This is a genomic window from Serratia marcescens subsp. marcescens ATCC 13880 (genome assembly GCF_017299535.1).
In the GTDB taxonomy this organism is placed as follows: domain Bacteria; phylum Pseudomonadota; class Gammaproteobacteria; order Enterobacterales; family Enterobacteriaceae; genus Serratia; species Serratia marcescens.
Map to the genome: position 1 here is coordinate 228,542 of NZ_CP071238.1, position 115,343 is coordinate 343,884.

The window sequence follows — 115,343 nt, forward strand, 5'->3', positions numbered from 1 at the left end:
GACATCAAGCACTACGCCAAATTCAACTACGGCGTCGGCATGATGCCTTACGACGCCGACGCGAAAAACGCGCCGCAAAACGCCATCATCGGCGGGGCCAGTCTGTGGGTGATGAACGGCAAAGACGCCGCCACCTACAAGGGCGTGGCCGAGTTCCTGCAGTACCTGGCGCAGCCGGAAATCGCCGCCGAATGGCACCAGAAGACCGGTTATCTGCCGATCACCACCGCGGCTTACGATCTGACCAAGCAGCAGGGCTTCTACGATAAGAACCCGGGGGCCGACGTCGCCACTCGCCAGATGCTGAACAAGCCGCCGTTGCCGTTCACCAAGGGCCTGCGCCTGGGCAACATGCCGCAGATCCGCAGCGTGGTGGATGAAGAGCTGGAAGGCGTGTGGACCGGCAAGAAAACGCCTCAGCAGGCGTTGGACGCCGCCGTGCAGCGCGGTGACGTGCTGCTGCGCCGCTTCGAAGCATCGACCAAGTAACCCTGCGTCGCGGGCCCGGCAGACCGGGCTCGCGTCTTCACGCCGATCCTTCCGTACCCGATTAATGGTTTAACTGCTATGTCATCTTCCCGTCCCGGTTTCGGCTGCAGCTGGTTGCCCTATGCGTTGGTGCTGCCGCAGCTGCTGATTACCGCCGTCTTCTTTTTATGGCCCGCCGGCGAAGCGCTGTGGTATTCGGTGCAGAGCCTCGATCCGTTCGGCCTGTCCAGCCAGTTTGTCGGGCTGGATAACTTTAAACAGCTGTTCCAGGATCCTTACTACCTCGACTCGTTCTACACCACGCTGATCTTCAGCTTCCTGGTGGCGGGCATCGGGCTGGCGGTTTCGCTGTTCTTCGCCGCGCTGGTGGACTACGTGCTGCGCGGCAGCCGCCTCTATCGCACGCTGATGATCCTGCCCTACGCGGTGGCGCCGGCGGTGGCGGCGGTGCTGTGGATCTTTCTGTTCAACCCCGGTCTGGGGCTGATTACCCATTTCCTCAACGGGCTGGGCTATAACTGGAACCATGCGCAAAACAGCGGCCAGGCGATGTTCCTGGTGGTGCTGGCCTCGGTATGGCAGCAGATAAGCTATAACTTCCTGTTTTTCCTCGCGGCGCTGCAGTCTATCCCGCGTTCGCTGGTGGAAGCGGCGGCCATCGACGGCGCCGGCCCGGTGCGGCGTTTCTTCCATCTGGTGCTGCCGCTGATCGCGCCGGTGAGCTTCTTCCTGCTGGTGGTCAATCTGGTGTACGCCTTCTTCGATACTTTCCCGGTGATCGACGCCGCCACCGGCGGCGGGCCGGTGCAGTCCACCACCACGTTGATCTACAAGATCTACCGTGAAGGCTTCGCCGGGTTGGATCTCTCCAGTTCCGCCGCGCAGTCGGTGATCCTGATGCTGCTGGTGATCGGCCTGACGGTGATCCAGTTCCGCTTCGTTGAACGTAAGGTGCGCTACCAATGATTGAGAATCGACGCGGGCTGGATGTCTTCAGCCATGTGATGCTGATTATCGGCGTGCTGGTGGTGCTGTTCCCGCTGTACGTGGCCTTTGTCGCCGCCACGCTGGACGACAAACAGGTGTTTCAGGTGCCGATGACGCTGGTGCCCGGCGGGCACCTGTGGGAGAACATCCGCAATATCTGGCAGGGCGGCGTGGGCAACCTCAAGGTGCCGTTCTCGCTGCTGTTGCTCAACAGCGTGATCATGGCGCTGGCGATCACCTGCGGCAAGATCGCGGTGTCGGTGCTGTCGGCTTACGCCATCGTGTATTTCCGTTTCCCGCTGCGCAGCCTGTTTTTCTGGCTGATTTTCCTCACCCTGATGCTGCCGGTGGAGGTGCGCATTTTCCCGACGGTGGAGGTGATCTCCAACCTCAACCTGCTGGACAGCTATACCGGCCTGACGCTGCCGCTGATGGCCTCGGCCACCGCCACCTTCCTGCTGCGCCAGTTCTTCATGACGCTGCCGGATGAGCTGCTGGAGGCGGCGCGCATCGACGGCGCCGGGCCGATGCGTTTCTTCTGGGACATCGTGCTGCCGCTGTCGAAAACCAATCTGGCGGCGCTGTTCGTCATCACCTTTATCTACGGCTGGAACCAATACCTGTGGCCGATCCTGATCACCAGCGATGCCTCGATGGGCACCGCGGTGGCGGGCATCAAGAGCATGATCTCCACTTCCGGCGCGCCGACCCAGTGGAACCAGGTGATGGCGGCGATGATTCTGACTTTATTGCCACCGCTGGCGGTGGTGCTTCTGATGCAGCGCTGGTTTGTGCGCGGTCTGGTTGATAGCGAGAAATAACGACGATGGCAGGATTAAAACTACAGGCGGTCACCAAGTCTTACGACGGTAAAACGCCGGTGATCAAACAGATCGACCTCGACGTGGCGGACGGTGAATTCATCGTGATGGTCGGCCCGTCCGGCTGCGGCAAATCCACGCTGCTGCGCATGGTGGCCGGGCTGGAGCGCACCACCAGCGGCGATATTTATATCGATACCCGGCGCGTGACCGATCTGGAGCCCAAGGATCGCGGCATCGCGATGGTGTTCCAGAACTACGCGCTCTATCCGCACATGAGCGTGTACGACAACATGGCCTACGGCCTCAAGATCCGCGGTTTCGGCAAGGATCATATCCGCCAGCGGGTGGAGGAGGCGGCGCGCATTCTGGAGCTGGAGCCGCTGCTCAAGCGCAAGCCGCGCGAACTTTCCGGCGGCCAGCGCCAGCGGGTGGCGATGGGGCGCGCCATCGTGCGCGAACCGGCGGTATTCCTGTTCGATGAGCCGCTGTCCAACCTGGACGCCAAGCTGCGGGTGCAGATGCGCCTGGAGCTGCAACAGCTGCACCGCCGTCTGAAAACCACCAGCCTGTACGTGACTCACGACCAGGTGGAGGCGATGACGCTGGCGCAGCGGGTGATCGTGATGAATAAGGGCGTGGCGGAGCAGATCGGCACCCCGAGTGAAGTGTACCAACGGCCGGCTTCGCTGTTCGTCGCCGGCTTTATCGGCTCGCCGGCGATGAACCTGCTGCCCGGCACCCTGAGCGCCGACGGCGGCCAGCTGCTGCTGACGGACGGCATGGCGCTGCCGTTGCCGGCGGCCAAGCCGCAGTGGGCGGGGCGGCCGTTGACGCTGGGCATTCGGCCGGAGCATATTCAGCTGGTGGCGCAAGGCCAGGGCGTGCCGCTGCAGCTGCAGACGTTGGAACTGCTGGGGGCCGACAATCTGGCGCACGGCCAGTGGGGCGGACACGGGGTGATCGCGCGGCTGTCGCATGAAACCTTGCCGGCGGCGGGCAGTACGCTATATTTGCAGCTGCCTGCTCAGGCGCTGCACTTCTTTGACACCCACAGCGGATTACGGATGGATTGATGACGAGACCCTGGCCTTACCCTCATATTGTCGCCCACCGCGGCGGCGGTTCTCTGGCACCGGAAAACACCCTGGCGGCGATCGACGTCGGCGCGCGCCACGGCCACAAGATGATCGAGTTCGACGCCAAACTGGCGCAGGACGGACAAATTTTCCTGCTGCATGACGATACGCTGGATCGCACCAGCAACGGCTGGGGCGTGGCGGGCGAACTGCCGTGGGATAAACTGGTGCAGCTGGACGCCGGCAACTGGTACAGCTCGGCCTTCAAGGGCGAGCGGCTGCCGCTGCTGTCGGAGGTGGCGGAACGCTGCCGGGAACACGGCCTGATGGCCAATATCGAGATCAAACCGACCACCGGCAGCGACGATGAAACCGGCCGGGTGGTGGCGCTGGCGGCGCGGCTGCTGTGGCAAGGGCAGACCGACCCGTTGCTCTCCTCCTTCTCGGTGGAAGCATTGGCGGCGGCGCAACGCACCGTGCCGGATTTGCCGCGCGGCTTGCTGCTGGAGGACTGGGACGACAACTGGCGCGAGCTGACCGAACGTCTGGATTGCGTCTCGCTGCATATCGATCACAAAGCGCTGACCGCCGAACGGGTGAACGCGTTGAAAGACGCCGGGCTGCGCATTCTGGTGTATACCGTCAACCAACCGGATCGCGCGCGCCTGCTGCTCGACTGGGGCGTTGACTGCATTTGCACCGACCGGATAGATTTGATTGGCCCGGATTTTTAATCCGGCGCCGATAAATCCCGCGACGACAAGCCTTGCCGCCGCGCCAACGGAAGGAATGCGATGCCAGGCTTTATGATGTCACTGTGGCACCAGATCGTGCTGTCTTTACCGCTGTTCGCCCTGATCGCGTTGGGTTATGGGCTGATTCGCTGGGGGAAATGGCCCTCCAGCATCACCGATGGCCTGACGCGTTTCGTGTTTTCCCTCGCCTTGCCCGCCATGCTGTTTCGCATGATGTGCGACTTCTCGCAGCGCCCGGCGGTCGACGCCCGGCTGTTGATCGCGTTCTTCGGCAGTTGCCTGATCGTATTCGTGCTTGGCCGCCTGGTCGCCCGGCACCTCTTCCGGCTGGATGGCGTCGCCGGATCGGTGTTTGCGCTGGGCGGTATTTTCTCCAATAACGTGATGCTCGGTTTACCGATCGCCGGCGTAATGCTGGGGCAGGCGGCGATCCCGTCGGTGGCGCTGGTGCTGGTGTTCAACGGCCTGATCCTGTGGACGCTGGTGACGGTGTCGATCGAATGGGCGCGCAACGGCTCGCCGACGCTGGGCGGCTTCGCTAAAACCGCGCGCAGCGTGCTGACCAACCCGCTGATCGTCGGCATTTTGTCCGGCACGTTGTTTAGCCTGACCGGCTTGCCGCTGCCGGACTTCGTCGATCGACCGGTCAGCATGCTCGGCCAGGTGGCGGCGCCGCTGTCGCTGGTGGTGCTTGGCATGGGGCTCGCCGAGTACCGCATCAGCGAAGGCTGGCAGCTGAGCAGCGCCATCTGCGTGCTGAAGTTGCTGGTACAGCCGTTGGTGATTTGGCTGCTGGCCTGGATGATGGATCTGCCGCCGATGGAGACCCGGGTTGTGGTGCTGCTTGGGTCGATGGCGGTGGGGGTGAACGTCTACCTGATGTCGCGCCAGTTCAATACGCTCACCGGCCCGGCCGCCACCAGCCTGGTGATGTCCACCGTGCTGGCGGCGATCACCACGCCGCTGATCCTCACCGTTATGGGCGTGCGGGCGTAGCCGGCAGCGGCGCCTGCGGCACCGCCGGCGCGGTGCGATTGAACGGATCGCGCGGCTGGTTGCCGTTAGGCAGCAGTTGCCCGCCGTTCGGCGTGGTTTGCAACAGCTGTTGCCGTTGATTGTCGAACTGTCGCTGTTGCTGCAGGCGGCGTTGATCCATCTGCCGGTTGTTCAACAAGCGCTGTTGCTGCGCCTGCTGGCTGTTTTGGTTGAGTAACTGCTGCTGTGAGCGCAGGTCGGTTACGCCGTTGGCCGCCGCCGCCAACCCTGGCAGCAACAGCAGAGCGAACAGAATGTGAGATGTTTTCATGATGGTTACCTCGCCTTTTTACTAAGCCTAACCCAGCGGTGAAATTTTGCCGGTAGTTTGTCTTTTGTTCAGATGTAAACCGCCTTTCATCCCCTTATGCGTCCATCTTCCGTTACAATCGCCCTTTCGGTCTTTTTAGGGTGAACCCATCGTGCTGCTTTTGGTTATAACCACCATCCTGTGGGCGTTTTCTTTCAGCCTGATCGGCGAGTACCTGGCGGGCCATGTCGACAGCGGGTTCTCGGCGCTGGTGCGCATCGGGCTGGCGGCGCTGGTGTTCCTGCCGTTCCTGCGCTGGCGCAATATCAAGCCCAGGGTGATCCTGCTGTATATGCTGGTGGGCGCCTTCCAGCTGGGCATCATGTACCTGTTCAGCTTCCGCGCCTATCTCTACCTGACGGTGCCGGAATTCCTGCTGTTCACCGTGTTGACGCCGCTGTACATCACGCTGATCTACGACTTACTGAGCGGCCGCCGTCTGCGCTGGGGCTATGTGTTCAGCGCGCTGTTGGCGGTGCTGGGCGCGGCGATCATTCGCTATCACCAACTGAGCGAACACTTCTGGTGGGGGCTGCTGTTGGTGCAGGCGGCGAACATCAGCTTCGCCATCGGCATGGTCGGCTATAAGCGCCTGATGGAAGTGCACCCCTTGCCGCAGCACACCGCCTTTTCCTGGTTCTACCTGGGGGCGGCGGCGGTGGCGGTAGTGGCCTGGTTCCTGTGGGGCAATCCGCAGCAGTTGCCAACCACCAACCTGCAGTGGGGCGTGCTGATCTGGCTGGGCGTGGTGGCGTCGGGGCTGGGCTATTTCATGTGGAACTACGGCGCGACGCAGGTGGATGCCGGCACGCTCGGCATCATGAACAACATGCATGTGCCGGCCGGCTTGTTGGTCAACCTGGCTATCTGGCAGCAGCAGCCGCACTGGCCGAGCTTTATCATCGGCGGGGCGGTGATCGTCGCTTCGCTGTGGGTACACCGCCGCTGGGTGGCGCCGAAACAGCTCGGCTAAACGGGGGCCGGCAGTTTATACGCCGGCCGCCAACGCTTTGGCGCCGGTCGCGCCGGGGCGTGCCGCATCGCGCACGAACGGCAGATGATCGCAGGCGTGCTGGCGGGCCGAGCGGATAAAGGCTTCGGTCACCGCCTGGCGCTGTTCGCCGTCGCGCACGGCGGCGTACAGGCGGCTCCACAGGCCGTCACCCAGGGTTTTGGTCACCACCAGCCCCTGCCGTTCGAAACTCTCCACCACCCAGTGCGGCAGCGCCGCAATCCCCATCCGCGCCGATACCATCTGGATCAGCAGCAGTGTGTTATCGACGTTCTTCAATGCCGGGTTAACGCCCGCCGGCTGCAGGAAATGCCGCCAGATATCCAGCCGCTGGCGCTGCACCGGGTAAATCAACAGCGTTTCATCGCTCAAGTCTTCCGGCTCGATGTGCGGCTTGCCGGCCAGCGGATGATCCGGCGCCAGCACCAGACGCACCTCGAAATCGAACATCGGCGAATAGTGCAGGCCGCTGCGCGGCAGAATATCCGACGTCATCACCAGATCCAGCTCGCCCTGTTGCAGGGCTGGCTGCGGATCGAAAGTCACGCCGGAAGTGAAGTCCATCACCACCTGCGGGAAACGCTGGCGGAAGTTGTCCAGCGCCGGCGTCAGCCACTGAATGCAGCTGTGGCATTCGATGGCGATGCGCAGCGTGGTCTGGTGCGGCTCGTGGCAGGCCTGCAGCGCCTGTTGGATCTGCGGCAGCACCTGTTCCGCCAGCTGCAGCAGGATCTCGCCCTGGGCGGTGAAGCGCAGCGGTTGGCTCTTGCGCACGAACAGCTTGAAGCCCAGACGTTGCTCAAGATCGCTGAACTGGTGCGACAGGGCAGACTGCGTCTGATGAAGTTGGGCCGCCGCCCCCGCCAGCGAACCGCTGTTGCGCAGAGCCTGCAGCGTCCGTAAATGTTTCAGTTCGATCATGAGAGTCCTTCACATTGACAGTGAATAAATTGCGCTTGTGGTTAATACAGTACCTGCTGATTATGGATGTGTAAACATCTGGACGGCTAAATGGGGAATATGACGATGGCAATTTTGAATCACACACTGGGTTTTCCTCGCGTTGGGCTACGACGTGAGCTGAAAAAAGCTCAGGAAAGCTACTGGGCCGGCAACTCAACGCAGGAAGAGCTGTTGGCGGTTGGCCGCGAGCTGCGTGCTCGTCATTGGCAACAGCAACAGCAGGCCGGGGTGGATTTGGTGCCGGTCGGCGATTTCGCCTGGTACGATCATGTGTTGACCACCAGCCTGCTGCTGGGCAACGTGCCGGCGCGCCATCAGAATGCGGATGGCTCGATCGATCTGGACACGCTGTTCCGCATCGGCCGTGGCCGCGCACCGACCGGCGAGCCGGCGGCCGCGGCGGAAATGACCAAATGGTTTAACACCAACTATCACTACATGGTGCCCGAATTCCAGCAAGGCCAGCAGTTCAAGCTGGGCTGGACTCAGCTGTTGGACGAAGTGGATGAAGCGCTGGCGCTCGGCCATCGCATCAAGCCGGTGCTGCTGGGTCCGCTGACCTATCTGTGGCTGGGGAAAGTGAAGGGTGAACCGTTCGACCGCCTGTCGCTGCTGAAAGAGATTCTGCCTGTTTACCAGCAGGTGCTGGTCGAGCTGGCGAAGCGCGGCGTTGAGTGGGTGCAAATTGACGAGCCTGCGCTGGTGCTGGAGCTGCCGCAAGCCTGGCTGGACGCGTTCAAACCGGCTTACGATGCGCTGCAGGGGCAGGTGAAGCTGCTGTTGACCACGTATTTCGACAGCGTCGGCCATAACCTCGACACCATTCGCACCCTGCAAGTGCAGGGGCTGCACGTCGATCTGGTCGCCGGTCATGACGATATCGCCGCGCTGAGCGCCGCATTGCCGCAAGACTGGCTGCTGTCACTGGGGGTGATCAACGGCCGCAACGTTTGGCGCGCCGATCTGAGCCGCTGGTTTGAGCGTCTGCAGCCGCTGGTGGGGACTCGCCCGCTGTGGATTGGCTCTTCTTGTTCACTGTTGCACAGCCCGATCGACCTGAGCGTGGAAAGCCGTCTGGACGAAGAAGTGAAAAGCTGGTTCGCCTTCGCGCTGCAAAAATGCGCCGAACTGGCGCTGTTGAGCTCGGCGCTGAACGCGCCTGACGCGGCGAAACAGGCTGAACTGGACGCCTACAGCGCGCCGATCCGCGCCCGCCGTCAGTCGAGCCGTGTGCATAACCCACAGGTTGAGCGCCGGCTGGCCGCGATCACCGCGCAGGACAGCGAACGCCACAGCGCTTACGCCGAGCGCGCCAGGGCGCAGCGCGAGCGTTTCAACCTGCCGGCCTGGCCGACCACCACCATCGGTTCGTTCCCGCAGACCACCGAGATCCGCGGCCTGCGTCTCGACTTCAAACAGGGCCGTTTGGACGGCAATAACTACCGCACCAGCATCGGTGAGCACATCAAACAGGCGATTGTCGAGCAGGAACGTCTCGGGCTGGACGTGCTGGTGCACGGTGAAGCCGAGCGCAACGACATGGTGGAGTATTTCGGCGAGAACCTCGACGGCTTCGTGTTTACCCAGAACGGCTGGGTGCAGAGCTACGGCTCCCGCTGCGTGAAGCCGCCGGTCATCATCGGTGACGTCAGCCGCCCGGAAGCCATCACCGTCGAATGGGCCAAATTCGCCCAGTCGCTGACCGACAAACCGGTGAAAGGCATGCTGACCGGGCCGGTGACCATCCTGTGCTGGTCGTTCCCGCGTGAAGACGTGACCCGCGAAGTGATCGCCAAGCAGATTGCGCTGGCGCTGCGCGACGAGGTGGAAGATCTGGAAAAAGCCGGCATCGGCATCATCCAGATCGACGAACCTGCGCTGCGCGAGGGGCTGCCGCTGCGCCAATCCGACTGGGCCGCCTACCTGAATTGGGCGGTGGACGCCTTCAAACTGAATGCCGCCGTGGCGCGGGATGACACCCAGATCCACACCCACATGTGTTACTGCGAGTTCAACGACATCATGGACTCTATCGCCGCGCTGGACGCCGACGTGATCACCATCGAGACCTCGCGTTCCGATATGGATCTGTTGGAAGCCTTCAAAGAGTTCGAATACCCGAACGAAATCGGGCCGGGCGTCTACGACATCCACTCGCCGAACGTGCCGAGCGTGGAATGGATCGAAGCGCTGCTGCGTAAAGCGGCGCAGAACATCCCGGCGGAACGCCTGTGGGTCAATCCGGATTGCGGCCTGAAAACTCGCGGCTGGCCGGAAACCCGGCAGTCGCTGGCCAACATGGTATTGGCGGCGCAGCGCCTGCGCGAGCACGCGTGATGCCGTGCGGCGGATGAACCGCCGCTTATAGATTTACTGGTGTGATGATTGGGCGCTTCGGCGCCCTTTTTTATGCGAGGGACATTATTTGACGCCGTGCTGGGCGAACCACGCCAGCATGCGCTGCCAGCCGTCCTCCGCCGCTTCGGCGTTGTAGCTGGGGCGATAGTCGGCGTTGAATGCGTGCCCGACGCCAGGATATACCACGATTTCGGCCTCGGCGTTGGCGGCGCGGATCGCCTGACGCATGGTTTCCACCGTCTCCAGCGGAATGCCGCTGTCCTGCCCGCCATACAGCCCCAGCACCGGCGTTGACAGGTGGGTGGCGACATCGACCGGATGCTTCGGTGAATTCAGCGTTTTCTCGCCGACCAGTTTGCCGTACCAGGCGACCGCCGCCTTCAACTGCGGGTTGTGCGCCGCGTACAGCCAGGTAATGCGGCCGCCCCAGCAGAAACCGGTGATCGCCAGTTTGCCGGCGTCGCCGCCGTGGCGAATAGCCCAGTGCGCGGCGTGATCCAGATCGGACAACACCTGACGATCCGGCACCTTGGTCACCAACTGCTGGAACAGCTCGCCGATATCGCTGTAGTCGTTGGCATCGCCCTGGCGGAAATAGAGCTCGGGCGCGATCGCCAGATAGCCCTGCTTGGCCAGGCGACGGCACAGATCCTGAATGTGCTCATGGACGCCGAAGATTTCCTGCACCACCAGCACGATGGGAAAGGGGCCGTTATGGTCGGCGGGTTTGGCGACGTAGGCCGGCAGCGCGTCGCCCTGAGAAGGGATGGTCGTTTGCCCGGCGTGAATGCCCTGTTCGTCGGTGATAATCGCGGAGGTGGCCAACGGCGCGGCGGCCGGGGCGAATCCCCCCTGAGCCTGTTCTAATGTCATCACATGTTCGGTTTTCATTGCGGTCTCCGTGCAATAGAAAAAAGCGCTGAGATTAACTATAGGAAAGATTACCCATTATTGGCGCTGCGTGGCGCACTTTCGGACAAGTCGATAAAAAACGGCTAATTATCTGGCTTTGCGGCATTTTTAAGCGCTTTTTATCATGTTATTACGCGTTTTGGCCCGCGTAAGTGCCATAAGGTGCGTTAGAGGGCTTTTTTGTCCCTAAGCAACCGATAAGATGGGGGTATTTCGAATTGATGCGCTAAATAGTTTCAGTCGGCAACCAACGGGCAGGGAGCGGCAAGGTTTATCGGCTAGACTGAGGTTTAGCGGTTTGAGGGCGGCTCATTAATGGGTTTTTTGTGACTTAATTCACAAAAAATATGTAGCATGTAATTTGTTTCTCTTTTCATAGTGACTATCGTCACGAAATTAAACGGCGATTTTCAGTAGAGTGCTTTTTTGTTCCTCCCAATAAACATGATCCATGAGGAGTCTCATATGTCTCAGTCTGACGTTTTTCATCTCGGCCTCACCAAGAACGATTTACAAGGGGCCCAGCTTGCCATCGTGCCGGGCGATCCGCAGCGCGTAGAGAAGATTGCCAAGCTGATGGAAAATCCGGTGCATCTGGCCTCCCATCGTGAATTCACCACCTGGCGCGCAGAGCTGGACGGCAAGGCGGTGATCGTCTGCTCCACCGGTATCGGCGGCCCGTCTACCTCTATCGCGGTGGAAGAGCTGGCGCAGCTGGGCATTCGCACCTTCCTGCGCATCGGCACCACCGGCGCCATTCAGGCCAATATCAACGTCGGTGACGTGCTGGTGACTACGGCGGCGGTACGCCTCGACGGCGCCAGCCTGCACTTTGCGCCGATGGAGTTTCCGGCGGTCGCGGACTTCGCCTGCACCACCGCGCTGGTGGAAGCGGCCAAAGCCAGCGGCGCGACCACCCACATTGGCGTAACCGCTTCTTCCGATACTTTCTACCCAGGTCAGGAACGTTACGACACCTACTCCGGCCGCGTGGTCAGCCGTTTTAAAGGCTCGATGGAAGAGTGGCAGGCGATGGGCGTGATGAACTATGAAATGGAATCCGCCACGCTGCTGACCATGTGCGCCAGCCAGGGCCTGCGCGCCGGCATGGTGGCTGGGGTGATCGTTAACCGCACCCAGCAAGAGATCCCGAACGCAGAAACCATGAAAAACACCGAAAGCAAAGCGGTGCAGATCGTGGTGGACGCCGCCCGCCGTCTGCTGTAATCGCCTCCCCTCAACGGGCCGCCGACGCGCCTGTTGAGGTTTGTCATCAACCTCATGCCATTGCCGGGTTTGCAAAGAGCTGCGGATAACAAACAGGGAAAATCAATTCATTGATTTTCGGCTGATGACCACAAAGGAGGAAAAACCGCGTTTTTTCCTCCTTTGTCAACGAACTGAACGGGCCGCCGACGCGGCCCGTTTTTCCATTTGCGGCTAATCTGTTACGGTGATACTCCTCAGCGCTGCGCCGATGGCTGCCGCGCGTTGTCATAACAAAAACAACGAGGACGTTTATGACCGCCCAGATCCTGCTTCATCCTTCGCTTGCGCCGCTCGACGGCGGCATTAACTTCCGTGACTTCGGCGGCAACGGCGTGGCCGACGGGCGCCGCATCAAACGCGGCCTGCTGTTCCGCTCCGGTTCTCTCGAGCGGCTGACGGAAAACGACTGCACTTTCCTCGCTGGAGTGCCAGTGCGTTCGGTGCTGGACTACCGCGATGCCGACGAGGTGCAGGCCAAACCGGATATTCTGTGGAATGGCGCCGACTATCACCATGTGCCGGCCAACCCGCTGAGCAGCGAAGTTAACGCCAACCTGGAAAAGCTCACCAACGAAACGCTGGCCGCTTTCGACGCTCGGGCGTTCATGCTGGAGCTGTATCGCCGTCTGCCGTTCGGCAATGCGGCCTATCAGCGGCTGGCGCAGCTGTTGAGCAACCCTGGCGGCGGCGCGATCGTGCAACACTGCGCGGTCGGCAAGGATCGCACCGGGGTCGGTTCGGCGTTGGTGCTGTTCGCGCTGGGGGCCGACGAAGCGACGGTGCTGGAAGACTATCTGCTGACCGAAACCACGCTGGCCACTTTCCGCGAACAGATGCTGGATCAGCTCTCTATCAAGCTGAATGCGGCGGCGCTGGAGCAATTCGCCTACGTGCTCAGCGCGCGCGAGGAGTTCCTGATGACGGCGCTGGGCTGCATCCGCCGGCAATACGGCTCCACCGACCGTTGGCTGGAAGCGGAATACGGCCTGGGCGCGGCCCAGCGTGAAGCACTGCAGGCATTCTACCTCGAGTAAATTGCCGCGTGTTTAGCCGGGGTTTAACTCGCCCCGGCTTATCCTAGGCGGCGAACCATCGCGTATCAGGAGCCCCGTATTGAGCCTCAATGACGTTATCAACTGGGTCAGCGATGTCGTGCGTCAGCACGAAGGCTGGGCCATTCCCATCATTTTCTTCCTGGCGTTCGGCGAGTCGCTGGCGTTTTTGTCGCTGCTGCTGCCGGCCACGGTGATCCTGCTGGCGCTGGGCGCGCTGATCGGCGAAAGCGGCATCGCCTTTTGGCCGATTTGGGCCGCCGCCGCCGCCGGGGCGTTTTTCGGCGACTGGCTCTCTTACTGGATCGGCTATCACTATCAGGATCGCGTGGCCCATATGTGGCCGCTGTCGCGCAATCCGCAGCTGCTGGCGCGCGGCCACGCCTTCTTCGAGCGCTGGGGCGTGCTGGGCATTTTCATCGGCCGCTTCTTCGGCCCGCTGCGCGCCGTGGTGCCGCTGGTGGGCGGCATTTGCGGCATGCCGCAGCGCTATTTCCAGCTGGCCAACGTCACGTCGGCGATGATCTGGGCGTTTGGCATTCTGGCGCCGGGGGCATTCGGCATCCAGTGGCTCAGCCAGTGGCTGGGCTGATTTCTCGCTAAATTGCGCAGCGCCGCGCAATATTGTGCGCGGCCGGCAAAATCAGGCTGGACATCCATACAGCCTCCCCTTAACGTGACGGGCAATGGGCGAGCAAAACGCCGCAACGGCTAGGTGCAACAGGAGGCAGGGTGGATACCAGTCTGATTTATGGGATTGGCGGCGTCGCGATCGGCATGCTGTTGGGGTGGCTGATCGCCAGTCTGCGGGTGCAGCAGACGCATGCGCAACATGAAACCGAACTGCGGTTGCTGGAGCAAGCGTTGCAGCAGGCGCAGCAGGAAACGGCCGTGCGGCAGGAAACGCTACAGCGCCACGAGCAGCAGTTGCGCCAGAGCGAGCTGGAGCTGCGCAATCTGCACAGCCAACTGGCGGCCGGGCATGAGAAGCTGCAACAGCTCACCCATTGGCGCAACGAATGCGAGCTGCTCAACCAAGAGCTGCGCGCCCAGCGCGAGGTTAACAGCGCGCAGGAGGCTGAGCTGCGCGAAGTCACCATCCGTCTGGAAGAGACGCGCATGGCGGCGGAGGAGAAACAGCGTCTGCTGATCAACAGCGAACAGCGCCTCACCACCCAGTTTGAAAACCTCGCCAACCGCATTTTTGAACACAGCGGCCGCAAGGTTGACGAGCAAAATAAGCAAAGCCTGGATCGTTTACTGCTGCCGTTGCGCGAACAGCTGGACGGTTTTCGCCGTCAGGTGCAGGACAGCTTCGGCCAGGAAGCGCGGGAGCGCCACACGCTGACGCATGAGATACGCAATCTGCAGCAGTTGAACGCACAGATGGCGCGTGAGGCGATCAACCTCACCAAGGCGCTGAAAGGCGACAACAAAACGCAGGGCAACTGGGGCGAGGTGGTGCTGAGCCGGGTGCTGGAGGCCTCCGGTCTGCGCGAAGGGCATGAGTATGAAACGCAGGTCAACGTGCGGGTGGATCATCAGAGCCGCATGCAGCCTGATGTGATCGTGCGCCTGCCGCAGGGCAAGGATGTGGTGATCGATGCCAAGATGTCGCTGATCGCCTACGAGCGCTATTTCAACGGCGAGGATGAGGCGGCGCGCGAAGCGGCGCTGAGCGAACATATTGCCTCGCTGCGCGGCCACATCCGCATGCTGGGCCGCAAGGACTACCAGCAGCTGCCGGGGCTGCGTTCTCTGGACTATGTGCTGATGTTCATTCCGGTCGAGCCCGCCTTCCTGCTGGCTATCGATCGCGAGCCGGAGCTGATCAGCGAAGCGCTTAAGCACAACATCATGCTGGTCAGCCCGACCACGTTGCTGGTGGCGCTGCGTACCATCACCAACCTGTGGCGCTATGAGCATCAGAGCCAGAACGCCCAGCGTATCGCCGATCGCGCGGCGAAACTGTATGACAAGATGCGGCTGTTCGTGGACGATATGTCCGCACTGGGGCAGAGCCTGGACAAGGCGCAGGGCAGTTATCGTCAGGCGATGAACAAACTGAGCGAAGGCCGTGGTAATCTTATCGGCCAAATTGAAGGTTTCCGCGCGCTGGGGGTTGAAGTCAAACGGCCGATAAACCCGCTGCTGGCGCAGCAAGCCGGCGCGCAACACGATGAAGCGGAAGAGGCGAACGACGATGATGTCGCCGCGCTGCCGCAGACGAACGACGATGACGATACCGCCGGGGAATCGGGCTTCGTTTCGCACGGCTGAGGCCGTGGCGAGGTGGGGTATTTCCCGGGCTTCTGGTACACTCATCCACACAAAATTGACTGAATAGCAGGCAGGACAATGGCAGATCAATCGCAGGAAACCACCGATTTCGGTTTTCGCACCGTCGCTAGAGACGAAAAACAGGCCATGGTGGCGGACGTTTTTCATTCGGTAGCGGCAAAGTATGACGTGATGAACGACCTGATGTCGTTCGGTATTCACCGTATCTGGAAGCGTTTCACCATTGACTGCAGCGGCGTGCGCCGCGGGCAGCGCGTGCTGGATCTGGCCGGCGGTACCGGCGACCTGGCCGCCAAGTTCTCCCGCATGGTCGGCGAGCAGGGGCAGGTGGTGCTGGCGGACATCAACGATTCGATGCTCAAGATGGGGCGTGAGAAGCTGCGCGATCGCGGCATCGTCGGCAACATCAATTACGTGCAGGCCAACGCCGAAGCGCTGCCGTTCCCGGACAATTACTTCGATTGCATCACCATCTCCTTTGGCCTGCGTAACGTCACCGACAAAGACAAAGCGTTGCGCTCGATGTTCCGCGTGCTGAAACCGGGCGGCCGTCTGCTGGTGCTGGAGTTCTCCAAGCCGCTGCTGGCGCCGCTGAGCAAAGCCTATGACGCCTACTCTTTCCACGTGCTGCCGAAGATCGGCGAATTGGTGGTGAAAGATCCTGACAGCTACCGCTACCTGGCGGAATCGATCCGCATGCACCCCGATCAGGAAACCCTGAAGGGCATGATGGGCAACGCCGGTTTTGAAAACGTCACCTATTTCAACCTGACCGGTGGGATTGTCGCCCTGCATCGCGGCTTCAAGTTCTGAGAGGGAGATGCTGATGCTGTTTACCCCTCTGCTGACCGGCGCGTTGGAAACCTCGCTGAATAACCTGCTGTTTCGCGATCGCAGCATGAAAGCCGCCCGCCAACGCCTGGCGGGCAAGGTGCTGCGCATCGAACTGGAAGAGCTGGCTTCACCGCTGGTGCTGGTGTTCAGCGAACTGCGCGTGGATGTGCTGGGGCAGTCTGAAGACAGCGCCGATTGCACCGTGCGTAGCCGCATTCCTGCCTTACTTAAGCTGCGCGATCGCCAGCAACTGCCGGTGCTGATGCGCAGCGGCGAATTGACGGTGGAAGGCGATATTCAGGTGGTGCAACAGTTGGTTGGCCTGCTCGATCTGGCGGAGTGGGATCCGGCGGAATGGCTGGCGCCCTACATCGGCGATATTGCCGCCCAAGGCATTACACAGGCGCTGGGTAAAGGCGCCTCGCTGCTGAAAGCCGGTTTTATGCGCCGGCAGCAGGGGATGGCGGAGGCGTTGACCGAAGAGTGGCGCCTGGCGCCGGGGCCGCTGGAAGTGGTGTGGTTCAACGAAGAAGTTGACGCACTCGCCCGCAGCGCGGAGGCGCTGTCTGCCCGCATGGACAAGTTGGAGGGCAAGCGATGACCCCAGGCGAACTGCGCCGTTTGTATTTTATCGTCCGCGTTTTTCTCAGCTACGGGCTGGACGAGCTGATCCCTAAAATGCGTTTGACGCTGCCGCTGCGCTTTGGCCGCCGGCTGCTGTTCTGGATGCCGAATCGGCATAAGGACAAACCGTTGGGTGAACGTCTGCGGCTGGCGCTGCAGGAATTGGGGCCGGTCTGGATCAAGTTCGGCCAAATGATGTCGACCCGCCGCGATCTGTTTCCGCCTCACATTGCCGATCAGCTGACGCTGCTGCAGGATCGGGTGGCGCCTTTCGATGGCGCGTTGGCGCGTAAGCATATCGAGCTGGCGATGGGCGGCCCGCTGGAGACCTGGTTCGATGACTTCGATCAGCAGCCGCTGGCCTCTGCCTCGATCGCGCAGGTGCATACCGCGCGGCTGAAAACCACCGGCCAGGAAGTGGTGCTGAAGGTGATCCGGCCGGATATCGGGCCGATTATCAAGGCCGACGTGCGTCTGATGTACCGGCTGGCAGGCTGGGTGCCGAAGCTGTTGCCGGACGGTCGCCGTTTGCGCCCGCGCGAAGTGGTACGCGAGTACGAGAAAACCCTGCTGGACGAGTTGAACCTGCTGCGCGAAGCGGCTAACGCCATTCAGCTGCGCCGCAATTTCGACGGCAGCCCAATGCTGTACGTACCGGAAGTTTATTCCGACTACTGCCGCGAAAGCGTATTGGTGATGGAGCGCATTTACGGCATTCCGGTCTCGGACATCGCCACGCTGGAACAGCAGGGCACCAACATGAAACTGTTGGCGGAACGCGGCGTCCAGGTGTTCTTTACCCAGGTCTTCCGCGACAGCTTCTTCCATGCGGACATGCATCCCGGTAATATTTTCGTCAGCTACGAACATCCGGAAGATCCTTGCTACATCGGTATCGACTGCGGCATCGTCGGTTCGCTGAACAAGGATGATAAACGCTACCTGGCGGAAAACTTCATCGCCTTCTTCAATCGCGATTACCGCAAGGTGGCGGAACTGCACGTCGACTCCGGGTGGGTGCCGCGCGACACCAACGTGGAAGACTTCGAATTCGCCATCCGCACCGTGTGCGAGCCGATTTTCGAGAAGCCGCTGGCGGAGATTTCCTTCGGCAACGTGCTGCTGAACCTGTTCAACACTGCACGACGCTTCAATATGGAAGTGCAGCCGCAGCTGGTGTTATTGCAGAAGACCTTGCTGTATGTTGAAGGTCTGGGGCGTCAGCTCTACCCGCAGCTGGATCTGTGGACTACCGCCAAGCCGTTCCTCGAGAGCTGGCTGCGCGATCAGGTCGGCATTCCCGCCGTGGTGCGTGCGCTGAAAGAGAAAGCGCCGTTCTGGGCGGAGAAGCTGCCGGAACTGCCCGAGCTGTTTTACGACAGCCTGCAGCAGCATAAACTGTTGCAACAAAGCGTTGATAAGCTGACCAACCAGATGCAGGCTCAGCGGGTTCGTCAGGGGCAGTCACGTTATTTGTTCGGCGTTGGCGCTACACTGTTGGTAAGCGGCACGCTGTTGCTGCTGGGGCAAATCGAGGTGTTTCCCGCCTGGATGATGGCCGCCGGCATCGTATGCTGGGTGATTGGCTGGAAGCGAACCACCTGATTTAATTCGTTACTCTGGTAAAGTCGGCCCTATAATGCGGGCTGGCTTTGAAAGACCCTTTAAAATTAGAGGTAATTAAAATGGGCGGTATTAGTATTACGCAATTGTTGATCATCGCAGTGATCGTGGTGCTGTTGTTCGGTACCAAAAAACTGCGCACGCTGGGCTCCGATCTCGGCGCCTCGATCAAGGGCTTCAAGAAGGCGATCGGCGACGATACGCCGTCGACCCCCAACACGGCTGAGAAAAGCAGCCTGGATGACGCTGACTTCTCGGCCAAGCCTATTACCGAAAAGCAGCCGGAAGTGAAACCGGAAGAGTCGAAGAACAAAGAGCAGGTATAAACCGTGTTTGACATTGGGTTTAGTGAGCTGCTGCTGGTGCTGGTGATCGGCCTGGTTGTTCTCGGGCCGGAACGCTTGCCGGTCGCGGTCAGAACGGTATCGGGCTGGATCCGCGCGCTACGCTCGCTGGCGGCCTCGGTGCAGCACGAACTGTCTCAGGAGCTGAAGCTGCAGGAGCTGCAGGACAGCCTGAAAAAAGCGGAACAGGCTGGCTTGCAGAACCTGACGCCGGAACTGAAGGCGTCGATGGATGAGCTGAAAGACGCGGCGGAATCATTGAAACGCACCTACCAGGGCGAGAAAGAAGAGCTGGCGAACACCATTCATAACCCGCAGATCACCGATCCGGAAGCCTTGCACGACGGCGTGACGCCGGCGGAAGCGGCAACCCGCGCCAGCGCGCCCGCCGCCGTGCCAAAACCGGCCACGGAACCTGAAGCCGTCGCGCCGGTGGCGGCGCAGCCGGCTAAAGCGCCGGTGGAAACCGCGCCGGCACCTGTCGAACCTGTTGCGGATAAAACCCCAGCGTCTCACCAACCTAGTGGCGATCGTTAATACATGGCTGTTGAAGATACCCAACCCCTTATCAGTCATCTGATAGAGCTGCGCAAGCGGCTGTTGAACTCGATTATTTGCGTGCTGGCGGTGTTCGTGGTGCTGGTGTTTTTCGCCAACGACATCTACCAACTGGTGTCTGCGCCGCTGCTCAAGCAGTTGCCGGCCGGGGCGAGCATGATCGCCACTGACGTGGCGTCACCGTTCTTTACCCCGATCAAATTGACCATGATCGTCTCGGTGTTCGTCTCCGCGCCGATGATTTTGTATCAGGTGTGGGCATTCATCGCGCCGGCGCTGTACAAGCATGAACGACGCCTGATGATGCCGCTGCTGGTGTCCAGCAGCCTGCTGTTCTACCTCGGCATGGCTTTCGCTTACTTCATCGTGTTCCCGCTGGCCTTCGGCTTCTTCGCCAAGACCGCGCCGATGGGGGTGACCATTGCGACCGACATTAAAAACTACCTCGATTTCGTCATGGCGCTGTTTATGGCGTTCGGCGTTGCCTTCGAAGTGCCGGTCGCCATCATTCTGCTGTGCTGGAGTGGCGTCACCTCGCCGGAAGATCTGAAGAAGAAACGGCCGTATGTGTTGGTTGGCGCGTTTGTGGTCGGCATGCTGTTGACGCCGCCAGACGTGTTCTCGCAAACCTTGTTGGCAATACCGATGTATCTGCTGTTTGAAGTGGGGGTGTTCTTCGCTCGCTTCTATACCGGCAAACGTCGTCCGCAAGCGGAAGAAGAAGACGAGGGTGACGAACCCCCAGCCCCCTGATCCACATTGATTGCGAAGCCGCCCATTGGGCGGCTTTTGCTTTGGAAAAAATCATGTTTGATATCGGCGTTAATCTGACCAGCAGCCAATTCGCCAAAGATCGCCAGGCGGTGGTGGAGCGCGCCCGCGCGGCGGGCGTTACCGGGATGTTGATTACCGGCACCGATCTGGCAGAGAGCCGCGAAGCGGCAGAACTGGCGCAGCAACATGCGGGTTACTGTTGGTCTACCGCCGGTGTGCATCCGCACTACGCCAGCGGTTGGGATGAACACGCCGCCGAGCAGATTTATGCGTTAGCCGCACGCCCTGAAGTGGCGGCGATCGGCGAATGCGGCCTGGATTTCAATCGCAACTTCTCGACGCCCGCGCAGCAGGAAGCGGCGTTCACCGCGCAGCTGGCGCTGGCGGCGGAGTTGGCGCTGCCGGTGTTTCTGCATTGCCGCGACGCACACGCACGTTTTGCCGAGCTACTGACGCCGTGGTTGGATAAACTGCCCGCGGCCGTGGTGCACTGCTTCACCGGCACCGCCGAAGAATTAACAAGCTGCCTGTCGCTGGGTTTGTCGATCGGGATTACCGGTTGGGTCTGCGACGAGCGGCGCGGCCTGGAACTGCGCGCACTGTTGCCGCAGATCCCAGCCGAGCGTCTGCTGCTGGAAACTGACGCCCCTTATCTGTTGCCCCGGGATTTACAGCCTAAACCCGCATCTCGCCGCAACGAACCCTGTTTCCTGCCCCACATCGTGCAGCAGGTCGCCGTCTGGCGGCGGGAAGAGCCGCAATGGCTGGGGCAAAAAACCGATGAGAACGCCCGCCGGCTATTCCGGCTGGTTTGAGCTAGGAGAAAACTATGAGCTATGCATTTCCGGGCACCTTCCCTGGTCGCCGTATGCGCCGCGTGCGCCGTCACGACTTCAGCCGCCGCCTGGTGGCCGAGAATCAACTGACGGTCAACGATCTGATTTATCCGGTGTTTGTCATGGAAGGCAGCAACCGCCAGGAAGAAGTGGCCTCGATGCCGGGCGTATCGCGCATGACGATCGATCTGCTGGTCAAGGAAGCGGAAACCATCGCCAAACTTGGCGTGCCGGTGATTTCCCTGTTCCCGGTGATCGAACCGAGCCTGAAATCGCTGCATGCGGAAGAAGCCTATAACCCTGAAGGGTTGGTACAGCGCACGGTGCGCGCGCTGAAAGACGCGGTGCCTGAGCTGGGCATTCTGACCGACGTGGCGCTCGATCCCTACACCACGCATGGGCAGGATGGGGTGATCGATGAGCAGGGTTATGTGATTAACGACGTGACCAAAGACATTCTGGTGCGTCAGGCGCTGTCCCATGCCGAAGCGGGCGCGGAAATCGTGGCGCCGAGCGACATGATGGACGGCCGCATCGGGGCGATCCGCGATCGTCTGGAATTGCAGGGCCTGGTGAATACCCAGATCATGGCCTACTCCGCCAAGTATGCTTCCTGCTACTACGGCCCGTTCCGCGATGCGTTGGGCTCCAGCGGCAACCTGAAGGGCGGCAACAAGAAGACCTATCAGATGGATCCGGCCAACAGCGACGAAGCGCTGCAGGAGATTGCGCAGGATCTGCAGGAAGGTGCGGACATGGTGATGGTGAAACCGGGCATGCCGTACCTCGACGTTGTGCGCCGCGTGAAGGATACCTTCGGTGTGCCAACCTTCGCTTATCAGGTGTCCGGCGAGTACGCCATGCATATGGCGGCGATTCAGAACGGCTGGCTGCAGGAGCAACCTGCGGTGATGGAATCGTTGATGTGCTTTAAACGCGCCGGCGCCGACGGCGTGCTGACCTACTTCGCCAAGCGTGTCGCCCAGTGGCTGCACGACGACGCGATGCGCCGCTAAGCGTAAAATGAGCCAACAAAAAGGCGCCTGAAGGCGCCTTTTGCATTACATCTTCTGGAACTGTCGGTTGTCGATGCTTTGGCTGACCTGCTTGTTGATCAGGTTCAGCAACAACATGGAACGCGCTTCGCCGTCCGGCTCGGTGTAGATCGCCTGCAGCCCTTCGAACACGCCGTCGACGATCAGAACGGTGTCCCCCGGCTGTGGGGTTTCCGGATCGACATAGGTTTCGCAGGCGTGCGTGCGCAGTTCATCGATCACCTTGCTCGGGATGACGCTCGGCAACGCGCCGAAACGCACGAAGTGGCTGACGCCACGGGTGGCGCTGATGGTGGTGGTGTGAATGCGCTCCGGGTCGAACTCCACAAACAGATAGTTGGGAAACAGGGGTTCGCTGACCGCGATGCGCTTACCACGCACGATCTTTTCCAGCGTGATGATCGGGCTGAGGCAGTTTACCTGCTGCCGTTCCAGATGTTCCTGCGCCCGCAACAACTGACCGCGTTTGCAATAAAGTAGATACCAGGATTCCATAGTTTCACATGCCTTTCTGCCAGCCGGTAAGCATATCAAAAGCTATTCCGGATACATAGTGATGCAAGTTTCAGCGTGTAACATCACCTATCTCTATGAATCTGCGGCTATTAGCGAGGGGTCACACACTTATCGATACGGCGCTGGTATAACAGAGGGCTAAAAATTTGTTACCGTCACAGTATGACAGGCGTAGCGCCGCCGGCTGTGACGCTATTCATCGTTTTCGACCGAGGGGGAAAGAAATGGAGCTGTTTCTGTTGAGCAACGGCAAGCTGTCTGGCGAAGCCGAGCTGCTGGGGTACGCTAAAAGCCAGTTGCTGGCGATGATTGCGCGTCGCGGCATCAAATCCGCCGTCTTTATCCCTTACGCCCTGATTCGTTACGACTACGACCAGCGTGCGCAGGAACTGGCGCAAACGCTGGGCATTGAAGTCACCAGCATCCACCATGCCGCTTCACCGGCGGCGGCGATCGCGCAGGCGGAGTGCATTTTGGTCAGCGGCGGCAATACCTGGTTGCTGAACCAAATGCTGCACGAGCAAGGCCTGATCGTGCCCATCCAGCGCGCGGTGCGCGAGCGTGAAGTGCCTTACGTCGGCTGGAGCGCCGGTTGCAACGTGGCCACGCCGAGCATTCGCACCACCAATGACATGCCGGTGCGCTGCAGCGTGGTGCTGCCGGCGCTGGGGCTGTTCCCGGTGCAGATCAACCCGCACTACATCGACGCGCATATCAGCGGCCACATGGGCGAAACCCGTGACGAGCGCCTGGCGGAGTTCTGCGCGATCAACCCAAGCGAATCGGTGGTGGCGCTGCGTGAAGGTAGCCTGCTGCACGTTGAAGGCAATGCGCTGCGTTACTTCAGCGCTAACGGGCAGGGCTTCAAGGTGTTCCGCCACGGTGAGGAGACGCGTGAATATCAGGATACGCGCGCGCTGGCTGCGCTGGTGTCGTTCAACTGCGGCTGAGGGCCACCCGGCGGCGGGCGGCGTTAACAAAATTGCAGCAACAACCGTGAAGAGGGCTTATAATGCCCTCCCCACTGGCCGTTATAATGATCAGCATGAAATACCGTGACTTACGCGATTTCCTCTCGTTGCTGGAGAAGAGAGGGGAACTAAAACGCATCAGCCAGCCGATCGATCCTTACCTGGAAATGACGGAGATTGCCGATCGCACCCTGCGAGCGGGCGGTCCGGCACTGCTGTTTGAAAACCCGAAAGGGTATGACATGCCGGTGCTGTGCAACCTGTTCGGCACCGCCAATCGCGTGGCGATGGGCATGGGGCAGGAAGACATCAGCGCGCTGCGCGAAGTCGGCAAACTGCTGGCGTTCCTCAAAGAACCGGAGCCGCCGAAAGGCTTCCGCGATCTGTTCGACAAAATGCCGAAGTTCAAGCAGGTGCTGAACATGCCGACCAAGGTGCTGGGATCCGCGCCTTGTCAGGAGCAGGTATGGCAGGGTGACGATGTCGATCTCAGCCGTATTCCGGTGATGCACTGCTGGCCGGAAGACGCCGCGCCGCTGATCACCTGGGGGCTGACCGTGACCCGCGGCCCGCATAAGGAACGGCAAAACCTCGGCATCTATCGCCAGCAGGTGCTGGGCAAGAATAAAGTGATCATGCGCTGGCTGTCGCATCGCGGCGGCGCGCTGGATTATCAGGAGTGGTGCCAGGCGCACCCGGGCGAGCGTTTCCCGGTTGCGGTGGCGCTGGGCGCCGATCCTGCTACCATCCTCGGTGCGGTCACGCCGGTGCCTGATACCTTGTCCGAATACGCCTTTGCCGGGTTGCTGCGCGGCAACAAAACCGAAGTGGTCAAGTGCCTTTCCAACGATCTGGAAGTGCCCGCCAGCGCCGAAATCGTGCTTGAAGGCTATATCGAGCCGGGTGAAATGGCGCCGGAAGGCCCCTACGGCGACCACACCGGTTACTACAATGAAATCGACCAGTTCCCGGTGTTCACCGTTACTCACATCACCCAGCGCCGCAACGCGATCTACCACTCGACCTACACCGGCCGCCCGCCGGATGAGCCGGCGATCCTGGGCGTGGCGCTGAATGAAGTGTTCGTACCGATCCTGCAAAAGCAGTTCCCGGAAATCGTCGATTTCTATCTGCCGCCGGAAGGGTGCTCTTACCGCCTGGCGGTAGTGACCATGAAAAAACAGTACGCCGGCCATGCGAAACGCGTGATGATGGGCGTCTGGTCGTTCCTGCGGCAGTTTATGTACACCAAATTTGTTATCGTCTGTGACGATGACGTCAATGCGCGCGACTGGAACGACGTGATTTGGGCGATCACCACACGAATGGATCCGGCAAGGGATACCGTTCTGGTGGAGAATACGCCGATCGACTATCTGGACTTCGCCTCGCCGGTTTCCGGCCTGGGTTCGAAGATGGGGCTGGACGCCACCAATAAATGGCCGGGTGAAACCGATCGCGAATGGGGCCGTCCGATTCAGATGGATGAAAAGGTACGTGCGCGCGTCGACGAAATCTGGGATGAGCTCGCAATCTTCAGTGACAGGGAACCGACGTTATAGCGTCAGGCCCTGTTCTCAGCTTTGCATTGATGACCCGACAGAGGGAACGCATGACAATATTGAGCTGTAAAGTGACCTCGGTAGAGGCCATTACCGATACGGTTTATCGGGTACGTCTGGTGCCCGAGCAGCCGTTTTCTTTCAAGGCAGGGCAATATCTGATGGTGGTGATGGATGAGCGCGACAAGCGTCCGTTCTCACTGGCATCAACCCCGACGCAGCAAGATTATATCGAGCTGCACATTGGCGCTTCGGAACTGAATCTGTATGCCATGGCGGTGATGGATCGCATCCTGAAAGAGCAGGCGATCACCGTTGACGTGCCGCACGGCGACGCATGGCTGCGGGAAGAGGGCAGCCGTCCGCTGGTGCTGATCGCCGGCGGCACCGGTTTCTCTTACGCGCGTTCAATCTTGTTGACCGCGCTGGAGCAGCAGCCGGATCGCGACATTTCCATCTACTGGGGCGGGCGTGAGCTGAAGCACCTGTACGATCTGAGCGAGCTGGAAGCGCTGTCGGTGCAGCATCCGAACCTGAAGGTGATCCCGGTGGTCGAGCAGCCGGAGGCGGAATGGCGTGGCCGCAGTGGCACCGTGCTCAGCGCGGTGTTGCAGGATTTCGGCACGTTGGCGGAGCATGACATCTACATAGCCGGGCGTTTCGAGATGGCGAAAATCGCCCGCGAGCGTTTCTGCGCCGAGCGCGGCGCGCAGGAAGCGCATATGTTTGGCGACGCGTTTTCGTTTATCTGACAGAGGCGATGCGCAGTGAACGGGGTGGCCGAGGGTCGCCCCGTTTTTATTTGGGCGTCGGCAAATTTCAGGCATAAAAAACCCGCCCCTGACAGGCGGGAAGAACGGCAACTAAACTTGGCGGGATGCCGCGATTTGAAGTGGTGACGCGGTCATCCCAAGATAGACACAGCTAAACGCGTTCAAACACTGTGGCGATACCCTGGCCCAGGCCGATGCACATGGTCGCCAGGCCGAACTGCGCGTCGCGACGTTCCATGTTGTTCAACAAGGTGGTCGAGATGCGGGAGCCAGAACAGCCCAGCGGGTGGCCGAGCGCGATGGCGCCGCCGTTCAGGTTAATCTTGTCATCGATGCTGTCCATCAGCCCCAGATCCTTGATGCACGGCAGCGACTGGGCGGCGAACGCTTCGTTCAGCTCGAACAGATCGATGTCCTGCACGCCCAGACCGGCGCGTTTCAGCGCCAGCTTGCTGGCCGGCACCGGGCCGTAGCCCATGATGGAAGGATCGCAGCCGACCACCGCCATCGAGCGGATGCGGGCGCGGGCCTTCAAACCGAGCGCTTTGGCGCGCGATTCGCTCATCAGCAGCATGGCGGAAGCGCCGTCCGACAGGGCGGAGGAGCTGCCGGCTGTGACGGTGCCGTTGACCGGATCGAACGCCGGACGCAGGGCCGACAGACTTTCGACGGTGGTTTCCGGGCGAATGACTTCATCGAAATCGTAACGGGTCAGCACGCCGTCGGCGTCGTGACCGTTGGTCGGTATGATCTCGTTTTTGAAGTAACCCGCCAGCGTCGCCGCATGTGCGCGCTGGTGGGAGCGGGCGGCAAACTCATCCTGCATCTGGCGACTGATGTTGTGCATCTTGGCCAGCATTTCGGCGGTCAGCCCCATCATCCCGGCGGCTTTGGCCACGCTGCGGCTCAGGCCCGGATGGAAATCCACGCCGTGATTCATCGGCACATGGCCCATGTGTTCCACGCCGCCGATCAGGCTAATGTGCGCGTCGCCAACCATGATGGCGCGCGCCGCGTCGTGCAGCGCCTGCATCGAAGAGCCGCACAGGCGGTTGACGGTCACCGCCGGCACGCGGTGCGGGATCTCGGCCAGCAGCGCGGCGTTGCGGGCGATGTTGAAGCCTTGTTCCAGCGTTTGCTGCACGCAGCCCCAGTAAATGTCATCAATCTCGGCGGCGTCCAGCGCCGGGTTGCGGCTCAGCACCTCACGCATCAGGTGAGCGGAGAGATCTTCGGCGCGCACCTGGCGGAAGGCGCCGCCCTTGGAGCGGCCCATCGGCGTGCGTACGGCATCAACAATAACTACGTTTTCCATCTTTATGACCTCATGCCGGTTGGCGGGTTGCGACGTCGGACAGCGGTGTCGCCACCGGGTAGTAGCTTTCATTGCGTTCGGCCTTGGCGCGCAGACCGGCCGGCACCTGGTACAGGGCGCCGAGGTGTGCGTAACGCTGGGCCAGCTCAACGTAGTTGGCGGTGCCGAGCGTATCCAGGTAGCGGAACACGCCGCCGTGGAACGGAGGGAAACCGATGCCGTAGACCAGCGCCATATCGGCTTCGGCCGGGCTGGCGACGATCTTTTCTTCCAGGCAACGCACCACTTCGTTGATCATCGGGATCATCATGCGCGCGATGATTTCTTCGTCGCTGATGGTCTGGCGCGGTTGGCTCACTTCGGCCAGCAGCGCATCGGTCTGCTCGTCGTTGTCCTTGCGCGGTTTGCCTTTGCTATCCTGGCTGTAGCGGTAGAAGCCCAGCTGATTTTTCTGACCGAAGCGCTGGTTGTCGAACATCACGTCAATGGCGTCGCGATAGTCTTTGCTCATGCGATCCGGGAAGCCGGCGGCCATCACCGCCTGCGCGTGGTGCGCGGTGTCGATGCCCACGACGTCGAGCAGGTAGGCCGGGCCCATCGGCCAGCCGAACTGTTTCTCCATCACTTTATCGATTTGACGGAAGTCGGCGCCGTCGCGCAGCAGCAGGCTGAAGCCGGCGAAGTACGGGAACAGCACGCGGTTGACGAAGAAGCCTGGGCAGTCATTCACCACGATCGGCGTTTTGCCCATGCGGCTGGCGTAGGCCACCACTTTGGCAATGGTCTCGTCGCTGGTCTGTTCGCCGCGGATGATTTCCACCAGCGGCATGCGGTGTACCGGGTTAAAGAAGTGCATGCCGCAGAAGTTTTGCGGGTGCTTCAGCGATTTTGCCAGGTGATTAATCGGAATGGTCGAGGTGTTCGACGCCAGAACGGTGTCCTCACCGATCAGGTTTTCCACTTCCGACAGCACGGCGGCTTTGACTTTCGGATTCTCGACGACCGCCTCAACGATCACCTGCGCGCGCTCGATGCCGGCATAGTCCAGCGTCGGCTGAATGGTCGACAGCACCTGCGCCATTTTCAGGCCATCCAGCTTGCCGCGCTCCAGTTGCTTATTGAGCAGCTTGGCCGCTTCGCTCATGCCCAGCGTCAGCGACTTGTCGCTGATGTCTTTCATGATCACCGGCACGCCTTTCAGCGCCGATTGGTAAGCGATACCGCCGCCCATAATGCCGGCGCCCAGCACCGCCGCCTGTTTCGGCGCATCCACATTCTTGGCCAGCTTTTTCGCCTGGCCCTTCACGAACTGATCGTTAAGGAAGATGCCGACCAGCGCGCGCGCTTCGTTGGAGCGGGCCAACGGCACGAAGCTGGCGGTTTCCAGTTTCAGCGCTTCATCGCGGCCCAGTTTGGCGGCGGCTTCAATGGTCTTCACCGCGGTCATCGGCGCCGGGTAATGTTTACCGGCGGTCTGCAGCACCATGCCTTTGGCGGTGGTGAAGCTCATCGCCGCTTCAATCGGGCTGAGTTTCAGCGGCTCCAGCTTAGGTTGACGCGCGGCGCGCCAGTCCAGCTTGCCGTCGATCGCCTGTTGCAGCATGTTGAGCGCCGCTTCGGCCAGTTTTTCCGGTGTCACCACCGCATCCACCAGGCCGACTTTCAACGCGTCTTTGGCGCTGACGTCTTTGCCGGCGGCGATGATTTCCAGCGCGCTGTCGTTACCCAGCAGGCGCGGCAGACGGACGGAACCGCCGAAGCCCGGCATGATGCCCAATTTGGTTTCCGGCAGGCCGATGCGCGCGTCCGGCGAGGCGACGCGGAAATCGGTCGCCAGAATGCATTCGCAACCGCCGCCGAGCGCATAGCCGTTAATGGCCGAAATGGTCGGTACCGGCAAATCCTCCAGCCGGTTAAAGACGTTGTTGGCGAATACCAGCCACTCGTGCAGTTTTTCAGCCGGTGCGGCGAACAGAGAAAGGAATTCGGTGATATCGGCGCCGACGATAAACGCGGCTTTGGAGGAGCGCAGCAGCAACCCCTTGAGCTCAGGCTGGTTTTCCAGCACGGTGAGCGCTTCGCCCAGGCTGGCGACGGTGCGGGTGTCCAGCTTGTTGACCGAGCCCGGTGCGTTGAACACCAGCTCGGCGATGCCGTTATCGAGCCAGTGCAGTTGTAATGTTTCGCCTTGGTAGAGCATGTCTATCTCCTGAATCAGCGTATGATCTGGTATGACCAGATGAAGAGGAGTGTGGTTTTTATGTTAAAAATATGCAAATGAGAGATTGCATATTTGCTGGTCGGATCACATGTCGCCAAGTTAGTTTTTTGATTTGAAACGAAGTTATATTTTATGTGCTATCGGCATTTGCTGGAGTGTGTCGGCACTCATACACTTGCTCGCAGCGAATGAACATTCAGACGAGGTTACGCATGACTAAGGCGGCTTGTGTCAAACGCAGCGGCTTATGGAGCATTCCGGCCAGAACCATGACGCTGGCATGTCTGTTGGTGTTTATGGCGCAAATGGCGACGACCGTGTATTTGCCTTCGCTGCCGACGGTGATGCGGGAGCTGGCGATGAGCCGACGTGCCACCGAGCTGTCCATTTCGATCTTCGTCATCGGCGCCGCTTTGCCGGTGCTGTTCTGGGGCGCGGCCGCCGATCGCTTTGGCCGCCGTGCGCCCCTGACGCTGTCTTTGTTTCTTTTCATTGGCTGCAGCGGGCTGTTGGCGCTGTGCAGCAACGGCACTCAGCTGCTGGCGCTGCGTGCGCTGCAGGGTGTGGGCGCCGGCGGTGCGGCGATCATTGCGCGTATCATCGCGGGATAACTGGAGCGGTGATGAGCTGGCGCGCCGTCTGTCGGTGCTCTCCATCGCTTTCATCACTGCGCTGGGCGGGGGGCAGTTTATCGGCGGCCTGCTCAGCCAATATTCGCACTGGCAGATGGGCTTCGTCCTGATGGGCGCCACCGGTATGGCCATTCTGGCGCTGATGGCGACGCTGCCGCTTGAGGCGGGGCGCGCACGCGGGCCACGCCCGGCGATGGCGGCCACCTACTTCGCCATCCTGCGGCGGCCGGGGTTCTTCTGGCCGGCCTGCGTCGGCGGATTGGGCTTCGCCACCACGGTGACATTGCAGGAGGTGAGCCCGTTCGTCATGCAGCAGGGGTTTGGCCTCAACGTCACGGCGTTCGGCGCGCTGGGGCTGGTGATAGGTATCGCCTACTTTAGCGGCGCGTTGACGGTGAACCGCACGGTGGCGCGTGTCGGCGGGAAAAAACTGATGCAAACCGGCAGCGGCATCGTCGCTCTGGCGACGGTAGCGATCCTGCTGTTGTGGTGGGGCGGCATTCTGGCCGGCCTTTCCGGTATGGCGCTGTTCATCGCGCTGTATTGCCTGACCATTTTTGGCCAGGCGGTGTTGTTTCCCAACAGCATGGCGATGGCGGTCAGCGACGCCAAAGAGCACGGTGCCTATGCGATGGCGCTGTGTGGCTTTCTGCAGCAGTGTCTGGCGGGCATTGCCGCGGCCGGCGCGGTGTTATTGGAGCACCACGGCCTATGGGCGCTGGCGATAGCGTTGCTCGGCCTGGCCGGCTGGCTAATGGTTAAACTGCGGATGTAACGGCATTTGCAGGGAATTGCGAGCTGCTCCGCATGCCCAACGCGATAAGGTTGGTGCGCCGGAGCGCTGTGTTAAGATGACTTCTTTCGTGCTAAGGCATAAGGGTACTGTGATGGAAACGCTGGCTTCTTTGTATAACGACCACTTGGCAGAGCTGCAAAAACGCGCGCGCGAAGTGCTGGAGCGCAACAAGTTGGATGCGCTGCTGATTCACTCCGGGGAACTGCAAAAGGTATTTTTGGACGACCATAGCTATCCGTTCAAAGTGAACGCGCATTTCAAAGCCTGGGTGCCGGTGACATCGGTGCCGAACTGCTGGTTGTGGATCGACGGTGTCAACAAGCCGAAGCTGTGGTTCTACTCCCCGGTTGACTACTGGCACAGCGTAGAGCCGCTGCCGGACAGTTTCTGGACCAAATCCCTTGAATTGATGCCGCTGGCCAACGCCGACGCCATCGCCCAGCAGCTTCCGCCGCAGCGCGAGCGCGTCGGCTATATCGGTTATGCCCAACAGCGCGCCCGCGATCTCGGCATCCCTTCTGAGAACATCAACCCGAAAGCGGTGCTGAACTACCTGGATTTCCACCGTTCGATCAAAACCGGCTACGAGCTGGCCTGCATGCGCGAAGCGCAGAAGACGGCGGTAACCGGCCATCGTGCGGCGCATGAGGCGTTCCTCTCCGGCATGAGCGAGTTCGACATCAACCTGGCCTACCTGACGGCGACAGGCCACCGTGATACCGACGTGCCTTACGACAACATCGTAGCGCTGAACGAGCACGCTTCGGTGTTGCACTACACCAAGCTGGACCATCAGCCGCCGGCCGAGTCCCTGAGTTTCCTTATCGACGCCGGCGCGGAATATAACGGCTATGCCGCCGATCTGACCCGCACCTACGCGGCGCAAAGCGGCAGCGAGTTCGCCCACCTGGTGAAAGATCTCAATGGTGAACAGCTGGCGCTGATCGACACCATCAAGCCCGGCGTGCGCTATACCGACTACCATGTGCAAATGCATCAGCGCATCGCCAAGCTGCTCAAGAATCACAAGTTGGTGAACGGCCTCAGCGAAGAGGCGATGGTTGAAACGGGCATCACCACGCCGTTCCTGCCGCACGGGCTGGGGCACCCGCTGGGCCTGCAGGTGCACGACGCCGCAGGCTTTATGCAGGACGAGCAAGGCACCCATCTGGCGGCGCCGTCCAAGTATCCGTTCCTGCGTTGTACCCGCGTGTTGCAGCCGGGCATGGTGTTGACCATCGAGCCGGGTCTGTACTTCATCGAATCTCTGTTGGCGCCGTGGCGCAGCGGTGAGTTCAAGCAGCACTTCGCCTGGGATCGCATCGATGCGTTGAAGCCGTATGGCGGCATCCGTATCGAAGACAACATCGTGATCCATGAAAAGCGTATCGAGAACATGACGCGCGATCTGAACCTGGCCTGATGCGGCCGTACCCGATACCGGTGGAAGCAACCCGCTTTACCGAAGAAATAAAGAAGAGCCGTTTTATCACCCTGCTGGCGCCAACCAGCGGGGTAGAAGCGGCAAAGGCGTTTATTCAGCAGGTGCGGGATGAGCACCCGGCGGCGCGGCACCATTGTTGGGCCTTCGTCGCCGGCAGCCCCGATGACTCACAGCAGCTGGGGTTCTCCGACGATGGAGAACCGTCGGGCACCGCTGGCAAACCGATCCTCGCGCAGCTGATGGGCAGCGGTATCGGCGAAGTGACCGCCGTGGTCGTTCGTTACTATGGCGGCGTCAAGTTGGGCACCGGCGGGCTGGTGAAAGCCTATGGCAACGGTGTTCAACAGGCGTTGAAGCAGCTGGTGTTGGTAGAAAAGGTGCCGGAAGCCGAATATATCTTGCAGTGCGACTATGCGCAGTTGGCGCTGGTGGAGAACTTGCTGCAGCAAACCGCAGGTCGGATCCTGCAGGGCGAATACGGCGCCGCCGTCGTGCTGCATTTGGCGTTGCCGGCCACCGAGGTCGAGCTGTTTGGGAATAAATTGCGTGATCTCAGTCGCGGTAATTTGCAATTAACCCCCATTTCGCAATAATTCCTCCCAATTGAATTGCTAAGGATCGTGCTGAAATGCATTTTCGCGCCATAACCCGTATCGTTGGTCTGCTGGTCATCCTGTTCTCCGGGACGATGTTTATTCCCGGCCTGGTGGCATTGATTTATCGCGATGGGGCGGGGCGCGCGTTCAGCCAAACGTTCTTCGTGGCGCTGACCATCGGGCTGATGCTGTGGTGGCCGAACCGCAAGCAAAAACACGAGCTGAAGCCGCGTGAAGGCTTCCTGATCGTCGTGCTGTTCTGGACCGTGCTGGGCAGCGTGGGGGCATTGCCGTTCCTGTTTTCGGAACGGCCCAATTTGTCGCTGACCGACGCCTTCTTTGAATCCTTCTCGGGATTGACGACCACCGGTGCGACGACGCTGGTGGGGTTGGACTCGCTGCCGAAGGCTATTCTTTTCTATCGCCAAATGCTGCAATGGATGGGCGGCATGGGGATCATCGTGTTGGCGGTGGCGATACTGCCGATACTCGGCGTCGGTGGCATGCAGCTGTATCGGGCGGAAATGCCCGGGCCGCTGAAAGATAACAAGATGCGTCCACGCATAGCCGAAACCGCCAAAACCCTGTGGCTAATCTATGTGTTGCTGACCGTCGCCTGTGCGCTGGCGCTCTGGGGGGCTGGGATGTCGGTGTTCGATGCCATCGGCCACAGTTTCTCGACCATCGCCATCGGCGGTTTTTCTACCCACGACGCCAGTATCGGTTATTACGCCAGCCCGACCATCAACACCATCATCGCCGTGTTCCTGCTGATTTCCGGCTGTAACTACGGCCTGCACTTCGCTTTGCTGAGCGGCCGCAGCCTGAAGGTGTATGGGCGCGATCCTGAATTCCGCATGTTTATCTTCGTTCAGTTGACGCTGGTGGTGGTGTGTACGTTGGTGCTCTGGGGACATGGCGTCTATAAGAGCGGTATGGAAACGCTCAATCAGGCGTTCTTCCAGGTGGTATCGATGGCGACCACGGCTGGTTTTACGACCGACAGTATCGCCAAGTGGCCGCTGTTCCTGCCGATGTTGTTGCTGTGCTCAGCGTTCATCGGCGGTTGTGCCGGCTCGACCGGCGGCGGCCTGAAGGTGATCCGTATCCTGCTTCTGTACCTGCAGGGCTCGCGAGAGTTGAAAAGGCTGGTGCACCCCAACGCGGTCTATACCATCAAATTGGGCAATCGCGCACTGCCGGAACGTATTCTGGAAGCGGTGTGGGGATTCTTCTCCGCCTATGCGCTGGTGTTTATCGTCAGCATGCTGGCGATCATTGCCACCGGCGTTGACGATTTTTCCGCGTTCGCCGCAGTGACGGCAACACTCAATAACCTTGGCCCCGGCCTGGGCGTGGTGGCGGATAACTTCACCACGATGCCGGCGGCGGCCAAGTGGATCCTGGTGGTGACGATGCTGTTCGGACGCCTGGAAGTGTTTACATTGCTGGTGCTGTTCACGCCAACTTTTTGGCGTGAGTAAGCCTGATATAAGGAGTTCGCCATGAAGGCATTGATACTTTATTCGAGCCGTGACGGGCAAACACGTGCTATCGCTTCTTATATAGCAAGCAAGCTGCAGGACACACAGCGATGTGAGGTGATCGATCTGCTGCAGGCGGAACAGGTCGACCTTAGTCAGTACCAGCAGGTGATGATCGGCGCTTCTATCCGTTACGGGCACTTTAACCCGGCGCTGGATAAATTCGTCAAACGTCATGCCGAACAACTGAATCGAATGCCGAGCGCGTTCTTTGCCGTGAACCTGACCGCGCGTAAACCGGAAAAGCGCTCGCCGCAAACCAACGCTTATACCCGCAAGTTCCTGCTGGCCTCGCCGTGGCAGCCAAAACAGTGTGCGGTGTTTGCCGGCGCATTGCGTTATCCGCGCTATCGCTGGTTCGACCGCATCATGATTCAATTTATTATGCGTATGACGGGCGGTGAAACGGATACCAGTAAGGAAGTGGAGTACACCGATTGGCAGCAGGTCGATCGTTTCGCCCAGGAATTTAGCCAGATCCAGTACGAAAAGTGACAAAAATGCGGGTTTGGTCAGCGTTTTGCCGAAAAAATCCGCGCTTGAAAAGTTTTTTGCAATTAGGGGTTGCGGCCCGCCGAGAACTCCCTATAATGCGCCTCCACTGACCGGGAACAACGACTGACAAGCCGCCGGGTCAGCGAGAAGAAAGCGAAATAAACGCTTGACTCTCCGGGCGAAAAGCGTAGTATACGCAGCCCGCGCCGATGAGTTTCTCGGCACTGCTCTTTAACAATTTATCAGACAATCTGTGTGGGCACTCCACAAGACGATATCCAGCATCTTCGGATGCAAAAAAATATCAAGTCTTGAAGAGTGACTAACTGAAGTAAAATTCATGCAGTAAATCTTTGAGCATCGCTTCTCGAGTGGAAGCAAATCAAGCTTTTAATTGAAGAGTTTGATCATGGCTCAGATTGAACGCTGGCGGCAGGCTTAACACATGCAAGTCGAGCGGTAGCACAGGGGAGCTTGCTCCCTGGGTGACGAGCGGCGGACGGGTGAGTAATGTCTGGGAAACTGCCTGATGGAGGGGGATAACTACTGGAAACGGTAGCTAATACCGCATAACGTCGCAAGACCAAAGAGGGGGACCTTCGGGCCTCTTGCCATCAGATGTGCCCAGATGGGATTAGCTAGTAGGTGGGGTAATGGCTCACCTAGGCGACGATCCCTAGCTGGTCTGAGAGGATGACCAGCCACACTGGAACTGAGACACGGTCCAGACTCCTACGGGAGGCAGCAGTGGGGAATATTGCACAATGGGCGCAAGCCTGATGCAGCCATGCCGCGTGTGTGAAGAAGGCCTTCGGGTTGTAAAGCACTTTCAGCGAGGAGGAAGGTGGTGAACTTAATACGTTCATCAATTGACGTTACTCGCAGAAGAAGCACCGGCTAACTCCGTGCCAGCAGCCGCGGTAATACGGAGGGTGCAAGCGTTAATCGGAATTACTGGGCGTAAAGCGCACGCAGGCGGTTTGTTAAGTCAGATGTGAAATCCCCGGGCTCAACCTGGGAACTGCATTTGAAACTGGCAAGCTAGAGTCTCGTAGAGGGGGGTAGAATTCCAGGTGTAGCGGTGAAATGCGTAGAGATCTGGAGGAATACCGGTGGCGAAGGCGGCCCCCTGGACGAAGACTGACGCTCAGGTGCGAAAGCGTGGGGAGCAAACAGGATTAGATACCCTGGTAGTCCACGCTGTAAACGATGTCGATTTGGAGGTTGTGCCCTTGAGGCGTGGCTTCCGGAGCTAACGCGTTAAATCGACCGCCTGGGGAGTACGGCCGCAAGGTTAAAACTCAAATGAATTGACGGGGGCCCGCACAAGCGGTGGAGCATGTGGTTTAATTCGATGCAACGCGAAGAACCTTACCTACTCTTGACATCCAGAGAACTTTCCAGAGATGGATTGGTGCCTTCGGGAACTCTGAGACAGGTGCTGCATGGCTGTCGTCAGCTCGTGTTGTGAAATGTTGGGTTAAGTCCCGCAACGAGCGCAACCCTTATCCTTTGTTGCCAGCGGTTCGGCCGGGAACTCAAAGGAGACTGCCAGTGATAAACTGGAGGAAGGTGGGGATGACGTCAAGTCATCATGGCCCTTACGAGTAGGGCTACACACGTGCTACAATGGCATATACAAAGAGAAGCGACCTCGCGAGAGCAAGCGGACCTCATAAAGTATGTCGTAGTCCGGATTGGAGTCTGCAACTCGACTCCATGAAGTCGGAATCGCTAGTAATCGTAGATCAGAATGCTACGGTGAATACGTTCCCGGGCCTTGTACACACCGCCCGTCACACCATGGGAGTGGGTTGCAAAAGAAGTAGGTAGCTTAACCTTCGGGAGGGCGCTTACCACTTTGTGATTCATGACTGGGGTGAAGTCGTAACAAGGTAACCGTAGGGGAACCTGCGGTTGGATCACCTCCTTACCTAAAGATATTAGTTCGAGTGGCGTGCTCACACAGATTGTCTGATGAAAAAGTAACGAGCAAAAGCGTCATAAAAGTACGGTGTCGTGTCCCCTTCGTCTAGAGGCCTAGGACACCGCCCTTTCACGGCGGTAACAGGGGTTCGAATCCCCTAGGGGACGCCAAGCTTCCGACCCACCCGGTGAAAGCGGCGGTCTCAAGTATCTGACGATACACCATATCTTAAAGATGACTTCCGAGTCATGTTTAAGATATTGCTCTTTAACAATCTGGAACAAGCTGAAAATTGAAACATGACGGCTGAAATTTATCCCTCCGTAGACGTATTGGGATGAAGAGTAACCTGTCATAGAGTCTCTCAAATGTTTGCAGCGCGAACGATGGAAACATCTTCGGGTTGTGAGGTTAAGTGACTAAGCGTACACGGTGGATGCCTAGGCAGTCAGAGGCGATGAAGGGCGTGCTAATCTGCGAAAAGCGTCGGTAAGGTGATATGAACCGTTATAACCGGCGATACCCGAATGGGGAAACCCAGTGTGTTTCGACACACTATCATGTCATGAATACATAGTGGCATGAGGCGAACCGGGGGAACTGAAACATCTAAGTACCCCGAGGAAAAGAAATCAACCGAGATTCCCCCAGTAGCGGCGAGCGAACGGGGAGGAGCCCAGAACCTGAATCGGCTTGTGTGTTAGTGGAAGCGTCTGGAAAGTCGCGCAGCAAAGGGTGATAGCCCCGTACACTAAAATGCACAGGTCGTGAGTTCGATGAGTAGGGCGGGACACGTGACATCCTGTCTGAATATGGGGGGACCATCCTCCAAGGCTAAATACTCCTGACTGACCGATAGTGAACCAGTACCGTGAGGGAAAGGCGAAAAGAACCCCGGCGAGGGGAGTGAAATAGAACCTGAAACCGTGTACGTACAAGCAGTGGGAGCACCTTCGTGGTGTGACTGCGTACCTTTTGTATAATGGGTCAGCGACTTATATTTTGTAGCAAGGTTAACCGTATAGGGGAGCCGTAGGGAAACCGAGTCTTAACTGGGCGATTAGTTGCAAGGTATAGACCCGAAACCCGGTGATCTAGCCATGGGCAGGTTGAAGGTTGGGTAACACTAACTGGAGGACCGAACCGACTAATGTTGAAAAATTAGCGGATGACTTGTGGCTGGGGGTGAAAGGCCAATCAAACCGGGAGATAGCTGGTTCTCCCCGAAAGCTATTTAGGTAGCGCCTCGTGAACTCATCTTCGGGGGTAGAGCACTGTTTCGGCTAGGGGGCCATCCCGGCTTACCAAACCGATGCAAACTCCGAATACCGAAGAATGTTATCACGGGAGACACACGGCGGGTGCTAACGTCCGTCGTGAAGAGGGAAACAACCCAGACCGCCAGCTAAGGTCCCAAAGTCATGGTTAAGTGGGAAACGATGTGGGAAGGCATAGACAGCCAGGATGTTGGCTTAGAAGCAGCCATCATTTAAAGAAAGCGTAATAGCTCACTGGTCGAGTCGGCCTGCGCGGAAGATGTAACGGGGCTAAACCATGCACCGAAGCTGCGGCAGCGACGCTTAGCGTTGTTGGGTAGGGGAGCGTTCTGTAAGCCGTTGAAGGTGGCCTGTGAGGGTTGCTGGAGGTATCAGAAGTGCGAATGCTGACATAAGTAACGATAAAGCGGGTGAAAAGCCCGCTCGCCGGAAGACCAAGGGTTCCTGTCCAACGTTAATCGGGGCAGGGTGAGTCGACCCCTAAGGCGAGGCTGAAAAGCGTAGTCGATGGGAAACAGGTTAATATTCCTGTACTTGGTGTTACTGCGAAGGGGGGACGGAGAAGGCTAGGCTAGCCGGGCGACGGTTGTCCCGGTTTAAGCGTGTAGGGGGTGTGACCTGGTAAATCCGGTTGCATGCTAACCCTGAGGCGTGATGACGATGCACTACGGTGCAGAAGTAGTTGATGCCCTGCTTCCAGGAAAATCCTCTAAGCTCCAGGTAACATTAAATCGTACCCCAAACCGACACAGGTGGTCAGGTAGAGAATACCAAGGCGCTTGAGAGAACTCGGGTGAAGGAACTAGGCAAAATGGTGCCGTAACTTCGGGAGAAGGCACGCTGGCATGTAGGTGAAGTCCCTCGCGGATGGAGCTGAAGCCAGTCGAAGATACCAGCTGGCTGCAACTGTTTAATAAAAACACAGCACTGTGCAAACACGAAAGTGGACGTATACGGTGTGACGCCTGCCCGGTGCTGGAAGGTTAATTGATGGGGTCAGCCGCAAGGCGAAGCTCTTGATCGAAGCCCCAGTAAACGGCGGCCGTAACTATAACGGTCCTAAGGTAGCGAAATTCCTTGTCGGGTAAGTTCCGACCTGCACGAATGGCGTAATGATGGCCAGGCTGTCTCCACCCGAGACTCAGTGAAATTGAACTCGCTGTGAAGATGCAGTGTACCCGCGGCAAGACGGAAAGACCCCGTGAACCTTTACTATAGCTTGACACTGAACATTGAGCCTTGATGTGTAGGATAGGTGGGAGGCTTTGAAGCGTGGACGCCAGTCTGCGTGGAGCCATCCTTGAAATACCACCCTTTAATGTTTGATGTTCTAACTCGGCCCCATAATCTGGGGTGAGGACAGTGTCTGGTGGGTAGTTTGACTGGGGCGGTCTCCTCCCAAAGAGTAACGGAGGAGCACGAAGGTTAGCTAATCACGGTCGGACATCGTGAGGTTAGTGCAAAGGCATAAGCTAGCTTGACTGCGAGAGTGACGGCTCGAGCAGGTACGAAAGTAGGTCTTAGTGATCCGGTGGTTCTGAATGGAAGGGCCATCGCTCAACGGATAAAAGGTACTCCGGGGATAACAGGCTGATACCGCCCAAGAGTTCATATCGACGGCGGTGTTTGGCACCTCGATGTCGGCTCATCACATCCTGGGGCTGAAGTAGGTCCCAAGGGTATGGCTGTTCGCCATTTAAAGTGGTACGCGAGCTGGGTTTAGAACGTCGTGAGACAGTTCGGTCCCTATCTGCCGTGGGCGTTGGAAGATTGAGAGGGGTTGCTCCTAGTACGAGAGGACCGGAGTGAACGCACCACTGGTGTTCGGGTTGTCATGCCAATGGCATTGCCCGGTAGCTAAGTGCGGAAAAGATAAGCGCTGAAAGCATCTAAGCGCGAAACTTGCCTCAAGATGAGTCTTCCCTGGGCCTTTAAGGCCCCTGAAGGAACGTTTAAGACTAAGACGTTGATAGGCTGGGTGTGTAAGTGCAGCGATGCATTGAGCTAACCAGTACTAATGATCCGTGAGGCTTAACCTTACAACACCGAAGGTGTTTTTTAGAGAGATTTTCAGCGAAGTTCCGAGATTGGTTCTGATGGCTTGACGGAAGTGAAGCGGTTGGAATGAAACGAATTTGCCTGGCGGCAATAGCGCGGTGGTCCCACCTGACCCCATGCCGAACTCAGAAGTGAAACGCCGTAGCGCCGATGGTAGTGTGGGGTCTCCCCATGCGAGAGTAGGACACTGCCAGGCATCAAATAAAGCCGAAAGCCCTGAACTGACGTTCAGGGCTTTTTGCTATGCGTAAAATAAATATCCTGACAGTATCTATTACTTTGAAAAATGCCTTTTTGGGCATGTGTAACTTATTCTTATAATGAAGAATAATGTTTCTTTGCTAGGGAAATAGCCATCTAAATATATAATTGATAGTTCCAGATTATTATTTAAATAATAAAAATAGCTGTCTATGAACAGACTGATGAGAATTATCCGGTTATATCAAAGATAAATCTTAATTCTTCAGTGTATTAGTCGATAAATTTCACGTTAATTAAAACAAATATTAGCCAGACGCCTCGAATCGAGTAGACTAGGCGAAAGATTATTTCCGTATGGGTACTGAACGTTATGTCTACTGAAAGCGCGTCTTTGAAAAACCACAATACGTTTGCGCTCCCGGTCAACGCAGCGCACCTGATCATGGCCGATAGAATTGAGCTGATGCTCAAGGTGTGGCAACAAACGCGCAAGCGTCAGGAGCCGTTGCTGATTCTCGGTGAAGGTAGCAACGTGCTGTTCCTGGAAGATTTTTCTGGCACAGTAATGGTCAATCAGTTGAAGGGTATTGATGTTCGGGAAGATAACGATGCCTGGTATCTCCACGTCAGCTCCGGTGAAAATTGGCATGACCTGGTGCAATATACGCTGCAGGCTGGGATCTGCGGCCTGGAAAACCTGGCGTTGATTCCTGGATTGGCCGGTTCCGCCCCTATCCAGAACATCGGCGCCTACGGCGTCGAATTGAAAGACGTCTGCGAGTATGTCGATCTGCTGGACTTCTCTACCGGCGCTATCGATCGTATTCCGGCTGCCGAGTGTGGTTTTGGCTACCGGGAAAGTATTTTCAAACACCGTTTCCAGACCGGGCATGTCATTGTCGGGTTAGGTCTGCGTCTCAACAAACAGTGGCAACCCAAATTGAGCTACGGCGATCTGGCCAAGCTGGATCCTGCCACGGTGACGCCACTTCAGGTATTTGAATCCGTATGCGCCATGCGCCGCAGCAAGCTGCCCGATCCGCGTGAAACCGGCAATGCCGGCAGCTTCTTCAAGAATCCGCTGGTGAACGCAGAGAAAGCCGCAGAACTCATCGCTAAATATCCCGGCATGCCGCATTACCCACAGCAGGATGGCCAGGTGAAGCTGGCCGCCGGATGGCTGATCGATCAATGCGAACTGAAAGGATATCGTATCGGTGGCGCCGCAGTACACCGCCAGCAAGCGTTGGTGCTGGTGAACATCGACAACGCCCACAGTCAGGATGTGGTGGCATTGGCGCGCCACGTGCGCAAGTCGGTGGCCGATAAATTCGGCGTGTGGCTGGAACCTGAGGTGCGTTTTATTGGCGCGACCGGTGAACTGAATGCCGTGGCGGTGCTGTCATGAAAGATACCAAGGTTCCGTTAAAACTGATCGCGCTGCTGGCTGACGGCGAATTCCATTCCGGTGAACACCTCGGTGAGTCACTGGGCATGAGTCGCGCGGCGATCAATAAGCATATTCAGACCATTCGCGAATGGGGACTGGATGTCTTTACCGTGCCCGGAAAAGGCTATAGCCTGCCTGGCGCCATCCAGCTGTTGGAAGCCAAGCGAATCCTCAGCCTGCTGGAAGACAAGCGTGTAAGCGTGTTGCCGGTGGTCGATTCCACCAACCAATACTTGCTGGACCGCATCGACGAATTGCACTCTGGTGATGCCTGCGTCGCTGAATACCAACAGGCAGGACGTGGGCGCCGCGGGCGGCAGTGGATCTCGCCATTCGGCGCTAATTTATATCTGTCGATGTTCTGGCGACTGGAGCAGGGGCCGGCAGCGGCGATGGGGCTCAGCCTGGTGATCGGGATGGTGATGGCGGAGGTCTTGCAGCGTCTCGGTGCGGCTGATGTACGCGTGAAGTGGCCTAACGATCTTTATCTGAACGATCGTAAATTGGCGGGGATCCTGGTCGAATTGACGGGAAAAACTGGCGATGCGGCTCAACTGGTCATCGGCGCCGGCATCAACCTGGCGATGCGTGATACCAATGCCAGCGCCATTACTCAGAGATGGATTAACCTACAGGAAGCGGGAATTCAGATCGATCGCAATGAACTGGCTGCAACTCTGCTTAATGAACTGCGTCAGTCATTGAAACAGTTTGAGATAGACGGACTGGCGCCCTTTATCGGTCGCTGGCGTACCTTGGATAACTTTATCGACAGACCGGTCAAACTGCTGATTGGCGAGCGACAGATTGTGGGTATCGCCCGGGGTATCGATTCGCAGGGCGCACTGCTGCTGGAACAGGACGGGGAAATCAAACCTTTTATCGGCGGAGAGATATCGCTGCGCAGCGCGGAATAGTGAGAAAAGACAAGGGGACGGCAGCGTCCCCTTGATCGTTCGGTAGGCTTATTTTCTTAAACGCACGCTTTCAACGGCATGGTTGGCGCTTTTGGTCATAATCAGGCTCGCGCGTTCGCGCGTAGGCAGTATGTTCTGCTGCAAATTCAATCCATTGATTTCATTCCATAATTGCGTGGCGATATTAATCGCCTCCGGTTCCGGCAATTTTGAATAATTATGGAAATAAGAATCGGGATTGGAAAATGCGCCCTGACGGAATTTCAGAAAACGATTGATATACCAGCTTTGCAATAGCGTCTCCGGCGCATCGACATATATAGAGAAGTCGACAAAGTCGGAAACGAATACGCGATGCGGATCGTGAGGATAATCCATACCGCTTTGCAATACGTTAAGCCCTTCCAGGATCAGAATATCCGGTTGCTCGATGACTTTATTACCTTCGGGCACGACGTCATAGATCAAATGGGAATAAACCGGGGCGGTGACGCGTTTGGCGCCGGATTTCACTTCCGACACGAATTTCACCAGGCTATGCATATCGTAAGACTGCGGGAAGCCTTTTTTCTTCATCAGGCCGCGTTCGTTCAGCACCTTATTAGGGTGCAAGAAGCCGTCGGTTGTGATCAACTCAACGCTGCGGTGTTCTGGCCAACGGCTCAACAACGCCTGCAACAGACGTGCGGTTGTGCTCTTACCTACGGCTACGCTGCCGGCGATGCCGATGACATAGGGAATCTTTTGCCCGTCGGTGCCGAGGAATTGCTCGAGCACCGCCTGTCGGCGCAGGTTGGAACTGATATAGAAGTTCAACAGTCGTGACAGCGGCAGATAAATCTGCGCAACTTCTTCCAACGAGAGATCTTCGTTAATCCCTTTCAGTTTAACGATCTCTTCTTCCGACAACGTCAGCGGCACCGAATCTCGCAACGCAGCCCATTGGGTACGATCGAACTGTAGGTAAGGCGTTGCTAAAGATTGATCTCTTTTTATCATAAGCCAAATTCTGCCTGTTAACGCAGGTTGGGAAAGGCGCCGGACGCCAACTCCAGAGAATAAACAAGCTGCATATTATAGACAGCTTCGTTTTTGGCGTAGACTTTTTTCGCAAAAGTTGTCGATAGGCAGCAGTTTATGTCAATTGTGCGAAGCGGCGCGCAGTTGATAAAGCGGGGTTGCAAGGCGGTATCATCAGAGCCGGATACCGCCTGAAGACTAACTGGCGATAGCGCGCGAAGGTTGATTTACGGTGAACAGACGTTTGTAATAAATGACGGTCGGATGGTAATGCCCATCGGGGCCCGCTGCATAATCCGGCAGCTCGCCCAAACAGCGATAACCCAAGCTGCGATAAAGCGCTTCTGCCGCCGAACCGGCCTGCGTATCCAGATACAATAGCCCGCGTTGCTGCTGCAGTGCCGCGTACTCCAGCGTTTTCATCAGAGCCTGACCTACGCCGTTGCGGCGAGCGCGGCTATGCACCAACAGCTTCACCACCTCCGCACGATTACGGCCGTTCGGCTTCTGGCAAAGCTCGAGTTGCACGGTGCCAACGACGCCGCGATCGTCACGGGCAATCCACAGCAGCAGTTCACCTTTGGCCAAGGCCGGTCGCAGACTGTGGAAGTAGCTCTCGGCGTCTTCGTGGGGAATTAAGGTGTCGTAACCGACAGAAGCGCCGTGCGTGACGGCATCGGTCAACAGGCGGGCCAACTCATCGCGGTAAATCGGCAACGTAGCGGCGTTGATAGGCACTATTTTCATCGGTCATTCCTCCTGGGATGGGGGTAATGAAGAGAAGCAATAACTGAGCCACAGCGGCGAAAGGCATGGCGACGGCAAAAGGGCGAGGGATCAGTGTAGCCCACGCCGCAGTCCGGGGCAGGGATCCCCTTTTTGGTGCATCGATCCCGCTCACAGTTTACCATCGCGGGTTAAGTGTTTTGAGAAGCCCGACACGGAGAAAGCGGCGCTCAAGGCTTGCAAAAAGTGGATAAAATTGTAGAGAATGATTGCCGCGAGTGATGAATGTTTGCACGCCGCAGGCTGCAAATTGCATGACAGTATGCAAAATTGACTGATTTATGAGCGAAAGTGCGCGTAAAGCAATTTTTTTGTTGCATAGGTCGCCCGCTCTACCTAGAATGCGCTGCACTTGATGCCGGCTTAGCTCAGTAGGTAGAGCAACTGACTTGTAATCAGTAGGTCACCAGTTCGATTCCGGTAGCCGGCACCATTCAAGTCACAAGTAGTTAAAATCTGGTGGGGTTCCCGAGCGGCCAAAGGGAGCAGACTGTAAATCTGCCGTCACAGACTTCGAAGGTTCGAATCCTTCCCCCACCACCAAATCTTGCCTTCGGCGATTAACTGAGATGCGATGAATACCGCAACGGTTGATGGCGGGAGGAGAGGGCGAAAGCCTTCGGCAAGGTTCGAGCTGTGCAGCGCAAGGCGCAGCCGGCCCGAAGGATGCGAGCCGAGTGATGAACAATCCTGCTCCATCCCAAAATTCTACAGAAAAATCAGGTAGCCGAGTTCCAGGATGCGGGCATCGTATAATGGCTATTACCTCAGCCTTCCAAGCTGATGATGTGGGTTCGATTCCCACTGCCCGCTCCAAGATGTGCTGATATAGCTCAGTTGGTAGAGCGCACCCTTGGTAAGGGTGAGGTCGGCAGTTCGAATCTGCCTATCAGCACCACTTCTTAATTTCTCGCCCCCTGATTTTCTTTCTGTTCTGGATTCAACGAGCAAATGCTTGGTTGATGTGGTGATACCACCGATTTATCCGTGTCTTAGAGGGACAATCGATGTCTAAAGAAAAGTTTGAACGTACAAAACCGCACGTTAACGTCGGTACTATCGGCCACGTTGACCACGGTAAAACTACCCTGACTGCAGCGATCACTACCGTACTGGCTAAAACCTACGGCGGTTCTGCACGTGCTTTCGACCAGATCGATAACGCGCCAGAAGAAAAAGCTCGTGGTATCACCATCAACACCTCTCACGTTGAGTATGACACCCCGACTCGTCACTACGCGCACGTTGACTGCCCAGGGCACGCCGACTACGTGAAAAACATGATCACCGGTGCTGCTCAGATGGACGGCGCGATCCTGGTAGTAGCTGCGACTGACGGCCCAATGCCTCAGACTCGTGAGCACATCCTGCTGGGTCGTCAGGTTGGCGTTCCTTTCATCATCGTATTCATGAACAAATGCGACATGGTTGATGATGAAGAGCTGTTGGAACTGGTAGAAATGGAAGTTCGCGAACTGCTGTCCGCTTACGACTTCCCTGGCGACGACCTGCCGGTAATCCGCGGTTCCGCGCTGAAAGCGCTGGAAGGCGAAGCTGAGTGGGAAGCGAAAATCATCGAACTGGCCGAAGCCCTGGACAGCTACATCCCAGAGCCAGAGCGTGCTATCGACAAGCCGTTCCTGCTGCCAATCGAAGACGTATTCTCCATCTCCGGTCGTGGTACCGTTGTTACCGGTCGTGTTGAGCGCGGCATCATCAAAGTTGGCGAAGAAGTTGAAATCGTTGGTATCAAAGACACCGTTAAGTCTACCTGTACTGGCGTTGAAATGTTCCGCAAACTGCTGGACGAAGGCCGTGCTGGTGAGAACGTAGGTGTTCTGCTGCGTGGTATCAAACGTGAAGAAATCGAACGTGGTCAGGTACTGGCTAAGCCAGGCTCCATCAAGCCGCACACCCAGTTCGAATCTGAAGTGTACATCCTGAGCAAAGATGAAGGTGGTCGTCACACGCCATTCTTCAAAGGCTACCGTCCACAGTTCTACTTCCGTACCACTGACGTGACCGGTACCATCGAACTGCCAGAAGGCGTAGAGATGGTAATGCCAGGCGACAACGTGAACATGGTTGTAACCCTGATTCACCCAATCGCGATGGACGACGGTCTGCGTTTCGCAATCCGTGAAGGCGGCCGTACTGTAGGCGCTGGTGTTGTTGCCAAAGTTATCGCTTAATCGCTGATAAAGTTTGACGCGACACGCGGTAAAAGGGCATCATTTGATGCCCTTTTTCTACGCTGTGAACTAGAACCTATCTCATCAGCGATTTTGCAGTCATAATCATTGGTGAGATGGGCTCTTAAACCGTATTGACTGAAATACGTCATGGCGTAAAACACCGGGATATCGCTAATGCGCTATCCGATCGGTTTGGTTTGCCTCGCAATGCGAGGCAAAGTTGTTTGTTATGAATCATCATTGTGACAGGTTGGTTTATGAGTGCGAATACCGAGGCTCAAGGGAGCGGACGCGGCCTGGAAGCGGCAAAGTGGCTGATCGTCGCCGTTCTGTTGGTTGTGGCTATTGTCGGTAACTATTACTACCGTGATTTAAGCCTGCCATTGCGCGCGCTGGCAGTTGTGCTGATCATCGCCGTTGCAGGTGCAGTGGCTCTGATGACCACCAAAGGCAAAGCCACCGTTGCGTTTGCCCGTGAAGCGCGTACCGAAGTACGTAAAGTGATTTGGCCAACTCGTCAGGAAACGCTGCACACCACGTTGATCGTTGCCGCGGTAACCTCCGTGATGTCACTGATTCTGTGGGGGCTGGATGGTATTCTGGTCCGTCTGGTGTCGTTTATTACTGGCCTGAGGTTCTAAAATGTCTGAAGCTCCAAAAAAACGTTGGTACGTCGTTCAGGCGTTTTCCGGTTTTGAAGGTCGCGTAGCACAATCGCTGCGTGAACACATCAAACTGCACGATATGGAAGAGCTGTTCGGCGAAGTGATGGTGCCTACGGAAGAAGTGGTTGAAATCCGTGGCGGCCAGCGTCGCAAGAGCGAGCGTAAGTTCTTCCCTGGCTATGTGCTGGTGCAGATGGTGATGAATGACGCCAGCTGGCACCTGGTGCGCAGCGTACCGCGCGTCATGGGGTTCATCGGCGGTACGTCTGACCGTCCAGCGCCGATCAGCGATAAAGAAGTTGATGCGATCATGAACCGTCTGCAGCAGGTCGGTGACAAGCCGCGTCCGAAAACGCTGTTCGAGCCGGGCGAGCTGGTGCGCGTCAACGACGGCCCGTTTGCCGATTTCAATGGCGTGGTCGAAGAAGTCGATTACGAGAAGAGCCGCCTGAAAGTTTCCGTTTCCATCTTCGGTCGTGCAACGCCGGTGGAACTGGACTTCAGCCAGGTTGAAAAAGGCTGATCGAATAATCAGCAGTAAGCGGCCTGTTGCCGCTTGTCAAAGGCGTGAAATTGAACTACAATTTCGCGCCTTTTGTTTTTAGATGCCTTGCCTGATGTTTGTCCGGCGAGGTTAAACACGGGGAGCCTCTCACGAGGCGATACTACCCAAACCGAGGAAATTTAAATGGCTAAGAAAGTACAAGCCTACGTCAAGCTGCAAGTTGCAGCTGGTATGGCTAACCCGAGCCCACCAGTGGGTCCAGCTCTGGGTCAGCAGGGCGTTAACATCATGGAATTCTGTAAGGCGTTCAATGCTAAGACTGACAGCATTGAAAAAGGTCTGCCGATTCCGGTTGTTATCACCGTTTATTCTGATCGCTCCTTCACTTTCGTTACCAAAACCCCGCCAGCAGCAGTTCTGCTGAAAAAAGCGGCTGGTATCAAGTCTGGTTCCGGTAAGCCGAACAAAGACAAAGTAGGTAAAGTGACCCGTGCTCAGGTACGTGAAATCGCAGAAACCAAAGCTGCGGACATGACTGGTTCTGACGTTGAAGCGATGACTCGCTCCATCGAAGGTACCGCTCGTTCCATGGGCCTGGTAGTGGAGGATTAAGAGATGGCTAAGCTGACCAAGCGCATGCGCGTGATCCGTGACAAAGTTGATGCTACTAAACAGTATGACATCACTGAAGCTGTTGCTCTGCTGAAAGAGCTGGCCACCGCTAAATTCGTAGAAAGCGTTGACGTTGCCGTTAACCTCGGCATCGACGCTCGTAAATCTGACCAAAACGTTCGTGGCGCTACCGTTCTGCCACACGGCACCGGTCGTTCCGTTCGCGTTGCCGTATTTACCCAAGGCGCTAACGCTGAAGCTGCGAAAGCTGCAGGCGCAGAGCTGGTAGGTATGGACGATCTGGCTGAGCAGATCAAGAAAGGCGAAATGAACTTCGACGTTGTTATTGCTTCCCCGGATGCAATGCGCGTTGTTGGTCAACTGGGCCAGATCCTGGGTCCACGCGGCCTGATGCCAAACCCGAAAGTGGGTACCGTTACCCCGAACGTTGCTGAAGCTGTGAAAAACGCTAAAGCAGGTCAGGTTCGCTACCGTAACGACAAAAACGGCATCATCCATACCACCATCGGTAAGGTTGATTTCGACGCAGACAAACTGAAAGAAAACCTGGAAGCCCTGCTGGTTGCGCTGAAAAAAGCAAAACCTTCTCAGGCGAAAGGCATGTACATCAAGAAAGTTAGCCTCTCCACCACCATGGGTGCTGGCGTTGCTATCGATCAGAGCGGTCTGTCTGCCGCAGCGAACTAATCGCACTTGCGATTATCGCTTTGACTTGGGGCCGAGATTTGTCTAGAATCTTATGCCCCAAGGTTTTGCTATTGGCTATGCCGTAGGCAAAACAAAGATTTTTCGGTTGGAGCCTGGCCTATCCAGGCCTCCGTCCAAGACCGCAGGTGTATCGCAAGATACTTAATCCTTCCTGCGTAGACGGTGACAGAGCCTAAGAAAATTTTTCTTTTTTATAAAAGAATGTCTTTGCTGGATTCTGCTCACCGTGTTAAGCCGCTCGGCGTGGCGTTTTACAAAGCGCCGAGTGAAGTGAGTTCCGGGGGATTTTCCCCGGCTAATCCAGGAGCAAAAAGCTAATGGCATTAAATCTTCAAGACAAACAAGCGATTGTTGCTGAAGTCAGCGAAGTAGCCAAAGGCGCGCTGTCTGCGGTTGTTGCGGATTCCCGCGGCGTTACCGTAGATAAAATGACTGAACTGCGTAAAGCAGGTCGTGAAGCTGGCGTTTACATGCGTGTTGTTCGCAACACCCTGATGCGTCGCGTAGTTGAAGGCACTCCATTCGAATGCCTGAAAGACACGTTTGTCGGTCCAACCTTGATTGCATTCTCTCACGAACACCCGGGCGCTGCTGCTCGTCTGTTCAAAGAGTTCGCGAAAGCGAATGCAAAATTCGAGGTTAAAGCTGCGGCCTTTGAAGGTGAGCTGATCCCAGCGGCGCAAATCGACCGCCTGGCGACGCTGCCAACTTACGAAGAAGCGATCGCACGCCTGATGGCAACCATGAAAGAAGCCGCTGCCGGCAAACTGGTTCGCACTCTGGCTGCAGTACGCGATCAGAAAGAAGCGGCGTAAGCCACTCTTTCTTAGCCTTTGCTAACGTATTTAAACTATTTCTGAATTTTAGGAACAATTGTTATGTCTATCACTAAAGACCAAATCCTGGAAGCAGTTGCCGCTATGTCCGTAATGGACGTTGTTGAACTGGTTTCCGCTATGGAAGAAAAATTCGGCGTTTCTGCTGCTGCTGCTGTAGCTGTTGCTGCTGGCCCAGCTGAAGCTGCTGAAGAGAAAACTGAATTCGACGTTATCCTGAAAGCTGCAGGCGCTAACAAAGTTGCTGTTATCAAAGCAGTACGTGGCGCTACCGGCCTGGGTCTGAAAGAAGCTAAAGACCTGGTTGAATCTGCTCCAGCCGCTCTGAAAGAAGGCGTGAGCAAAGATGACGCAGAAGCTCTGAAAAAATCTCTGGAAGAAGCTGGCGCAGAAGTTGAAGTTAAATAAGCCAACCTTTCCGGTTGCAGCCTAGTCTTTTAGGCTGATGGCTGGTGACTTTTTAGTCACCAGCCTTTTTGCGCTGTAGGGCGCCAGTAGCGTTTCACACTGTTTGGCTGCTGGTTTCGCCTCCCAATGTTTGTTTCTATTGACGACTTAATATACCGCGGTCTTTGCACTACCAGGAGTTCTGGGGGAAGGCGCGATGAAATGGTTTAAGCGTGATAGCAAGAGACATTGCGGAAAGTGTTCCCGCTTTCCGGTCGACAAAACGGTGTTGCATGAACTGTCCCTAATCGGACGGACAGATTGGGTCACTGATCAGCGAGCTGAGGAACCCTATGGTTTACTCCTATACCGAGAAAAAACGTATTCGTAAGGATTTTGGTAAACGTCCACAAGTGCTGGACATACCATATCTCCTTTCTATCCAGCTTGACTCGTTCCAGAAGTTTATCGAGCAAGATCCAGAAGGGCAGTACGGCCTTGAAGCCGCATTCCGTTCTGTTTTCCCTATCCAGAGCTACAGTGGCAATTCGGAGCTGCAATACGTTAGCTACCGTCTTGGTGAGCCGGTCTTCGACGTCAAAGAGTGCCAGATCCGTGGTGTGACGTTCTCTGCACCGCTGCGCGTAAAACTGCGCCTGGTTATCTATGAGCGCGAAGCGCCTGAAGGTACGGTCAAAGACATCAAGGAACAAGAAGTCTACATGGGCGAAATTCCGCTCATGACCGAAAACGGCACCTTTGTGATCAACGGTACTGAGAGGGTTATCGTATCTCAGTTGCACCGTAGTCCTGGCGTATTCTTCGACAGCGATAAGGGTAAAACCCACTCCTCGGGTAAAGTGCTGTACAACGCACGCATCATCCCTTACCGCGGTTCATGGTTGGACTTCGAGTTCGATCCGAAAGACAACCTGTTCGTGCGTATTGACCGTCGCCGCAAATTGCCTGCGACCATCATTCTGCGCGCGCTGAACTACACCACTGAACAGATCCTCGACCTGTTCTTTGACAAGATCGTCTTCGAAATCCGCGACAACAAGCTGCAGATGGAGCTGGTGCCAGAGCGCCTGCGTGGTGAGACCGCTTCGTTCGATATCGAAGCCAACGGCAAGATCTACGTAGAGAAAGGCCGTCGCATCACCGCTCGTCATATCCGTCAGCTGGAAAAAGACGACATTCAGAGCATTGAAGTACCGGTAGAGTACATCGCGGGCAAAGTGGTCGCGAAAGACTATATCGATACCAATACCGGCGAACTGATCTGCGCAGCCAACATGGAGCTGTCGCTGGATCTGCTGGCCAAGCTGAGCCAGTCCGGCCACAAGCGCATCGAAACGCTGTTCACCAACGATCTGGACCACGGCGCGTACATCTCTGAAACGCTGCGTGTCGATCCGACCAACGATCGTCTGAGCTCGCTGGTAGAAATCTACCGCATGATGCGTCCTGGTGAGCCGCCAACGCGCGAAGCTGCTGAAAGCCTGTTCGAGAACCTGTTCTTCTCCGAAGACCGCTACGATCTGTCCGCGGTTGGCCGTATGAAGTTCAACCGTTCTCTGCTGCGCGACGAGATCGAAGGTTCGGGCATCCTGAGCAAAGACGACATCATCGAAGTGATGAAGAAGCTCATCGATATCCGTAACGGCAAGGGCGAAGTGGACGATATCGACCACTTGGGCAACCGCCGTATCCGCTCCGTTGGCGAAATGGCCGAGAACCAGTTCCGCGTAGGTCTGGTGCGTGTTGAGCGTGCGGTGAAAGAGCGTCTGTCTCTGGGCGATCTGGATACCCTGATGCCTCAGGACATGATCAACGCCAAGCCGATTTCGGCGGCGGTGAAAGAGTTCTTCGGCTCCAGCCAGCTGTCCCAGTTCATGGACCAGAACAACCCGCTGTCCGAGATCACGCACAAGCGTCGTATCTCCGCACTGGGCCCGGGCGGTCTGACCCGTGAGCGCGCCGGCTTTGAAGTTCGAGACGTACACCCGACCCACTACGGCCGCGTGTGCCCAATCGAAACGCCGGAAGGTCCAAACATCGGTCTGATCAACTCCCTGTCCGTGTACGCACAGACTAACGAGTATGGCTTCCTGGAAACCCCGTACCGCCGCGTGCGTGACGGTGTGGTGACCGATGAAATCAACTACCTGTCTGCTATTGAAGAAGGCAACTTCGTTATCGCCCAGGCTAACTCCAACCTGGATGAAGAAGGCCGCTTCGTAGAAGACCTGGTCACCTGTCGTAGCAAAGGCGAATCAAGCCTGTTCAGCCGCGACCAGGTTGACTACATGGACGTATCCACCCAGCAGGTCGTTTCCGTTGGTGCTTCACTGATTCCATTCCTGGAACACGATGACGCCAACCGTGCATTGATGGGTGCGAACATGCAACGTCAGGCCGTACCAACCCTGCGCGCTGACAAGCCGCTGGTCGGTACCGGTATGGAACGCGCTGTAGCGGTTGACTCCGGCGTAACCGCCGTTGCCAAACGCGGCGGTGTGATCCAGTACGTGGATGCTTCCCGTATCGTTATCAAAGTTAACGAAGACGAGATGTACCCGGGCGAAGCAGGTATCGATATTTACAACCTGACCAAGTACACCCGTTCTAACCAGAACACCTGCATCAACCAGATGCCGTGTGTGAATCTGGGTGAGCCAATCGAGCGCGGCGACGTGCTGGCGGATGGCCCATCGACAGATCTGGGCGAACTGGCGCTGGGCCAGAACATGCGCGTAGCGTTCATGCCTTGGAACGGCTACAACTTCGAAGACTCCATCTTGGTCTCCGAGCGCGTGGTGCAGGAAGATCGCTTCACCACCATCCACATTCAGGAACTGGCGTGCGTGTCTCGCGACACCAAGCTGGGGCCTGAAGAGATCACCGCCGACATCCCTAACGTGGGTGAAGCGGCGCTCTCCAAGCTGGATGAATCCGGTATCGTGTATATCGGTGCTGAAGTGACCGGCGGCGACATTCTGGTCGGTAAGGTAACGCCTAAAGGCGAAACCCAGCTGACGCCGGAAGAGAAACTGCTGCGTGCGATCTTCGGTGAGAAAGCGTCTGACGTTAAAGACTCTTCTCTGCGTGTGCCGAACGGCGTTTCCGGTACGGTTATCGACGTGCAGGTCTTCACCCGCGATGGCGTGGAAAAAGACAAGCGCGCGTTGGAAATCGAAGAGATGCAGCTGAAGCAGGCGAAGAAAGACCTGACTGAAGAACTGCAGATCCTGGAAGCCGGCCTGTTTGCGCGTATCCACGCGGTGCTGGTTGCCGGTGGCATCGAAGCCGACAAGCTGAGCAAGCTGCCGCGCGATCGCTGGCTGGAACTGGGCCTGACCGACGAAGAGAAGCAAAACCAGCTGGAGCAGCTGGCTGAGCAGTACGACGAACTGAAATCCGACTTCGAGAAGAAGCTGGAAGCCAAGCGTCGTAAGATCACTCAGGGCGACGATCTGGCGCCGGGCGTACTGAAAATCGTCAAGGTTTATCTGGCCGTTAAACGTCAGATCCAACCGGGTGACAAGATGGCGGGCCGCCACGGTAACAAGGGTGTTATCTCCAAGATCAACCCGATCGAAGATATGCCTTACGATGAAAACGGCACGCCGGTAGACATCGTACTGAACCCGCTGGGCGTACCATCACGTATGAACATCGGTCAGATCCTGGAAACCCACCTGGGTATGGCTGCGAAAGGCATCGGTGAGAAGATCAACCAGATGCTGAAGCAGCAGCAGGAAGTGGCCAAGCTGCGTGAGTTCATCCAGAAGGCCTACGATCTGGGCGACGACGTTTGCCAGAAAGTTGACCTGAACACCTTCAGCGACGACGAAGTGCTGCGTCTGGCAGAGAACCTGAAAAAAGGTATGCCGATCGCAACGCCGGTGTTTGACGGTGCGAAAGAGACTGAAATCAAGAAGCTGCTGGAAATGGGCGGTATCCCGACCTCCGGTCAGATCACGCTGTTCGATGGCCGTACCGGTGAGCAATTCGAGCGCCAGGTTACTGTCGGCTATATGTACATGCTGAAACTGAACCACTTGGTTGACGATAAAATGCACGCCCGTTCAACCGGTTCTTACAGCTTGGTTACTCAGCAGCCTCTGGGTGGTAAAGCGCAGTTCGGTGGTCAACGCTTCGGTGAGATGGAAGTGTGGGCACTGGAAGCATACGGCGCGGCTTATACCCTGCAGGAAATGCTCACCGTTAAGTCGGATGACGTTAACGGCCGTACCAAGATGTACAAAAACATCGTGGATGGCGATCACCGGATGGAGCCAGGCATGCCGGAGTCCTTCAACGTACTGTTGAAAGAAATCCGCTCGCTCGGCATCAACATCGAACTGGAAGACGAGTAATCGTCATTCCGGCTCAGGCTCCCCGCCTAAGGGAGCCTGAGGGTGGTTGTTCAGGTCACACGGGTACCTACTGCGGTTGTGGGTGCCCAACAGGTTTAACTCCGACAGGAGCCAATCCGTGAAAGACTTATTGAAGTTTCTGAAAGCGCAAACTAAGACCGAAGAGTTTGATGCGATCAAGATTGCTCTGGCCTCGCCAGACATGATCCGTTCGTGGTCGTTCGGTGAAGTTAAGAAGCCGGAAACCATTAACTACCGTACGTTCAAACCAGAGCGTGACGGCCTTTTCTGCGCCCGTATCTTCGGGCCGGTAAAAGATTACGAGTGCCTGTGCGGTAAGTACAAGCGCTTGAAACACCGCGGCGTGATCTGTGAGAAGTGCGGCGTTGAAGTGACCCAGACCAAAGTGCGTCGTGAGCGCATGGGCCACATCGAACTGGCTTCCCCGACTGCGCACATCTGGTTCCTGAAATCGCTGCCATCCCGCATCGGTTTGCTGCTGGATATGCCGCTGCGTGACATCGAACGCGTACTGTACTTCGAATCCTATGTGGTGGTCGAAGGCGGTATGACCAACCTCGAGCGTCGTCAGATCCTGACCGAAGAGCAGTATCTGGACGCGCTGGAAGAGTTCGGTGACGAATTCGACGCCAAGATGGGTGCGGAAGCTATTCAGGCCCTGTTGAAAAACATGGATCTGGAAGCCGAGTGCGAGCAGCTGCGTGAAGAGCTGAACGAAACCAACTCCGAAACCAAGCGCAAGAAGCTGACCAAGCGTATCAAGCTGCTGGAAGCGTTCGTACAGTCCGGCAACAAGCCGGAGTGGATGATCCTGACCGTGCTGCCGGTACTGCCGCCGGATCTGCGTCCACTGGTTCCGCTGGATGGCGGCCGTTTCGCGACGTCGGATCTGAACGATCTGTATCGCCGCGTGATCAACCGTAACAACCGTCTGAAACGCCTGCTGGATCTGGCTGCGCCGGACATCATCGTGCGCAACGAAAAGCGTATGCTGCAAGAAGCGGTAGACGCCCTGCTGGATAACGGCCGTCGCGGTCGTGCGATCACCGGTTCCAACAAACGTCCTCTGAAATCTTTGGCCGACATGATCAAAGGTAAGCAGGGTCGTTTCCGTCAGAACCTGCTCGGTAAACGCGTTGACTACTCCGGCCGTTCCGTAATCACCGTAGGTCCATACCTGCGTCTGCATCAGTGCGGTCTGCCTAAAAAGATGGCGCTGGAGCTGTTCAAACCGTTCATCTACGGCAAGTTGGAGCTGCGTGGCCTGGCCACCACCATCAAAGCCGCCAAGAAAATGGTTGAGCGTGAAGAAGCCGTCGTTTGGGATATCCTGGACGAAGTGATCCGCGAACACCCGGTACTGCTGAACCGTGCACCAACCCTGCACCGTTTGGGTATCCAGGCGTTTGAACCGGTTCTGATCGAAGGTAAAGCGATCCAGCTGCACCCGCTGGTTTGTGCGGCATACAACGCCGACTTCGATGGTGACCAGATGGCCGTTCACGTGCCGCTGACGCTGGAAGCCCAGCTGGAAGCGCGTGCGCTGATGATGTCCACCAACAACATCCTGTCCCCAGCGAACGGCGAGCCAATCATCGTTCCTTCTCAGGACGTTGTACTGGGTCTGTACTACATGACCCGCGACTGTGTTAACGCCAAGGGCGAAGGCATGGTGCTGAACGGTTCCAAAGAAGCTGAGCGCGTTTACCGCGCCGGCCTGGCGTCTCTGCATGCGCGCGTTAAAGTGCGTATCACCGAAGACGTCAAAAACGCCGAAGGCGAGTGGACCTCTCAGACCAGCATCATCGACACCACCATCGGCCGCGCCATCCTGTGGATGATCGTACCGAAAGGTCTGCCGTACGCGATCGTTAACCAGCCTTTGGGCAAGAAAGCGATCTCCAAGATGCTGAACACCTGTTACCGCATCCTGGGCCTGAAGCCGACCGTTATCTTTGCTGACCAGATCATGTACACCGGTTTTGCTTACGCAGCCCGTTCCGGCGCTTCCGTAGGCATCGACGACATGGTTATCCCGGCCAAGAAAGCGGAGATCATCGAAGAAGCGGAAACCGAAGTTGCCGAGATCCAGGAGCAGTTCCAGTCTGGTCTGGTTACCGCCGGCGAACGCTACAACAAAGTGATCGATATCTGGGCTGCAGCGAACGAACGCGTTGCTAAAGCGATGATGGAAAACCTGTCGGTAGAAGACGTGGTTAACCGTGACGGCGAAGTGGAACAGCAAGTTTCCTTCAACAGCATCTTCATGATGGCCGACTCCGGTGCGCGTGGTTCCGCCGCTCAGATTCGTCAGCTGGCCGGTATGCGTGGTCTGATGGCGAAGCCGGACGGCTCCATCATCGAAACGCCAATCACCGCGAACTTCCGTGAAGGTCTGAACGTACTCCAGTACTTCATCTCCACCCACGGTGCTCGTAAAGGTCTGGCGGATACCGCACTGAAAACCGCGAACTCCGGTTATCTGACCCGTCGTCTGGTTGACGTGGCGCAGGATCTGGTGGTGACCGAAGACGACTGTGGCACCCACGACGGCATCCTGATGACTCCGGTTATCGAAGGTGGCGACGTGAAAGAGCCGCTGCGTGAACGCGTTCTGGGCCGTGTGACGGCAGAAGACGTCCTCAAGCCGGGTACGGCGGACATTCTGGTGCCACGCAACACCCTGCTGAACGAGAAGGCGTGTGACCTGTTGGAAGAGAACTCTGTCGACAGCGTTAAAGTCCGTTCCGTGGTGAGCTGTGAAACCGACTTTGGTGTGTGTGCAAACTGCTATGGTCGCGACCTGGCACGTGGCCACATCATCAACAAAGGCGAAGCTATCGGCGTTATCGCGGCACAGTCCATCGGTGAGCCGGGTACACAGCTGACGATGCGTACGTTCCACATCGGTGGTGCGGCATCTCGTGCGGCTGCTGAATCCAGCATTCAGGTGAAAAACAAGGGTAGCATCAAGCTGAGCAACGCGAAGTTCGTTATGAACGCCGCAGGCAAGCTGGTGATCACCTCGCGTAACACCGAACTGAAACTGATCGACGAATTCGGCCGTACCAAAGAAAGCTACAAGGTGCCTTACGGCGCCGTGATGGGCAAAGGCGACGGTGAAGAAGTTAATGGCGGCGAAACCGTCGCTAACTGGGATCCGCACACCATGCCGGTCATCAGTGAAGTCAGCGGCTTCATTCGCTTCGCGGACATGGTTGACGGCCAGACGATTACTCGTCAGACCGACGAACTGACCGGTTTGTCTTCTCTGGTTGTTCTGGACAGCGCAGAGCGTACCGGTAGCGGTAAAGACCTGCGTCCGGCACTGAAAATCGTTGACGCTCAGGGCGAAGACGTATTGATCCCAGGTACTGATATGCCTGCTCAATACTTCCTGCCGGGCAAAGCGATCGTTCAGCTGGAAGATGGCATTCAGATCGGTGCGGGTGATACCCTGGCGCGTATTCCTCAGGAATCCGGCGGTACCAAGGATATTACCGGTGGTCTGCCGCGCGTTGCCGACCTGTTCGAAGCGCGTCGTCCGAAAGAGCCGGCAATCCTGGCTGAAATCAGCGGGATTATCTCGTTCGGTAAAGAGACCAAAGGCAAACGTCGCCTGGTGATCTCTCCGCTGGACGGCAGCGACGCTTACGAAGAGATGATTCCGAAATGGCGTCAGCTCAACGTGTTCGAAGGCGAAGTGGTGGAACGTGGTGACGTCGTTTCCGACGGCCCAGAGTCTCCGCACGACATTCTGCGTCTGCGTGGCGTGCATGCGGTTACCCGCTACATCACCAACGAAGTGCAGGAAGTTTACCGTCTGCAAGGCGTTAAGATTAACGATAAGCACATCGAAGTTATCGTTCGTCAGATGCTGCGTAAAGGCACCATCGTTAGCGCTGGTGGCTCCGAGTTCCTGGAAGGCGAGCAGGCTGAAGTGTCTCGCGTCAAGATTGCCAACCGTCAGCTGGAAGCTGAAGGTAAAATCGCGGCAACCTTCTCGCGCGATCTGCTGGGTATCACCAAGGCTTCCTTGGCGACCGAGTCCTTCATCTCCGCCGCATCGTTCCAGGAAACGACGCGCGTTCTGACCGAAGCTGCCGTAGCCGGCAAGCGTGATGAACTGCGTGGCCTGAAAGAGAACGTCATCGTGGGCCGTCTGATCCCAGCCGGTACCGGTTACGCTTATCATCAGGATCGCATGCGTCGCCGTGCTCAGGGTGAAGCGCCGGTTGTTCCGCAAGTCAGCGCGGAAGAAGCGACGGCTAACCTGGCCGAGCTGCTCAATGCAGGCCTGGGCGGCAGCGACGACGAGTAATCGTCATCCGCGCCGCGGGCCCGGCATGCCGGGCCCATCGCCAGATAAACCGCTCCCTCGGGGGCGGTTTTTTTTCGCCTCATGCCGGGGCCGAGCAAACTTTGCTACTATGGTTACAGCAGAAATTGACCGGCGTTTTTTACCAGACAACCAAGGACAGTGCGAACATGGACAGCCTCATTACCTTCGAAAAATTGACGGCGCGACACCTGCCTTACCTGTATGAGATCCGCTTTTCCGTTGAAGAAAACCTGCTGTACCCGCATCAGATCCAGTATCTGCAGCGCAGGCAGGCGCTGGAGGACATCAACCAGGGCGGCGGCTGGATCTGCAAGCATGGCGACGACTATGCCGGCGTTGGCTTCGGGTTATTCATCCCTGAGCCGCTGATCGGCGGCCTGTTCGTGAAGCCGGAATACCAGTCGAAGGGGATCGGCTCCGCCTTGTTGGCGCGGGTCACCGCCTGGATGTTTGAGCGCGGCGCCGAAGCGATCCACTTAACCACCGATCCCGGCTCCAAAGCCGAAGGCTTTTATCAACATCACGGCTGGGCCGTGGTCGGGCAGGATGAGTTCGGCCAGGCCGAACTGGTAAAACGTAAAGAGGGTGAATAATGACAATCAAAGGATTGATGACGTTACTGCTGCTTTCGCTGTTCAGCACGCCGCTGTATGCGGCCGTTGACTATTTTTACCTGAAACCGCTCGATGGCGAGAAGATCAAGATAACCCGGCAGATGCTGGAGGCGATGCCGCAGCACACGATTAAAACCTCGACCAATTTCACCCCGGAAGATATGTTCACCGGCGTTGAGTTTGCGGAGTTAGTGAAAGCCTATCACCTGAAAGGCCAGTCGGTGCGCGCTTTCGCCTGGGATGATTACTCTTATTCGATGCCGATTGACGAGATGATTAAATACCGTGTGATCGTCGCCTACCAGCGCGGCGGCAAGCCGATCGACGTTGGTGAGCTGGGGCCGTTCGCCATTATTTATCCGCGCGATGGCTATGCTGAGCTGAATAACCTGGATGTGAATGCGAAAACCGTCTGGCAAGTTAAAAGGTTGGAGCTGAAATAAGATGAGCAAAAAACTGATCGGTACTCTTATCGCGTTGGTTGCCATCTTCTCCTTATTGATTTTGTTGATTGCCATTAACTTCGGCGGCGTAAAAGAGCGCTATAAGCAGATCGAGCCCAACCTGGACAACTACTCGGTGGCCGAGATCCTGTTTCTGGCGTTTGAAAGGACCAAAACCGCGCTGTTGCTCAGTGAAAACAACGATTACGACGCCTTCCAGATCAAAAAGAAAATCTTCTACTCGAAGATTCAGATCCTGGAGAGCCGTTCGACCTTCAGCGACTCTTTTTATTACGACGACGAGTTCATCAAAAATGTTGCGCTGCTGAAGCAGCAGTATCGCACGTTGGACGATCTTTCTGCCGGCTTGCTGGTGGGGCAGAAAAACAAGACGGACATTCTCTCTTATATGGATGATATCGAGGGCACGCTGGTCGATATCCAGGAAATTATTTATCGGATACAGATTAAAAACTTTACCGAAGTGAAAGGCATCATCCAGGATAACTCGAGTAAAGCCGAGATGTTCGCCCTCTTTTCGCTGATTTTGGTGTTCCTGATGATGTTCCTGGTGCTGAGAAATGCCTTCTCGTTGAAAGAGATCATCAAGAACAAGAACATCTTTATCTCTTCCATCTACCACGAAATCGCCGGCTCGACCCAGGCCATCGTCATTGCCGCGGATATCATGGAACACGAGCTAGCGCAGGAAGAGTTGAAAAAAGAAGCCCGCCTGATCTCCTATCACGGCAACAAGATCGCCGAACAAACGCGCGAGGTGATGGATTATTCTCGGCTTGAGATGGGAGAAGTTAAAATCAATATTTCCACCTTCCGGCTGAATGAGGTGGTGGAGGATGCCGTAACCGGCATCGGCGCCGGGCGAGGCAATCGGCTCGTGATCCACCGTTCGTCTTATGCCGGCCTGATTGGTTCTGATAAATACAAGCTCTACCGAATATTGGCCAACCTGCTCAGCAACGCGGACAAATTTACCCACCACGGCGCGATCCTCCTCAATGTGAAGGTGTGTCACGGCAATCTGTATTTGCGGGTAAAAGACACCGGCATCGGGTTTAACGTCGATAATCTGGATCGGTTATATAAGGCGTTCAATCAGGGGCTGGAAAGGGAAACGCGGCAGGGGTTGGGGCTGGGGCTGACCATTATCAAAAATTACGTCACGACGATGAAAGGCGCCATCAAGGTCAAATCCGTCGAAGGGGTTGGCTCATCGTTTTTGATCCGCATCCCGATCAAACTAATTAAAGAATAGGTTCGACAGCAACAGCGAGGAGATAATCAGCGGCTTGGTCGGTTTTTCCACCAAGTGCACGTCATAGTGCAGGATCATATCGCCGATGTTTTTCTCGTAGTGATTCAGCTGGCCGGTCAGAATGATGATGCGGGCGTGCGGATCGAGGGCGTCTTTAATTTTCTTCACGACGCGTTCGGAAGTCTCGCCGAAGTCCAACAGCCAGTCCAAAATAAACGCCTCAAAGGACTGCTGCTCCAGCGCGGCCAGCATGGCGTCCGCCGTCTGAAAGGTCTCCGTTTCGATGCCGTAGCGGCTGGCGATCTTCTTCAACAGTTCGAGAATATCACTGTCATTGTCCAGGATCGCGATACGCGGGGCCGGCAGAAAGTCTATCTTGTTGACTTTGTACAGCGGGGCATCGGCGGCATGTTCCCGGTTGGTGTTGATGATGAAAAGATCGTCCTTTTTGTAGGCGTAAGTTTCGCCGTTGTCCGCTTGCGTGACCGGGCGCTCGTCGACCTCAATGTTGCAGCGCTTGTGAATGCTGTTCATGATAAACACGCCGTTATGTGTCCGTTGGCCGGCAAACGGCTCGTTGAAATACTGGAAAACCTTTTTGACTTCATCGAGGGTGATGCCCCTTTTGCCATCCAGCTTCTGTTTGGCGCTGTTGTACTGAAGGTTCAGTATGTTGGCCATCGTGGAGGCATGTTTTCTGTCGCCAACTCCTTTCAGAGTGAGCAACGCGCTGATTGCATCGATGTAATTTGGCGTTTTCTTCATGACAACCTTGGCTTTTTTGATGTTAACCGCGAGCGTTGAAAAACCTGTTTGAGGACCCGTGCTGGATTATAGATGAAGCCTCGGGTATTGCGGTGATATCAGTTTGATTTTCCTTGGCAAACTCAAAACACACTCGATACTGAATAAAAAAACACTCAAAAGACATTCACATTTCGCCGTTTATGTGGTTAATTAGCGCACATACTGTGTGATTCGCGTCCTGGGGGGGTGCCAGTCTCACAAAATAAACCGCCTGCTCTTGTCCGTAAGCAGGGAGCAGGCGGCAAAAAGATCCGCGGCCAGCACCAGGGCCATTGGCAGCGCCGGGGATTATCCTTCAAGCTTCTCTTGTCGCGCATCTTCTTTGCAGTGCCTTCTTTTTCCACGCTCTCCACTTTCTGTTGTAACCGTCGCCCTTTGAATCTCACTCTGAGTTATTGCAGAACGCAGTTGCTCCTGTCAGCCGAGTCGCCAAAACGGCCTGTCCGCATGCCCCGCCGGCGCAAATCCAAGGAGGAACCGGAGTCGCGCAGAGAGTCTCTGCGCGATCCGGGATGGGATAAGGCGGGGCTATCGAGAGGGAGACGGCCCCGGCCGACGCCGGATTTGGCGGTCGGCAAGGTCACTATAAGCGGGGGGCTTGTCGACGCCAGCATCGGCGTTCAGCATTGCGCGGCCGCTCCAGCGTTTTCTTCACGCGGCGGCAAACGTTGCCGCTTATTGCGCACCGCGTCCCAGATAACCGTCCCAGTCTTTCCACACCGGCTGCAGCCCGGCGTTGCTGATGGCCTCGGCGACCTGCTGCGGCGTGCGGCCGTCGTGCGGTTCGAACTGTTCCAGCTCCGGCGGCACGTCATCGGCATAGCCGCCGGGCTGCGTCTTGGAGCCGGCGCTGACGCTGTTGATCGCCACCGGGATCATATGATCGCGGAAGTACGGCGACTCACGCGTAGACAGTGACAGCTCAACGTCCGGCGCGAACAGCCGGAAGGCGCAGATCAGCTGCACCAGTTGAGGCTCGCTCATGATCGACGCCGGTTCAATGCCGCCGGCGCAGGGGCGCAGACGCGGGAACGAGATCGAGTAGCGGCTCTGCCAGTAAGTTTGCTGCAGGTAGAACAGATGTTCCGCCAGCAGGTAACAGTCGGTGCGCCAGCTGTTGGAGAGGCCGATCAACGCGCCGAGGCCGATCTTGTCGATCCCGGCGCGCCCCAGGCGATCCGGTGTGGCCAGGCGCCAATGGAAATCCTGCTTCTGGCCGCGCAGGTGATGCTGCAGATAGGTGGCCGGATGGTAGGTTTCCTGGTACACCAGCACGCCGTCCAGGCCCAGCGTTTTCAGCTCGGCGTACTCGTCCTGCGCCAGCGGCTGCACTTCCATCATCAGCGAGCTGAAGTGGCTGCGGATCGCCGGAATGTGCCGGCGGAAATAGTCCATGCCGACCTTGGTCTGATGCTCGCCGGTGACCAGCAACAGGTGTTCGAACCCCAGCGCCTTGATGGCTTCGCACTCGCGTGCGATCTCCGCCGCATCCAGCGTTTTGCGCTTGATGCGGTTGCTCATCGAAAAGCCGCAGTAGGTGCAGTCGTTGGCGCACAGGTTAGAGAGGTACAGCGGCACATAGAAGCTAACGACGTTGCCGAACCGCTGACGGGTCAGCTGCTGCGCGCGCTGCGCCAGCGGTTCCAGATACGGCGCGGCGGCGGGGGAGATCAGCGCCATAAAGTCGTCGCGCGTCAGCTTGTCGGCGTTCAACGCGCGTTCCACGTCGCGCGCGGTTTTGCCGTTGATGCGCAGCGTAATATCGTCCCAATCCAGCTGTTGCCAGCGGCTACTGAAATCGTCGCCCATCACTGCGCCTCCTCTGGCAGGCTGAGGAAGGCGGTCAGCGGGCTGGAGGCGACCGCCCCGCGCTGGCTGGCGCCCAGTCCGGCGCTGCGCGCCAGTTCGCCGGCCTCCAGCGCCTGACGAAACGCCCGCGCCATTTGCACCGGGTCGCGCGCCACGGCGATGGCGGTATTCACCAACACCGCGTCGGCGCCCAGCTCCATCGCTTCCAGCGCGTGGCTCGGCGCGCCGATGCCGGCGTCGACCACCACCGGCACTTTGGCCTGTTCGATGATGATCTCGAGGAAGTCGCGGGTGCGCAGACCGCGGTTGGAGCCGATAGGGGCGCCGAGCGGCATCACCGCCGCGCAGCCCGCTTCTTCCAGCCGTTTACACAGCACCGGATCGGCGCCGCAATAGGGCAGCACGACAAAACCGTCTTTCACCAGCGTTTCCGCCGCCTTCAGCGTTTCTATCGGATCAGGCAGCAGGTATTTCACATCGGGATGGATCTCCAGCTTTACCCAGCGGGTGCCGAGCGCTTCACGCGCCAGCCGGGCGGCGAACACCGCTTCGGCGGCGGTTTTGGCGCCGGAGGTGTTGGGCAACAGCCTGACGCCCAACTGCTGCAGCGGCGCCAAAATGGCGTCGTTGCCGCCGCGCAGATCGACGCGCTTCATGGCCATGGTCACCAGCTGTGAACCGGAGGCCGCCAGCGCCTCCAGCATCAATGCCGGGGTGGCGAACTTGCCGGTGCCGGTGAACAGGCGCGAGGTAAAAGTGGTATCGGCGATTTTCAGCATGTCAGCCTCCGGCGATCGCTTGAAACAGTAAAATATCGTCACCGTCCTGCACCTGGTGGTCGGCCCAGTCGGCGCGCGGGATGATGGTTTGGTTTATCGCCAGCGCGGTGCCCGGCTGGTGGCGTTCCAGCTGGGTCAGCAGGGCGGCGACGCTGAGCGGCTGCGCCAGCTCCAGCGGCTGATCGTTAAGACGGATCTTCATGCCGCGCCTCCGCATACCGGGCAGGCGCGGGCCTGGCTCAGTTGCAGCGTGCTCCAACTCTGCTGCTTGCCGTCGAACAGCCGCAGTTTCCCGCTGAGGGAGGAAGGCATGCCGGCCAGCATCTTGATGGCCTCCAGCGCTTGCAGAGTGCCGATCACGCCGACCACCGGGCCGAGTACCCCGGCGGTGCGGCAGTTGCGCTGCGGCTCTTCCTGCTCCGGGTACAGGCAGGCGTAACAGCCGTGCGCATAGGGCGGCTCGAGCACCAGCAGCTGGCCGCTGAAGCCGACCGCGCTGCCGCTGATCAACGGCTTGGCGGCGGCGATGCAGGCGGCATTGACCTCATGGCGGGTCGCCATATTGTCGCAGCAGTCCAGCACCAAATCGGCGCGGGTGACCGCGTCGCGCAGCGCTTGCCCTTGCAGCCGCTGCGCCAGCGGGATGGATTCCACCAATGGGTTCAGCGCCTGCAGATGGCGTTGCGCCAGCGCCGCCTTACCGGTGGCGGTATCGGCGCTGCGGTAGAGGATTTGCCGCTGCAAGTTGGTGACGTGCAGCTGGTCGTCGTCGGCCAACAGCAGCGTGCCGACGCCGGCGGCGGCCAGGTACAACGAAGCCGGGGAGCCGAGCCCGCCCAAACCGACGATCAGCACCGTGGCGCGCTTGAGTTTCTCCTGGCCTTCCGGGCCGACGTCCTCCAGCAGCAGTTGGCGGCTGTAGCGCAGGAATTCCTGATCGTTAAGCATCGTTCGGATCCTCGCCTTCGATCAGCCGTAGCAGCTCGGCCGTCGCCGCGCGCCAGTCCGGCGCCTGGGTGATGGCGCTGACCACCGCGACGCTGCCAACGCCGCATGCCAGCACCGCCGGTACGCGATCGATACTGATCCCGCCGATCGCCACCGTCGGGTAATCCGCCAGGCCGGCGATGTGGCGTTTCAACTCCGTCAGCCCCTGCGGCGCCGAAGGCATGTCTTTGGTTTGGGTGGGGAAGATGTGCCCCAGCGCGATGTAGGACGGTTTCACCGCCAGCGCGCGCGCCAGTTCGGCGTCGTCATGGGTGGACACGCCGAGCCGCAACCCGGCGCGGTGAATGGCAGCCAGATCGGTGGTATCAAGATCTTCCTGGCCCAGATGCACGCCGTAGGCGCCGTGCTTGATCGCCAGCCGCCAGTAGTCGTTGATGAACAGCCGCGCCTGATAACGCTGGCCCAGCGCGATGGCGGCGGCGATATCCTCTTCGACCTGCTCGTCAGGCAAATCCTTGATGCGCAGCTGGATGGTGGTGACGCCGGCCTCAAGCAGGCGAGCGATCCATTCCACGCTGTCGACGACCGGGTAGAGCCCCAGTTTGTAGGGCGTCGCCGGGAAGGGGGTCGTGATATCAGTCATTGCTTGTCTCCTCTTGCAGCGTGCCGGCGCTGTGATACAGCTCGCTGCCGCGGGCGCGGAACTCGGCGGACATTTTCTCCATGCCGGTCAGCTGCACTTCGATCGGCTTGGCGACCTCCTGGGCGGCGGCGTAGTCGCGCACCTCCTGCGAAATCTTCATCGAGCAGAATTTCGGCCCGCACATCGAGCAGAAGTGGGCGACCTTGCCGGATTCCTGCGGCAGGGTTTCGTCGTGATAGGCGCGCGCGGTGGCCGGATCGAGCGCCAGATTGAACTGATCTTCCCAGCGGAATTCGAAACGCGCCTTGGACATGGCGTTATCGCGGATCTGCGCGCCCGGATGGCCTTTGGCCAGATCGGCGGCGTGAGCGGCGATCTTGTAGGTGATCAGGCCCTGTTTGACGTCTTCTTTGTTCGGCAGGCCGAGGTGCTCTTTCGGCGTGACGTAACACAGCATGGCGCAGCCGAACCAGCCGATCATTGCCGCGCCGATGCCGGAAGTGAAATGGTCATAGCCCGGGGCGATATCGGTGGTCAGCGGGCCGAGGGTGTAGAACGGCGCTTCGTGGCAGTGTTCCAGCTCTTCGGTCATGTTGCGGCGGATCATCTGCATCGGCACGTGGCCCGGGCCTTCGATCATCACCTGCACGTCGTATTCCCAGGCGATTTTGGTCAGCTCGCCCAGCGTATGCAGCTCGGCGAACTGGGCCTCGTCGTTGGCGTCCTGAATCGAGCCGGGGCGCAGGCCGTCGCCGAGCGACAGCGAAACGTCGTAGGCGGCGCAGATCTCGCAGATTTCGCGGAAGTGCTGATAGAGGAAGTTTTCCTGATGGTGCGACAGACACCATTTGGCCATGATCGAGCCGCCGCGGGACACGATGCCGGTCAGGCGTTTGGCGGTCATCGGCACGTAGCGCAGCAGCACGCCGGCGTGGATGGTGAAATAATCGACCCCTTGTTCCGCCTGTTCCAGCAGCGTATCGCGGAACATCTCCCAGGTGAGGTTTTCCGCCACGCCGTTGACCTTCTCCAGCGCCTGGTAGATCGGCACGGTGCCGATGGGCACCGGGCTGTTGCGCAGGATCCATTCGCGGGTTTCGTGAATATAGCGGCCGGTGGAGAGATCCATCACGGTGTCTGCGCCCCAGCGGGTGGACCACACCAGCTTCTCCACCTCTTCTTCGATCGACGAGGTGACCGCCGAGTTGCCGATATTGGCGTTCACCTTCACCAGGAAATTGCGGCCGATGATCATCGGCTCTGCCTCCGGATGGTTGATGTTGGCGGGAATGATGGCGCGGCCGGCGGCCACTTCCTGGCGCACGAACTCCGGCGTGATGTTGTCCGGCAGGTTGGCGCCCCAGCCCTGGCCCGGATGCTGATGGCGCAGTACTTCGCCGCGAATGCGTTCGCGCCCCATGTTTTCACGGATGGCGATGAACTCCATCTCCGGGGTGACGATACCGGCGCGGGCATAGTGCAGCTGGGTCACGCGCTTGCCCGGCAGCGCTTTGCGCGGCAGCGGCAGATGCTCGAAGCGCAGGTGATCCAGCCCCTCGTCCGCCAGCCGCTGCTGGGTGAAGCCGGAGCTGGCACCGCTGAGCGTCGTGGTATCGCCGCGCGCGTCGATCCAGCCGGCACGCAGTTTGGCCAGGCCGGCGTGCACATCGAGCTTGGCCTGCGGATCGCCGTAGGGGCCGGCGGTGTCATATACCGGGATCGCCTCGTTGGGTTCATACTGCGGGCTATCTTTGCTGCCGCCGACCAGGGTCGGACTGAGCTGAATTTCGCGCATCGGCACCTGGATATCGCGGCGCGAGCCCTGCAGGTAGATGCGGCGTGAGTTTGGGAAAGCCATGCCTTGCAGCGTGTCGATAAACTGCTGGGCGGCTTCGCGTTGCGCTTTACGGGCGCGCGGTGGATTAACGTTAGACATAGCAAGTTCCTACCAGTGTGTTGGGTTGGGAAAGTTGCTTGTCTGGAGCTCGGAGGGAGTAATGATGGTGGCCGATAAGGCAGGGCGCCCGCAAGGGGAAGGCCGTGCCTGTGGCGATAGATTACTCTTGTTCCCTTCGCGGGTATTAACCCGATCAGGTTCCGCGGATCCCGAATTAACGGTCTCAGCCTGGCTGATTCGATGAACAAATCAGGCGCTAGGCACTCCGACAAGATGCCCCCCAGTATAGGAGGGATAAGAAAAAAAACTATAAAATTTTAACGCGCCGGATCCAGTGTCTGGTCCGGCAGCGGTTGCTGCGCGGCTTCCGCTTCCAGTTGGATCAGCTTATCTTCCAGCGCAAAGCGCGCCGCCAGCGTTTCGCCGATATCCGACAAGGCCTGGTGGAATTCCAGACAAACTTCCTGATCGATATCCACTTCGGTATAGCGATCGTGGAACGCCATGATCTGTTCGGTATTGGCCCACAGCTTGGGGTAGATGTTCACCGCCAGCGACATTTTCGGACTGGCTGCGCCTTCCACTTGTTTGATAATTCTGTCATAGATATGAAAATGCCCTGCGGAGAGGTAATCCACCAGGTTGTGGCAAAAGTTCTCCAGCGCTTTTTCATTCAGCGGCGTATGCTTTTCTTTATTCGGTTTGAGGCCTACCAGCGTGCAGTAGGCGACCAGCAACTGCTTGCGGGCCTGAAGCCATTGATCAACTAATTCATTACTACCGCCAACGCGCTGAGTCAGCCTTTCCAAACGGTTGAGCATGTTTGACTCCGTGTAAGTAACAAAAGTAACCGGTAAGTTATTAAAATGTAACAAAGCCGATTTGTAGAGTGCCAGTGAAGCTGAGGTTGTGCAACAACGATATGGAACTTGCATTAACGGGCAATGAAAACGGCTGGTGGATCGTCAGCCATGAAAGCAAACTTTGGTTACCGAACGGTGAATTGCCGTCGGGGACTGCCGCCGCCCTCGGGCTGCAGGGCCATATGGCGCGCGTCATCGGTGAGTGGGAGGGCGCGCCGGTCTGGCTGGTGCGCCAGGCGATGCCGCGGGAGATGGGATCGGTGCGTCAGCTGTTGGATCAGGATCGCGGTCTGTTCCAGCTGGCCGGGCGCGGCGTGCAGCTGGCGGACTTCTACCGCTCCCATCGCTATTGCGGCTACTGCGGCCATGAGATGCACCTCAGCCGCACCGAAAGCGCCTGCCTGTGCGGCCATTGCAAAGAACGCTACTACCCGCAGATCGCGCCCTGCGTGATCGTCGCCATTCGGCGCGAGGATCAGATCCTGCTGGCGCAGCACGTGCGCCATCGCGGCGGCATTCACACGGTGCTGGCCGGCTTCGTCGAAGTGGGCGAAACGCTGGAGCAAGCGGTGGCGCGCGAAGTGATGGAAGAGAGCAATATTGAAATCAAGAACCTGCGCTACGTCACGTCACAACCCTGGCCGTTTCCGCACTCGCTGATGATGGCCTTTATGGCCGATTACCACCAGGGTGAGATTCGCCACGATCCCAAGGAGCTGCTCAATGCCGGCTGGTATCGTTACGACCAACTGCCGCTGTTGCCGCCGCCCGGCACCGTGGCGCGCCGGTTGATTGAGGACACCGTGGCGCTGTGCCGGGCAGAATAATGTACAATGGCCGGCAGATTATTAAGGGAGCCCCATAAATGACTGAGTTGAAGAACGATCGTTACCTGCGCGCGCTGTTGCGCCAGCCGGTGGATGTGACCCCCGTATGGATGATGCGCCAGGCCGGTCGTTATTTACCGGAGTACAAGGCGACTCGCGCCCAGGCCGGTGATTTCATGTCGCTGTGCAAGAACGCGGAGCTGGCCTGTGAGGTTACGCTGCAGCCGCTGCGCCGCTATGCGCTGGACGCCGCCATCCTGTTCTCCGATATTCTCACCATTCCCGACGCCATGGGGCTCGGCCTGTACTTTGAAGCCGGCGAAGGCCCGCGTTTCAGCTCCCCCGTCACCTGCCGCGCCGACGTCGACAAACTGCCGGTGTTCGATCCGGAAGTGGAGCTGGGCTATGTGATGAACGCGGTGCGCACCATTCGCCGCGAGCTGAAGGGCGAAGTGCCGCTGATCGGCTTCTCCGGCAGCCCGTGGACGCTGGCTACCTATATGGTTGAGGGCGGCAGCAGCAAGGCCTTCACCAAGCTGAAGAAGATGATGTATGCCGAACCGGCCACGCTGCACCTGTTGCTGGACAAGCTGGCGGACAGCGTGATCCTGTATCTCAATGCCCAGATCAAGGCCGGCGCGCAGTCGGTGATGGTGTTCGACACCTGGGGCGGCGTGCTGACCGGGCGCGATTACCGCGAGTTCTCGTTGCACTACATGCACAAGATCGTCGATGGCCTGCTGCGTGAAAATGACGGCCGCCGCGTGCCGGTGACGCTGTTTACCAAAGGCGGTGGGCAGTGGTTGGAGGCGATGGCCGCCACCGGCTGCGATGCGCTGGGGCTGGACTGGACCACCGATATCGCCGACGCGCGTCGGCGCGTGGGCGACAAAGTGGCGCTGCAGGGCAATATGGATCCGTCGATGCTTTATGCTTCTCCGGCGCGCATCGCGGACGAAGTGGAGACCATTCTGGCCGGTTTCGGCCACGGCAACGGTCATGTGTTCAACCTGGGCCACGGCATCCATCAGGATGTGCCGCCGGAGCACGCCGGGGCCTTCGTCGAGGCGGTACACGCGCAGTCGGCGAAATACCACCGTTAAGGATCCGATGTGACCGATATGGCGGCTCTGCGCGCCGAACAGCTGCGGCGCGCCGCTGAAGTCATTCGCTACGACGATCTGCCGGCCGAACCGCCGGCGTTCATCGCCGGCGCCGATGTGGGCTTCGAGCAAGAGGGCGCGGTGACGCGCGCCGCCATCGCCATCCTGCGCTATCCGTCGCTGGAGCTGGTGGAGTATCAGGTGGCGCGCATCGCTACCGTCATGCCTTATATCCCGGGTTTCCTGTCGTTTCGCGAATACCCGGCGCTGCTGGCCGCCTGGGCGCAGCTGCGGCAAAAACCGGGGCTGATCTTCGTTGATGGCCACGGCGTTTCACATCCGCGGCGCCTTGGCGTCGCCAGCCATTTCGGCCTGCTGGTCGATGTGCCGACCATCGGCGTGGCCAAGAAGCGCCTGTGCGGCAAATTCGCGCCGCTGGACGCCGCCGTCGGCGCGCTGGCGCCGTTGGAAGATAAGGGTGAACAGCTGGGTTGGGTATGGCGCAGCAAGGCGCGTTGCAACCCGCTGTTCATCTCTACCGGTCACCGCGTGGGCGCCGACAGCGCGCTGGCGTGGGTGCAGCGCTGCATGGCGGGCTACCGTTTGCCGGAGCCGACCCGTTGGGCCGACGCCATCGCTTCGCGCCGTCCGGCGTTTCAGCGGTGGTTGCAGCAGCATCCGGAGGTGTCGCCATGAGCGATTTCGGGTACACTGCGCCGCAGATAACGCGTAAGAGAGTAAAGCATGCTACGTAACCCGATTCATTTACGTCTGGAACGGCTCGAGGGCTGGCAACATTTGACCTTTATGGCCAGTTTGTGCGAGCGTATGTACCCGAATTACCAGATGTTCTGCAAACAGACCGAGTTCGGCGATCCGGCGGTTTATCGCCGCATTCTGGATTTGGTGTGGGAAACGCTGGTGGTGAAGGACGCCAAGGTCAACTTCGACAGCCAGCTCGAGAAGTTGGAAGAGGCGATTCCGTCGGCGGAAGATTACGATCTTTACGGCGTTTACCCGGCAATTGATGCCTGTATCGCATTAGGGGAACTGATCCATTCGCGGCTCGGCGGGGAGACGCTGGAGCACGCCATCGCCATCAGCGAAACATCGATTCGCACCGTGGCGATGTTGGAAATGACCCAAGCCGGTAAGGAAATGACCGACGAAGAGTTGGAAAGTTTGCCTGCGGTAGAGGAAGAATGGGACATTCAATGGGAAATTTTCCGCCTGTTGGACGCCTGTGAAGAGCGCGACATAGACCTGATCAAGGGGCTGCGATCAGACCTGCGGGAGGCGGGGGTCAGCAACATCGGGATAAATTTAGCGCAATAAGGCAACAAAACGTGATTTAACGCCTGATTTGTCATGCCTTAAGGCTTCACATCCGCACCCTGTCTGGTCTACATTTGGGGGGCGTAAAAAAAGTGGCTATCGGTGCGTGTATGCAGGAGAGTGCTGTCAATCGGCATATCCGTCGCACTCGATGCTTTGCAAACGATAAACACACTGTAAGGATAACTTATGAACAAGACTCAACTGATTGATGTAATCGCGGACAAGGCTGACCTTTCCAAAGCACAAGCTAAACTGGCTCTGGAATCCACCCTGGCTGCAATTACTGAGTCTCTGAAAGAAGGTGATGCAGTACAATTGGTTGGCTTCGGTACTTTCAAAGTAAACCATCGTAGCGAGCGCACTGGCCGCAACCCACAGACTGGCAAAGAAATCAAAATCGCAGCAGCCAACGTGCCTGCGTTCGTTTCTGGCAAAGCACTGAAAGACGCCGTTAAATAAGACCGCGCCTCGGTGAAAAGATTAAACAGGGGGGCGATGGCGCCCCTTTTGTTTACTCGTCGGGCGCTCATGGCCGTTGGCATCGCCGTCGGCCTGAGCGCCTGCAGTTTCCATTCCGATATCCCCAGTTTTACCGCCAGCGGCTTCGTGGCCGATCAGGGCGTGATACGTCTGTGGCGTAAAGACGATGAGCAACATCGTCCGCAAGTGTTGGTCAGCGTCTACAGCCCTTACCGCGGCCCGGGCACCATTACCACGCTGTACACCTATCAGGGCGACGTGCTGCGCCAAATCAAACGTAACGACGCCGACGGCGATCGAGATTCCATTCAGCTGCGCTTTGCCGACGACGGCACGGTGAGCTTTATGCAGCGCCAACTGGCGACACGCCGCGAACCGCTGACCCGCGATGAAATTGCCCTGTATCAATATCAGGCGCGACGGATCCTCGAAGTGAGCAATGCGCTGCGCGCCGGCAAGGTGAAATTGCTGCAGGGGCGTTGGATGCAGGGCGAGGTGCAAACCTGCGACGGCCAAAGCATGAAACCGGGACTGGATGCCGCCTCCATCGTCTGGATCGAGAAGCGTGCCCGCAGCAGCAGCCGGCCGGTGAGCGTCGCCTGGCTGGAAGCGCCGGAAGGCAGCGAACTGCTGCTGGTGGCGAACGACGATTTCTGCAGCTGGGAACCGAAAGAAGACCAACTATAAAAAAGGCCCCGCGCTGCGGAGCCTCTTGTCATGACCATGAAAGGTCAAATTATTTGCCGCGCGCAATCGCGCGATAACCGATATCTTTGCGGCAGAAGCTGCCCGGCCACTGGATGCCTTCCGCCAGCTGATAAGCGCGTTGCTGCGCCTGCGCCACGGTGTCGCCCAGCGCCGTCACGCACAGCACGCGGCCGCCGCTGGTGACGACGTCATCGCCCTGCAGGCGCGTACCGGCGTGGAAGACCTTACCGTCGGCGCTTTCCTGCTGCGGTAGCCCCTGGATAACCTCACCGTTGCGATAGTCGCCCGGATAACCGCCGGCTGCCAGCACCACGCCGAGCGCAGGGCGTTCGTCCCAGTCAGAGCTTTTCTCATTCAGACGGCCTTCGGCACCCGCCAGGCACAGCTCCACCAGATCGGAGCGCAGGCGCAGCATGATCGGCTGAGTTTCCGGATCGCCAAAACGGCAGTTGAATTCGATCACCTTCGGCTGGCCGTCGGCGGAGATCATCAGGCCGGCGTACAGGAAGCCGACGTAGGTATTGCTTTCCGCCGCCATGCCGCGCACCGTCGGCCAGATCACCTGGTCCATGGCGCGCTGGTGGATTTCGTCGGTCACGACCGGCGCCGGAGAGTAGGCCCCCATGCCGCCGGTGTTCGGGCCGGTATCGCCGTCGCCGACGCGCTTGTGGTCCTGGCTGGTGGCCATCGGCACCACGTTCTCGCCATCGACCATCACGATGAAGCTGGCTTCTTCGCCGTCGAGGAACTCTTCCACTACGATGCGATGACCGGCGTCGCCGAAGGCGTTGCCGGCCAGCATGTCACGCACGGCTTCTTCCGCTTCCTGCAGCGTCATCGCGACGATCACGCCTTTACCGGCCGCCAGGCCATCAGCCTTGATGACGATCGGCGCGCCTTTGCGGCGCACATAGGCCAGCGCCGGCTCCACCTCGGTGAAGTTTTCATATTCGGCGGTCGGGATGCGGTGGCGCGCCAGGAAATCTTTGGTGAAGGCTTTGGAGCCTTCGAGCTGCGCGGCGGCCTGTGATGGGCCGAAGATTTTCAGACCGGCGGCCTGGAAGGCGTCGACCACGCCGATCACCAGCGGCGCTTCCGGCCCAACGATGGTCAGACCGATGTCATGGCTCTGGGCGAACGCGACCAGGGCGGGGATGTCGGTGGCGGCGATCGCCACGTTTTCCAGATTGGCTTCCAGCGCGGTGCCGGCATTACCCGGCGCGACGTAGACTTTGTCCGCCAGCGGAGACTGGGCGGCTTTCCAGGCCAGCGCGTGTTCGCGCCCGCCGTTGCCGATAATCAAAATGTTCATCAGGGGCTCCACGAATGGCGTGCGCCGGAGCGCACGCGGCAAAAGGAATTAATGGCGGAAGTGACGCATGTCGGTGAAGATCATCGCGATGCCGTGTTCGTTGGCGGCGGCGATCACTTCGTCGTCGCGGATTGAGCCGCCAGGCTGGATCACGCAGGTGATGCCAACCGCCGCGGCGGCATCGATGCCGTCGCGGAACGGGAAGAAGGCGTCGGAGGCCATGGCGGAGCCTTTCACTTCCAGCCCTTCGTCGCCCGCTTTGATGCCGGCGATCTTGGCGGAGTAAACGCGGCTCATCTGGCCGGCGCCTATGCCGATGGTCATGTTGTCACGCGCATAAACGATGGCGTTGGATTTCACGAACTTGGCCACTTTCCAGCAGAACAGCGCATCACGCAGTTCCTGCTCGGTCGGCTGGCGCTCGGATACCACGCGCAGATCGGCGGCGGTTACCATGCCCAGATCGCGATCCTGCACCAGCAGGCCGCCGTTGACGCGCTTGAAGTCCAGCCCCGCCACGCGTTGCTGCCACTGGCCGCAGGCCAGCACGCGCACGTTCTGTTTGGCGGCCAGCAGGGAGCGCGCTTCCTGGGTGACGTTTGGCGCGATGATCACTTCCACGAATTGGCGGCTGATGATCGCCTGCGCGGTGGCGGCGTCCAGCTCGCGGTTAAAGGCGATGATGCCGCCGAAAGCGGAGGTCGGGTCGGTTTGGTAAGCGCGCTCGTAGGCGGCCAGAATGTCGTCGCCGATCGCCACGCCGCAAGGGTTGGCGTGCTTGACGATCACGCAGGCCGGTTCGGCGAACTCTTTCACGCATTCCAGCGCGGCGTCGGTATCGGCGATGTTGTTATAGGACAGCGCTTTGCCCTGCAGCTGCTCGGCGGTCGCGACGGACGCTTCCTTCACCTCTTCCTCTATATAGAAGGCGGCCTGCTGGTGGCTGTTCTCACCGTAGCGCATATCCTGCTTCTTGATGTAGTTGAGGTTCAGGGTACGCGGGAAGCGGCCGGACGGTTGCTCGGTCTCGCCGTGGTACGCCGGCACCAGCGCGCCGAAGTAGTTGGCGATCATGCTGTCGTAGGCGGCGGTGTGTTCGAAGGCTTTGATGGCGAGATCGAAGCGGGTGGCATAGCGCAGCGAGCCGTCGTTGTTGTCCATCTCGGTAATGATGGCGGCGTAGTCGCTGCTTTTCACCACGATGGCGACGTCTTTATGGTTCTTGGCGGCGGAGCGCACCATGGTCGGGCCGCCGATATCGATATTTTCAACCGCGTCTTCCAGCGAGCAATCCGGGCGCGCCACGGTTTGGGCGAACGGGTACAGATTGACGACCACCATGTCGATAGGCTTGATGTCATGCTGATTCATGACGGCGTCGTCCTGGCCGCGGCGGCCGAGAATGCCGCCGTGGACTTTCGGGTGCAGGGTCTTAACTCGTCCGTCCATCATCTCCGGGAAGCCGGTGTAGTCGGAAACTTCGGTAACGGGCAGACCGGCGTCTGCCAGCAGACGAGCGGTGCCGCCGGTGGAGAGCAGTTCAACGCCGCGCTGGGAAAGCGCTTCGGCGAATTCAACGATACCGGTTTTGTCAGACACGCTGAGCAGGGCCCGGCGGATTGGACGAGGTTGTTGCATGGTTTTATCCCTTGGCTTTGAGTCGCAATTAAAGAGCGTTACGTGAATGTCCACCTCGTTCTCTCTATAAGGAAGGGTTTTTTGCCTTATAAAGGGAGGGTCAGGCACATATTCAGGTAGCGCCCCCATAAAAAGGGGGATCGTTTCGTCGCGGGGAATTGTAGCGAAAACGTTTGCGTGGCGCTCGTAAATTTTCCGTGCAAATCGCATCTGTGGATAACACTGTGTGCAAGTGGGTATAAGGCGGGGTTTTGCTGTGGAATGCAGCGAACGATCGTTTTTGCTGAAAATACCTGTTGCGGCCTGCGAGGAACTCCCTATAATGCGCCTCCATCGACACGGAACATGTGAACAACTTCACAGAGTCTCCGGGGGTCGCAGAGAAAAAACCCTGAAAATTAGGGTTGACTCTGAAAGAGGAAAGCGTAATATACGCCACCTCGAGTTAGCAAGCGAAAGCGCCTAACTCACTGCTCTTTAACAATTTATCAGACAATCTGTGTGGGCACTCCACAAGACGATATCCAGCATCTTCGGATGCAAAAAAATATCAAGTCTTGAAGAGTGACTAACTGAAGTAAAATTCATGCAGTAAATCTTTGAGCATCGCTTCTCGAGTGGAAGCAAATCAAGCTTTTAATTGAAGAGTTTGATCATGGCTCAGATTGAACGCTGGCGGCAGGCTTAACACATGCAAGTCGAGCGGTAGCACAGGGGAGCTTGCTCCCTGGGTGACGAGCGGCGGACGGGTGAGTAATGTCTGGGAAACTGCCTGATGGAGGGGGATAACTACTGGAAACGGTAGCTAATACCGCATAACGTCGCAAGACCAAAGAGGGGGACCTTCGGGCCTCTTGCCATCAGATGTGCCCAGATGGGATTAGCTAGTAGGTGGGGTAATGGCTCACCTAGGCGACGATCCCTAGCTGGTCTGAGAGGATGACCAGCCACACTGGAACTGAGACACGGTCCAGACTCCTACGGGAGGCAGCAGTGGGGAATATTGCACAATGGGCGCAAGCCTGATGCAGCCATGCCGCGTGTGTGAAGAAGGCCTTCGGGTTGTAAAGCACTTTCAGCGAGGAGGAAGGTGGTGAGCTTAATACGTTCATCAATTGACGTTACTCGCAGAAGAAGCACCGGCTAACTCCGTGCCAGCAGCCGCGGTAATACGGAGGGTGCAAGCGTTAATCGGAATTACTGGGCGTAAAGCGCACGCAGGCGGTTTGTTAAGTCAGATGTGAAATCCCCGGGCTCAACCTGGGAACTGCATTTGAAACTGGCAAGCTAGAGTCTCGTAGAGGGGGGTAGAATTCCAGGTGTAGCGGTGAAATGCGTAGAGATCTGGAGGAATACCGGTGGCGAAGGCGGCCCCCTGGACGAAGACTGACGCTCAGGTGCGAAAGCGTGGGGAGCAAACAGGATTAGATACCCTGGTAGTCCACGCTGTAAACGATGTCGATTTGGAGGTTGTGCCCTTGAGGCGTGGCTTCCGGAGCTAACGCGTTAAATCGACCGCCTGGGGAGTACGGCCGCAAGGTTAAAACTCAAATGAATTGACGGGGGCCCGCACAAGCGGTGGAGCATGTGGTTTAATTCGATGCAACGCGAAGAACCTTACCTACTCTTGACATCCAGAGAACTTTCCAGAGATGGATTGGTGCCTTCGGGAACTCTGAGACAGGTGCTGCATGGCTGTCGTCAGCTCGTGTTGTGAAATGTTGGGTTAAGTCCCGCAACGAGCGCAACCCTTATCCTTTGTTGCCAGCGGTTCGGCCGGGAACTCAAAGGAGACTGCCAGTGATAAACTGGAGGAAGGTGGGGATGACGTCAAGTCATCATGGCCCTTACGAGTAGGGCTACACACGTGCTACAATGGCATATACAAAGAGAAGCGACCTCGCGAGAGCAAGCGGACCTCATAAAGTATGTCGTAGTCCGGATTGGAGTCTGCAACTCGACTCCATGAAGTCGGAATCGCTAGTAATCGTAGATCAGAATGCTACGGTGAATACGTTCCCGGGCCTTGTACACACCGCCCGTCACACCATGGGAGTGGGTTGCAAAAGAAGTAGGTAGCTTAACCTTCGGGAGGGCGCTTACCACTTTGTGATTCATGACTGGGGTGAAGTCGTAACAAGGTAACCGTAGGGGAACCTGCGGTTGGATCACCTCCTTACCTAAAGATATTAGTTCGAGTGGCGTGCTCACACAGATTGTCTGATAGAAAGTAACGAGCAGAAATACCTTTATAGGCTTGTAGCTCAGGTGGTTAGAGCGCACCCCTGATAAGGGTGAGGTCGGTGGTTCAAGTCCACTCAGGCCTACCACTTCTCGGAAGTGGAAAAGGTACTGCGCGTGACTGTATGGGGCTATAGCTCAGCTGGGAGAGCGCCTGCCTTGCACGCAGGAGGTCAGCGGTTCGATCCCGCTTAGCTCCACCATATAGTCCGGTATTTAATACTTCAGAGTATATTGGCGACAGTATGCTGCGAAGTATTTTGCTCTTTAACAATCTGGAACAAGCTGAAAATTGAAACATGACGGCTGAAATTTGTCCCTCCGTAGACGTATTGGGATGAAGAGTAACCTGTCATAGAGTCTCTCAAATGTTTGCAGCGCGAACGATGGAAACATCTTCGGGTTGTGAGGTTAAGTGACTAAGCGTACACGGTGGATGCCTAGGCAGTCAGAGGCGATGAAGGGCGTGCTAATCTGCGAAAAGCGTCGGTAAGGTGATATGAACCGTTATAACCGGCGATACCCGAATGGGGAAACCCAGTGTGTTTCGACACACTATCATGTCATGAATACATAGTGGCATGAGGCGAACCGGGGGAACTGAAACATCTAAGTACCCCGAGGAAAAGAAATCAACCGAGATTCCCCCAGTAGCGGCGAGCGAACGGGGAGGAGCCCAGAACCTGAATCGGCTTGTGTGTTAGTGGAAGCGTCTGGAAAGTCGCGCAGCAAAGGGTGATAGCCCCGTACACTAAAATGCACAGGTCGTGAGTTCGATGAGTAGGGCGGGACACGTGACATCCTGTCTGAATATGGGGGGACCATCCTCCAAGGCTAAATACTCCTGACTGACCGATAGTGAACCAGTACCGTGAGGGAAAGGCGAAAAGAACCCCGGCGAGGGGAGTGAAATAGAACCTGAAACCGTGTACGTACAAGCAGTGGGAGCACCTTCGTGGTGTGACTGCGTACCTTTTGTATAATGGGTCAGCGACTTATATTTTGTAGCAAGGTTAACCGTATAGGGGAGCCGTAGGGAAACCGAGTCTTAACTGGGCGATTAGTTGCAAGGTATAGACCCGAAACCCGGTGATCTAGCCATGGGCAGGTTGAAGGTTGGGTAACACTAACTGGAGGACCGAACCGACTAATGTTGAAAAATTAGCGGATGACTTGTGGCTGGGGGTGAAAGGCCAATCAAACCGGGAGATAGCTGGTTCTCCCCGAAAGCTATTTAGGTAGCGCCTCGTGAACTCATCTTCGGGGGTAGAGCACTGTTTCGGCTAGGGGGCCATCCCGGCTTACCAAACCGATGCAAACTCCGAATACCGAAGAATGTTATCACGGGAGACACACGGCGGGTGCTAACGTCCGTCGTGAAGAGGGAAACAACCCAGACCGCCAGCTAAGGTCCCAAAGTCATGGTTAAGTGGGAAACGATGTGGGAAGGCATAGACAGCCAGGATGTTGGCTTAGAAGCAGCCATCATTTAAAGAAAGCGTAATAGCTCACTGGTCGAGTCGGCCTGCGCGGAAGATGTAACGGGGCTAAACCATGCACCGAAGCTGCGGCAGCGACGCTTAGCGTTGTTGGGTAGGGGAGCGTTCTGTAAGCCGTTGAAGGTGGCCTGTGAGGGTTGCTGGAGGTATCAGAAGTGCGAATGCTGACATAAGTAACGATAAAGCGGGTGAAAAGCCCGCTCGCCGGAAGACCAAGGGTTCCTGTCCAACGTTAATCGGGGCAGGGTGAGTCGACCCCTAAGGCGAGGCTGAAAAGCGTAGTCGATGGGAAACAGGTTAATATTCCTGTACTTGGTGTTACTGCGAAGGGGGGACGGAGAAGGCTAGGCTAGCCGGGCGACGGTTGTCCCGGTTTAAGCGTGTAGGGGGTGTGACCTGGTAAATCCGGTTGCATGCTAACCCTGAGGCGTGATGACGATGCACTACGGTGCAGAAGTAGTTGATGCCCTGCTTCCAGGAAAATCCTCTAAGCTCCAGGTAACATTAAATCGTACCCCAAACCGACACAGGTGGTCAGGTAGAGAATACCAAGGCGCTTGAGAGAACTCGGGTGAAGGAACTAGGCAAAATGGTGCCGTAACTTCGGGAGAAGGCACGCTGGCATGTAGGTGAAGTCCCTCGCGGATGGAGCTGAAGCCAGTCGAAGATACCAGCTGGCTGCAACTGTTTAATAAAAACACAGCACTGTGCAAACACGAAAGTGGACGTATACGGTGTGACGCCTGCCCGGTGCTGGAAGGTTAATTGATGGGGTCAGCCGCAAGGCGAAGCTCTTGATCGAAGCCCCAGTAAACGGCGGCCGTAACTATAACGGTCCTAAGGTAGCGAAATTCCTTGTCGGGTAAGTTCCGACCTGCACGAATGGCGTAATGATGGCCAGGCTGTCTCCACCCGAGACTCAGTGAAATTGAACTCGCTGTGAAGATGCAGTGTACCCGCGGCAAGACGGAAAGACCCCGTGAACCTTTACTATAGCTTGACACTGAACATTGAGCCTTGATGTGTAGGATAGGTGGGAGGCTTTGAAGCGTGGACGCCAGTCTGCGTGGAGCCATCCTTGAAATACCACCCTTTAATGTTTGATGTTCTAACTCGGCCCCATAATCTGGGGTGAGGACAGTGTCTGGTGGGTAGTTTGACTGGGGCGGTCTCCTCCCAAAGAGTAACGGAGGAGCACGAAGGTTAGCTAATCACGGTCGGACATCGTGAGGTTAGTGCAAAGGCATAAGCTAGCTTGACTGCGAGAGTGACGGCTCGAGCAGGTACGAAAGTAGGTCTTAGTGATCCGGTGGTTCTGAATGGAAGGGCCATCGCTCAACGGATAAAAGGTACTCCGGGGATAACAGGCTGATACCGCCCAAGAGTTCATATCGACGGCGGTGTTTGGCACCTCGATGTCGGCTCATCACATCCTGGGGCTGAAGTAGGTCCCAAGGGTATGGCTGTTCGCCATTTAAAGTGGTACGCGAGCTGGGTTTAGAACGTCGTGAGACAGTTCGGTCCCTATCTGCCGTGGGCGTTGGAAGATTGAGAGGGGTTGCTCCTAGTACGAGAGGACCGGAGTGAACGCACCACTGGTGTTCGGGTTGTCATGCCAATGGCATTGCCCGGTAGCTAAGTGCGGAAAAGATAAGCGCTGAAAGCATCTAAGCGCGAAACTTGCCTCAAGATGAGTCTTCCCTGGGCCTTTAAGGCCCCTGAAGGAACGTTTAAGACTAAGACGTTGATAGGCTGGGTGTGTAAGTGCAGCGATGCATTGAGCTAACCAGTACTAATGATCCGTGAGGCTTAACCTTACAACACCGAAGGTGTTTTTTAGAGAGATTTTCAGCGAAGTTCCGAGATTGGTTCTGATGGCTTGACGGAAGTGAAGCGGTTGGAATGAAACGAATTTGCCTGGCGGCAATAGCGCGGTGGTCCCACCTGACCCCATGCCGAACTCAGAAGTGAAACGCCGTAGCGCCGATGGTAGTGTGGGGTCTCCCCATGCGAGAGTAGGACACTGCCAGGCATCAAACAAAGCCGAAAGCCCTGAACTGACGTTCAGGGCTTTTTGCTATGCGTAAAACGCAAAAAAGCGCAGCTACGCTGCGCGGTTTTCCCCTCCTCCTTATTCTCCGCCAGCGAGCCAGAGAAAGAGAAAAGGCCCCGAAGGGCCTTTGATTAGGGTGTGTTTGCTTTTTTCACTTATTATTCGATCAATGCGAGCTGCCCTGAGAGATGCCCAGCCCGGTTTGCGAACGGACAAACTGGGCCCGGAAGCGTTCCCGCTCCTGCTGTCCGGCCAGCGAGCTGTCGGTGATCGAGAACAGCCAGGTGCCGACAAAGGCCACGATCATCGAGAACAGCGCCGGATATTCATACGGATAAATCGGTTTTTCATGGCCGAGGATCTGCACCCAGATTGTCGGGCCGAGGATCATCAGAATCACCGCCGTTAACAGACCCAGCCAGCCGCCAATCATCGCGCCGCGGGTCGTCAAACGCGACCAGTACATCGACAGGATGATGATAGGGAAGTTACAGCTGGCGGCGATGGAGAAGGCCAGTCCGACCATAAAGGCGATATTCTGCTTCTCGAACAAAATCCCCAGGGCAATGGCGACCAGCCCCAATACCACGACGGTGATCTTGGAGACCTTCAGTTCATCGCGCTCAGTCGCCTTGCCGTTTTTAATCACGCTGGCGTACAGGTCATGGGACACGGCCGAGGCGCCGGCCAGCGTCAGGCCTGCGACGACTGCCAGAATGGTGGCGAACGCCACCGCCGAGATAAAGCCGAGGAAGAAGTTGCCGCCAACGGCATTGGCCAGATGCACCGCCGCCATGTTGGTGCCGCCCAGCAGCGCGCCGGTGGCGTCTTTGAACGCCGGATTGGCGCTGACCAGCAAGATGGCGCCGAAGCCGATGATAAAGGTCAGAATATAGAAGTAACCGATAAAGCCGGTGGCGTAGAACACACTCTTGCGCGCTTCCTTGGCGTCACTCACGGTGAAGAAACGCATCAGGATGTGCGGCAGACCGGCGGTGCCGAACATCAGCGCCAGGCCAAGCGACAGCGCGGAAATCGGATCGGAGACCAGCCCGCCGGGGCTCATGATGGCGATGCCTTTCGGGTGCACCTTCACCGCTTCGGCGAACAGGGTATTGAAGTCGAAGTTAACCGACTTCATCACCATCAGCGCCATAAAGCTGGCGCCGGCCAGCAGCAGCACCGCTTTGATGATCTGCACCCAGGTGGTGGCCAGCATGCCGCCGAACAGCACGTACAGCACCATCAGGATACCGACCAGGATCACCGCCACATGGTAGTTGAGCCCGAACAGCAGCTGGATCAGTTTGCCGGCGCCGACCATCTGCGCGATCAGATACAACGCCACCACCACCAACGAGCCGCAGGCCGAGAGGGTGCGGATCGGTTTCTGCTGCAGACGGTAAGAGGCGACATCGGCGAAGGTATAGCGGCCGAGATTGCGCAGGCGTTCCGCGATCAGGAACAGAATGATCGGCCAGCCGATGAGGAAGCCGATGGAGTAGATCAGGCCGTCATAGCCCGAGGTATAGACCAGTGCGGAGATGCCGAGGAACGAGGCGGCGGACATGAAGTCGCCGGCGATCGCCAGCCCGTTTTGCAGACCGGTGATGCGCCCGCCCGCAGTGTAGTAGTCCTGACGGGAACGGGTGCGTTTGGACGCCCAATAGGTGATGTAGAGCGTAGCGCCGACAAACAGGATAAACATCACGATCGCCTGGATGTTCAGCGGCTGACGATGCACCTCGCCGCCAATGGCGTCGGCGCAGGCCAGGCCCGGCAGCAACAGCAGCGCGGCGGCGGACAATAAGCGCTTCATTGTTTCACCTCGCGCAGAATCTCTGCGGTGAGGCGATCGAATTCGCCGTTGGCGCGAAACACGTAGATCCCGGTCAAGACGAAAGAGATCACGATCAGCCCGACGCCGACCGGGATCCCACGGGTGATGGTCGATCCGGCGGCGATCGGCGTGCCGAGCCATTGGGGATCGAAGGCGATCAACAAAATGAAGCCGACGTACAGCGCCAGCGTAATCAGCGAAAGCAGCCAGGCGAACCGGCCGCGTTTTCTCACCAGCTCTTTAAAGCGCGGGTTTTCTTCAATCCCTTGATAAATGGTGTCATTCATCAGAGTGTCTCCAGTCGGTATTGAGAGAGTACGCCGCGCCAGGGCCGCTCAACGGCGCGTTATCCGAATGAGCGGCCTGAAGCGGCGTAAATTATGACGGTACTTTCATTGATTGTTTTTCTTCCAACAGCTTGTCGACTACGGCCGGATCCGCCAGCGTGGAGGTATCCCCCAGGTTGCTGGTGTCGCCGGCGGCAATTTTGCGCAGGATACGCCGCATGATCTTGCCGGAGCGCGTTTTGGGCAGCGAATCTGTCCAGTGCAACACATCCGGCGTAGCGATCGGCCCTATCTCTTTGCGCACCCAGTTGCGCACTTCGGTATAGAGCTCCGGCGTCGGTTCTTCGCCGTGGTTCAGCGTGATATAGGCGTAGATCGCCTGGCCTTTGATGTTGTGAGGAATGCCGACCACCGCCGCTTCGGCGATTTTCGGGTGCGATACCAGCGCGGACTCGATCTCGGCGGTGCCCAGACGGTGGCCGGAGACGTTCAGCACGTCGTCGACGCGGCCGGTGATCCAGTAGTAACCGTCCTCGTCGCGGCGGGCGCCGTCACCGCTGAAGTACATGCCTTTGAAGGTCGAGAAGTAAGTTTGCTCGAAGCGATCATGATCGCCGAACAGGGTGCGCGCCTGGCCCGGCCAGGAATCGACGATCACCAGGTTGCCTTCGCAGGCGCCTTCCTGCGGCGTGCCGACGTTATCGACCAGCGCCGGCTGTACGCCAAAGAACGGCCGCGTGGCGGAACCGGCCTTCAGCTCAGTGGCGCCCGGCAGCGGGGTAATCATGAAGCCGCCGGTTTCGGTTTGCCACCAGGTGTCGACGATCGGGCATCTTGCGTTGCCGATCTTGTTGTAATACCACTCCCAGGCTTCCGGGTTGATCGGTTCGCCGACCGAGCCCATGATGCGCAGCGAATCGCGTCGGGTGCCTTCGATCGCCTTGTCGCCTTCGGCCATCAACGCGCGAATGGCGGTCGGCGCGGTATACAGAATGTTGACCTGGTGTTTGTCGATCACCTGCGACAGGCGATTGACGCCCGGATAGTTAGGCACGCCTTCGAACATCAGCGTGGTGGCGCCGCAGGCCAGCGGGCCGTACAGCAGATAGCTGTGGCCGGTGACCCAGCCCACGTCGGCGGTGCACCAGTAAATGTCGCCGTCGTGGTAGTCGAACACATACTTAAAGGTCATCGCGGCGTAGACCAGGTAGCCGCCGGTGGTGTGCAGCACGCCTTTCGGCTTGCCGGTCGAACCGGAGGTGTACAGGATGAACAGCGGATCTTCGGCGTTCACTTCTTCCGGCGGGCAGTCTGCGGAGACGCCCTGGGTCAGCTCATGCCACCACAGATCGCGCCCTTCCTGCCAGTAGCCCGGTTTACCGGTGCGTTTGAATACCACCACGTTGGCCACGCTGACCACGCCGGGATTTTTCAGCGCATCGTCGACGTTCTTTTTCAGCGGCACGGCGCGGCCGGCGCGCAGGCCTTCATCGGCGGTGATCACCAGTTTGGCGTTGGAGTCGATAATGCGCCCGGCGACGGCTTCCGGCGAGAAGCCGCCGAAGATCACCGAATGTACGGCGCCGATGCGCGCGCAGGCCAGCATCGCGACCGCCGCTTCCGGCACCATCGGCATATAGATGGCCACCACGTCGCCTTTTTTAACGCCGAGCTGTTTCAGCACGTTGGCGAATTGGCAGACATCGTGATGCAGCTGTTTGTAAGTTACCTTTTTGGATTGGGTCGGGTCATCGCCTTCCCAGATAATGGCGGTCTGGTCACCGCGCTCGGCCAGATGGCGGTCCAGGCAGTTGGCCGCCAGGTTCAACGTGCCGTCTTCAAACCAGCGAATGCTGACGTGGCCCGGATCGAACGAGGTGTTTTTAACTTTGGTATAGGGTTTGATCCAATCCAGGATTTTGCCATGCTCACCCCAGAAAGCCTCTGGGTCTTGAACCGACTGTTGATAATACTCTTGGTATTGTGCCGGATTAATCAGGGCGCGTTCTGCAATTGCAGAAGGAATAGCGTGTTTATGCAGTTGGCTCATAGCTTTTCTCCTTGAAGTTGTTAATGATATGTCAACTGAAGGTTAAGTATAGTTTGCTATGATTCTTTGTTTCTTTTTTGCGCGGCAGATCACGCAACAAAGATATTGATTTGTAATCATTCTGTCGCATTTGCAGGGCGTATCTATCTCTTTGGCGCTTAAATCCTCATAAACCCACGTTTTTAACCAAAAACACTTATATAAAGAACAAAAAAGAATAAACCAAAACGGGCTCAACTGCCGAGAAATTAATAGATACGATCAGGGCAGCCATTATTTCTCGCTATAAATCTTTTTGGATTATTTTTCGCTATTAATATTCTAAGTTGGCATTAGCACGATATAACGATGGACTGCACAGCGTGAAATAACGTTTTATTAACCTTTAATTCCTGATGAAAGCTCGGGTAATGCCCTATGGTATGCGCCCTGCGATATCGTTCTTTTTTTAATCGAAATATAAAGTGGCACTGCATTTATGGGTGAAATTGTCACTCGGTCAATTCTCATTTGTTTGACTTTTGAGTAACAAAATATAAACATATCATGCGGATTAAATATGCAGAATGAGCGAAAAATAACGCATTTTAATAGCGTTCAAAAAATCGTCGTCGGTGCGGTTATGTACTTCATTGTATGAAAAATTATGTTTTTAATAACAACCAATTATGCCGTTTGAAATAGTTACGCGAATTTTTTGTGATTCGATTCAGCGCTCAACCCTGACAAATCAAGGCTTGCAGAGCATGCCGCCCGGATGATACAGATTTATACTGCGTTTCACCCAGGGCAGGTGAACGCTTCCGCTGAATTAACATAAGCCTGTAATAAATGATTAAGTATTCTTTTCGTCGTGTTGCGACTTTGTACGGCGAAAAGAGTCTTTGAGGACTTTTTGGGTATGAAAAGTGTAAAAATTAGCCTGGCTTGGCAAATCCTGATCGCGTTGGTACTGGGTATTATTGTTGGCGCGGTATTGCACAACCAGACCGAATCTCGTGAGTGGCTGGTCAGTAATATTCTCAGCCCGGCGGGTGATATCTTTATTCGTCTGATCAAGATGATTGTGGTGCCGATCGTTATTTCCACGCTGATCGTCGGTATTGCCGGCGTGGGGGATGCGAAAAAGCTGGGCCGCATCGGATTGAAAACCATTATTTACTTCGAAGTGATCACCACGATCGCCATCGTGGTGGGGCTGACGTTGGCCAACGTATTCCAACCTGGCCACGGCATTGATATGTCGACGCTGACCACGGTGGACATTTCGCAGTATGAGAAAACCACCGAACAGGTGCAAAGCGGTTCGCACAGTCTGGTGGCGACCATTCTGTCGCTGATCCCATCGAACGTCTTCTCGTCGATGGCCAAGGGCGACATGCTGCCGATTATCTTCTTCTCGGTGCTGTTCGGCCTGGGGCTGTCGTCGTTGCCGAAAGAGACCAAAGAGCCGCTGCTGAAGGTGTTCAAGGCGGTGTCCGAGAGCATGTTCAAAGTCACCCACATGATCATGCGTTATGCGCCGATCGGGGTGTTTGGCCTGATTGCGGTCACGGTAGCCAACTTCGGTTTCGCTTCGCTGCTGCCGCTGGCCAAGCTGGTGGTGCTGGTGTACTTCGCCATCGCGTTCTTCGCCCTGGTGGTGCTGGGGGCGGTCGCCCGGCTGTGCAACCTGCGCATCTGGACGCTGATCCGCATCCTGAAAGACGAACTGATCCTGGCTTATTCCACCGCTAGCTCGGAAACGGTGCTGCCGCGCATCATCGAAAAGATGGAGGCTTACGGCGCGCCCAAGTCGATCACCAGCTTCGTGGTGCCGACAGGTTACTCCTTTAACCTGGATGGCTCGACGCTGTACCAGAGCATTGCCGCCATCTTTATCGCCCAGTTGTACGGCATCGAGCTGTCGTTGGGGCAGGAGATCGTGCTGGTGCTGACGCTGATGGTGACCTCGAAAGGGATCGCCGGCGTGCCGGGCGTCTCGTTCGTGGTGTTGCTGGCCACTCTGGGCAGCGTCGGCATTCCGCTGGAAGGCCTGGCGTTCATCGCCGGCGTGGACCGTATCCTGGATATGGCGCGCACCGCGCTGAACGTGGTGGGCAACGCGCTGGCGGTACTGGTGATCGCCAAGTGGGAGCACCAGTTCGATCGCAAGAAGGCGCTGGCCTACGAAACGGAGTTCCTGGCGCAGAAGGTGAAGCCGGCCAACCAGGCCTAATCACCGAGTATCGCCGACGTTGAAAACGCCCCAGGCAGTTGTGCCGGGGCGTTTTGTTTTTTATGGCTCTTCAACCTGCCACTTTCTTTTCTCTGCCTTACTGCGCGACTTGCATCCCCGCTTAACAGAATCTAAAGTGTTACCAAATTAATAGAAATGATAATAGATGTTATTATCATTTTCATTTGATGATGTATGGAGACACGCAAAGTCGTTGAACGGTGGGGTTACGCCCGTTCGGCGTCTTTATTCGGGCTTATCAAAGGTAGGTAACATGTCGGACACCGCTTTGGCCTCTGGATGGTTGCCGCTGGCGCCAGCGCAGCTTGATTTCTGGGAAGAACACACCTTGCACCCTGGGCGGACTCTGTCCACCGTCGCACATTGCATCGAACTGTGTGGCGCGGTAGAGGAAGAGACGCTCTGCCGGGCGATCGTCACCACTCTCGCCGAGACGCAGGCGTTTGCCTTGCGCTTTGGTGAGCGGCATGGCGACTCTCCCCCGTTGTTACGTTACGATCCACAGCGTACACCGCCATTGCAACGCATCGATCTGCAAACGCACGGCGATCCCTGGCAGGCGGCGCAAAGCCTGATGCGCGAAGATATCGCGCAGCGCCGGGCGCTGCACAGCGAGCCGCTAGCCGCAGCCTGGCTGCTCAAACTGGGGCCGGAGCGCTACCTCTGGTACGTGCGTGCGCACCATATTCTGGTTGATGGCTTCGGCATGGCCCTGATCGAACACCGCTGCGCCGCGTTATACGCGCACTATCTGGGTGAGGGCAGCGCGGGTATGCCCCTGGGTGCCTTTGACGCCTTTCAACAGGCTGAACTGGCCTACGCTGATTCTGAGCGATGCGAGCGCGATCGGCGCTTTTGGCAGACCTATCTGCCGCCGTCGCAGGCGCTGCCGACGGTGCGCAAGGGCGGTGAGGCCTATGGCGTACGGCGTTTGAGCGCCCACTACCGGCTGCCGGCGGCGGTGTCGCACTGTCTGGCGCAGTTGGCGGAGCGCAGCGGCATCAATTGGCCCGACTTGCTGGTGGCGCTGTCGGCGGCTTGGCTGTTTCAGGTGATGCCGCGCTGTACCCGGCAAGGCGATACGCTGCCGATGTGGATGCCGGCGCTGAATCGTCGTGGACAGGCCGCCACCAACGTGCCTTCGCTGGCGGTCAACACTCTGCCGCTGCTGGTGTCACCGCCGCAAGCGGAGACGCTGGGGAGCTTTCTCACCACGCTGACGCAGCAGCTGCGCGAGCTGCGCAGCCACGGCGGCTACCGCCTGCGCCAACTGGCCGCCGATCGCGGCGTGGATCCGGACTCGCGCTTCTTTATTTCCCCTTTCATCAACGTGCAGCCCTTCGATACGCCCCGTTTTACCGGCTGCAGCGGTACGCGCAGCGTATTGGCCGGCGGCTCGGGCGACGGTTTCAACCTGACTTATCGCGGCCGCACCGACGCTCGCGATCTGCAGGTGGATATCGATATCTATCTGGAGCAGTTTCCGACGGAGGATGCGCTGGACTATGGCGAGGCGCTGCAAGAATTTCTGTTGCGTGCGCTGCAGCGGGAAGCCTGGGAGCAACCGCTGGCGGCCCTGACGGCGTTGCCCGCCTGAGAAAGTGCGGGCGGGAGGATGCTCCCGCCCGAGTGGTATGGCTTCAGCTGGCCAGCAACGCCGCCACTTCGCGCGCGTTCTTGCACGGCAAGAGCGAACTGCTTACCAGACGGGTGCCGAAAGCGTCATTGAGGCGTGCCGCCACCTGTTTGATATGCGGCAGCTTCAGCCCCATGGCGATAAACGCCGTCTCTTCCCCCCATTCCGGGCGCGGCGTTACGCCAATTTCCTGCCAGTAAATGGCCAGGATCTCGGCGCTGCGCGCCAGCGGCGCGTTCGGCGGCGGGGCCGCGCAGGCGTTCAACGCCGGCGCGGTTTGCTGGTGGCTCAGGTCGGCGCGGATGCGATGGCGGTCGGTTTTACCGTTGGCGGACAGCGGCAGCGCCTCGGCATGGATAAAGCGCGTGGGAATATGGGTACAGGGCAGATAGCCGGTGGCGAAGGCGCGGATCTCGGACAGCGGCAGCGGTTTGCCGTCGCGGGTCAGATACAGGGCGCCGAGCGCCGCCTCGTTGTTCTCTCCGCTGGGATAATCCACCACCACCATATCCAGGATCGCCGGATGGCGGCGCAGCACGTCTTCGATTTCCGGCAGCGAGACGCGCACGCCGCGGATCTTCACATAGCCGTTCACTCGGGTGGCGAACATGATGTTGCCGTCCGCACGGTAATAGCCCTGGTCGCCGGTGCGGAAAGCGCGCAGCGATTGCCCGTCCGGCCCTTCGAGGGTGACGAAATCGTGCTGCTTCAGTTCCCCCTGTTCCAGATAGCCTAACGCCAGGTTGACCCCGGCGGTGTGAATGCGGCCGACCACGCCCGCCGGGCAGTGGCTGCCGTCGTCATGGCAGATGAAGTAGCGGTTAGCCGGCAGCGGGCGGCCGTAAGGCACGGTGCCGCTCTCCTGTGGGGCGATCGGGTGCCAGATGCTCCAAATGGTGGTTTCGGTCGGCCCGCCGAGTGAGAACAGCGCGAGATCCGGGCGCAGGGTACGCAGGGTTTGCACCGTCGCCGGCTTGATGTAGTCGCCGCCCTGCGCCACCAGGCGCAGGGAGCGCAGGCTGTCGGCCGTTTTACAGGTGAGCAGCATCTCCAGAATGGCCGGCACCGAACACCACAGACTGACCCGATGTTTCTCCACCAATTGGTTCCAACTGATGGCGTCCTTTTCCTGATGCGACGCCGGCAGCACCAGCGTGGCGCCGGCGCACAGCGAACCGAATAGATCGAACATCGACATGTCATGGTGCGGCGGCGTGACGGAAATGAAGACGTCGTCAGCGGTAACCGCCCAGCGCACCTGGGTCTGGTGGATAACGTTGGCGGTGGCGCGGTTGTTGAGCACCACGCATTTGGGCTTGCCGGTGGTGCCGGAGGTATACAGATAGTAGCTTGCGGCCAGGCTGGCGCTGCGTTCCACCAGCGTCTGTTCATCCGGCAGCGCAGGCGTGCGATCCGTCGGCGTCAGCAGGGGCGCCGGCGTCACGCCGATCGGCGTCTCCAGATCGCCGCCGTGCACCACCAACGTCGGCCGGCAGTTCTCCAGCAGGTAGGCGGTGCGCTCCGGCGGCGAGTTGATGTCGACAGGCACCCAGATCACCCCCTGCAGGGCGCAGGCGAGGCTGAAGATGACCAGTTCCGGGCTGCGCGGCAGATACAGCGCCACCACGTTGCCCGGCTGCACGCCGCGGCTCTGCAGGTTGGCGATTGCCGTGGCGATCCGCTGGCCCAGTTCGCGGTAGGTCAGCGTCTGCTCGCCGCAGATCAGCGCATTGCCGCCGTTTTGCGCGCCAAACAGCCGCTCGGCCAGCTGCGCCAGATAAGGGTAAGGCGCGTAATTCGCTTCGCTGTCGTTGTGGCGGTAATGCGCCAGATCGATGAAGTCCCGCGGCGCGATCGCCAGGTCGGCCCGTTGGCAACTGTGCAGGATGCGTCGCTGCAACGCGGCCAGCATGGCTTCTACCTGCTCGCCGTGCAGCGCCTGTTCGGCGTAGTCCACGCACAGCTGCAGATTTTTTTCGCTGTCCAGCGTCAGGCGAATGTCGATGGCGACCTGCGGCGTTTGGGTCAGGCCGTCGTGGAAGCGCACCGGCGCCTCGGCCGGCAGCGTTTCCCAACCCAGGCAGTTGGTCAGGATCACCGGCAGCGCCGGGCCGCCCTGGCTTTGGCCGAGCAACTGCCGCGCCAGATCGACGCCGGAAAATGCCAGGTGGTCGAGCGCGCCGAGTACGTCGTCCTGCAGGGCTTGCGCGCGCTGAATAAAATCTTCGCCGTGGCGGGAATAGCGCACCGCCACGAAGCTGGAGGCGTTGCCCAGGGCGCCGTCGGCGGCGGGGAACGCCACCGGCACCCCGACGCACAGCTCGCCATCGGTGGTCCAGTGGGCCAGCGTATCGAGGATCAGCGCCGACAGCAGGCTGTTGCGCAGCAGCGCATGCGGCGATCCCAGGCGGCCAAGCTGTTTTACCGTATCGCGCGGTAGCGTCAAGGTGGCGCGGCGATAGCGTGATGAGGTGAGATTGGCGAGCGGGGCGCGCCACGGCAGTGCCGACGGCGTGGTGACATCCTGCAGTTTTTCACGCCAGTAGGCGGCATCGGCCTGGCGCTGCGCCGCCGATGCGGCGGGGGGCGGCAGTGCGGCGGCGGTCGGCGCCAGAGGGCGATCGTCGAACAGGCGCGCGATCACGGTGGAGATCCCTTGGCCGTCGAGGATCAAGGCATCGAAGCTGGTGAAGATCAGCGTATCGTACGGCGATCCCGTCGGATCCTGCTGTTCGGCAAGTTGGATCACGGCGATGCGCCACAGTGGCTGGCTCGGATCGTGGCGCTGGTGGGAGTAGCGATCGCGCAGCTGTTCAGTCTGGCGCTGCGCCGCTTCGCCATCAAGGGAGCGCAGATCGTGGCGATCCAGATGCAGCGTCACCTCTGGGCGTACGTGCTGCGTGGCGCGCTGCACATCGATGCAGGTGCGCAACGCCGGGTAGTGCTGTACCAGCTCGGCCAGGCGCGCTTCAAGGCGCGGTACATCCCGCTGCCGGGTGCGGTATTCGCGAAAGTCGTGCATCGCCACGCCGCCGAGCGGCCATCGATCGCTGCGGCCCAGAAGGTAGGCCTGCTGCAGTGCGGTTAATGGTGTCTCCATGGTACTTCCCTATAGTCGCTAACCGATTAAAACGAGCCGGGCGCCGTGCGCCCGGAAACCGATCTCAGTGCTGCGGCGCCAGCGCGGCGAGCAGCGTTTTCGCATGCTTTCCTGCCTCGGGCGACCGTTGGCAGATCAACGCCGCCAGCGCAGCCGGGGAGGGATGCGCCGTCAGATCCTGCGCCGTCAGCGCCGCCGCCAGATACTTGTTGAGCACTGTCAGCAGCGCGTTCACCCCGGCATCCGGCAAGGCCAACCGGCGGATATCGTCGTGGTCGCGCAAGTCGGCCTCGGGAGCCACCCGCGCCAGCAGCCGGTGCAGCACCTGGCGCACCGGCGCCTGCTGCGCCAGCGCGTCGGGCGTGCATTGCGCCAGCAGCTGCGACAGCGGGCGATCGAACGCCCCCGCTTGCCGCGCGGCCAGGTGCAGCAGCGCCCGGTAACAGGCCAGCAGGCGCGGCAGCACCTGCTCGGGGAACGCGTCCAGCCGCACGTCCCAGTTGATCAGAATACCGTCGTCGACATGGGCGACCTGCGCATCCAGCGCCACCTGCGGCCCCTGAGAGATCACCCAGCCGAGACGGCCGAAGGTGTCGGTGACCCGTTCGGAAAACAGCGTTTTGCCGCGGATGCCGAAACCGGCGGTAAACACCACCGGCGAAGGTTGCAGGCTGCCGTGCAGGCGCGACAGATCGCGCATCACGCTGACGCCGGGGTAATCCGCATGCTCGATCAGCTCCCCCAGCTGCGTCATCAGGCGCCGGCAGAAGGCGTTCAGGTTTTCCGTCGGGTTCAGTTCCACGCCGAGCAGCACCAGGTTAGAGAAATCGCCGATGAGGCGATGTGCGTCTTCCCGTTCGCTCTCGCGGTGGAACAGCGGCACGTTGAGCCGGAAGCGTGTCATGTTCCAACCCTGGCCGACGGCCAGCGCGAACAGCGCCAGAAACAGCGTCGAGAGGGAGGTGTGATGCCGTTTCGCGACGTTTTCCAGCGCGCGGCTTTCTTCTGCATTCAACTGTATGGCCAAACGATCGCTGCGGCAGCGGTCCGGCGTGCGCAGCAGGCGCGGCGCCGGCGGCATCTGCGCCAGGCGTTCACGCCACCAACGCTGGCCGCGTTCGCGCCGTTGGCGCAGCGCCGCGTCGGCGTCGCGTCGTTCGAGGTGGTCGAAGTAGGCCGGCGGCGCGTCATGGGCTGGGGCCGGCGGGCACTGGTGATAAAACGCCGTCAGATCTTCCATCAACAGGCGAAAGCTCATGGCATCGCCGGCGATCATGTCGAGATCGACATGCAGGCGGCTGCGTCCCGCCGGCAACAGGCTCAGGCTGATATCGCAGGGAACGCCCTGTTCCAGCGGCAGCAACTGGGTGCTTTTCGCCTGGCGCTTGGCGGCGAGCGCGGCCGCCAGCGTCGCTTCATCGGCATGTCGCCAGTCGTCGAGATGCAAAGTATGCCGGGGGCCGGGAGGTGCGATCGTCTGCCTGCCATCGTCGGTAATGCGCAGGCGTAACAGCGGATGGCGCAGATACAGCGCCTCGACGGCCTGGCGCAGCCGAGCGATGTTCAGCTCGCCGCTGTCGAATTCCGCATACAGGTGGGCGGCCATGCCGCCGAGAGGAGGAGCGGACTGTCGGCCTACCCAATAGGCGGCCTGCATCGTGGTCAAAGCTTTCATCGGGTATCCATTTTGATTCAGCCAACGAGACTGCAAGAATATATCCAAATGTTAATAGGAATGAAAATTATTATTATTTGATTAATTTGGCGCAGAGGTGCTATCTATAAGGGGTTTTAGCGATGCCGGGCAGGCAGGGCGTTGGGTGTGAATAATTTATCTATATTATTCTTAGCATTGAAATGATTGCTTGTTATTGCAGCGCTTGTTTTTCCTGCAAAAATATAAGGGTTTCTGGCGGTGAACACGCCCGGCCTCACACCTTTATTGATAATGATTTGCATTAAAAAATGCAAAATATTATCATTATTAACACTATTTTACGTTTTTATACAAGCTGCCGGCCGCTTCGCCGGCGGCTTGGCTGTGGACGGGGCCGCGCCCGTTCGGCCGCAAAAGACATGGGTTCGCCGCAGGGATAAGCAACAGCAAGGCCGGGAAGGCCGCAGCGTCATGGTCTGTGTGAGTGTCGATGTAGGTTGTGTAAAAAAATCAAATTTTGTGCACCTCTGGGATGAAAGGAGAAGACATCTATGGGCAAGCATTTTGCGGCTCAACGGCATGAAAGCGTAGGAAACGGGGAAAAAGCGGGGTTGAAAGCCATTGGGGCGTTTTCCTCCGTATTTTTAGGGGTTTGTTCACTGGCGATCGGTAACGTCAACGCGGCGGAAACCAAGAGCAACGAAACCTACCAGGACGCGGAAACGCTGCTGGTTACCGGTGAGAAGGTCAAACGTTCCATTTTCGACACCGGCTCCAGCGTCGAAGTGTTCGACAGCAACCGCATCTCCTCTATGCCTAATGCGACACAGGTTCCCGATTTGCTGCGCATGACCCCCAACGTGGTGGATGTCGGCATCGGCAACGATCTGCCAACCGTGCGTGGCGTTGACGGCTCCGGCCCGACCACCGGTGCCGGCGCTTTCCTCAGCGGCACCAGGCCGCGCCTCAATCTGTCGTTGGACGGCCGTTCGCTGACCTATAACGAACAAGCCTACGGACCGCAATCGTTGTGGGATCTGGATCGCGTTGAAGTGTTCCGCGGCCCGCAAAGTTACATTCAGGGGCGCAACGCCATCGCCGGCGCCATCGTCATGGCCAGTAAAGACCCGACCTTCGAATGGGAAAGCGCCTTCAAGGGCGGGGCCGGCAATCAGCACTCCTCTCAACTAGCCGCCATGGCGTCCGGCCCGCTGGTGGAAGACCAGTTGGCGTTCCGTGTCAGCGTCGATCGCCAGCGTCGCCGCAGCGATGCTGACCTGCCGGCCTATGAACCGGTGGGCGATCCGCGTGAAGTGGAGGCCACCACCGCCCGCGCCAAGCTGCTGTTCAACCCGGCCGGTTTGCGCGATCTGACCACCAAGCTGACCTTTAACCACTTTGGCAGCACCGCACCGCAGAACGAAAGCCTCAACCCGCAGCCGCATCCTGCGAGTGCGCGTCACGACATCCGTCGGCCGGTGTTCAAAAGCAATGTGAACAGCGGGATCTGGGATCTGGCCTGGGAGGCCTCCGATGGCCTGGCGTTGGAAAACCGCGTTATCTATACCGATTTCAACATTAACCGCGCCACGGCTTATCAGCTGCCGTACGCCGACATCGGCGGTAAAGAGGTGCACGTAGAACCGGTGGTACGTTTCGGCGGCGCGGACAGCCGCCTGCACGGGCTGGCGGGGCTGCGTTATTTCCACGCCAAGCAGGATGAGTTCGTCAATATCTTCGGCGGCGCGACTTTTAAAGATAAAACCGACACTAACTCGGCCTTCGCTGAGCTGACCTATGCGCTGACGCCGCAGGTGGACGTGACTGCCGCCAGCCGTTTGGAACGCGAACATCGCCAACGCAATGGCGGCAGCAAGGCGGTGCGCATCGACTTCGACGAAACCTACACGGTGTTCCTGCCGAAACTGGACGTGGCCTGGAAACCGACGGACACCCAAACCTACGGTGCCAAGATCGCCCGCGGTTATAACGCTGGCGGTGCAGGCATTACTCTCAGCAGCCCGATCGTCAGTTACACCTACGGTTCCGAGTATGTCTGGAACTATGAGTTGTACACCCGCCATCACCTGAAAGACGCCAACGTGGTGCTGACCAGCAACGTGTTCTACAACGATTACAAAGACATGCAGCTGCCTTATTACCTGGGTGAAAATTCCAGCGTGATCCGCAACGCCGACAAGGTGGAAACCTACGGCGCGGAAATCGGCGCCACCTGGCAGCCGCGTTGGGACTTCGAGCTGTTCGGTAACGTTGGCCTGCTGAAAACCAAGATCAAAAAGTTCTCGGGCAGCGGCGTGGAAGGGCATGAATTGGGACGCGCGCCGGCTTACACCGCCAACATGGGCGCCAAATATCAGTTCCTGAAAGGGTGGGAAGTGAGCACTAACGTGGCGTTCTCGGACTCCTATTACTCGGCGTATGACAACGATTCGCGCGGGCGTATAGGTTCTTACTGGTCGGCTAACGCCCAGCTGGCCTACACCTTCGCCTATGGGCGCGCCACGCTGTTTGCGCAAAACCTGTTCGACTCCGAGCGTCGCATCATGGTTGGCGGCAACGATATCTACACCGCGACGCAGCAGCGCCCGCGCATGGTCGGCGCGGCGGTTGAGCTGAATTTCTAACGCTATCGCGATGATGGGGGGACGAATGTCCCCCGTTTTATGCGCTATCCCGGCACGGCCGGGCAGAGGAGATAACGCAGTGATCGGTGATTTTGACAGCATTCTGAGCGATGAAGAGGCCCAGCGGCTGGAGAGCGCGTTTCAGGCGCTGGGCGCGCCGTCGGCGAACGGCGAGCGGCCGGTAAGCGAAGCCGAAGAACGGGCATGGTTTGCCCATCTGCAGCAGGGTGACGCACGCGGGCAGCGGGCGATGGCCTGGCGCCTGACGGGAGAGGTGGATATCGCCCAACTGACGGCGGCGCTGCAAGCGCTGGTGCGGGAAACGCCGGGCGTGAACGTGCGTTACGTTTTTGATGACGAAAACGGTCTGGTTAAACGCGCCGCCGATTCGGCGCCGTTGCCGGTGAGCCTGCGTCAGGTGGCGGATGAACAACACGCCATGGGTTGCCTGCTGCAAGCGCAGGCGGCGCCATTTGAACTGGAAAGCGAAGCGCCGCTGCGCTGCCTGCTGTTGCTCACGCCTGCCGATGACGTGATTTTGGGCGTGGTATTGCATGACATCCTGGCGGAAGCGCTGCCGTGGCGCCATCTGCCGACGATGCTGTCCGCCCGTTATAACGGGGGTGCGATGCCCCTGTCTTTCGCGGCGGCGCCGGTCGAGCTGCCGGAAATCCCGGCGCCACAGCTGCCCTGGGCGCGCCAGGCGGTCTCGCTGCAGGATTACCGCAGCCCGGCGCAGCGTGCTGAAGCCTTGCCGCCGGTGGGCGCGCGCGTGGTCACACGCATTGATCGCTCGCTGTTGCCCGCCAACGACACACCGCGGGCCTTGCTGGCGGCGGTGGCGGCGCGGTTTGCCGAGTTCGTCGCCGCGCAGGCCGGTGGCCAAGCGGTGCAGCTGTGCGTGCCGGCCGCAGAAACGGCGGAGTGCGTCGGTCTGGAGCTGGGCCTGACGGCGGCGCCGCTGATGCGCCTGACCGTGCAGCATGGCGAGGGCGACATCGGGCAGCGGCTGCTGGCGCAGGCCGTGGCTGAACAGCCGGATCCGCAGCGGGCGCAGCTGCTGGTGGCCTGGCGTGACGATCTGGCTGCGGACTGGCGCATGGAAGGCGTTCACGCCGAACGCCTGTTGCTGCCGCCGCTGCATACGCCGTTTGAACTGGCGCTGCTGTTGGGCTTGCCGGAGGCAGAAACGCTGACGCTGGAGCTGGTCACCGACCCGCGCCTGTCTCCGCACGCGGCGCCTTTCCTGCTGGAGCAGTTCAGCGCGTTCCTGGCCGGGCAGCGAATTACCGTCGCATTGCCGGCGGCTGAATCCGCTTCCCCGGCGATGGCCGCGCCGGCGGCGAACAGCGACGTGGATGAAAGCGTTGCGCCGCTGATATTGCAGGAGTTCCGTGAGGCGCTGGTGGCACCGGAAATGACCCTGGATGAAGACTTCTTCGATCGCGGCGGCCATTCGCTGGTCGCTACCCGGGTGATTGGCCGCTTGCTGAGCCTGCATCAGATCGAAATCAACATTAACGATTTGTTCAGCCATCCGACGGCGCGCGGGCTGGCGGGCTACGCCAAACGCCTGAACGTCGCGCAGCCGAATGCCGCGCTAGCCACCGCCGACGATCATGAGGGGGCGCAGGCGCCGCTGTCGCTGGCGCAGGAATCGCTGTGGAAGGTGTATGAAGCCTTCGGCCATGACGAGATTTTCAACCTGCCGTTCTCTCTGCGCTTCTTCGATGCGGTGGACGAAACGGCGCTGCACCAGGCGTTTATCGACGTCATGACTCGCCATACCGTGCTGCGTTCACGCTTCGTCGAGCAGCAGGGGGAGGTGGTGCAGGTGGTGGTGCCGGCCGCAGAACTGCCGGATTATCAGTGGTTCCGCTTCTCTCACGAGACGCCGGCGGGTAATGCCGCCGCCCTGTTGGCCGACGCCGGCCAGCACCGGTTCGATCTGGCCGCCGAGCTGCCGCTGCGCGCCACGCTACTGCGAGATGCGGACAACGGCCAACAGCTGCTGTCGTTGCTGTTCCACCATGTGGTGCTGGATGAATGGTCGCTCAATCTGATGATGGATGAGCTGGGCGTCGCCTATCGCCATCGCGTCGTCGGCCAGGCGCCGCAGTGGAGCGGGCAGCCGCCGCAGTTCCATACCTTCGCCCGGTAACAGCGGGCCTCGGGAGTGCAGCAGCAACATCTGGACTACTGGCTCGATGCGCTGCGCGGCGCGCCGGTCGGCCAGCCGATCTTCCGGCAAGAAGCGTCCACCCACCCGGCGGTGCCGGCGCCGGCGGACGTCAACGGCGGCTGGCTTGAGTTCGAGGTCGATCCTGCCGTGGCGGAAGGCTTGTATCAGCTTGCCCGCCGCAACAACGCGTCGCTGTTCAACGTGGTGTATGCCGGGATTACCTCGGCGCTGCGCCTGCTGGGCGGCCCGGCGGATCTGCTGGTGGGCACCTCGACTTCCGGCCGTAACGACGCCGAGTTCTTCGATACCGTCGGCTATTTCACCACCGTGGTGGTGCACCGCGTGCGCTTTGACGAGGGGCTGACGGTGGCCGGATTGGTCAGCCAGGTGAAAAACACCATCAATGGCTCGCTGCCGTACACTGACATTCCGATCGATCTGGTGGAGGAAGGGCTGTTCGGCGTGGACGCCGACCGCAAGAACCACATGTTCGAAGTGTTTATCCAGATCCACAGCCGCATCAAGCTGAACGGCGAGTTCCGGCTGCAGGACGGCAGCGCGATCGCCTACCGTCAGGTGGAGCCGGAGAAAGCCGAATCGTTGCTCGGCCTGCAGTTTGAGGTGATGGAAGACGATCTGGCGGGGGCGAAATCCCTGCGGGTGATGATGACCTACCGCCAGGATCACTACAGCCGGGAGCAGGCCAATCTGATCGCCGACGGCGTTCAGCACGTCTTTACCCAGTTTGCGCAGCACATCGCTGGCGATATCGCTCTGGCGGCGCTGCCGCCCGGGCCGCAGGCATGACGTTGTTTCACTCTAACCGAAAGCATGATTTTCAAGGAGATAAAAGGATGTCTGGAACCCTAGCAACCCCGCGCGCGTTACTGTCGCTGCTGGTGGCGGCCTCTCTGGTGGTCGCCGGCGCCGCGCAGGCCGACGATGCCGGCATCAAACCGCAGGACATCAAGCGCCAGGCGTTGTCGTCGACGGTGGTGGAGATGGCCTACAGCACCTCGCAACAGGCGCTGTTCGTCAGCGCGCCGGATTGGAAGGAAGAGGCGCGCTCCCGCGTGCTGCGGCTGGATCCCAACACCCTGGCGATCAAGGCGGAGATCCCGCTGCAGGTGAAAGGCTTCGGCGTGGCGCTGAACGACGCGGGCAATCGCCTGTACCTGACGCAGGCCTTCAACGGCGAAGTCGGGGTGGTGGACACCACCACCAACCACGCGCTGGGCAGCATCAAGCTGCTGGACAAGGCAGTGCTGGAGCAGGCTTACAAGCAGGCGGGCATCAGCGGCAAGCGTCTGGATTTCCTGTTGGCGGAGCTGAAGAAGTTTAAAATCACCGAGGACTACCTGTATCGCCTCCGCGAGATCAAGTATGACGCGCAAAGCGGCCGTCTGTTCCTGCCGGGCCTGGGTTTCGGCGTCGACAGCGTGCTGTACGTGGTCGATACCAAGGCCGGCAAGCTGGAGAAAGTGATCCCGGGCTTCGGTTACAACGCGGTGGGCATCACGCTGGATGAGAAGGGCCGTCGGGTATTCGTTTCCAACATGCAGGGGCAGGTGATCACCCTGAACGCCGACACGTTGGCGATCACCGCCACGCACGAAGTGCAGGCCGATCAACTGCTGAACCTGGTGTATGACCCGGCGGGCAATCGCCTGCTGGGCGTCGATCAGGGCATCGATCGCGACGACTATCGCAACCATCATCTGGGGCACGACTACGTGAAGCGCAGCAGCGGCCACCGGGTATTTGCGCTGGATGCGGACAGCGGCAAGGTGCTGGCCAGCGAGCTGACGGATGAGGTGCCGATCGGCCTGTTGCTCGACGAGCGCAGCCAGCGGCTGTATGTCGCCAACCGCAAAGGGGTACGCGTGGATCACGGCGCCGGGACGCTGACGGTGTTTGACGCCAAAACGCTCAAGCGTCTGCAGACCGTGGATTTGCCGCCGCACCCTAACAGCCTGGCGCTGGATCCGAAAGGTGACGCGCTGTTCGTGACGGTGAAAAACGACGGCGCTTCCACCAAGGCCGGCAAGCCGGAAAGCGTGGTGCGTATTCAACTTCATTCCAACTAGCTGAATATAAAGATAAAAAAGGGCGCCGCGGCGCCCTTTGTCGTTGGGACATGTCATCAGAAGTGGGTGTTGATGCTCATGTAATAGGTACGGCCCGGTTCGTTGTAGGTAGCCGCGCCCGCGCCGGCGATGTTGATCGCGCCGGTGTTCGGATCGCCCACGTTCTGCGCGTTGCCGGCGCGGAACTGGCGTTTGTCGAACAGGTTGTCGATGCCGGCGGTGAGGCTGACGTTTTTGGTCAGGTCATAGGTCGCGCTGGCGCCGACGACGGCGTAAGGGCTGACCTCGCGGGTTTCGCCGCCGGTGGCCGGTTTACCCTGGTAGTTGTACTTCTTCGGCTTCTGACGGCCGTACCAGGTCAGGGTGGACTGCATCGACAGATCTTGCGTGGCCTGCCAGCTGAGGGTCGAGTTGACGGTAAACTTCGGGATCACCGACAGGTAATCGCCGGTGGTCTTGTTCTTGTTCTCGATCATGTAGGTGGCGTTGTTGCTCCAGGTGACGGTCTCGCTGACCGGCACGTTCAATGAGCCCTCCAGCCCCTGCACCACCGCTTTCGGTACGTTTTCCCACTGATAGACCGCCGTGCCGGTGCTGCTGGTGGCGATGCGCGAGTTGCCCGCTTCGATCTTGTTGTGATAATCGTTGCGGAAGTAGGTCACGCCGGCCAGCCAGCCGTCGTTATGGAACTCCAGCCCGATCTCTTTGTTAACGCTGGTCTCCGCTTTCAGATCGTCGTTGCCGAGCAGGTAGCAGCCGTTTTTGGTATCGCTGCCGGCACATCCCTGGCCTTTGCTGTACAGCAGGTAGTTGCCGTTGGTCTGGAACAGCGTCGGGGCTTTATAGGAACGCGCGATGCCCATCTTCAGCGTGAAGTAGTCGCCCAGTTCCTGCGACAGGTTCAGCGCCGGGCTCCAGTTGTTGCCGGATTCCGAATGCAGATCGTAGCGCAGACCCGGCGTCAGCATGGTGGTGTCGGTCAGTTCAATGTTGTCTTCGGCGAACAGCGAGAAGATATGCGCGGAAGCGTAAGGGCTGCGCGTACCTGTGGTCATGCCGGGAATGGTGCCGCCCATCAGTGTTTGGCTGGTGGACGTGCCGTCTTTCATCCGCTGCTGGGTCCACTCGGTGCCCAGCGTGGCGGTTTGCGCGACGCCCAGCTCAAACGGCACGCTGACTTCGCTGTGCGCCAGGAAGTCGTCCAGCTTGGTGGTGCCGAAACCGGTGTTTTTGGTGTCGAAGATGCCTTCGGTGCCGCCGGCCAAGCCCTCGTTCAGGCGGGTGTTGCGGGTGCGTTCGAACTGCACGTAGTTGTTGGTGCTCACGCCGTTGTCCCAGGCGCCGCGATGGGTCAGGCCGAAGGTTTCACGGTAGATGCGGTTGGTCTCTTTGCCGTAGTTGCTCTGCACCAGGGCGTTGGTGTTGGTGTTCTGGGTATCGCCGGCGTACAGGTTGCCCTGGCGGCCATAGGCGTACTCGAACTCCAATGACTGCAGATGGGCGAAATCCCAGTGCAGCAAGGCGTCGATGTTTTTATCGACCACCCCCTCGCGCCCGGCCGGGACGCTGTTGGCGTAGGCGCCGACGCGTTCGGATTTATGCGATTCGTTAATGTCCCAGGCGTCGGCCTGCGTTTTGCTGTAGCCGCCGAACAGGCGGAAGCTCAGGGAATCGCTCAGCGGGCCGGACAGGCTGAAGTCGGTGCGCTTGGTGGCGCCTTCCTGCTTGTGCTGCGGCACGTTGAAGTAACCGTTCAGCGAGCCGTGCAGCGCATCGCCGGCTTTCTTGGTGATGATGTTGACCACGCCGCCCGCGGCGCCGTTGCCGTAGCGCGCTGCGGCAGGGCCGCGCAGCACTTCGATGCGCTCGATCATTTCCGGCGGCACCCAGGCGGTATCGCCGCGCGAGTCGCGCTCGCCGCGCCAGCCCTGACGCACCGAGTTGCGGCTGGAGGCCGGTTTGCCGTCGATCAGAATCAGGGTGTTTTCCGGGCCCATGCCGCGGATATCGATCTGGCGATTGTTGCCGCGCTGGCCGCTGGTGGAGTTGCCGGTCAGGTTAACCCCGGGCATGGTGCGGATCAGTTCGCTGATGTCGCGCGCCGGCGGGCGTTTTTTGATCTCGTCGGCGGTGATGGTGGACACCCCCGGCGCCTGCAGGTTCTGCCGGGCGGCGGTCACGACGATGGTGTCTTCGCCGCGCGGCTTTTTCTCCGTGGCGCCGCTGTTCTCTTCCGTGGTGGTGGTGTCGGTCTGCTGCGCGGCGTTGGCGAACGCGGACGCGCCCAATCCCAAGCCGATAAGAGTGGCTAAAGAATAACGTGATAGCTTGCTTTTCATCTGAGTGTCCTACCTTGCTGCCATCCCTCGCCGAATGGGGGGAAGGGCGGTTGTAGTTTTTGTGTAGTCGGAAATAGAAAATCGGCTGCGGCAAGGGATGCCATTGATGTATCCCCGATCCCTGTCCGTTGCGCGCAATACCAGCACGATCTCCAAGCCTTACACACTATTGCAAATGCAAATTATTATCAATAGTATTTGGCGTACAGTGCGTTCGGGCGGTGGCCGGCGATAGGGAAAAGTCGACGTTCCCGGTGCCGCCAACTACAAAATGGGTAGGCGTTGTGAATACAGAACTACAGTCAGAAAGCAGCAGATTATTGGCCAGCAGCAATGCGGGCAGTCCAGGGTGGTGGTTGACGGTGGCACGACGCGGTACGCCATGGGTAGAACCGGCGGGTAACGGCCGGTGGCGCACCACCTTCTTCTGGCGCGATCCTCAGGGATGCGAATTGACCTCCGCCTACCGTCGCGTGTGGATCAACATTAACTGCCTGACCGACCATCATCAGCCGAATCCGCCGCAAAGCCTGCAGCGCTTGACCGGTACCGACGTGTGGTACTGGCAGACCGAGCTGAGCGGCGCCTGGCGCGGCAGCTACTGCTTTATCCCCTGCTTTGACGAGCGGCCGCCGGCGTTCAGCGGCGACGATGCGCACGCCAACATGCACAACCTGCGTCACTGGTGGCACCAGGTGTTCGCCAGCGCTACCCCCGATCTGCTCAACCCTTATCGCTCCTGGCAAAGCGCCAGCGGCCACAGCGTCTCCGGTCTGCACATGCCGGATGCGCCGCCGCAGCCGGTATGGCGCTCGTTCGACGAGTATGAGATCGCCAGCGGGCGCTGCACGCCGCCACTGCCGGCGCGTTTGCAGCGCCATACCTGGCAGAGCGAACGCCTGGGCAACAGCCGCGATGTCTGGATCTACACCACCGGCGACAGCAAGCCGGCCGAGCGCCCGCTCGCGATCCTGCTAGACGGCCAGTTCTGGGCGAAGCAGATGCCGGTTTGGGAGCCGCTGATGCAGCTGACCCGCGAGGGGGCGTTGCCGGAAGCGGTGTATGTGCTGATCGACATCATCGATCTGCCGCACCGGGCGCGAGAATTAACCTGCAAGGACGATTTCTGGCTGGCGGTGCAGGAAGAACTGATGCCGCAGCTGGCCGACTGGGCGCCGCACAGCGACAAGCCGGCCGATACGGTGGTGGCGGGGCAAAGCTTTGGCGGCCTGGCTTCTCTGTACGCCGGGCTGCGTTGGCCGCAGCGCTTCGGCGCGGTGATCACCCAGTCCGGCTCCTACTGGTGGCCGCGGCGCGACATGCTGCAGCTGCCGAGCATTCCCGATGACGCCTGCTGGCTGATGCAGCAGGTAGAACGGCACGGCCTGGGCAACCACGGCGCGCTGAAGGTCTTTATGGAAGCCGGTTCGCAGGAAAAGCTGGTGCATCGGGTCAGCGGCGAAATGGCGGCGCGCCTGAGCGACGCCGGCCATCGGGTGCACTACCGGGTGGTGGAAGGCGGGCACGACGCGCTGTGCTGGCGCAGCGGCCTGACCGATGGGCTGCAGGCGGTATGGGCCTCCGCTTTCGCCACCGCTTATCCGGTATCGGCGACGGCAACGGCACGAGGAACACATGGTGGAAAGCCTGAATCCGTTCGATGATCAACAGCAGCGCAGCCTGGTGCTGCGCAACGTACAACAACAATACAGTTTGTGGCCGGATTTCCGCGCCATTCCGTCCGAGTGGACGATCGTCTTTGGCCCGGCGGCGCGCTCCGCGTGCGACGAGTGGCTGGAACAGCATTGGCAAGATATTCTGCCGGTCGCAGCACGCGAGGCGTGACCGGCGCCAGGTAATTACGGGAGCAATAAGCAGTGTCACACACCCCTAACTCTCTCAGCGGCCCGGCGCTTGCGGGCGAATGGCCGCTGGTCGCGGCGCAACCCGGCATCTGGGTCGCCGATCAAATCTCCCCGCATCGCAATGCCTACGCGGTGGCCCACGCCATCGAACTCAACGGCCCCATTGCCGTAGAGCCTCTGCTGCAGGCCATCATCCAGGGCCTGGGCGAGGTGGACATGCTGCGCCTGCGTTTTGCGGAACGCGACGGCGTGCCGGTGCAATGGCTGGACGACGCGCTGGCGGTGTATGAGCCGGAACTTGTCGATCTGACGACGTCGTCGGATCCTGAAGCCGCCGCGCGCGCGCTGATGGACATCGATCTGGCGAGCGATCTGCGCGCCGGCAGCGGCGCGCCGCTGTATCGCCATGTGGTGATGCGTTTGGCGGATGACCGTTGGTTCTGGTATCAGCGCTATCACCATCTGCTGGTGGACGGTTTCAGCTTCACCGCCATCGCTCGCCGCGTGGCGGCGATTTATACCCACCTTTGCCGCGGCGATGCGCTGGAACCGACGCCTTTCACGGCGTTCAGCGACGTGGTGGCGGAATACCAGGCTTACCGGGAAGCGCCGGCCTGGCAACGCGACGCCGATTTCTGGCGCGAGAAAGCGCAGCAGCTGCCGCCGCCGGCCACGCTCTGCCCGCAGCCGCTGGCCGGGCAAACGCCCACGCCGCGCATCCATCGATTGGAACAGCGCTGCGATCCGCAGGCCTTCGCCGAACTGGTGCAGTGCGGCGCGCAGCAGAAGCTGAACGCCGCCGATATGGCGGTGGCGCTGGTGGCGTTGTGGGTGTCGCGTCTGAGCGGCCAACCGAGCTTCAGCGCCGGTTTTATCTTCATGCGCCGCACCGGATCGGCCGCCCTGTGCGCGGCCGGCCCGGTGATCAACGTGCTGCCGATGGAGATGCACCTCGAGCCGCAGGCCACGCTGTATGAGGCCGCCGCCCGCATCAGCCGCGAGCTGAAAACGGTGCGCCGCCATCAGCGCTACGACGCCGAACAGGTGCAGCGCGATCTGGGGCGCATCGGCGACGGCGAACCGCTGTACGGCACGGTCTTCAACTTCAAAATGTTCGATTACCAGCTGGATTTCGCCGGTATCGAAGGCATTACCCACGATCTGGCCTCCGGGCCGGTGCGCGATCTGGAGATTGCGCTGTTTATCGACGAACACCATCAGCTGAAGGTGGAGCTGCTGGCCAACGCCGAGCGTTACAGCCGTCAGGAACTGCTGGCGCATCTGCAGCGTTTGCCGCTGCTGCTGGCGCAGTTCGCCGCGCAGGCAACGTTGCCGATCGGCGAAGCCGACATGCTGACCGCCGACGATCATGCGCTGCTGGCGCGGGTCAACGACACGGCGCATCCGGTGCCGACGGCCACGCTGAGCCAACTGCTGGCGCAGCAGGCGCAAATTACGCCGAACGCGCCGGCGTTGGCGGATGCGCATTTCAACTTCACCTACCGCGAAACGCGCGAGCAGGTGACGGCGCTGGCGCGCCAGCTGGTGGCGCAGGGCGTGCAGCCGGGCGACATTGTGGCGGTGGCGCTGCCGCGTTCGGTGTTCCTGTCGCTGGCGTTGATGGCGATCGTGGAAGCGGGCGCCGCCTACCTGCCGCTGGATACCGGTTATCCGGACGAGCGGCTGGCGATGATGCTGGAAGACGCCGCGCCCCGGCTGGTCATCACCAACCCGGCGCAGCAGGCGCGCTTCGCCGACAAGGGCGAAATCTTGCTGTATGACGCGCCGCTGGCGGCCGATCATGCCGCCGGGGTGGCGATCGCGAGCCCGACGCCGGATCATGCGGCCTATATCATCTTTACCTCCGGTTCCACCGGGCGTCCGAAAGGCGTGCTGGTCGGCCATCAGGCGATCGTCAACCGCTTGCTGTGGATGCAGCACCAGTATCCGCTGGGGGCGGACGACGCGGTGCTGCAGAAAACGCCATGCAGTTTCGACGTCTCGGTGTGGGAATTCTTCTGGCCGCTGATGGTCGGCGCCCGGCTGGTGATGGCGCCGCCGGAGGCGCACCGCGATCCGCAGCAGCTGCAACAGCTGATCGCGCAACACCGCATTACCACAATGCACTTCGTGCCTTCGATGCTGGCGGCTTTCGTGGCCGCACTGGACGACGACGCGGCGGTGGCGAACTGCGCCGCGCTGCGCCAGGTGTTCTGCAGCGGCGAAGCGCTGCCGGCGGAGCTGTGCCGCCTGTGGCAAAGCCGCACGGCAGTGCCGTTGCATAACCTCTACGGCCCGACCGAGGCGGCGGTGGATGTGACCTGGCATCCGGCCTACGGCGACGCGCTGGCGAAGGTGACCGGCGCCAACGTGCCGATCGGCCTGCCGGTATGGAACACCGGACTGCGCATTCTGGACGCGCGCCTGCGGCCGGTGCCGCCGGGCGTGGCGGGCGATCTGTATCTGACCGGCGTGCAGTTGGCGCACGGCTACCTTGGCCGGCCTGATCTGACCGCCAGCCGCTTTATCGCCGACCCGTTCGGCGAGGGCGGACGGATGTACCGCACCGGCGACGTGGCGCGCTGGCTGCCGGACGGCGCGGTGGAATATTTGGGCCGCAGCGATGATCAACTGAAGATCCGCGGGCAGCGTATCGAGCTGAGTGAAATCGACCACGCCTTGCTGTCGCTGCCGGGCGTGCGCCAGGCGGTGACGCATGCGCTGGTGTTGCAGGGCACGCCGGTGGACGCCGGCGGCGATGCGCGCCAGCTGGTGGGCTATTTGGTGATGCAGCCCGGCGCGAGCTGGGATGCGGAAGTTTTGCGCGCGGCGCTGGCCGACCGCCTGCCGCCGCACATGGTGCCGGTGGCGTTGGTGGAAATGAGTGATTTGCCGCTGAGCGCCAACGGCAAGCTGGATCGCAAGGCTTTGCCGCAGCCGCAGGGCGGTGAGCGCAAGGTGGGGCGGCCGCCGCAGGCCGGGTTGGAAAGCGAGATCGCTGCGGTATTCGCCCGTTTGCTGCAGCGCGAGCAGGTGTTCGCCGACGACGATTTCTTCGCGCTTGGCGGCCATTCGCTGCTGGCGATGCGCCTGGCGGCGGAGTTGCGCCGCGATCTGGGCAAGGCGGTGTCCGTCGGCCAGGTGATGGTGGCGTCGCGCGTTGAGCAACTGGCCGCCTTGCTGGCGGAAGATCGCACGCAGGAAGAGGCCGATCGCAGCGGCTTCGACAGCGTATTGCCGCTGCGCGTCACCGAGGGGCCGACGCTGTTCTGTCTGCACCCGGCGTCCGGTTTCTCCTGGCAGTTCAGCGTATTGCCGCGCTATCTCGATCAGCACTGGTCGCTGGTCGGCATCCAGTCGCCGCGGCCGGACGGCCCGCTGGCGCTGAGCGAAGATATGGATCAGGTGGTGGATGCCCACTTGCAGACGGTGTTGCAGGTGCAACCGCACGGGCCGTATCACTTCATCGGCTACTCGCTGGGCGGCACGCTGGCGCAGGGCATTGCCGCCCGGCTGCAGGCGCGTGGCGAGCAGGTGGCGTTCCTCGGCCTGCTGGATACCTATCCGCCGGAGACCCAAAACTGGGACGTGATGCTGGACGACAACGTGTTGAAGGAAGTGCAGCGTGAGCGCGAGCAGTTCCTGGCGGTGTCGCAGGACACGCTCGATCCGGCACTGGGTGAGGCGCGCACGGTGATGTTCGACAACATTGAAGCCAACTACGCCGATTCGGTGCGGTTGCTGTCGCACACGCGGACCGCCCGTTTCCACGGCCAGGCGACGCTGTTCGTCGCCAAGCGCACGCTGCAGGACGGGATGGACGTGCAGCAAACCTGGTCGCAGTACGTCGATGCGCTGCAGGCGCACGAGCTGGACTGCGCGCATGTCGATATCGTTTCGCCGGCGTCGTTCAAAGTGCTGGGGCCGCTGCTGAACCGGATCTTGCGCACGCTGTAATTACGCCCTCATCCCGCCGCCAGGCACGGGTATTGTCCCGCGTTTGGCGGCGTTTCTTGCGGTCGCTCACAATTGAATATCAATGATTTTTATTATCATTATTGATTTCGTCATCTGTGCTAGCATAGCGCTCCGCAACTGAAGAATCCCCGTTTAAAGATGTGGTGAACAACCGATGAGTAGCAAACCCTCCATCCTGCTTGATTTCAGCCTGCTGAAAACCAACCGGGCTTTCCGCGCGGTATTCTGCGCGCGTTTCATCTCCATTGTGGCGCTGGGGCTGATGGCGATCGCCATCCCGGTGCAGATCCAGGCGCTGACCGGTTCCACCCTGCAGGTCGGGCTGGCGGTGACGCTGGCCGGCGGCGGCATGTTCGCCGGGCTGCTGATGGGGGGCGTATTGGCCGATCGCTATGAGCGGCGCCGGCTGATTCTATTTGCGCGCTCCACCTGCGGCGTCGGCTTCGTCGGCCTGTGCCTCAACGCCCTGTTGCCGTCGCCTTCGCTGGCGGCCATTTATCTGCTGGCGGTGTGGGACGGCTTCTTCGGCGCGGTGGGGGTGACGGCGCTGCTGGCGGCCACGCCGGCGCTGGTGGGCCGCGAAAACATCGTGCAGGCGGGCGCCATCAGCATGCTGACGGTGCGCTTCGGCTCGATTCTTTCCCCGGCGATTGGCGGCCTGGTGATCGCTCATATGGGCATCGCCTGGAACTACGGCCTGGCGGCGTTCGGCACCCTGCTGACGCTGTTGCCGCTGCTGAGCCTGCCGCAGCTGATGCCGCCGCCGCAGCCGCGGGAACATCCGCTGCGCGCGCTGGCGGGCGGTTTCGCCTTCCTGTTCCAGAACAAGGTGATCGGCATGGTGGCGCTGATCGGTGCGCTGCTGACCATGGCCAGCGCGGTGCGCGTGCTGTACCCGGCGATGGCGGAAAGCTGGCGCATCGATGCTGCCCACCTCGGTTATATGTACGCCGCCGTGCCGCTCGGCGCGGCCATCGGCGCGTTCACCAGCGGGCGCGTGGCGCACGTGGCGCGCCCCGGTTGGGTAATGCTGCTGACGGCGATCGCGGCGTTCGCCGCCATTGGCCTTTTCGGTCTGATGCCGTGGTACAGCCTGGCGTTGCTGTGCCTGGTGGCGTTCGGCTACCTGAGCGCGCTGAACTCGCTGCTGCAATACGGCCTGATCCAGAGCCTGACGCCGGATAACTTCCTTGGCCGCATCAACGGCCTGTGGACGGCGCAAAACGTGGTGGGCGATGCGCTGGGCGCGTTGCTGCTGGGGGCGATGGGCGCCTTCATGCTGCCGGCGATGAGCGCCAGCGGTTTCGGCTTCGGCGCTGCGCTGCTCGGCATCCTGTTGCTGTTCGCCATGACCGGTTTGCGCCAGGTCACGCTGCACAAACCGGAGCCGCATAACGAGGCGCAACCAGCCAGCGAAAAGTAACGTCATGCGCTAATGCGACGCTGTGGGATCAAATAGCAATGCTTATCATCGGCATGCGTAAAACCCACAGCGTTTATGTCATGATTTTGAAATGAAAGAAGTGCTTACGTTTATTGACATAGCAAATATCGGCGAGTAATTTAGCGCGGAATTAACTCAAATGATAATCATTATTATATTGGTTATCACTTCAAATTATTGAGGGCGAAGCGATGGATACTGCCGTGAACGACATCAATCGAAAGGAAATGCAGGAGCGCGAAGAACACCGGTTCGCCGCTGATTTTTCTCCGGCGTCGGGCTTCTTCTTTACCTCCCCTTTCCGCAGCTTGACCACCACCGGTTGTTTCAGCCGCATTCGCCTGCCGGCCGCGGACGGCGCCGATCTGAACGGCGAGTTCCAGCGCAGCGTACGGCAGGCGTTTGCCGAGGCCCGCCAGGCCGGCATCAAAAAACCGCTGCTGTGCGGCGCCATTCCGTTCGATACCCGGCAGCCTTCGGCGCTGTTTATTCCCCAGCAGAGCCGCTGGTTCGATCGCGCCGCCTTTATGGCCGGCGTTAGGCCGGCGGCGGATGGGCCGGAGCTGGCCGGCGTAACGGAACTGCCGCCGCAGCAGCCGTTCATGAACATGGTCAGCGACGCCGTCGACGCGATGAAGGCCGGTGAGTTGGACAAAGTGGTCTTGTCGCGCCTGCTGGAGATCGAAACGCGCCAGCCGGTGGATCGCCATGCGCTGATGGCGCGCGTGATTGCCCAGAACCCGCACGGTTTCCATTTCCATGTGCCGCTGGAGCAGGGCGCGCTGTTGGGCGCCAGCCCCGAGTTGCTGCTGCGCCAGGACGGCGGCCGTTTCTATTCCAACCCGCTGGCCGGTTCCGCCCGGCGCGAGGCCGACCCAGAGCGCGATCGCGAAGTGGGAGAGCGGTTGATGGCCTCGGCGAAAGATCGCCACGAGCATCGCATCGTTACCGAAAGCATGCGTGACGTGCTGGCCGGCCGCTGCCGCTACCTGAACGTGCCGCACACCCCTGAACTGTTGACCACCACGACGCTGTGGCATCTCTCCACGCCGATCGACGGCGAGGCGGCGTCTCCTGACGAAAATGCCCTGTCGCTGGCCTGCCTGCTGCACCCGACGCCGGCGCTGTGCGGCATGCCGACGGCCGAGGCGCACGCCTTGATCGGCAAGCTGGAGCCGTTCGATCGCGGCCTGTTCGGCGGCATCGTCGGCTGGTGCGACGACGAAGGCAACGGCGAGTGGGTAGTGACTATCCGCTGCGGCACCGTTGACGGCAACCGGGTGCGGCTGTTCGCCGGCGCCGGCATCGTGGAAGACTCTTCACCCGAATCTGAATGGCATGAAACAGGCACCAAACTCAGCACTATTCTGCGTGCCTTTGGTATAAATCAAGGATAACGACAAGATGAGCATTGCCTTTACCCCCTGGCCGGCGGAGTTCGCCAGCCGCTATCGCGAGCGCGGCTACTGGATAGACAAGCCGCTGACCGAGATCCTCGACCGCCAGGCCGACAACGACACCCCGGCGATTATCGATGCCCAGGGCAGCCTGACCTACCGCGAGCTGCAGCAGCGCGCCGATCGTCTGGCGGCCGCTCTGCTGCGCCGCGGCGTAAAATCCGGCGATACCGCGCTGGTGCAACTGGGCAACGTGGCGGAGTTCTATATCGTGTTCTTCGCGCTGCTGAAAATTGGCGTGGCGCCGGTCAATGCGCTGTTCAGCCATCAGCGCAGTGAACTGAACGCCTATGCCGAGCAGATCAAACCGGCGCTGCTGATCGCCGATCGCCAGCACGGGCTGTTTGCCGACGATCAATTCCTGAACGCCTTCCGCGCTGCGCATCCTTCGCTGCGCGTCGTGGCGCTGCGCAGCCAGCCTGAGGGCGAGCTGGCGCTGGCCGCCTGGCTGGACGAAGCGAGCGACGGTTTTGTCGCGCAGCCTTCCGCGGCCGACCAGGTGGCGTTCTTCCAGCTTTCCGGCGGCAGCACCGGTACGCCGAAGCTGATCCCGCGCACCCACAATGACTACTACTACAGCATTCGCCGCAGCGTGGAGATCTGCCGTTTCGACGCGCAGACCCGCTATCTGTGCGCGCTGCCGGTGGCGCACAACTACCCGATGAGTTCGCCGGGCGTGCTGGGCGTGTTTTATGGCGCCGGGCGGGTGGTGTTCGCCGCCGATCCGGACGCCGGACAGTGCTTTCGCCTGATCGAACAGCATCAAATCAACGTGACGGCGCTGGTGCCGCCGGCGGTCACGCTGTGGCTGCAGGCGATCGAAGAGTGGGGCGGCAATGCCCAGCTCGCCAGCCTGAAACTGCTGCAGGTGGGCGGCGCCAAGCTGGGCGAAACGCTGGCGGCGCGCATTCAGAACGAAATCGGCTGCCAACTGCAGCAGGTGTTCGGCATGGCGGAAGGGCTGGTGAACTACACCCGGCTGGACGACGACGAGCGCCACATTCTGACGACGCAAGGGCGGCCGATGTCGCCGGACGACGAGGTGTGGGTGGCGGATGACGACGGCAATCCGTTGCCGGCGGGCGAGGTTGGGCGGTTGATGACGCGCGGGCCTTACACCTTCCGCGGTTACTACCAGAGCCCGGCGCACAACGCTGACGCCTTCGACGCCAACGGTTTCTATTGCTCCGGCGATCTGATCAGCATCAGCGAAGACGGTTACATCACCGTGCAGGGGCGGCAGAAAGACCAGATCAACCGCGGCGGGGAGAAGATCGCCGCCGAGGAGATCGAGAACCTGTTGCTGCGTCATCCGGACGTGATCAACGCCGCGCTGGTGTCGATGCCGGATGCGCTGATGGGGGAGAAGAGCTGCGCCTATATCATCGCCAACGCGCCGCTGAAGCCGGTGGTGCTGCGCCGCCACCTGCGTGAGCAGGGCGTGGCGGACTTCAAGCTGCCGGATCGCTTTATTCAGGTGGACAGCCTGCCGCTGACCCCGGTCGGCAAAGTGGACAAAAAACGGCTGCGCCAGCAACTCGACGCGCAACTACAGACTCAGGCTCAGGGAGATTAATCGATGGCCATTCCAAAACTTAATGACTACGCGCTGCCGACGGCGGACGAACTGCCGCAAAATAAAGTCACCTGGCAGGTGGAGCCGCAGCGCGCCGCGCTGTTGATCCACGATATGCAGCAGTATTTCCTCAACTTCTGGGGCGAGGACAGCGCGCTGATTAAACAGGTGGTGGAGAACATCGCCAACCTGCGCCGCTACTGCAAGCAGCAGGGCATCCCGGTGTTTTATACCGCACAGCCGAACCAGCAGAGCGATGAAGATCGCGCGCTGTTGAACGACATGTGGGGGCCGGGCCTGAACAAACACCCTGAGCAACAGGCAGTGACTGCCGCGCTGGCGCCGGACGAAGACGATACGGTGCTGGTGAAATGGCGCTACAGCGCCTTCCATCGCTCGCCGCTGCAGGAGATCCTGCAGGAGTCCGGCCGCGATCAGCTGATCATCTGCGGCGTGTATGCGCACATCGGCTGCCTGACCACCGCCATCGACGCCTTCATGCGCAACATCCAGC

At 59.1% G+C, this 115,343-nt stretch carries 82 protein-coding genes, 7 tRNA genes, 6 rRNA genes, 1 other RNA gene, 2 pseudogenes and 1 riboswitch (2 of these 99 running past the window's edge); of the genes and pseudogenes, 74 read left to right on the forward strand and 24 right to left on the reverse strand.

Annotation, left to right across the window (positions count from 1 at the left end; all coding sequences use genetic code 11):
- The 6 genes from ugpB to J0F90_RS01065 form a co-directional block, all read left to right on the forward strand.
- Window positions 1-489: the final stretch of a sn-glycerol-3-phosphate ABC transporter substrate-binding protein UgpB gene (gene ugpB / locus J0F90_RS01040; RefSeq protein ID WP_004934396.1), read on the forward strand. 831 nt of this gene lie to the left of the window's left edge; the window shows 489 of its 1,320 coding nt (coding positions 832-1,320); its start codon lies off the left edge, out of view; the stop codon is at window positions 487-489.
- A 78-nt stretch (window positions 490-567) separates the two neighbouring features.
- On the forward strand, window positions 568-1,455 hold the full coding sequence (gene ugpA / locus J0F90_RS01045; RefSeq protein ID WP_015376293.1) for a sn-glycerol-3-phosphate ABC transporter permease UgpA: 888 nt from the start codon (window positions 568-570) through the stop codon (window positions 1,453-1,455).
- Window positions 1,452-2,297, forward strand: a complete 846-nt coding sequence (gene ugpE, locus J0F90_RS01050; protein WP_033638989.1) for a sn-glycerol-3-phosphate ABC transporter permease UgpE — start codon at window positions 1,452-1,454, stop codon at window positions 2,295-2,297. The genes ugpA and ugpE overlap by 4 nt, the downstream gene beginning before the upstream one ends.
- Before the next feature lie 5 nt (window positions 2,298-2,302).
- A complete protein-coding gene (locus tag J0F90_RS01055; protein WP_033638987.1) occupies window positions 2,303-3,373 on the forward strand; it encodes a sn-glycerol-3-phosphate import ATP-binding protein UgpC in 1,071 nt (356 codons plus the stop codon).
- The gene (ugpQ, locus tag J0F90_RS01060; RefSeq protein WP_033638985.1) at window positions 3,373-4,110 is read left to right on the forward strand and encodes a glycerophosphodiester phosphodiesterase; all 738 of its coding nucleotides are present in this window, start codon (window positions 3,373-3,375) and stop codon (window positions 4,108-4,110) included. The genes J0F90_RS01055 and ugpQ overlap by 1 nt, the downstream gene beginning before the upstream one ends.
- Window positions 4,111-4,170: 60 nt before the next feature.
- Window positions 4,171-5,127, forward strand: coding sequence for an AEC family transporter (locus J0F90_RS01065; RefSeq protein ID WP_033638983.1), 957 nt, complete (start codon window positions 4,171-4,173; stop codon window positions 5,125-5,127).
- Here the strand turns inward: J0F90_RS01065 and J0F90_RS01070 are convergent.
- On the reverse strand, window positions 5,108-5,437 hold the full coding sequence (locus J0F90_RS01070; protein ID WP_016929457.1) for a hypothetical protein: 330 nt from the start codon (window positions 5,435-5,437) through the stop codon (window positions 5,108-5,110). The two genes, J0F90_RS01065 and J0F90_RS01070, sit on opposite strands and share 20 nt — an antisense overlap.
- Before the next feature lie 151 nt (window positions 5,438-5,588).
- Here J0F90_RS01070 and J0F90_RS01075 point away from each other — a divergent pair, with 151 nt between their 5' ends.
- Complete coding sequence (locus J0F90_RS01075; protein ID WP_016929456.1) at window positions 5,589-6,449, forward strand: carboxylate/amino acid/amine transporter; 861 nt, start codon at window positions 5,589-5,591, stop codon at window positions 6,447-6,449.
- Between the two features lie 15 nt (window positions 6,450-6,464).
- On the opposite strand, the gene metR is transcribed toward J0F90_RS01075, so the two are convergent.
- Window positions 6,465-7,409, reverse strand: a complete 945-nt coding sequence (gene metR, locus J0F90_RS01080) for an HTH-type transcriptional regulator MetR (RefSeq protein ID WP_016929455.1) — start codon at window positions 7,407-7,409, stop codon at window positions 6,465-6,467.
- Window positions 7,410-7,499: 90 nt separating this feature from the next.
- Here metR and metE point away from each other — a divergent pair, with 90 nt between their 5' ends.
- On the forward strand, window positions 7,500-9,788 hold the full coding sequence (gene metE, locus J0F90_RS01085) for a 5-methyltetrahydropteroyltriglutamate--homocysteine S-methyltransferase (protein WP_080286901.1): 2,289 nt from the start codon (window positions 7,500-7,502) through the stop codon (window positions 9,786-9,788).
- 84 nt (window positions 9,789-9,872) lie between these two features.
- Here metE and J0F90_RS01090 read toward each other — a convergent pair whose 3' ends face one another.
- Complete coding sequence (locus tag J0F90_RS01090) at window positions 9,873-10,700, reverse strand: dienelactone hydrolase family protein (RefSeq protein WP_033638980.1); 828 nt, start codon at window positions 10,698-10,700, stop codon at window positions 9,873-9,875.
- A gap of 486 nt (window positions 10,701-11,186) precedes the next feature.
- Between J0F90_RS01090 and udp the strand changes: the two genes are divergently transcribed.
- The 12 genes from udp (at window position 11,187) to hemB (ending at window position 21,952) form a co-directional block, all read left to right on the forward strand.
- Complete coding sequence (gene udp / locus J0F90_RS01095; RefSeq protein ID WP_004934432.1) at window positions 11,187-11,948, forward strand: uridine phosphorylase; 762 nt, start codon at window positions 11,187-11,189, stop codon at window positions 11,946-11,948.
- Between the two features lie 293 nt (window positions 11,949-12,241).
- The gene (locus tag J0F90_RS01100; RefSeq protein ID WP_016929452.1) at window positions 12,242-13,024 is read left to right on the forward strand and encodes a tyrosine-protein phosphatase; all 783 of its coding nucleotides are present in this window, start codon (window positions 12,242-12,244) and stop codon (window positions 13,022-13,024) included.
- A gap of 79 nt (window positions 13,025-13,103) precedes the next feature.
- A complete protein-coding gene (locus J0F90_RS01105; RefSeq protein WP_033638978.1) occupies window positions 13,104-13,634 on the forward strand; it encodes a DedA family protein in 531 nt (176 codons plus the stop codon).
- Between the two features lie 140 nt (window positions 13,635-13,774).
- Window positions 13,775-15,322: a DNA recombination protein RmuC gene (gene rmuC / locus J0F90_RS01110; protein WP_033638977.1), complete on the forward strand. Its 1,548-nt coding sequence runs from the start codon at window positions 13,775-13,777 to the stop codon at window positions 15,320-15,322.
- A gap of 78 nt (window positions 15,323-15,400) precedes the next feature.
- Window positions 15,401-16,156, forward strand: a complete 756-nt coding sequence (gene ubiE / locus J0F90_RS01115; RefSeq protein ID WP_004934443.1) for a bifunctional demethylmenaquinone methyltransferase/2-methoxy-6-polyprenyl-1,4-benzoquinol methylase UbiE — start codon at window positions 15,401-15,403, stop codon at window positions 16,154-16,156.
- Between the two features lie 13 nt (window positions 16,157-16,169).
- Window positions 16,170-16,778 carry a ubiquinone biosynthesis protein UbiJ gene (ubiJ, locus tag J0F90_RS01120; protein ID WP_016929450.1) on the forward strand — a complete coding sequence of 203 codons (609 nt, stop codon included), beginning with the start codon at window positions 16,170-16,172 and terminating at the stop codon, window positions 16,776-16,778.
- Window positions 16,775-18,406, forward strand: coding sequence for a ubiquinone biosynthesis regulatory protein kinase UbiB (gene ubiB / locus J0F90_RS01125; RefSeq protein ID WP_004934451.1), 1,632 nt, complete (start codon window positions 16,775-16,777; stop codon window positions 18,404-18,406). The genes ubiJ and ubiB overlap by 4 nt, the downstream gene beginning before the upstream one ends.
- Window positions 18,407-18,486: 80 nt before the next feature.
- Complete coding sequence (gene tatA, locus J0F90_RS01130) at window positions 18,487-18,750, forward strand: Sec-independent protein translocase subunit TatA (RefSeq protein ID WP_016929449.1); 264 nt, start codon at window positions 18,487-18,489, stop codon at window positions 18,748-18,750.
- Window positions 18,751-18,753: 3 nt separating this feature from the next.
- Window positions 18,754-19,305, forward strand: coding sequence for a Sec-independent protein translocase protein TatB (tatB, locus tag J0F90_RS01135; RefSeq protein ID WP_016929448.1), 552 nt, complete (start codon window positions 18,754-18,756; stop codon window positions 19,303-19,305).
- Window positions 19,306-19,308: 3 nt separating this feature from the next.
- Window positions 19,309-20,079, forward strand: coding sequence for a Sec-independent protein translocase subunit TatC (gene tatC / locus J0F90_RS01140; RefSeq protein WP_004934456.1), 771 nt, complete (start codon window positions 19,309-19,311; stop codon window positions 20,077-20,079).
- A 53-nt stretch (window positions 20,080-20,132) separates the two neighbouring features.
- Complete coding sequence (gene tatD, locus J0F90_RS01145; RefSeq protein ID WP_028127638.1) at window positions 20,133-20,915, forward strand: 3'-5' ssDNA/RNA exonuclease TatD; 783 nt, start codon at window positions 20,133-20,135, stop codon at window positions 20,913-20,915.
- Window positions 20,916-20,929: 14 nt separating this feature from the next.
- Window positions 20,930-21,952, forward strand: coding sequence for a porphobilinogen synthase (hemB, locus tag J0F90_RS01150; protein ID WP_004934463.1), 1,023 nt, complete (start codon window positions 20,930-20,932; stop codon window positions 21,950-21,952).
- Window positions 21,953-21,997: 45 nt separating this feature from the next.
- On the opposite strand, the gene rfaH is transcribed toward hemB, so the two are convergent.
- Entirely contained in the window at window positions 21,998-22,486 is a 489-nt protein-coding gene (gene rfaH, locus J0F90_RS01155; protein ID WP_016929445.1) for a transcription/translation regulatory transformer protein RfaH, read from the reverse strand.
- Window positions 22,487-22,731: 245 nt separating this feature from the next.
- Here rfaH and pepE point away from each other — a divergent pair, with 245 nt between their 5' ends.
- The 3 genes from pepE (at window position 22,732) to fre (ending at window position 25,792) form a co-directional block, all read left to right on the forward strand.
- Window positions 22,732-23,457, forward strand: a complete 726-nt coding sequence (gene pepE, locus J0F90_RS01160; RefSeq protein ID WP_033638976.1) for a dipeptidase PepE — start codon at window positions 22,732-22,734, stop codon at window positions 23,455-23,457.
- A gap of 62 nt (window positions 23,458-23,519) precedes the next feature.
- Entirely contained in the window at window positions 23,520-25,040 is a 1,521-nt protein-coding gene (ubiD, locus tag J0F90_RS01165) for a 4-hydroxy-3-polyprenylbenzoate decarboxylase (RefSeq protein ID WP_015376309.1), read from the forward strand.
- A 50-nt stretch (window positions 25,041-25,090) separates the two neighbouring features.
- The gene (fre, locus tag J0F90_RS01170; protein ID WP_033638975.1) at window positions 25,091-25,792 is read left to right on the forward strand and encodes an NAD(P)H-flavin reductase; all 702 of its coding nucleotides are present in this window, start codon (window positions 25,091-25,093) and stop codon (window positions 25,790-25,792) included.
- 172 nt (window positions 25,793-25,964) lie between these two features.
- Here fre and fadA read toward each other — a convergent pair whose 3' ends face one another.
- Together fadA and fadB are read right to left on the reverse strand one after the other, a co-directional pair.
- Complete coding sequence (gene fadA, locus J0F90_RS01175) at window positions 25,965-27,128, reverse strand: acetyl-CoA C-acyltransferase FadA (RefSeq protein WP_033638974.1); 1,164 nt, start codon at window positions 27,126-27,128, stop codon at window positions 25,965-25,967.
- 10 nt (window positions 27,129-27,138) lie between these two features.
- A complete protein-coding gene (fadB, locus tag J0F90_RS01180) occupies window positions 27,139-29,328 on the reverse strand; it encodes a fatty acid oxidation complex subunit alpha FadB (protein WP_033638973.1) in 2,190 nt (729 codons plus the stop codon).
- 233 nt (window positions 29,329-29,561) lie between these two features.
- On the opposite strand from fadB, the pseudogene J0F90_RS01185 reads away from it, so the two are divergent.
- From J0F90_RS01185 to birA, 11 genes and pseudogenes are all read left to right on the forward strand, one after another.
- Window positions 29,562-30,756: pseudogene (locus J0F90_RS01185) on the forward strand (MFS transporter).
- Window positions 30,757-30,868: 112 nt separating this feature from the next.
- Window positions 30,869-32,200 carry a Xaa-Pro dipeptidase gene (pepQ, locus tag J0F90_RS01190; RefSeq protein ID WP_033638972.1) on the forward strand — a complete coding sequence of 444 codons (1,332 nt, stop codon included), beginning with the start codon at window positions 30,869-30,871 and terminating at the stop codon, window positions 32,198-32,200.
- Complete coding sequence (locus J0F90_RS01195) at window positions 32,200-32,814, forward strand: IMPACT family protein (RefSeq protein WP_033638971.1); 615 nt, start codon at window positions 32,200-32,202, stop codon at window positions 32,812-32,814. The genes pepQ and J0F90_RS01195 overlap by 1 nt, the downstream gene beginning before the upstream one ends.
- Before the next feature lie 35 nt (window positions 32,815-32,849).
- Window positions 32,850-34,301 (forward strand): Trk system potassium transporter TrkH, encoded by a 1,452-nt coding sequence (trkH, locus tag J0F90_RS01200; protein WP_004934492.1) that lies wholly within the window; start codon window positions 32,850-32,852, stop codon window positions 34,299-34,301.
- A gap of 21 nt (window positions 34,302-34,322) precedes the next feature.
- Window positions 34,323-34,856 (forward strand): menaquinone-dependent protoporphyrinogen IX dehydrogenase, encoded by a 534-nt coding sequence (hemG, locus tag J0F90_RS01205; RefSeq protein WP_028127640.1) that lies wholly within the window; start codon window positions 34,323-34,325, stop codon window positions 34,854-34,856.
- Window positions 34,857-35,247: 391 nt separating this feature from the next.
- Window positions 35,248-36,789 (forward strand): 16S ribosomal RNA (locus J0F90_RS01210).
- A gap of 88 nt (window positions 36,790-36,877) precedes the next feature.
- Window positions 36,878-36,953: transfer RNA gene (locus tag J0F90_RS01215), tRNA-Glu, on the forward strand.
- Between the two features lie 239 nt (window positions 36,954-37,192).
- Window positions 37,193-40,099 (forward strand): 23S ribosomal RNA (locus J0F90_RS01220).
- A 99-nt stretch (window positions 40,100-40,198) separates the two neighbouring features.
- Window positions 40,199-40,314, forward strand: a 5S ribosomal RNA gene (rrf, locus tag J0F90_RS01225).
- The 16S, 23S and 5S rRNA genes sit together here with 1 tRNA gene alongside, the layout of an rRNA operon.
- A 378-nt stretch (window positions 40,315-40,692) precedes the next feature.
- Window positions 40,693-41,730 carry a UDP-N-acetylmuramate dehydrogenase gene (gene murB, locus J0F90_RS01230; protein WP_016929435.1) on the forward strand — a complete coding sequence of 346 codons (1,038 nt, stop codon included), beginning with the start codon at window positions 40,693-40,695 and terminating at the stop codon, window positions 41,728-41,730.
- Window positions 41,727-42,689 (forward strand): bifunctional biotin--[acetyl-CoA-carboxylase] ligase/biotin operon repressor BirA, encoded by a 963-nt coding sequence (gene birA, locus J0F90_RS01235; RefSeq protein ID WP_033638970.1) that lies wholly within the window; start codon window positions 41,727-41,729, stop codon window positions 42,687-42,689. The genes murB and birA overlap by 4 nt, the downstream gene beginning before the upstream one ends.
- 48 nt (window positions 42,690-42,737) lie before the next feature.
- Here birA and coaA read toward each other — a convergent pair whose 3' ends face one another.
- Window positions 42,738-43,688 (reverse strand): type I pantothenate kinase, encoded by a 951-nt coding sequence (coaA, locus tag J0F90_RS01240; protein ID WP_025304936.1) that lies wholly within the window; start codon window positions 43,686-43,688, stop codon window positions 42,738-42,740.
- 219 nt (window positions 43,689-43,907) lie between these two features.
- Window positions 43,908-44,456: a GNAT family N-acetyltransferase gene (locus J0F90_RS01245; protein WP_004929422.1), complete on the reverse strand. Its 549-nt coding sequence runs from the start codon at window positions 44,454-44,456 to the stop codon at window positions 43,908-43,910.
- A 396-nt stretch (window positions 44,457-44,852) separates the two neighbouring features.
- On the opposite strand from J0F90_RS01245, the gene J0F90_RS01250 reads away from it, so the two are divergent.
- The 17 genes from J0F90_RS01250 to J0F90_RS01330 all read left to right on the forward strand — a co-directional run bounded on the left by J0F90_RS01250 (window position 44,853) and on the right by J0F90_RS01330 (window position 61,502).
- Window positions 44,853-44,928: transfer RNA gene (locus J0F90_RS01250), tRNA-Thr, on the forward strand.
- A gap of 25 nt (window positions 44,929-44,953) precedes the next feature.
- A tRNA-Tyr gene (locus tag J0F90_RS01255) sits at window positions 44,954-45,038 on the forward strand.
- Between the two features lie 46 nt (window positions 45,039-45,084).
- Window positions 45,085-45,200: non-coding RNA, RtT sRNA (locus J0F90_RS01260), on the forward strand.
- A gap of 36 nt (window positions 45,201-45,236) precedes the next feature.
- Window positions 45,237-45,311, forward strand: a tRNA-Gly gene (locus tag J0F90_RS01265).
- A 6-nt stretch (window positions 45,312-45,317) separates the two neighbouring features.
- Window positions 45,318-45,393: transfer RNA gene (locus J0F90_RS01270), tRNA-Thr, on the forward strand.
- 109 nt (window positions 45,394-45,502) lie between these two features.
- Window positions 45,503-46,687, forward strand: a complete 1,185-nt coding sequence (tuf, locus tag J0F90_RS01275; RefSeq protein WP_015376315.1) for an elongation factor Tu — start codon at window positions 45,503-45,505, stop codon at window positions 46,685-46,687.
- 260 nt (window positions 46,688-46,947) lie between these two features.
- Window positions 46,948-47,331 carry a preprotein translocase subunit SecE gene (gene secE / locus J0F90_RS01280; RefSeq protein WP_033638969.1) on the forward strand — a complete coding sequence of 128 codons (384 nt, stop codon included), beginning with the start codon at window positions 46,948-46,950 and terminating at the stop codon, window positions 47,329-47,331.
- A gap of 1 nt (window position 47,332) precedes the next feature.
- Entirely contained in the window at window positions 47,333-47,878 is a 546-nt protein-coding gene (gene nusG, locus J0F90_RS01285; protein WP_004929914.1) for a transcription termination/antitermination protein NusG, read from the forward strand.
- 165 nt (window positions 47,879-48,043) lie between these two features.
- Window positions 48,044-48,472 carry a 50S ribosomal protein L11 gene (gene rplK, locus J0F90_RS01290; protein ID WP_004929911.1) on the forward strand — a complete coding sequence of 143 codons (429 nt, stop codon included), beginning with the start codon at window positions 48,044-48,046 and terminating at the stop codon, window positions 48,470-48,472.
- Between the two features lie 3 nt (window positions 48,473-48,475).
- The gene (gene rplA / locus J0F90_RS01295; RefSeq protein ID WP_004929908.1) at window positions 48,476-49,180 is read left to right on the forward strand and encodes a 50S ribosomal protein L1; all 705 of its coding nucleotides are present in this window, start codon (window positions 48,476-48,478) and stop codon (window positions 49,178-49,180) included.
- A gap of 338 nt (window positions 49,181-49,518) precedes the next feature.
- The gene (rplJ, locus tag J0F90_RS01300) at window positions 49,519-50,016 is read left to right on the forward strand and encodes a 50S ribosomal protein L10 (RefSeq protein ID WP_004929905.1); all 498 of its coding nucleotides are present in this window, start codon (window positions 49,519-49,521) and stop codon (window positions 50,014-50,016) included.
- 63 nt (window positions 50,017-50,079) lie between these two features.
- Window positions 50,080-50,445 (forward strand): 50S ribosomal protein L7/L12, encoded by a 366-nt coding sequence (gene rplL / locus J0F90_RS01305; RefSeq protein WP_004929903.1) that lies wholly within the window; start codon window positions 50,080-50,082, stop codon window positions 50,443-50,445.
- A 332-nt stretch (window positions 50,446-50,777) separates the two neighbouring features.
- Window positions 50,778-54,806 carry a DNA-directed RNA polymerase subunit beta gene (rpoB, locus tag J0F90_RS01310; RefSeq protein WP_004929900.1) on the forward strand — a complete coding sequence of 1,343 codons (4,029 nt, stop codon included), beginning with the start codon at window positions 50,778-50,780 and terminating at the stop codon, window positions 54,804-54,806.
- A 118-nt stretch (window positions 54,807-54,924) separates the two neighbouring features.
- A complete protein-coding gene (rpoC, locus tag J0F90_RS01315; protein ID WP_004929899.1) occupies window positions 54,925-59,148 on the forward strand; it encodes a DNA-directed RNA polymerase subunit beta' in 4,224 nt (1,407 codons plus the stop codon).
- 167 nt (window positions 59,149-59,315) lie between these two features.
- Window positions 59,316-59,762 (forward strand): GNAT family N-acetyltransferase, encoded by a 447-nt coding sequence (locus tag J0F90_RS01320; RefSeq protein ID WP_033638968.1) that lies wholly within the window; start codon window positions 59,316-59,318, stop codon window positions 59,760-59,762.
- Complete coding sequence (locus J0F90_RS01325; protein ID WP_033638966.1) at window positions 59,762-60,226, forward strand: putative pterin-binding protein; 465 nt, start codon at window positions 59,762-59,764, stop codon at window positions 60,224-60,226. Before J0F90_RS01320 ends, J0F90_RS01325 begins: the two co-directional genes overlap by 1 nt.
- A gap of 1 nt (window position 60,227) precedes the next feature.
- Window positions 60,228-61,502 carry a sensor histidine kinase gene (locus J0F90_RS01330; RefSeq protein ID WP_033638965.1) on the forward strand — a complete coding sequence of 425 codons (1,275 nt, stop codon included), beginning with the start codon at window positions 60,228-60,230 and terminating at the stop codon, window positions 61,500-61,502.
- Here J0F90_RS01330 and J0F90_RS01335 read toward each other — a convergent pair.
- The 8 genes from J0F90_RS01335 to J0F90_RS01370 form a co-directional block, all read right to left on the reverse strand.
- Window positions 61,488-62,183, reverse strand: a complete 696-nt coding sequence (locus tag J0F90_RS01335; RefSeq protein WP_048796953.1) for a helix-turn-helix domain-containing protein — start codon at window positions 62,181-62,183, stop codon at window positions 61,488-61,490. The two genes, J0F90_RS01330 and J0F90_RS01335, sit on opposite strands and share 15 nt — an antisense overlap.
- 801 nt (window positions 62,184-62,984) lie before the next feature.
- Window positions 62,985-64,118, reverse strand: coding sequence for a 2-iminoacetate synthase ThiH (thiH, locus tag J0F90_RS01340; RefSeq protein ID WP_016929425.1), 1,134 nt, complete (start codon window positions 64,116-64,118; stop codon window positions 62,985-62,987).
- Window positions 64,118-64,897: a thiazole synthase gene (locus J0F90_RS01345; RefSeq protein ID WP_033638960.1), complete on the reverse strand. Its 780-nt coding sequence runs from the start codon at window positions 64,895-64,897 to the stop codon at window positions 64,118-64,120. The genes thiH and J0F90_RS01345 overlap by 1 nt, the downstream gene beginning before the upstream one ends.
- A 1-nt stretch (window position 64,898) precedes the next feature.
- Entirely contained in the window at window positions 64,899-65,099 is a 201-nt protein-coding gene (thiS, locus tag J0F90_RS01350) for a sulfur carrier protein ThiS (RefSeq protein WP_016929423.1), read from the reverse strand.
- Window positions 65,096-65,845 (reverse strand): HesA/MoeB/ThiF family protein, encoded by a 750-nt coding sequence (locus tag J0F90_RS01355; RefSeq protein ID WP_033638958.1) that lies wholly within the window; start codon window positions 65,843-65,845, stop codon window positions 65,096-65,098. Before J0F90_RS01355 ends, thiS begins: the two co-directional genes overlap by 4 nt.
- A complete protein-coding gene (gene thiE / locus J0F90_RS01360) occupies window positions 65,838-66,488 on the reverse strand; it encodes a thiamine phosphate synthase (protein ID WP_016929422.1) in 651 nt (216 codons plus the stop codon). Before thiE ends, J0F90_RS01355 begins: the two co-directional genes overlap by 8 nt.
- Window positions 66,481-68,424: a phosphomethylpyrimidine synthase ThiC gene (thiC, locus tag J0F90_RS01365; protein ID WP_033638957.1), complete on the reverse strand. Its 1,944-nt coding sequence runs from the start codon at window positions 68,422-68,424 to the stop codon at window positions 66,481-66,483. Before thiC ends, thiE begins: the two co-directional genes overlap by 8 nt.
- Window positions 68,425-68,538: 114 nt before the next feature.
- Window positions 68,539-68,663, reverse strand: a riboswitch (TPP riboswitch).
- Between the two features lie 39 nt (window positions 68,664-68,702).
- A complete protein-coding gene (locus J0F90_RS01370) occupies window positions 68,703-69,206 on the reverse strand; it encodes an Rsd/AlgQ family anti-sigma factor (RefSeq protein WP_016929420.1) in 504 nt (167 codons plus the stop codon).
- A gap of 101 nt (window positions 69,207-69,307) precedes the next feature.
- Here J0F90_RS01370 and nudC point away from each other — a divergent pair, with 101 nt between their 5' ends.
- From nudC to J0F90_RS01400, 6 genes are all read left to right on the forward strand, one after another.
- Window positions 69,308-70,075 (forward strand): NAD(+) diphosphatase, encoded by a 768-nt coding sequence (nudC, locus tag J0F90_RS01375; protein WP_028127642.1) that lies wholly within the window; start codon window positions 69,308-69,310, stop codon window positions 70,073-70,075.
- Between the two features lie 38 nt (window positions 70,076-70,113).
- Window positions 70,114-71,178 (forward strand): uroporphyrinogen decarboxylase, encoded by a 1,065-nt coding sequence (gene hemE / locus J0F90_RS01380; protein WP_016929418.1) that lies wholly within the window; start codon window positions 70,114-70,116, stop codon window positions 71,176-71,178.
- A 9-nt stretch (window positions 71,179-71,187) separates the two neighbouring features.
- Window positions 71,188-71,874, forward strand: a complete 687-nt coding sequence (gene nfi, locus J0F90_RS01385) for a deoxyribonuclease V (protein ID WP_016929417.1) — start codon at window positions 71,188-71,190, stop codon at window positions 71,872-71,874.
- 48 nt (window positions 71,875-71,922) lie between these two features.
- The gene (locus tag J0F90_RS01390) at window positions 71,923-72,513 is read left to right on the forward strand and encodes a YjaG family protein (RefSeq protein ID WP_004929875.1); all 591 of its coding nucleotides are present in this window, start codon (window positions 71,923-71,925) and stop codon (window positions 72,511-72,513) included.
- Window positions 72,514-72,702: 189 nt separating this feature from the next.
- The gene (hupA, locus tag J0F90_RS01395; RefSeq protein WP_004929874.1) at window positions 72,703-72,975 is read left to right on the forward strand and encodes a nucleoid-associated protein HU-alpha; all 273 of its coding nucleotides are present in this window, start codon (window positions 72,703-72,705) and stop codon (window positions 72,973-72,975) included.
- 36 nt (window positions 72,976-73,011) lie between these two features.
- Window positions 73,012-73,683: a DUF1481 domain-containing protein gene (locus J0F90_RS01400; protein WP_028127643.1), complete on the forward strand. Its 672-nt coding sequence runs from the start codon at window positions 73,012-73,014 to the stop codon at window positions 73,681-73,683.
- Between the two features lie 49 nt (window positions 73,684-73,732).
- Here J0F90_RS01400 and purD read toward each other — a convergent pair whose 3' ends face one another.
- Complete coding sequence (gene purD, locus J0F90_RS01405) at window positions 73,733-75,016, reverse strand: phosphoribosylamine--glycine ligase (RefSeq protein ID WP_033638956.1); 1,284 nt, start codon at window positions 75,014-75,016, stop codon at window positions 73,733-73,735.
- 48 nt (window positions 75,017-75,064) lie between these two features.
- On the reverse strand, window positions 75,065-76,654 hold the full coding sequence (gene purH / locus J0F90_RS01410) for a bifunctional phosphoribosylaminoimidazolecarboxamide formyltransferase/IMP cyclohydrolase (protein WP_015376332.1): 1,590 nt from the start codon (window positions 76,652-76,654) through the stop codon (window positions 75,065-75,067).
- Between the two features lie 637 nt (window positions 76,655-77,291).
- On the opposite strand from purH, the gene J0F90_RS01415 reads away from it, so the two are divergent.
- The 5 genes from J0F90_RS01415 (at window position 77,292) to rrf (J0F90_RS01435) (ending at window position 82,426) form a co-directional block, all read left to right on the forward strand.
- Window positions 77,292-78,833, forward strand: a 16S ribosomal RNA gene (locus J0F90_RS01415).
- Window positions 78,834-78,907: 74 nt separating this feature from the next.
- Window positions 78,908-78,984, forward strand: a tRNA-Ile gene (locus J0F90_RS01420).
- 38 nt (window positions 78,985-79,022) lie between these two features.
- Window positions 79,023-79,098: transfer RNA gene (locus J0F90_RS01425), tRNA-Ala, on the forward strand.
- Window positions 79,099-79,304: 206 nt separating this feature from the next.
- Window positions 79,305-82,211, forward strand: a 23S ribosomal RNA gene (locus J0F90_RS01430).
- A 99-nt stretch (window positions 82,212-82,310) separates the two neighbouring features.
- Window positions 82,311-82,426, forward strand: a 5S ribosomal RNA gene (gene rrf / locus J0F90_RS01435).
- Window positions 82,427-82,613: 187 nt separating this feature from the next.
- Here the strand turns inward: rrf (J0F90_RS01435) and actP are convergent.
- The 3 genes from actP to acs all read right to left on the reverse strand — a co-directional run bounded on the left by actP (window position 82,614) and on the right by acs (window position 86,624).
- Window positions 82,614-84,266, reverse strand: a complete 1,653-nt coding sequence (gene actP / locus J0F90_RS01440; protein ID WP_004930048.1) for a cation/acetate symporter ActP — start codon at window positions 84,264-84,266, stop codon at window positions 82,614-82,616.
- Window positions 84,263-84,574, reverse strand: coding sequence for a DUF485 domain-containing protein (locus tag J0F90_RS01445; RefSeq protein WP_004930047.1), 312 nt, complete (start codon window positions 84,572-84,574; stop codon window positions 84,263-84,265). Before J0F90_RS01445 ends, actP begins: the two co-directional genes overlap by 4 nt.
- Before the next feature lie 91 nt (window positions 84,575-84,665).
- On the reverse strand, window positions 84,666-86,624 hold the full coding sequence (gene acs / locus J0F90_RS01450; protein WP_033638955.1) for an acetate--CoA ligase: 1,959 nt from the start codon (window positions 86,622-86,624) through the stop codon (window positions 84,666-84,668).
- A 901-nt stretch (window positions 86,625-87,525) separates the two neighbouring features.
- On the opposite strand from acs, the gene gltP reads away from it, so the two are divergent.
- Both gltP and J0F90_RS01460 read left to right on the forward strand, forming a co-directional pair.
- Window positions 87,526-88,842 carry a glutamate/aspartate:proton symporter GltP gene (gene gltP, locus J0F90_RS01455; protein WP_016929412.1) on the forward strand — a complete coding sequence of 439 codons (1,317 nt, stop codon included), beginning with the start codon at window positions 87,526-87,528 and terminating at the stop codon, window positions 88,840-88,842.
- A 274-nt stretch (window positions 88,843-89,116) separates the two neighbouring features.
- Window positions 89,117-90,460: a condensation domain-containing protein gene (locus tag J0F90_RS01460; RefSeq protein WP_033638952.1), complete on the forward strand. Its 1,344-nt coding sequence runs from the start codon at window positions 89,117-89,119 to the stop codon at window positions 90,458-90,460.
- Between the two features lie 43 nt (window positions 90,461-90,503).
- On the opposite strand, the gene J0F90_RS01465 is transcribed toward J0F90_RS01460, so the two are convergent.
- A complete protein-coding gene (locus J0F90_RS01465) occupies window positions 90,504-93,599 on the reverse strand; it encodes an amino acid adenylation domain-containing protein (RefSeq protein WP_033638950.1) in 3,096 nt (1,031 codons plus the stop codon).
- 64 nt (window positions 93,600-93,663) lie between these two features.
- On the reverse strand, window positions 93,664-95,274 hold the full coding sequence (locus tag J0F90_RS01470) for a condensation domain-containing protein (RefSeq protein WP_033638949.1): 1,611 nt from the start codon (window positions 95,272-95,274) through the stop codon (window positions 93,664-93,666).
- 533 nt (window positions 95,275-95,807) lie between these two features.
- Here J0F90_RS01470 and J0F90_RS01475 point away from each other — a divergent pair.
- The 3 genes and pseudogenes from J0F90_RS01475 to J0F90_RS01485 all read left to right on the forward strand — a co-directional run bounded on the left by J0F90_RS01475 (window position 95,808) and on the right by J0F90_RS01485 (window position 102,170).
- The gene (locus J0F90_RS01475) at window positions 95,808-97,901 is read left to right on the forward strand and encodes a TonB-dependent receptor (protein ID WP_033638948.1); all 2,094 of its coding nucleotides are present in this window, start codon (window positions 95,808-95,810) and stop codon (window positions 97,899-97,901) included.
- A 79-nt stretch (window positions 97,902-97,980) separates the two neighbouring features.
- Window positions 97,981-100,890 (forward strand): annotated as a pseudogene (locus J0F90_RS01480) (condensation domain-containing protein).
- A gap of 47 nt (window positions 100,891-100,937) precedes the next feature.
- Complete coding sequence (locus J0F90_RS01485; RefSeq protein ID WP_016929407.1) at window positions 100,938-102,170, forward strand: YncE family protein; 1,233 nt, start codon at window positions 100,938-100,940, stop codon at window positions 102,168-102,170.
- A gap of 56 nt (window positions 102,171-102,226) precedes the next feature.
- On the opposite strand, the gene J0F90_RS01490 is transcribed toward J0F90_RS01485, so the two are convergent.
- Window positions 102,227-104,509 (reverse strand): TonB-dependent siderophore receptor, encoded by a 2,283-nt coding sequence (locus tag J0F90_RS01490; RefSeq protein ID WP_033638946.1) that lies wholly within the window; start codon window positions 104,507-104,509, stop codon window positions 102,227-102,229.
- 284 nt (window positions 104,510-104,793) lie between these two features.
- Here J0F90_RS01490 and fes point away from each other — a divergent pair, with 284 nt between their 5' ends.
- From fes to J0F90_RS01525, 7 genes are all read left to right on the forward strand, one after another.
- Complete coding sequence (gene fes / locus J0F90_RS01495) at window positions 104,794-106,173, forward strand: enterochelin esterase (RefSeq protein WP_080286900.1); 1,380 nt, start codon at window positions 104,794-104,796, stop codon at window positions 106,171-106,173.
- Window positions 106,148-106,354 (forward strand): MbtH family protein, encoded by a 207-nt coding sequence (locus J0F90_RS01500; RefSeq protein ID WP_033641327.1) that lies wholly within the window; start codon window positions 106,148-106,150, stop codon window positions 106,352-106,354. Before fes ends, J0F90_RS01500 begins: the two co-directional genes overlap by 26 nt.
- A gap of 32 nt (window positions 106,355-106,386) precedes the next feature.
- Complete coding sequence (locus J0F90_RS01505) at window positions 106,387-110,331, forward strand: enterobactin synthase subunit F (RefSeq protein WP_033638944.1); 3,945 nt, start codon at window positions 106,387-106,389, stop codon at window positions 110,329-110,331.
- Between the two features lie 175 nt (window positions 110,332-110,506).
- Entirely contained in the window at window positions 110,507-111,775 is a 1,269-nt protein-coding gene (gene entS / locus J0F90_RS01510; RefSeq protein ID WP_033638942.1) for an enterobactin transporter EntS, read from the forward strand.
- A 212-nt stretch (window positions 111,776-111,987) separates the two neighbouring features.
- A complete protein-coding gene (locus J0F90_RS01515) occupies window positions 111,988-113,193 on the forward strand; it encodes an isochorismate synthase (protein ID WP_042706404.1) in 1,206 nt (401 codons plus the stop codon).
- A 7-nt stretch (window positions 113,194-113,200) separates the two neighbouring features.
- Complete coding sequence (locus tag J0F90_RS01520; RefSeq protein WP_033638941.1) at window positions 113,201-114,829, forward strand: (2,3-dihydroxybenzoyl)adenylate synthase; 1,629 nt, start codon at window positions 113,201-113,203, stop codon at window positions 114,827-114,829.
- Between the two features lie 3 nt (window positions 114,830-114,832).
- A protein-coding gene (locus J0F90_RS01525; RefSeq protein WP_016929399.1) for an isochorismatase crosses the window boundary here: on the forward strand, window positions 114,833-115,343 show its 5' portion. It continues 350 nt past the right edge of the window; the window shows 511 of its 861 coding nt (coding positions 1-511); the start codon lies at window positions 114,833-114,835; its stop codon lies off the right edge, out of view.

Bases quoted from the DNA above. Each gene is read 5' to 3' on its own strand.
- ugpA (WP_015376293.1), top strand. From the start codon at position 568: ATGTCATCTTCCCGTCCCGGTTTCGGCTGCAGCTGGTTGCCCTATGCG.
- ugpE (WP_033638989.1), top strand. From the start codon at position 1,452: ATGATTGAGAATCGACGCGGGCTGGATGTCTTCAGCCATGTGATGCTG.
- J0F90_RS01055 (WP_033638987.1), top strand. From the start codon at position 2,303: ATGGCAGGATTAAAACTACAGGCGGTCACCAAGTCTTACGACGGTAAA.
- ugpQ (WP_033638985.1), top strand. From the start codon at position 3,373: ATGACGAGACCCTGGCCTTACCCTCATATTGTCGCCCACCGCGGCGGC.
- J0F90_RS01065 (WP_033638983.1), top strand. From the start codon at position 4,171: ATGCCAGGCTTTATGATGTCACTGTGGCACCAGATCGTGCTGTCTTTA.
- J0F90_RS01070 (WP_016929457.1), bottom strand. From the start codon at position 5,437: ATGAAAACATCTCACATTCTGTTCGCTCTGCTGTTGCTGCCAGGGTTG.
- metR (WP_016929455.1), bottom strand. From the start codon at position 7,409: ATGATCGAACTGAAACATTTACGGACGCTGCAGGCTCTGCGCAACAGC.
- metE (WP_080286901.1), top strand. From the start codon at position 7,500: ATGGGGAATATGACGATGGCAATTTTGAATCACACACTGGGTTTTCCT.
- J0F90_RS01090 (WP_033638980.1), bottom strand. From the start codon at position 10,700: ATGAAAACCGAACATGTGATGACATTAGAACAGGCTCAGGGGGGATTC.
- udp (WP_004934432.1), top strand. From the start codon at position 11,187: ATGTCTCAGTCTGACGTTTTTCATCTCGGCCTCACCAAGAACGATTTA.
- J0F90_RS01100 (WP_016929452.1), top strand. From the start codon at position 12,242: ATGACCGCCCAGATCCTGCTTCATCCTTCGCTTGCGCCGCTCGACGGC.
- ubiE (WP_004934443.1), top strand. From the start codon at position 15,401: ATGGCAGATCAATCGCAGGAAACCACCGATTTCGGTTTTCGCACCGTC.
- ubiJ (WP_016929450.1), top strand. From the start codon at position 16,170: ATGCTGTTTACCCCTCTGCTGACCGGCGCGTTGGAAACCTCGCTGAAT.
- ubiB (WP_004934451.1), top strand. From the start codon at position 16,775: ATGACCCCAGGCGAACTGCGCCGTTTGTATTTTATCGTCCGCGTTTTT.
- tatA (WP_016929449.1), top strand. From the start codon at position 18,487: ATGGGCGGTATTAGTATTACGCAATTGTTGATCATCGCAGTGATCGTG.
- tatC (WP_004934456.1), top strand. From the start codon at position 19,309: ATGGCTGTTGAAGATACCCAACCCCTTATCAGTCATCTGATAGAGCTG.
- tatD (WP_028127638.1), top strand. From the start codon at position 20,133: ATGTTTGATATCGGCGTTAATCTGACCAGCAGCCAATTCGCCAAAGAT.
- hemB (WP_004934463.1), top strand. From the start codon at position 20,930: ATGAGCTATGCATTTCCGGGCACCTTCCCTGGTCGCCGTATGCGCCGC.
- rfaH (WP_016929445.1), bottom strand. From the start codon at position 22,486: ATGGAATCCTGGTATCTACTTTATTGCAAACGCGGTCAGTTGTTGCGG.
- pepE (WP_033638976.1), top strand. From the start codon at position 22,732: ATGGAGCTGTTTCTGTTGAGCAACGGCAAGCTGTCTGGCGAAGCCGAG.
- ubiD (WP_015376309.1), top strand. From the start codon at position 23,520: ATGCCCTCCCCACTGGCCGTTATAATGATCAGCATGAAATACCGTGAC.
- fre (WP_033638975.1), top strand. From the start codon at position 25,091: ATGACAATATTGAGCTGTAAAGTGACCTCGGTAGAGGCCATTACCGAT.
- fadA (WP_033638974.1), bottom strand. From the start codon at position 27,128: ATGGAAAACGTAGTTATTGTTGATGCCGTACGCACGCCGATGGGCCGC.
- fadB (WP_033638973.1), bottom strand. From the start codon at position 29,328: ATGCTCTACCAAGGCGAAACATTACAACTGCACTGGCTCGATAACGGC.
- pepQ (WP_033638972.1), top strand. From the start codon at position 30,869: ATGGAAACGCTGGCTTCTTTGTATAACGACCACTTGGCAGAGCTGCAA.
- J0F90_RS01195 (WP_033638971.1), top strand. From the start codon at position 32,200: ATGCGGCCGTACCCGATACCGGTGGAAGCAACCCGCTTTACCGAAGAA.
- trkH (WP_004934492.1), top strand. From the start codon at position 32,850: ATGCATTTTCGCGCCATAACCCGTATCGTTGGTCTGCTGGTCATCCTG.
- hemG (WP_028127640.1), top strand. From the start codon at position 34,323: ATGAAGGCATTGATACTTTATTCGAGCCGTGACGGGCAAACACGTGCT.
- murB (WP_016929435.1), top strand. From the start codon at position 40,693: ATGTCTACTGAAAGCGCGTCTTTGAAAAACCACAATACGTTTGCGCTC.
- birA (WP_033638970.1), top strand. From the start codon at position 41,727: ATGAAAGATACCAAGGTTCCGTTAAAACTGATCGCGCTGCTGGCTGAC.
- coaA (WP_025304936.1), bottom strand. From the start codon at position 43,688: ATGATAAAAAGAGATCAATCTTTAGCAACGCCTTACCTACAGTTCGAT.
- J0F90_RS01245 (WP_004929422.1), bottom strand. From the start codon at position 44,456: ATGAAAATAGTGCCTATCAACGCCGCTACGTTGCCGATTTACCGCGAT.
- tuf (WP_015376315.1), top strand. From the start codon at position 45,503: ATGTCTAAAGAAAAGTTTGAACGTACAAAACCGCACGTTAACGTCGGT.
- secE (WP_033638969.1), top strand. From the start codon at position 46,948: ATGAGTGCGAATACCGAGGCTCAAGGGAGCGGACGCGGCCTGGAAGCG.
- nusG (WP_004929914.1), top strand. From the start codon at position 47,333: ATGTCTGAAGCTCCAAAAAAACGTTGGTACGTCGTTCAGGCGTTTTCC.
- rplK (WP_004929911.1), top strand. From the start codon at position 48,044: ATGGCTAAGAAAGTACAAGCCTACGTCAAGCTGCAAGTTGCAGCTGGT.
- rplA (WP_004929908.1), top strand. From the start codon at position 48,476: ATGGCTAAGCTGACCAAGCGCATGCGCGTGATCCGTGACAAAGTTGAT.
- rplJ (WP_004929905.1), top strand. From the start codon at position 49,519: ATGGCATTAAATCTTCAAGACAAACAAGCGATTGTTGCTGAAGTCAGC.
- rplL (WP_004929903.1), top strand. From the start codon at position 50,080: ATGTCTATCACTAAAGACCAAATCCTGGAAGCAGTTGCCGCTATGTCC.
- rpoB (WP_004929900.1), top strand. From the start codon at position 50,778: ATGGTTTACTCCTATACCGAGAAAAAACGTATTCGTAAGGATTTTGGT.
- J0F90_RS01320 (WP_033638968.1), top strand. From the start codon at position 59,316: ATGGACAGCCTCATTACCTTCGAAAAATTGACGGCGCGACACCTGCCT.
- J0F90_RS01325 (WP_033638966.1), top strand. From the start codon at position 59,762: ATGACAATCAAAGGATTGATGACGTTACTGCTGCTTTCGCTGTTCAGC.
- J0F90_RS01330 (WP_033638965.1), top strand. From the start codon at position 60,228: ATGAGCAAAAAACTGATCGGTACTCTTATCGCGTTGGTTGCCATCTTC.
- J0F90_RS01335 (WP_048796953.1), bottom strand. From the start codon at position 62,183: ATGGCCAACATACTGAACCTTCAGTACAACAGCGCCAAACAGAAGCTG.
- thiH (WP_016929425.1), bottom strand. From the start codon at position 64,118: ATGGGCGACGATTTCAGTAGCCGCTGGCAACAGCTGGATTGGGACGAT.
- J0F90_RS01345 (WP_033638960.1), bottom strand. From the start codon at position 64,897: ATGCTGAAAATCGCCGATACCACTTTTACCTCGCGCCTGTTCACCGGC.
- thiS (WP_016929423.1), bottom strand. From the start codon at position 65,099: ATGAAGATCCGTCTTAACGATCAGCCGCTGGAGCTGGCGCAGCCGCTC.
- J0F90_RS01355 (WP_033638958.1), bottom strand. From the start codon at position 65,845: ATGCTTAACGATCAGGAATTCCTGCGCTACAGCCGCCAACTGCTGCTG.
- thiE (WP_016929422.1), bottom strand. From the start codon at position 66,488: ATGACTGATATCACGACCCCCTTCCCGGCGACGCCCTACAAACTGGGG.
- thiC (WP_033638957.1), bottom strand. From the start codon at position 68,424: ATGTCTAACGTTAATCCACCGCGCGCCCGTAAAGCGCAACGCGAAGCC.
- J0F90_RS01370 (WP_016929420.1), bottom strand. From the start codon at position 69,206: ATGCTCAACCGTTTGGAAAGGCTGACTCAGCGCGTTGGCGGTAGTAAT.
- nudC (WP_028127642.1), top strand. From the start codon at position 69,308: ATGGAACTTGCATTAACGGGCAATGAAAACGGCTGGTGGATCGTCAGC.
- hemE (WP_016929418.1), top strand. From the start codon at position 70,114: ATGACTGAGTTGAAGAACGATCGTTACCTGCGCGCGCTGTTGCGCCAG.
- J0F90_RS01390 (WP_004929875.1), top strand. From the start codon at position 71,923: ATGCTACGTAACCCGATTCATTTACGTCTGGAACGGCTCGAGGGCTGG.
- hupA (WP_004929874.1), top strand. From the start codon at position 72,703: ATGAACAAGACTCAACTGATTGATGTAATCGCGGACAAGGCTGACCTT.
- J0F90_RS01400 (WP_028127643.1), top strand. From the start codon at position 73,012: ATGGCGCCCCTTTTGTTTACTCGTCGGGCGCTCATGGCCGTTGGCATC.
- purD (WP_033638956.1), bottom strand. From the start codon at position 75,016: ATGAACATTTTGATTATCGGCAACGGCGGGCGCGAACACGCGCTGGCC.
- purH (WP_015376332.1), bottom strand. From the start codon at position 76,654: ATGCAACAACCTCGTCCAATCCGCCGGGCCCTGCTCAGCGTGTCTGAC.
- actP (WP_004930048.1), bottom strand. From the start codon at position 84,266: ATGAAGCGCTTATTGTCCGCCGCCGCGCTGCTGTTGCTGCCGGGCCTG.
- J0F90_RS01445 (WP_004930047.1), bottom strand. From the start codon at position 84,574: ATGAATGACACCATTTATCAAGGGATTGAAGAAAACCCGCGCTTTAAA.
- acs (WP_033638955.1), bottom strand. From the start codon at position 86,624: ATGAGCCAACTGCATAAACACGCTATTCCTTCTGCAATTGCAGAACGC.
- gltP (WP_016929412.1), top strand. From the start codon at position 87,526: ATGAAAAGTGTAAAAATTAGCCTGGCTTGGCAAATCCTGATCGCGTTG.
- J0F90_RS01460 (WP_033638952.1), top strand. From the start codon at position 89,117: ATGTCGGACACCGCTTTGGCCTCTGGATGGTTGCCGCTGGCGCCAGCG.
- J0F90_RS01465 (WP_033638950.1), bottom strand. From the start codon at position 93,599: ATGGAGACACCATTAACCGCACTGCAGCAGGCCTACCTTCTGGGCCGC.
- J0F90_RS01470 (WP_033638949.1), bottom strand. From the start codon at position 95,274: ATGAAAGCTTTGACCACGATGCAGGCCGCCTATTGGGTAGGCCGACAG.
- J0F90_RS01475 (WP_033638948.1), top strand. From the start codon at position 95,808: ATGGGCAAGCATTTTGCGGCTCAACGGCATGAAAGCGTAGGAAACGGG.
- J0F90_RS01485 (WP_016929407.1), top strand. From the start codon at position 100,938: ATGTCTGGAACCCTAGCAACCCCGCGCGCGTTACTGTCGCTGCTGGTG.
- J0F90_RS01490 (WP_033638946.1), bottom strand. From the start codon at position 104,509: ATGAAAAGCAAGCTATCACGTTATTCTTTAGCCACTCTTATCGGCTTG.
- entS (WP_033638942.1), top strand. From the start codon at position 110,507: ATGAGTAGCAAACCCTCCATCCTGCTTGATTTCAGCCTGCTGAAAACC.
- J0F90_RS01515 (WP_042706404.1), top strand. From the start codon at position 111,988: ATGGATACTGCCGTGAACGACATCAATCGAAAGGAAATGCAGGAGCGC.
- J0F90_RS01520 (WP_033638941.1), top strand. From the start codon at position 113,201: ATGAGCATTGCCTTTACCCCCTGGCCGGCGGAGTTCGCCAGCCGCTAT.